The 113,227-nt window shown below is 67.4% G+C and carries 103 protein-coding genes and 2 pseudogenes (1 of these 105 running past the window's edge); 61 read left to right on the forward strand and 44 right to left on the reverse strand.

The window, feature by feature from the left end; genetic code table 11:
* The 7 genes from ACFTWF_RS15030 to ACFTWF_RS15060 all read right to left on the reverse strand — a co-directional run.
* Nucleotides 1-539, reverse strand: partial view of an MCE family protein gene (locus ACFTWF_RS15030; protein ID WP_378462004.1) — the 5' portion only. It extends 517 nt beyond the left edge of the window; the window shows 539 of its 1,056 coding nt (coding positions 1-539); it begins with the start codon at nt 537-539; its stop codon lies beyond the left edge, outside the window.
* Between the two features lie 2 nt (nt 540-541).
* Nucleotides 542-1,564, reverse strand: coding sequence for an MCE family protein (locus tag ACFTWF_RS15035; RefSeq protein ID WP_378462005.1), 1,023 nt, complete (start codon nt 1,562-1,564; stop codon nt 542-544).
* Nucleotides 1,561-2,736 carry an MCE family protein gene (locus ACFTWF_RS15040; RefSeq protein ID WP_378462006.1) on the reverse strand — a complete coding sequence of 392 codons (1,176 nt, stop codon included), beginning with the start codon at nt 2,734-2,736 and terminating at the stop codon, nt 1,561-1,563. The genes ACFTWF_RS15035 and ACFTWF_RS15040 overlap by 4 nt, the downstream gene beginning before the upstream one ends.
* Nucleotides 2,737-2,748: 12 nt before the next feature.
* Nucleotides 2,749-3,600, reverse strand: coding sequence for an ABC transporter permease (locus ACFTWF_RS15045; RefSeq protein WP_073358221.1), 852 nt, complete (start codon nt 3,598-3,600; stop codon nt 2,749-2,751).
* A gap of 20 nt (nt 3,601-3,620) precedes the next feature.
* Nucleotides 3,621-4,385, reverse strand: a complete 765-nt coding sequence (locus tag ACFTWF_RS15050; RefSeq protein ID WP_015888557.1) for an ABC transporter permease — start codon at nt 4,383-4,385, stop codon at nt 3,621-3,623.
* 555 nt (nt 4,386-4,940) lie between these two features.
* Nucleotides 4,941-5,858 (reverse strand): 3-oxoacyl-ACP reductase, encoded by a 918-nt coding sequence (locus ACFTWF_RS15055; RefSeq protein WP_378462007.1) that lies wholly within the window; start codon nt 5,856-5,858, stop codon nt 4,941-4,943.
* 74 nt (nt 5,859-5,932) lie between these two features.
* The gene (locus tag ACFTWF_RS15060; protein ID WP_005244549.1) at nt 5,933-6,124 is read right to left on the reverse strand and encodes a ferredoxin; all 192 of its coding nucleotides are present in this window, start codon (nt 6,122-6,124) and stop codon (nt 5,933-5,935) included.
* A gap of 247 nt (nt 6,125-6,371) precedes the next feature.
* On the opposite strand from ACFTWF_RS15060, the gene ACFTWF_RS15065 reads away from it, so the two are divergent.
* From ACFTWF_RS15065 to ACFTWF_RS15075, 3 genes are read left to right on the forward strand one after another with little or no spacing between them, the layout of a single operon-like run.
* A complete protein-coding gene (locus ACFTWF_RS15065; RefSeq protein WP_378462008.1) occupies nt 6,372-7,583 on the forward strand; it encodes an acyl-CoA dehydrogenase family protein in 1,212 nt (403 codons plus the stop codon).
* 10 nt (nt 7,584-7,593) lie between these two features.
* Complete coding sequence (locus tag ACFTWF_RS15070; protein ID WP_378462009.1) at nt 7,594-8,715, forward strand: acyl-CoA dehydrogenase family protein; 1,122 nt, start codon at nt 7,594-7,596, stop codon at nt 8,713-8,715.
* Complete coding sequence (locus ACFTWF_RS15075; protein ID WP_378462010.1) at nt 8,712-10,283, forward strand: long-chain-fatty-acid--CoA ligase; 1,572 nt, start codon at nt 8,712-8,714, stop codon at nt 10,281-10,283. Before ACFTWF_RS15070 ends, ACFTWF_RS15075 begins: the two co-directional genes overlap by 4 nt.
* Before the next feature lie 36 nt (nt 10,284-10,319).
* Here the strand turns inward: ACFTWF_RS15075 and ACFTWF_RS15080 are convergent, their stop codons facing one another.
* Both ACFTWF_RS15080 and ACFTWF_RS15085 read right to left on the reverse strand, forming a co-directional pair.
* Nucleotides 10,320-11,435, reverse strand: a complete 1,116-nt coding sequence (locus ACFTWF_RS15080) for an NAD(P)H-dependent flavin oxidoreductase (RefSeq protein WP_378462011.1) — start codon at nt 11,433-11,435, stop codon at nt 10,320-10,322.
* Nucleotides 11,436-13,088 (reverse strand): acyl-CoA synthetase, encoded by a 1,653-nt coding sequence (locus ACFTWF_RS15085; protein WP_378462012.1) that lies wholly within the window; start codon nt 13,086-13,088, stop codon nt 11,436-11,438.
* Nucleotides 13,089-13,167: 79 nt separating this feature from the next.
* Between ACFTWF_RS15085 and ACFTWF_RS15090 the strand changes: the two genes are divergently transcribed.
* Both ACFTWF_RS15090 and ACFTWF_RS15095 read left to right on the forward strand, forming a co-directional pair.
* The gene (locus tag ACFTWF_RS15090) at nt 13,168-13,992 is read left to right on the forward strand and encodes a crotonase/enoyl-CoA hydratase family protein (protein ID WP_378462013.1); all 825 of its coding nucleotides are present in this window, start codon (nt 13,168-13,170) and stop codon (nt 13,990-13,992) included.
* Nucleotides 13,993-14,153: 161 nt separating this feature from the next.
* Nucleotides 14,154-15,113, forward strand: a complete 960-nt coding sequence (locus ACFTWF_RS15095) for a hypothetical protein (RefSeq protein WP_378462014.1) — start codon at nt 14,154-14,156, stop codon at nt 15,111-15,113.
* A gap of 93 nt (nt 15,114-15,206) precedes the next feature.
* On the opposite strand, the gene ACFTWF_RS15100 is transcribed toward ACFTWF_RS15095, so the two are convergent.
* A complete protein-coding gene (locus ACFTWF_RS15100) occupies nt 15,207-16,244 on the reverse strand; it encodes an LLM class F420-dependent oxidoreductase (protein ID WP_378462015.1) in 1,038 nt (345 codons plus the stop codon).
* Nucleotides 16,245-16,323: 79 nt separating this feature from the next.
* On the opposite strand from ACFTWF_RS15100, the gene ACFTWF_RS15105 reads away from it, so the two are divergent.
* Genes ACFTWF_RS15105 through ACFTWF_RS15125 form a run of 5 tightly spaced genes read left to right on the forward strand, consistent with a single transcriptional unit; the run spans nt 16,324 to nt 20,860 of the window.
* Entirely contained in the window at nt 16,324-17,304 is a 981-nt protein-coding gene (locus ACFTWF_RS15105) for a Zn-ribbon domain-containing OB-fold protein (protein WP_378462016.1), read from the forward strand.
* Nucleotides 17,305-17,316: 12 nt separating this feature from the next.
* Nucleotides 17,317-18,381 carry a thiolase domain-containing protein gene (locus ACFTWF_RS15110; protein ID WP_378462017.1) on the forward strand — a complete coding sequence of 355 codons (1,065 nt, stop codon included), beginning with the start codon at nt 17,317-17,319 and terminating at the stop codon, nt 18,379-18,381.
* Nucleotides 18,381-19,556 carry a thiolase domain-containing protein gene (locus ACFTWF_RS15115; protein WP_378462018.1) on the forward strand — a complete coding sequence of 392 codons (1,176 nt, stop codon included), beginning with the start codon at nt 18,381-18,383 and terminating at the stop codon, nt 19,554-19,556. Before ACFTWF_RS15110 ends, ACFTWF_RS15115 begins: the two co-directional genes overlap by 1 nt.
* A 17-nt stretch (nt 19,557-19,573) precedes the next feature.
* Nucleotides 19,574-20,437, forward strand: coding sequence for a TIGR03619 family F420-dependent LLM class oxidoreductase (locus tag ACFTWF_RS15120; protein ID WP_378462019.1), 864 nt, complete (start codon nt 19,574-19,576; stop codon nt 20,435-20,437).
* Nucleotides 20,438-20,446: 9 nt separating this feature from the next.
* Nucleotides 20,447-20,860, forward strand: coding sequence for a nuclear transport factor 2 family protein (locus ACFTWF_RS15125; RefSeq protein WP_378462020.1), 414 nt, complete (start codon nt 20,447-20,449; stop codon nt 20,858-20,860).
* Here the strand turns inward: ACFTWF_RS15125 and ACFTWF_RS15130 are convergent.
* Both ACFTWF_RS15130 and ACFTWF_RS15135 read right to left on the reverse strand, forming a co-directional pair.
* Nucleotides 20,857-22,110 carry an erythromycin esterase family protein gene (locus ACFTWF_RS15130; RefSeq protein WP_378462021.1) on the reverse strand — a complete coding sequence of 418 codons (1,254 nt, stop codon included), beginning with the start codon at nt 22,108-22,110 and terminating at the stop codon, nt 20,857-20,859. The genes ACFTWF_RS15125 and ACFTWF_RS15130 overlap by 4 nt on opposite strands.
* A gap of 87 nt (nt 22,111-22,197) precedes the next feature.
* Nucleotides 22,198-23,454 carry a cytochrome P450 gene (locus tag ACFTWF_RS15135; RefSeq protein WP_378462022.1) on the reverse strand — a complete coding sequence of 419 codons (1,257 nt, stop codon included), beginning with the start codon at nt 23,452-23,454 and terminating at the stop codon, nt 22,198-22,200.
* Between the two features lie 160 nt (nt 23,455-23,614).
* On the opposite strand from ACFTWF_RS15135, the gene ACFTWF_RS15140 reads away from it, so the two are divergent.
* The 3 genes from ACFTWF_RS15140 (at nt 23,615) to ACFTWF_RS15150 (ending at nt 26,044) form a co-directional block, all read left to right on the forward strand.
* Complete coding sequence (locus ACFTWF_RS15140; protein WP_378462023.1) at nt 23,615-24,778, forward strand: steroid 3-ketoacyl-CoA thiolase; 1,164 nt, start codon at nt 23,615-23,617, stop codon at nt 24,776-24,778.
* Between the two features lie 9 nt (nt 24,779-24,787).
* Complete coding sequence (locus tag ACFTWF_RS15145) at nt 24,788-25,276, forward strand: nitroreductase family deazaflavin-dependent oxidoreductase (RefSeq protein WP_378462024.1); 489 nt, start codon at nt 24,788-24,790, stop codon at nt 25,274-25,276.
* A 102-nt stretch (nt 25,277-25,378) separates the two neighbouring features.
* Complete coding sequence (locus ACFTWF_RS15150) at nt 25,379-26,044, forward strand: GNAT family N-acetyltransferase (protein WP_378462025.1); 666 nt, start codon at nt 25,379-25,381, stop codon at nt 26,042-26,044.
* A gap of 43 nt (nt 26,045-26,087) precedes the next feature.
* Here the strand turns inward: ACFTWF_RS15150 and ACFTWF_RS15155 are convergent, their stop codons facing one another.
* The 9 genes from ACFTWF_RS15155 to ACFTWF_RS15195 all read right to left on the reverse strand — a co-directional run bounded on the left by ACFTWF_RS15155 (nt 26,088) and on the right by ACFTWF_RS15195 (nt 34,927).
* The gene (locus ACFTWF_RS15155) at nt 26,088-27,698 is read right to left on the reverse strand and encodes an acyl-CoA synthetase (protein WP_378462026.1); all 1,611 of its coding nucleotides are present in this window, start codon (nt 27,696-27,698) and stop codon (nt 26,088-26,090) included.
* Nucleotides 27,699-27,710: 12 nt separating this feature from the next.
* Nucleotides 27,711-28,967 carry a hypothetical protein gene (locus ACFTWF_RS15160; RefSeq protein ID WP_378462027.1) on the reverse strand — a complete coding sequence of 419 codons (1,257 nt, stop codon included), beginning with the start codon at nt 28,965-28,967 and terminating at the stop codon, nt 27,711-27,713.
* Complete coding sequence (locus ACFTWF_RS15165) at nt 28,961-29,509, reverse strand: nuclear transport factor 2 family protein (protein WP_185727730.1); 549 nt, start codon at nt 29,507-29,509, stop codon at nt 28,961-28,963. The genes ACFTWF_RS15160 and ACFTWF_RS15165 overlap by 7 nt, the downstream gene beginning before the upstream one ends.
* A complete protein-coding gene (locus ACFTWF_RS15170; RefSeq protein ID WP_378462028.1) occupies nt 29,509-29,724 on the reverse strand; it encodes a ferredoxin in 216 nt (71 codons plus the stop codon). Before ACFTWF_RS15170 ends, ACFTWF_RS15165 begins: the two co-directional genes overlap by 1 nt.
* Nucleotides 29,724-31,076, reverse strand: coding sequence for a cytochrome P450 (locus ACFTWF_RS15175; protein ID WP_378462029.1), 1,353 nt, complete (start codon nt 31,074-31,076; stop codon nt 29,724-29,726). The genes ACFTWF_RS15170 and ACFTWF_RS15175 overlap by 1 nt, the downstream gene beginning before the upstream one ends.
* Nucleotides 31,073-31,858: an SDR family oxidoreductase gene (locus ACFTWF_RS15180; protein ID WP_378462030.1), complete on the reverse strand. Its 786-nt coding sequence runs from the start codon at nt 31,856-31,858 to the stop codon at nt 31,073-31,075. Before ACFTWF_RS15180 ends, ACFTWF_RS15175 begins: the two co-directional genes overlap by 4 nt.
* On the reverse strand, nt 31,851-33,077 hold the full coding sequence (locus ACFTWF_RS15185) for a cytochrome P450 (protein ID WP_378462031.1): 1,227 nt from the start codon (nt 33,075-33,077) through the stop codon (nt 31,851-31,853). The genes ACFTWF_RS15180 and ACFTWF_RS15185 overlap by 8 nt, the downstream gene beginning before the upstream one ends.
* 5 nt (nt 33,078-33,082) lie before the next feature.
* The gene (locus ACFTWF_RS15190) at nt 33,083-33,646 is read right to left on the reverse strand and encodes a TetR/AcrR family transcriptional regulator (RefSeq protein ID WP_378462032.1); all 564 of its coding nucleotides are present in this window, start codon (nt 33,644-33,646) and stop codon (nt 33,083-33,085) included.
* A gap of 63 nt (nt 33,647-33,709) precedes the next feature.
* Nucleotides 33,710-34,927, reverse strand: a complete 1,218-nt coding sequence (locus tag ACFTWF_RS15195) for a cytochrome P450 (RefSeq protein WP_378462033.1) — start codon at nt 34,925-34,927, stop codon at nt 33,710-33,712.
* Nucleotides 34,928-35,010: 83 nt separating this feature from the next.
* Between ACFTWF_RS15195 and ACFTWF_RS15200 the strand changes: the two genes are divergently transcribed.
* From ACFTWF_RS15200 to ACFTWF_RS15230, 7 genes are all read left to right on the forward strand, one after another.
* Nucleotides 35,011-35,613 carry a TetR/AcrR family transcriptional regulator gene (locus tag ACFTWF_RS15200; protein ID WP_378462034.1) on the forward strand — a complete coding sequence of 201 codons (603 nt, stop codon included), beginning with the start codon at nt 35,011-35,013 and terminating at the stop codon, nt 35,611-35,613.
* An 11-nt stretch (nt 35,614-35,624) separates the two neighbouring features.
* The gene (locus tag ACFTWF_RS15205; RefSeq protein ID WP_378462035.1) at nt 35,625-37,130 is read left to right on the forward strand and encodes a CHASE3 domain-containing protein; all 1,506 of its coding nucleotides are present in this window, start codon (nt 35,625-35,627) and stop codon (nt 37,128-37,130) included.
* A gap of 189 nt (nt 37,131-37,319) precedes the next feature.
* A complete protein-coding gene (locus ACFTWF_RS15210; RefSeq protein WP_378462036.1) occupies nt 37,320-38,786 on the forward strand; it encodes an aldehyde dehydrogenase in 1,467 nt (488 codons plus the stop codon).
* 37 nt (nt 38,787-38,823) lie between these two features.
* Nucleotides 38,824-39,576, forward strand: coding sequence for an SDR family oxidoreductase (locus tag ACFTWF_RS15215; protein ID WP_378462037.1), 753 nt, complete (start codon nt 38,824-38,826; stop codon nt 39,574-39,576).
* Entirely contained in the window at nt 39,573-40,454 is an 882-nt protein-coding gene (locus ACFTWF_RS15220; protein ID WP_378462038.1) for an NAD(P)-dependent oxidoreductase, read from the forward strand. Before ACFTWF_RS15215 ends, ACFTWF_RS15220 begins: the two co-directional genes overlap by 4 nt.
* Complete coding sequence (locus ACFTWF_RS15225) at nt 40,451-40,843, forward strand: carboxymuconolactone decarboxylase family protein (RefSeq protein WP_378462039.1); 393 nt, start codon at nt 40,451-40,453, stop codon at nt 40,841-40,843. The genes ACFTWF_RS15220 and ACFTWF_RS15225 overlap by 4 nt, the downstream gene beginning before the upstream one ends.
* Nucleotides 40,840-41,502 carry a class I SAM-dependent methyltransferase gene (locus ACFTWF_RS15230; RefSeq protein ID WP_378462040.1) on the forward strand — a complete coding sequence of 221 codons (663 nt, stop codon included), beginning with the start codon at nt 40,840-40,842 and terminating at the stop codon, nt 41,500-41,502. The genes ACFTWF_RS15225 and ACFTWF_RS15230 overlap by 4 nt, the downstream gene beginning before the upstream one ends.
* On the opposite strand, the gene ACFTWF_RS15235 is transcribed toward ACFTWF_RS15230, so the two are convergent.
* The 6 genes from ACFTWF_RS15235 to ACFTWF_RS15260 form a co-directional block, all read right to left on the reverse strand.
* A complete protein-coding gene (locus ACFTWF_RS15235) occupies nt 41,478-42,566 on the reverse strand; it encodes a prenyltransferase (protein WP_378462041.1) in 1,089 nt (362 codons plus the stop codon). The genes ACFTWF_RS15230 and ACFTWF_RS15235 overlap by 25 nt on opposite strands.
* The gene (locus ACFTWF_RS15240; protein ID WP_005262942.1) at nt 42,563-43,303 is read right to left on the reverse strand and encodes a class I SAM-dependent methyltransferase; all 741 of its coding nucleotides are present in this window, start codon (nt 43,301-43,303) and stop codon (nt 42,563-42,565) included. The genes ACFTWF_RS15235 and ACFTWF_RS15240 overlap by 4 nt, the downstream gene beginning before the upstream one ends.
* Complete coding sequence (locus ACFTWF_RS15245; protein ID WP_378462042.1) at nt 43,297-44,544, reverse strand: glycosyltransferase family 4 protein; 1,248 nt, start codon at nt 44,542-44,544, stop codon at nt 43,297-43,299. Before ACFTWF_RS15245 ends, ACFTWF_RS15240 begins: the two co-directional genes overlap by 7 nt.
* An 89-nt stretch (nt 44,545-44,633) precedes the next feature.
* Entirely contained in the window at nt 44,634-45,497 is an 864-nt protein-coding gene (locus tag ACFTWF_RS15250) for an LLM class F420-dependent oxidoreductase (protein WP_378462043.1), read from the reverse strand.
* A gap of 196 nt (nt 45,498-45,693) precedes the next feature.
* A complete protein-coding gene (locus tag ACFTWF_RS15255) occupies nt 45,694-46,608 on the reverse strand; it encodes an SDR family oxidoreductase (protein ID WP_378462044.1) in 915 nt (304 codons plus the stop codon).
* The gene (locus tag ACFTWF_RS15260) at nt 46,605-47,393 is read right to left on the reverse strand and encodes an SDR family oxidoreductase (RefSeq protein WP_378462045.1); all 789 of its coding nucleotides are present in this window, start codon (nt 47,391-47,393) and stop codon (nt 46,605-46,607) included. Before ACFTWF_RS15260 ends, ACFTWF_RS15255 begins: the two co-directional genes overlap by 4 nt.
* Nucleotides 47,394-47,472: 79 nt before the next feature.
* Between ACFTWF_RS15260 and echA20 the strand changes: the two genes are divergently transcribed.
* From echA20 to ipdC, 4 genes are read left to right on the forward strand one after another with little or no spacing between them, the layout of a single operon-like run.
* A complete protein-coding gene (echA20, locus tag ACFTWF_RS15265; RefSeq protein WP_378462046.1) occupies nt 47,473-48,249 on the forward strand; it encodes a (7aS)-7a-methyl-1,5-dioxo-2,3,5,6,7,7a-hexahydro-1H-indene-carboxyl-CoA hydrolase in 777 nt (258 codons plus the stop codon).
* Nucleotides 48,250-48,254: 5 nt separating this feature from the next.
* Nucleotides 48,255-49,148: a cholesterol ring-cleaving hydrolase subunit IpdA gene (ipdA, locus tag ACFTWF_RS15270; protein WP_378462047.1), complete on the forward strand. Its 894-nt coding sequence runs from the start codon at nt 48,255-48,257 to the stop codon at nt 49,146-49,148.
* Nucleotides 49,145-49,906, forward strand: coding sequence for a cholesterol ring-cleaving hydrolase subunit IpdB (gene ipdB / locus ACFTWF_RS15275; protein WP_378462048.1), 762 nt, complete (start codon nt 49,145-49,147; stop codon nt 49,904-49,906). The genes ipdA and ipdB overlap by 4 nt, the downstream gene beginning before the upstream one ends.
* Entirely contained in the window at nt 49,903-50,964 is a 1,062-nt protein-coding gene (gene ipdC / locus ACFTWF_RS15280) for a (3aS,4S,5R,7aS)-5-hydroxy-7a-methyl-1-oxo-octahydro-1H-indene-4-carboxyl-CoA dehydrogenase (RefSeq protein WP_378462049.1), read from the forward strand. The genes ipdB and ipdC overlap by 4 nt, the downstream gene beginning before the upstream one ends.
* A 48-nt stretch (nt 50,965-51,012) precedes the next feature.
* Here the strand turns inward: ipdC and ACFTWF_RS15285 are convergent, their stop codons facing one another.
* The 4 genes from ACFTWF_RS15285 to ACFTWF_RS15300 all read right to left on the reverse strand — a co-directional run bounded on the left by ACFTWF_RS15285 (nt 51,013) and on the right by ACFTWF_RS15300 (nt 55,093).
* Complete coding sequence (locus ACFTWF_RS15285; RefSeq protein ID WP_378462050.1) at nt 51,013-52,191, reverse strand: serine hydrolase domain-containing protein; 1,179 nt, start codon at nt 52,189-52,191, stop codon at nt 51,013-51,015.
* Between the two features lie 119 nt (nt 52,192-52,310).
* The gene (locus ACFTWF_RS15290; RefSeq protein ID WP_378462099.1) at nt 52,311-53,318 is read right to left on the reverse strand and encodes an AraC family transcriptional regulator; all 1,008 of its coding nucleotides are present in this window, start codon (nt 53,316-53,318) and stop codon (nt 52,311-52,313) included.
* 115 nt (nt 53,319-53,433) lie between these two features.
* Nucleotides 53,434-53,715 carry a DUF2277 domain-containing protein gene (locus ACFTWF_RS15295; RefSeq protein ID WP_005258716.1) on the reverse strand — a complete coding sequence of 94 codons (282 nt, stop codon included), beginning with the start codon at nt 53,713-53,715 and terminating at the stop codon, nt 53,434-53,436.
* 112 nt (nt 53,716-53,827) lie between these two features.
* Nucleotides 53,828-55,093 (reverse strand): glycosyltransferase family 87 protein, encoded by a 1,266-nt coding sequence (locus ACFTWF_RS15300; RefSeq protein WP_378462051.1) that lies wholly within the window; start codon nt 55,091-55,093, stop codon nt 53,828-53,830.
* Between the two features lie 137 nt (nt 55,094-55,230).
* On the opposite strand from ACFTWF_RS15300, the gene ACFTWF_RS15305 reads away from it, so the two are divergent.
* On the forward strand, nt 55,231-55,824 hold the full coding sequence (locus ACFTWF_RS15305) for a helix-turn-helix transcriptional regulator (RefSeq protein ID WP_378462052.1): 594 nt from the start codon (nt 55,231-55,233) through the stop codon (nt 55,822-55,824).
* A gap of 9 nt (nt 55,825-55,833) precedes the next feature.
* Here the strand turns inward: ACFTWF_RS15305 and hutC are convergent, their stop codons facing one another.
* The gene (hutC, locus tag ACFTWF_RS15310; protein ID WP_378462053.1) at nt 55,834-56,595 is read right to left on the reverse strand and encodes a histidine utilization repressor; all 762 of its coding nucleotides are present in this window, start codon (nt 56,593-56,595) and stop codon (nt 55,834-55,836) included.
* A gap of 105 nt (nt 56,596-56,700) precedes the next feature.
* Complete coding sequence (locus ACFTWF_RS15315) at nt 56,701-61,380, reverse strand: NAD-glutamate dehydrogenase (protein WP_378462054.1); 4,680 nt, start codon at nt 61,378-61,380, stop codon at nt 56,701-56,703.
* 228 nt (nt 61,381-61,608) lie between these two features.
* Here ACFTWF_RS15315 and ACFTWF_RS15320 point away from each other — a divergent pair, with 228 nt between their 5' ends.
* From ACFTWF_RS15320 to hutG, 4 genes are read left to right on the forward strand one after another with little or no spacing between them, the layout of a single operon-like run.
* Nucleotides 61,609-63,045, forward strand: a complete 1,437-nt coding sequence (locus ACFTWF_RS15320) for a purine-cytosine permease family protein (RefSeq protein WP_378462055.1) — start codon at nt 61,609-61,611, stop codon at nt 63,043-63,045.
* Between the two features lie 59 nt (nt 63,046-63,104).
* Complete coding sequence (gene hutU, locus ACFTWF_RS15325) at nt 63,105-64,781, forward strand: urocanate hydratase (RefSeq protein WP_185727703.1); 1,677 nt, start codon at nt 63,105-63,107, stop codon at nt 64,779-64,781.
* Nucleotides 64,782-64,828: 47 nt separating this feature from the next.
* Complete coding sequence (gene hutI, locus ACFTWF_RS15330; protein ID WP_378462056.1) at nt 64,829-66,052, forward strand: imidazolonepropionase; 1,224 nt, start codon at nt 64,829-64,831, stop codon at nt 66,050-66,052.
* On the forward strand, nt 66,049-67,011 hold the full coding sequence (gene hutG / locus ACFTWF_RS15335) for a formimidoylglutamase (RefSeq protein WP_378462057.1): 963 nt from the start codon (nt 66,049-66,051) through the stop codon (nt 67,009-67,011). The genes hutI and hutG overlap by 4 nt, the downstream gene beginning before the upstream one ends.
* 20 nt (nt 67,012-67,031) lie before the next feature.
* On the opposite strand, the gene ACFTWF_RS15340 is transcribed toward hutG, so the two are convergent.
* The gene (locus tag ACFTWF_RS15340; RefSeq protein WP_378462058.1) at nt 67,032-67,865 is read right to left on the reverse strand and encodes an alpha/beta fold hydrolase; all 834 of its coding nucleotides are present in this window, start codon (nt 67,863-67,865) and stop codon (nt 67,032-67,034) included.
* Between the two features lie 230 nt (nt 67,866-68,095).
* On the opposite strand from ACFTWF_RS15340, the gene ACFTWF_RS15345 reads away from it, so the two are divergent.
* From ACFTWF_RS15345 to ACFTWF_RS15375, 7 genes are all read left to right on the forward strand, one after another.
* Complete coding sequence (locus ACFTWF_RS15345; protein ID WP_005244612.1) at nt 68,096-68,299, forward strand: cold-shock protein; 204 nt, start codon at nt 68,096-68,098, stop codon at nt 68,297-68,299.
* 384 nt (nt 68,300-68,683) lie between these two features.
* Entirely contained in the window at nt 68,684-70,147 is a 1,464-nt protein-coding gene (locus ACFTWF_RS15350) for a glyceraldehyde-3-phosphate dehydrogenase (protein ID WP_378462059.1), read from the forward strand.
* A 242-nt stretch (nt 70,148-70,389) separates the two neighbouring features.
* Nucleotides 70,390-71,091, forward strand: coding sequence for a heavy metal-responsive transcriptional regulator (locus ACFTWF_RS15355; protein ID WP_378462060.1), 702 nt, complete (start codon nt 70,390-70,392; stop codon nt 71,089-71,091).
* 44 nt (nt 71,092-71,135) lie between these two features.
* Entirely contained in the window at nt 71,136-71,405 is a 270-nt protein-coding gene (locus ACFTWF_RS15360) for a hypothetical protein (protein WP_378462061.1), read from the forward strand.
* 524 nt (nt 71,406-71,929) lie between these two features.
* The gene (locus ACFTWF_RS15365; protein ID WP_378462062.1) at nt 71,930-73,081 is read left to right on the forward strand and encodes an acyl-CoA dehydrogenase family protein; all 1,152 of its coding nucleotides are present in this window, start codon (nt 71,930-71,932) and stop codon (nt 73,079-73,081) included.
* A gap of 15 nt (nt 73,082-73,096) precedes the next feature.
* On the forward strand, nt 73,097-74,245 hold the full coding sequence (locus ACFTWF_RS15370) for a CaiB/BaiF CoA transferase family protein (RefSeq protein ID WP_378462063.1): 1,149 nt from the start codon (nt 73,097-73,099) through the stop codon (nt 74,243-74,245).
* 36 nt (nt 74,246-74,281) lie between these two features.
* Nucleotides 74,282-74,944, forward strand: a complete 663-nt coding sequence (locus ACFTWF_RS15375) for an IclR family transcriptional regulator (protein WP_378462064.1) — start codon at nt 74,282-74,284, stop codon at nt 74,942-74,944.
* 301 nt (nt 74,945-75,245) lie between these two features.
* Here ACFTWF_RS15375 and ACFTWF_RS15380 read toward each other — a convergent pair whose 3' ends face one another.
* A complete protein-coding gene (locus ACFTWF_RS15380; RefSeq protein WP_378462065.1) occupies nt 75,246-75,830 on the reverse strand; it encodes a TetR/AcrR family transcriptional regulator in 585 nt (194 codons plus the stop codon).
* Nucleotides 75,831-75,928: 98 nt separating this feature from the next.
* Between ACFTWF_RS15380 and ACFTWF_RS15385 the strand changes: the two genes are divergently transcribed.
* The 3 genes from ACFTWF_RS15385 to ACFTWF_RS15395 all read left to right on the forward strand — a co-directional run bounded on the left by ACFTWF_RS15385 (nt 75,929) and on the right by ACFTWF_RS15395 (nt 79,501).
* Nucleotides 75,929-77,326: a cytochrome P450 gene (locus ACFTWF_RS15385; RefSeq protein ID WP_378462066.1), complete on the forward strand. Its 1,398-nt coding sequence runs from the start codon at nt 75,929-75,931 to the stop codon at nt 77,324-77,326.
* Nucleotides 77,327-77,394: 68 nt separating this feature from the next.
* Complete coding sequence (locus ACFTWF_RS15390; protein ID WP_378462067.1) at nt 77,395-78,915, forward strand: MFS transporter; 1,521 nt, start codon at nt 77,395-77,397, stop codon at nt 78,913-78,915.
* Nucleotides 78,905-79,501 (forward strand): TetR family transcriptional regulator, encoded by a 597-nt coding sequence (locus ACFTWF_RS15395; RefSeq protein ID WP_378462068.1) that lies wholly within the window; start codon nt 78,905-78,907, stop codon nt 79,499-79,501. Before ACFTWF_RS15390 ends, ACFTWF_RS15395 begins: the two co-directional genes overlap by 11 nt.
* A 73-nt stretch (nt 79,502-79,574) precedes the next feature.
* On the opposite strand, the gene lhgO is transcribed toward ACFTWF_RS15395, so the two are convergent.
* Complete coding sequence (gene lhgO / locus ACFTWF_RS15400) at nt 79,575-80,780, reverse strand: L-2-hydroxyglutarate oxidase (RefSeq protein ID WP_378462069.1); 1,206 nt, start codon at nt 80,778-80,780, stop codon at nt 79,575-79,577.
* Nucleotides 80,781-80,822: 42 nt separating this feature from the next.
* Between lhgO and ACFTWF_RS15405 the strand changes: the two genes are divergently transcribed.
* The 10 genes from ACFTWF_RS15405 to ACFTWF_RS15450 all read left to right on the forward strand — a co-directional run bounded on the left by ACFTWF_RS15405 (nt 80,823) and on the right by ACFTWF_RS15450 (nt 89,516).
* Complete coding sequence (locus ACFTWF_RS15405; protein ID WP_378462070.1) at nt 80,823-81,095, forward strand: helix-turn-helix domain-containing protein; 273 nt, start codon at nt 80,823-80,825, stop codon at nt 81,093-81,095.
* Nucleotides 81,092-81,745, forward strand: a complete 654-nt coding sequence (locus tag ACFTWF_RS15410; RefSeq protein WP_378462071.1) for an ATP-dependent Clp protease proteolytic subunit — start codon at nt 81,092-81,094, stop codon at nt 81,743-81,745. Before ACFTWF_RS15405 ends, ACFTWF_RS15410 begins: the two co-directional genes overlap by 4 nt.
* A 65-nt stretch (nt 81,746-81,810) precedes the next feature.
* Nucleotides 81,811-84,117 carry a carbamoyltransferase HypF gene (gene hypF, locus ACFTWF_RS15415; protein ID WP_378462072.1) on the forward strand — a complete coding sequence of 769 codons (2,307 nt, stop codon included), beginning with the start codon at nt 81,811-81,813 and terminating at the stop codon, nt 84,115-84,117.
* 44 nt (nt 84,118-84,161) lie between these two features.
* Nucleotides 84,162-84,926, forward strand: a complete 765-nt coding sequence (locus tag ACFTWF_RS15420; RefSeq protein ID WP_378462073.1) for a hydrogenase assembly protein HupF — start codon at nt 84,162-84,164, stop codon at nt 84,924-84,926.
* A complete protein-coding gene (locus ACFTWF_RS15425) occupies nt 84,923-85,615 on the forward strand; it encodes an SIS domain-containing protein (protein WP_378462074.1) in 693 nt (230 codons plus the stop codon). The genes ACFTWF_RS15420 and ACFTWF_RS15425 overlap by 4 nt, the downstream gene beginning before the upstream one ends.
* On the forward strand, nt 85,612-86,712 hold the full coding sequence (gene hypE, locus ACFTWF_RS15430) for a hydrogenase expression/formation protein HypE (RefSeq protein WP_378462075.1): 1,101 nt from the start codon (nt 85,612-85,614) through the stop codon (nt 86,710-86,712). The genes ACFTWF_RS15425 and hypE overlap by 4 nt, the downstream gene beginning before the upstream one ends.
* A 26-nt stretch (nt 86,713-86,738) precedes the next feature.
* Nucleotides 86,739-87,011, forward strand: a complete 273-nt coding sequence (locus ACFTWF_RS15435) for a HypC/HybG/HupF family hydrogenase formation chaperone (protein ID WP_005244643.1) — start codon at nt 86,739-86,741, stop codon at nt 87,009-87,011.
* A gap of 25 nt (nt 87,012-87,036) precedes the next feature.
* The gene (hypD, locus tag ACFTWF_RS15440) at nt 87,037-88,164 is read left to right on the forward strand and encodes a hydrogenase formation protein HypD (RefSeq protein ID WP_378462076.1); all 1,128 of its coding nucleotides are present in this window, start codon (nt 87,037-87,039) and stop codon (nt 88,162-88,164) included.
* A gap of 24 nt (nt 88,165-88,188) precedes the next feature.
* A complete protein-coding gene (locus ACFTWF_RS15445; RefSeq protein WP_378462100.1) occupies nt 88,189-88,980 on the forward strand; it encodes a DUF6390 family protein in 792 nt (263 codons plus the stop codon).
* A gap of 35 nt (nt 88,981-89,015) precedes the next feature.
* Nucleotides 89,016-89,516 carry a hypothetical protein gene (locus ACFTWF_RS15450; RefSeq protein WP_378462101.1) on the forward strand — a complete coding sequence of 167 codons (501 nt, stop codon included), beginning with the start codon at nt 89,016-89,018 and terminating at the stop codon, nt 89,514-89,516.
* 15 nt (nt 89,517-89,531) lie between these two features.
* Here ACFTWF_RS15450 and ACFTWF_RS15455 read toward each other — a convergent pair whose 3' ends face one another.
* Complete coding sequence (locus tag ACFTWF_RS15455; protein ID WP_378462077.1) at nt 89,532-89,771, reverse strand: hypothetical protein; 240 nt, start codon at nt 89,769-89,771, stop codon at nt 89,532-89,534.
* Between the two features lie 171 nt (nt 89,772-89,942).
* Between ACFTWF_RS15455 and ACFTWF_RS15460 the strand changes: the two genes are divergently transcribed.
* Nucleotides 89,943-93,398 carry a protein kinase gene (locus ACFTWF_RS15460; RefSeq protein ID WP_378462078.1) on the forward strand — a complete coding sequence of 1,152 codons (3,456 nt, stop codon included), beginning with the start codon at nt 89,943-89,945 and terminating at the stop codon, nt 93,396-93,398.
* A 471-nt stretch (nt 93,399-93,869) separates the two neighbouring features.
* On the opposite strand, the gene ACFTWF_RS15465 is transcribed toward ACFTWF_RS15460, so the two are convergent.
* The 7 genes from ACFTWF_RS15465 to ACFTWF_RS15495 all read right to left on the reverse strand — a co-directional run bounded on the left by ACFTWF_RS15465 (nt 93,870) and on the right by ACFTWF_RS15495 (nt 101,828).
* Nucleotides 93,870-94,223, reverse strand: a complete 354-nt coding sequence (locus tag ACFTWF_RS15465) for a hypothetical protein (protein ID WP_378462079.1) — start codon at nt 94,221-94,223, stop codon at nt 93,870-93,872.
* A gap of 364 nt (nt 94,224-94,587) precedes the next feature.
* Nucleotides 94,588-96,081 carry an aspartate ammonia-lyase gene (gene aspA / locus ACFTWF_RS15470; protein WP_378462080.1) on the reverse strand — a complete coding sequence of 498 codons (1,494 nt, stop codon included), beginning with the start codon at nt 96,079-96,081 and terminating at the stop codon, nt 94,588-94,590.
* Between the two features lie 138 nt (nt 96,082-96,219).
* A complete protein-coding gene (locus ACFTWF_RS15475) occupies nt 96,220-97,203 on the reverse strand; it encodes a D-2-hydroxyacid dehydrogenase (protein WP_378462081.1) in 984 nt (327 codons plus the stop codon).
* The gene (locus tag ACFTWF_RS15480) at nt 97,200-98,297 is read right to left on the reverse strand and encodes a tartrate dehydrogenase (RefSeq protein ID WP_378462082.1); all 1,098 of its coding nucleotides are present in this window, start codon (nt 98,295-98,297) and stop codon (nt 97,200-97,202) included. Before ACFTWF_RS15480 ends, ACFTWF_RS15475 begins: the two co-directional genes overlap by 4 nt.
* On the reverse strand, nt 98,294-99,832 hold the full coding sequence (locus tag ACFTWF_RS15485) for an aldehyde dehydrogenase family protein (protein WP_378462083.1): 1,539 nt from the start codon (nt 99,830-99,832) through the stop codon (nt 98,294-98,296). The genes ACFTWF_RS15480 and ACFTWF_RS15485 overlap by 4 nt, the downstream gene beginning before the upstream one ends.
* Before the next feature lie 17 nt (nt 99,833-99,849).
* Nucleotides 99,850-101,127, reverse strand: coding sequence for an NAD(P)/FAD-dependent oxidoreductase (locus ACFTWF_RS15490; protein ID WP_378462084.1), 1,278 nt, complete (start codon nt 101,125-101,127; stop codon nt 99,850-99,852).
* 26 nt (nt 101,128-101,153) lie between these two features.
* Nucleotides 101,154-101,828: a haloacid dehalogenase type II gene (locus tag ACFTWF_RS15495; protein WP_378462085.1), complete on the reverse strand. Its 675-nt coding sequence runs from the start codon at nt 101,826-101,828 to the stop codon at nt 101,154-101,156.
* A 393-nt stretch (nt 101,829-102,221) separates the two neighbouring features.
* On the opposite strand from ACFTWF_RS15495, the gene ACFTWF_RS15500 reads away from it, so the two are divergent.
* The 11 genes and pseudogenes from ACFTWF_RS15500 to ACFTWF_RS15550 form a co-directional block, all read left to right on the forward strand.
* Entirely contained in the window at nt 102,222-103,139 is a 918-nt protein-coding gene (locus tag ACFTWF_RS15500; protein ID WP_378462086.1) for an ABC transporter substrate-binding protein, read from the forward strand.
* Between the two features lie 9 nt (nt 103,140-103,148).
* The gene (locus ACFTWF_RS15505; RefSeq protein ID WP_378462087.1) at nt 103,149-104,063 is read left to right on the forward strand and encodes an amino acid ABC transporter permease; all 915 of its coding nucleotides are present in this window, start codon (nt 103,149-103,151) and stop codon (nt 104,061-104,063) included.
* The gene (locus tag ACFTWF_RS15510) at nt 104,060-104,827 is read left to right on the forward strand and encodes an amino acid ABC transporter ATP-binding protein (protein ID WP_378462088.1); all 768 of its coding nucleotides are present in this window, start codon (nt 104,060-104,062) and stop codon (nt 104,825-104,827) included. The genes ACFTWF_RS15505 and ACFTWF_RS15510 overlap by 4 nt, the downstream gene beginning before the upstream one ends.
* Before the next feature lie 5 nt (nt 104,828-104,832).
* Nucleotides 104,833-106,029 (forward strand): FAD-dependent oxidoreductase, encoded by a 1,197-nt coding sequence (locus ACFTWF_RS15515; protein WP_378462089.1) that lies wholly within the window; start codon nt 104,833-104,835, stop codon nt 106,027-106,029.
* Nucleotides 106,030-106,153: 124 nt separating this feature from the next.
* Nucleotides 106,154-107,407: an aspartate aminotransferase family protein gene (locus ACFTWF_RS15520; RefSeq protein WP_378462090.1), complete on the forward strand. Its 1,254-nt coding sequence runs from the start codon at nt 106,154-106,156 to the stop codon at nt 107,405-107,407.
* A 79-nt stretch (nt 107,408-107,486) separates the two neighbouring features.
* Nucleotides 107,487-108,940 (forward strand): annotated as a pseudogene (locus tag ACFTWF_RS15525) (NAD-dependent succinate-semialdehyde dehydrogenase).
* Between the two features lie 37 nt (nt 108,941-108,977).
* Nucleotides 108,978-109,658: a GntR family transcriptional regulator gene (locus ACFTWF_RS15530; RefSeq protein ID WP_378462091.1), complete on the forward strand. Its 681-nt coding sequence runs from the start codon at nt 108,978-108,980 to the stop codon at nt 109,656-109,658.
* Nucleotides 109,659-110,046: 388 nt separating this feature from the next.
* A complete protein-coding gene (locus ACFTWF_RS15535; RefSeq protein ID WP_378462092.1) occupies nt 110,047-110,391 on the forward strand; it encodes a cupin domain-containing protein in 345 nt (114 codons plus the stop codon).
* A gap of 296 nt (nt 110,392-110,687) precedes the next feature.
* Nucleotides 110,688-112,037, forward strand: coding sequence for an aminotransferase (locus ACFTWF_RS15540; protein WP_378462093.1), 1,350 nt, complete (start codon nt 110,688-110,690; stop codon nt 112,035-112,037).
* 187 nt (nt 112,038-112,224) lie between these two features.
* A complete protein-coding gene (locus tag ACFTWF_RS15545; protein WP_378462094.1) occupies nt 112,225-112,920 on the forward strand; it encodes a GntR family transcriptional regulator in 696 nt (231 codons plus the stop codon).
* Nucleotides 112,921-113,096: 176 nt separating this feature from the next.
* A pseudogene (locus ACFTWF_RS15550) lies at nt 113,097-113,227 on the forward strand (cystathionine gamma-synthase); the annotation flags it as partial.

Genomic DNA, 113,227 nt, shown 5'->3' on the forward strand with positions numbered 1-113,227 from the left:
CGCGTCAGGCCGTCGAGGGCGGTGCGCAGTTCGGGTGGTGTGTTCTCCAGCGCGCCGGACATCGCGTTCAACGCGTTGTTGACCTTGTCGGTGTCGAGTTCGGACACGGTGGTCGACAGGTCGCCGAGTGCGTCGTTGAGCGAGTACGGGGAGTTGGTGCGTTCCAGGGGAATCGTCGATCCCACTCGCATCGTGTCGTGCCCGAGCGGGGTGACGGCCAGGGATTTGCGCCCGAGGACCGTGTTGGTCTTGATGTTCGCCTCGGTGGCGTCGCCGAGCGCGATGCCGTCCTGGATCGAGAACGTGACGAGCACGTTCTGATCGTCGAGTTCGACGTCGGCGACCTTCCCGACGTCGACGCCGGCGAGGGTGACGGTGTCGCCGGCCATCAGGCCGCCCGCGTCCTCGAACACGGCGGAGTATTGCGTTCCGCCCGAGAGGAATTGCAGCTGATCGTATTGCAGGGTCGCGATCACGATCATGCTCGCGACGGCGACACCGATGATGCCCACCTGTACGGGATTACGTTCACTCTTCATGACTACGGTGCACACCTCCCCGCCGTCTGACCGCCCGGCATGTTGAGGAGCAGATCCGATCCGTCCGGGCCGGAGAACTTGAACTTCACTGTGCAGACATACATCTGGAAGAAGCTGCCGTACGTACCGATCCGGATGAGGCGGCGGTAGGCGGCGGGCAGATTCTGGAGAACCCAGTCCAGGTCGCCCTCCCCCGCCTGCAATTGGGTGGCGGTGCGGTTTGCCTCGGCGATCGTGCTCTGCAGCGGCGGCCGCGCGCCCTCGAGCAGGTTCGCGAGGTCCCCGGTGGCTCCCGCGATGCGGGGAATGGCGTCACCGATCTGGTCGCGGTCCTGGGAGAGCCCGCTGACCAGTTGCTGCAGTTGGTCGAGCGTGGACCGGAACTGGTCGCCCCGGTCGTTGATCGTGCCGAGAACCTGGTTGAGGTTAGTGATCACCTCGCCGATCAACTGGTCCCGGTCCGCGAGGGTGTTCGTGAACGAACTCGTGCTGCCGAGGAGCGAGACGAGTGTTCCGCCCTGCCCCTGGAAGACTTTCACCAGAGCGTCGGACAGGTCGTTGACCTGCTGCGGGTCCAGTGCCCGCAGCAGCGGCTTGAACCCGCCCAGCAGGAGGTCGAGATCGAGTGCGGGAGAAGTGTTCTCGACGGGAATGGAGCCGCCGTCCGGCAGCGGCTCCACCGATCCGGCACCCTCGAGCAGTTCCATGTACCGGTCGCCGACGAGATTCTCGTACCGCACCGTCGCCTTCGTCCCGTCGAACAGCGAGTACTTGGTGTCGACGGTGAAGTCGACGTCGGCCTGGTTGTCGTCGTCGATCTTCACGTTCTCGACGGCGCCGACGGGAACGCCGGCGATCCGCACCTTGTCGCCGGGCTTGAGTCCGGACACGTCCGTGAACGTGGCGTGGTAGCCGTCGCTGCTACTGAACCGGTACTGGCTGAACACCAGCGCGAGACCGGCGAAGATCACCGACATCACCGTCGCGAAGATCAGCAGCTTGACCGTGGTGGCTCGCACAGTCACTGCCCACCCTGCTCGGGGTACACACCCGCGAACAACAACTGGAACACCTTCGGCAGGTGCACCTGAACTTGCGTCGACGGCACGAAGGGCACCGTTCCGGTGTCGGCGACGACGAAGTTCGCGTGCACACTGGGATCAGGATCGGGAAGGCCGTGACAGTTCGGCCCACCTGTCGCGTTCACTTTCGGCAGGTCCTTCGGGTAGGTGTACGGCGTCTGCCCGTACATGAAGCTGGCGCTCAGCGCGATCCCCGGCTGGTTGCCGCCGATGAGTTCTTCGGCGAGCGGGATCACGTTGTTCAGGCCGACGATGAAGCAGGAGATCTCGGGCGAGTACTCGGCGAGCAGATCCGTCGTCGGGATCAGCAGGTCGAGCGCGGAGTCCAGGTTCTGCTCGTTCTCGGTCAGGACGGTGTTGGCCGTGTCGGCGAGCCCGGTGACGTTGAGCAGCACCGCATCCAGGTTGTCCTGTTCGTCGACGACGGTGCCGCTGGTGGCCGTCGCGTTGTCGAGCACCCGCAGCAGATCCGGCGCGGTGTCGGCGTAGACGTCCGTGACCTGGGCGGCCTTGGACAGGTCTTGCTGCAGCTGAGGCAGACTCGGATTCATCTTCGCCAGGTAGCTGTCGCTCTGCTCGAGCAGCGCGCCGAGTTCCTCGCCCCGTCCGTGCAGCGCCGAGGAGATGGCGCCGAGCGTGGCGTTCAGCTTCTCCGGCTGCACCTTGGCCAGCACGTCGGAGAGGTGCTGGAAGACGGTGTTGAACTCGACGGTGACGTTGTCGGAGGCGATGACGGCGCCCGGCTGGAGATGGGTGGACGACGGATCGTCCGGCATCATGAAATCGACGTACTTCGCGCCGAACACGGTGGTGGACTTGATCTCCACGGTGGCATTCGACGGAATGAGCGACATCATGTCGGGATACATGGCGAGTTTCAGCTCGGCACCGTCCGGCACGTGTTCGATGGAGTCGACGCGGCCGATCTCGACACCGAGGAGCTTGACCTTGGCGGCGGGTTCCATCACCAGCCCCGAGCGATCCGAGGTGACGGTGACGGGCGTGGTCTCACTGAAGGTTCCGTTGAACATGGCGAGCGAGACGCCGATGATCGCGAGGAGACTCACGACGAGGACGAGTGCCGCGAGTTTCTTCTTCCCACCCGAATCAGTCATCGACCGGCACCCCTATCCCGACAAGTTGAAGTTGCCGGACCCGCCGTAGATGGCGAGCGAGATGAGCAGGGTGACGGTGACGACGGCGATCAGCGAGGAGCGCACCGCGTTGCCGACGGCCACGCCGACGCCGACCGGACCGCCCGAGGCGTTGAAGCCGTAGTAGGTGTGGATGAGCATGATGGCGATCGCCATGACGATGGCCTGGGCGAACGACCACAGGATGTCCGTGGGTATCAGGAATGTCGAGAAGTAGTGGTCGTAGACGCCGGACGACTGGTCGTACAGCACCACGGTCGCGAACCGGCTCGCCATGAACGATGCGATCACCGCCAGGGCGTACAGCGGGATGATCGCGATCATTCCCGCCATCACGCGCGTGCTGACCAGGTACGGGATCGACGGGATCGCCATCGTCTCGAGCGCGTCGATCTCCTCGGAGACGCGCATGGCGCCGAGTTGCGCGGTGGAGCCGGCACCGATGGTCGCGGCGAGCCCGATGCCGGCGATGACCGGGGCCGCGATGCGCACGTTGATGAACGCCGCGAAGAAGCCGGTGAGGGCTTCGACGCCGATGTTGCCGAGCGAGCTGTAGCCCTGCACCGCGATGGTGCCGCCGGTGAACAGTGTCAGGAAGCCGACGATCACGACGGTGCCGCCGATGACCGCGAGCGCTCCCGTGCCCATGCTGATCTCGGCGATGAGCCGCAGCGTCTCCCGCGGGTAGTGCATGATCGCGCGGGGTGCCGAGCCGATGGCACGCGCGAAGAACAGCGCCTGCTCGCCGAGCCGGTCGATCGAGCGGGACGCCGACGCGAACCGCTTACGAGTTCGGGGAAAGCGCCCGGCCGCCGCTAGTGCCATCTACTCCACCACCATGTCGATCACCCTGCCGTCAGCTTGATGCCGACGGCGGTGACGAGGACGTTGACCACGAACAGGGCCATGAACGAGAACACGACGGTCTGGTTGACGGCGTCTCCGACGCTCTTCGCGCCACCCTTGACGTTGAGGCCGAGGTAGGCGGCGACGAGCCCGGCGATCATGCCGAACAGACCGGCTTTGACTTCCGAGATGACGAGCTCACCGAATCCGGTGAGCAGGGTGATCCCGTTGACGAACGCACCCGGGTTGACGTCCTGGATGTAGACCGAGAAGACGAATCCGCCGAGGATGCCGATGGTGCAGACGAGCCCGTTGAGGAGCAGGGCCACGACTGTCGACGCGAGCACTCGGGGGACGACCAGCCGGTGGATCGGATTGATGCCCAGCACGCGCATCGCGTCGATCTCCTCGCGGATGGTGCGGGCGGAGAGGTCTGCGCAGATGGCGGTGGCTCCCGCGCCCGCCACGATGAGCACGGTGACGATGGGCCCCACCTGGGTCACGGTGCCGAGGGCGGCGCCGGCTCCACTGAGGTCGGCGGCGCCGATCTCGCGGAGGAGGATGTTGATCGTGAAGCTCACCAGAACGGTGAAGGGGATGGCCACCAGGACCGTGGGCACCATCGAGACCCGGGCGACGAACCACGCCTGGTCGACGAACTCACGGCGCTGGAAGGGCCTCGAAAAGACTGCCCTCAACGTCTCGCCCGACATCGTGAAGAACCCGCCGACCGCACGCAACGGCACCTCGAGGAGGTCTACCATCCGCCCTCCTCGTCCATGATCGCGCCCAGCACCGACTGTCAGTTCGAGCCCAGCCCCCCAACGGTCTGTGACTCAGGTCATATTAACTAGAACGTGTTCACCTGTCAAAGGTGGTCGCTCATCAGCACAAATCGTCCCATATTCAGCACGCCCGAAGGGCGTGATTCGAGCGAAATCCGAGGGTAGTCATACGTACTTCGCGCGCCGGGAACGCCGGTCGAGATCGAACCCTAAGCGGTTATAGCACAAGAACTTTCGACGACAGAGGCGGGGTCCCGGCACTCGGATGCCGCACCGCCGACAGACGCGTTCGACTCGATGGGGCGACGAGGGTCGCGCGGCAGGCGAACAGCGGCGATCCAACGGGACCGCGGCCGAGAACTAGAACACGATCTAGTCAAATCCGGCACACCTCTCGAACACCCCACCGCGGTCGCCCGGCCCCGACACCGCCGCTGTCCAGTTGTCCTCAGTATCGCCCATCGCGGGTGCATTACCTGCGGAAACGATACTGAAACGCCCTTCGTGTCGGATCGCCGCCCCGGGAGCGGCAGATCAGCCCAGGTCGCGCAGCGCCGCGGACGCCGAGAACATGGCAGCCGGATCACGGTCACCGAAGTAGTCGCCGAGTTCCGCGGCGAGCGAGGCGGGCGTCCATCGACCGTCCGCGGCATCGAACCGCTGCTCCACGACCGGTGCCGCCATCAGCGCCACCATCGGGCCGTAGACGACGAAGACCTGACCGTTCACCGAGTCCGCGGCGGGTGACGCGAGGTAGGCGACCAGTGCGGCCACATGCTCCGGCGACAACGGATCGACCCCCTCGGCCGGCGCCTCCCCGAAGACGTTCTCCGTCATCGATGTGCGGGCCCGCGGGCAGATCGCGTTGGCGCGGACGCCGTACCGGGACAACCCACGGGCGGCGGACAGCGTGAGCGCCGTGATCCCCGCCTTGGCGGCGCCGTAGTTCGCCTGCCCCTCGGGGCCCAGCAGTCCCGCCTCCGACGACGTGTTCACGATGCGCCCGTACACCGGGGCCCCGGCCTCCTTCGACTTCCCCCGCCAGTAGGACGCGGCGGAGCGGCACAGCAGGAAGTGACCACGCAGATGCACCTTCAGCACGAGGTCCCAGTCTTCGTCGGACATGTTGAACAGCATGCGATCCCGCGTGATGCCCGCGTTGTTCACCAGAATGTCGAGACCACCGAGCCGGCTCTGCGCGGCCTCCATGATCGCGTCGGCGGTGGACCGGTCACCGATGTCGCCCGCCACGAATTCGACCTTCGCGCCCAGCCCCCGGATCTCGTCGAGCGTCGCCTCGACCGCGTCGTTCGCGATCAGGTCGTTGACGACGAGGGACGCGCCGGAGCGGGCCAGAGCGATCGCCTCGAACTTTCCGAGGCCCGATCCGGCGCCGGTCACGACGGCGACCTTGCCGTCCACGTTCACATCACGGTCGGTCGCAGCATTCATGAACACGCTCTCCTGGTTCTGTGCACTCGCGGGAACGTCACTGTAGAACGTGTTCTCATTTCGGGCAACAATCCTCAGGGATGCTCGCTCAGTGCGGCCCTCGGACACTGAGCGATCGCGGTACGCACGTCTTCCTCCCGGTCAGCGGGAGGAACAGCACTCGAGATGTGCAGTTGATCGTCGTCGTCGAGCTCGAAGATGTCGGGCGCGATCCCCACGCACACACCGTTGGCCTCGCAACGGTCGAAATCGACTCTGACCTCCATGGCAACCCTCACTTCTCCTCGTCTCGTCACTCGCGGATCCGGGTGCCGCCGGGCTGGGGCGCACGCCGTTCCTGGGATAACACTAGAACCTGTTCCAGTCGTGTGCAATGATTCGTTCCACGACTGCGAGCACGCCTACCGGGCACGCTTCGGGGCCGGCCCGGGCCGGCCCCGCCACTACCCCGCAGAGACTGGAACCTGTGCCAGATTTCAGCTGATTCCGCTCTCGGACCGGAGAGGTATTTCGATGCACATCACGTACACACCGCAGCAGCAACAGCTACGGGAAGAGTTGCGCGCGTACTTCGCGAAGCTGATGACTCCGGAGCGTCGGGAGGCGCTGGCCGCCACCACCGGCGAATACGGCGAGGGCAACGTCTACCGCGACGTCGTCGCCCAGATGGGCAAGGACGGCTGGCTGACGCTCGGGTGGCCCAGGGAGTACGGCGGCCAGGAACGGTCGGCCATGGAGCAGTTGATCTTCACCGACGAGGCCGCCATCGCGGGCGCCCCGGTCCCCTTCCTCACCATCAACTCGGTGGCGCCGACGATCATGCACTTCGGCACCCCCGAACAGAAGTCGTTCTTCCTGCCCAGGATCTCGGCCGGCGAACTCCACTTCTCCATCGGCTACTCCGAGCCCGAAGCGGGCACCGACCTCGCCAGCCTCCGCACCACCGCCGTCAAGGACGGCGACGACTACGTCGTCAACGGCCAGAAGATGTGGACGAGTCTCATCGCGTACGCCGACTACGTATGGCTGGCGTGCCGCACCGACCCCGACGCGAAGAAGCACAAGGGCATCAGCATGCTGATCGTCCCGACCACCGCCGAGGGCTTCTCGTACACGCCCGTCCACACGATGGCGGGCCCGGACACCAGCGCTACCTACTACCAGGACGTGCGGGTTCCGTCGTCCGCGCTCGTCGGCCCCGAACACGGCGGCTGGGCGCTGATCACCAACCAGCTCAACCACGAGCGGGTCGCCCTGACGTCGGCCGGGCCGGTCCTCACCGCCCAGCGCGAGGTGCGCGAATGGGCGCAGAACACGAAGCTGCCGGACGGCCGCCGCGTCATCGACCAGGAATGGGTCCAGATCAACCTGGCCCGCGTCCACGCCAAGGCCGAGTACCTCAAGTTGATGAACTGGGAGATCGCCTCGTCGACCGGGGCGAGCGAAGCGACGGGGAATGATTCAGCCCACGCTCCGGGCCCTGAGGCGGCGTCGGCCAACAAGGTCTACGGCACCGAATTCGCCACGGAGGCGTACCGGCTGCTGATGGAGATCCTCGGACCGTCGGCGACGCTGCGGCAGAACTCCCCCGGCGTCCTGCTGCGCGGACGGCTCGAGCGGATGCACCGGTCGTCGCTGATCCTCACGTTCGGCGGCGGAACCAACGAGGTGCAACGCGACATCATCGCCATGACCGCCCTCGGCCTGCCCCCCGCGAAGCGTTAGGACTACCACCATGGACTTCACTCCCACCGAGGCCCAGCAGGATCTGGCCGGCCTCACCCGAGGAATCGTCTCCGATCTCGTCACCAACGAGCGGCTGCGCGAACTCGACCAGGCGGAGGACCGTCTCGATCGGCGGCTCTGGTCCGCGCTCGCGTCGTCCGGCGTCCTGAGCGCCGCGCTGCCGGAGTCGGTGGGCGGCGACGGTTTCGGCGTCCTCGAGCAGTGCAGCATCCTCGTCGAACTGGGCCGCGCCGTCGCGCCGGTTCCCTATCTGTCGTCGATCGTGATGGCGGCAGGCGCGATCGCGAAGTACGGCACCGACCAGCAGCGTTCCGACTGGGGCGCACCGGCCGCGAGCGGCGAGAAGATCCTCGCCGTCGCCCTCGACGAGGAACTGGGCGACAACCCGGGTGCGCCCGTCACCCGCGCCGAACCCGGCGCGGACGGCTGGACACTCGACGGCACGAAGATCGTGGTCGACGCGGCGCCGTCCGCCGACCTCTTCCTGGTCCCGGCCACCACCCCGGACGGGGTGGCCGTCTTCCTCGTCCGCCCCGACGACGCCGGGGTGACCGTCACCCGTCAGCAGACCGTTGATCTGGCCAGCGTCGGTGAGGTGACCCTCGGCGGAGTGTCGCTCACCGGGGACCGACTGCTGGGCACCGTGGACCAGGGCGGTGAGATCGTCGGCTGGCTCGTCGAGCGCGGCTCGCTCGGTGCCTGCGCCTACCAGTACGGCGTGCTCGACGAAGCCCTGACGCTCACCGCGGCCTACGCCCGTGAGCGGGTCCAGTTCGGGCGGCCCATCGGCAGTTTCCAGGCCGTGGCCCAGAGACTCGCCGACGCCTACATCGACGTGAAGGGCGTCCGGCTCACGCTGTGGCAGGCGGCGTGGCGGATCGGCGAGGGCCTGCCCGGCGAAGGCGACGTCCAGACCGCCAACTTCTGGGCGTCCGACGCCGGGCACCGGGTGGCCCACACGCTCGTCCACGTCCACGGCGGCGTCGGACTCGACGAGGACCATCCCGTACACCGGTACTTCCTCGCCGCGAAGGCCCTCGAATTCCGGCTCGGTTCGGCCACGCAGCAGTTGCGCATCCTCGGCGCCGAACTGGCCACCGTCCCGGCATGACCGCCACGCTCGCCCGCACGGTAACGGACCTGCTGCTGGGGGTCGCAGGGTCCGATGACCAGGGACTGTACTTCGACGACACCTTCCTGCCCTGGTCCGAACACGTGCGGGCGAGCCTGCGCCGCGCCGCGGTCCTCGAGGATCTGCTCGACGACAGCCGGCCCCGTCACGTCGGTGTGCTCATGGACAACGTCCCCGAGTTCTCCCTGCTCGCCGGGGCGGCGGCGCTGTCCGGCGCCGTGCTCGTGGGGCTCAACACCACCCGGCGCGGCGCCGCGCTCGCCCGCGACATCGCGCTGGCCGACTGTCAGGTGGTCTTCACCGAATCCGGGCGGTCCGGGCTGCTGGACGGTCTCGACCCGGGCGTTCCCGTCGTCGACGTGGATTCACCGGAATGGTCCGCCCTGCTCGCCGAGGAGCGCCCCGAATTCACGCCGAGGGTCGCCGCGGCCGACGACCTGTTCATGCTCATCTTCACGTCCGGCACGAGCGGCGACCCGAAGGCCGTGCGCTGCACCCATGCGAAGATCACCGGACCCGGCACCATGCTCGCCGAGCGGTTCCGGCTGTCCCCGGACGACGTCGTGTACATGTCGATGCCCATGTTCCACTCCAACGCCATGATGGCGGCGTGGTCCGTGGCGCTCGCCGGGCACAGCTCGATTGCGTTGCGGCGCAAATTCTCCGCGTCGAACTTCCTGTCCGATGTCCGGAAGTTCGGCGTCACGTACGCCAACTACGTCGGAAAGCCGCTGTCGTATGTGCTGGCGACTCCGGAGATGCCCGACGACGCCGACAACACGCTGCGGGTGATGTACGGCAACGAGGGGTCCGCGCCCGCCGTCGCCGCGTTCTCGCGCCGCTTCGGCACCGCAGTGGTCGACGGGTTCGGTTCGACCGAGGGCGGTATCGCCATCTCCTCGGCACCCGGGGCGCCGCAGGGTTCCCTGGGCAGGCTTCCCGAGGGTGTGGCGATCCTCGATCCCGACACCGGCGACCCTTGTCCGCCTGCCGTATTCGATGCCGCCGGCCGGGTGGTCAACGCGGAGGCCGCCACGGGTGAGCTCGTCAACACGGCGGGGCCGGGGGCGTTCGCGGGCCACTACAACAATCCCGAGGCCGACGCAGAACGGATCCGCGACGGCAGGTACTGGAGCGGCGACCTCGCCTACCGGGACGCGGACGGGTTCGTGTACTTCGCGGGCCGCAGTTCCGGGTGGTTGCGCGTGGACGGCGAGAACGTCGGTGCAGCGCCCATCGAACGCATCCTGCTGCGGTACGACGGGTTCGCGCAGGTGTCGGTGTACGCGGTGCCCGACCCCGACGTCGGGGACCGCGTGATGGCTGCGGTCGTTCCGACGCGGGACTTCGATCCCGTGGCCTTCGCGGACTTCCTCGACGCTCAGTCCGATCTGGGACCGAAGCAGCGTCCGAGCCTGATCCGGGTGTGTGCCGACCTCCCCCGCACCGCCACGTTCAAGGTCGTCACCCGCGTGCTGAGCGCGGAGGCCGCGAACTGCGCCGATCCGGTGTGGGTCCGCGACGGGTCCGCCTACTCCCCCACGTGAGTGGCAATGTGTACTGACGCACACATTGCCACTCACCTACCGGAAACCGTCGAGGCGGGACACTGCCGTGTCGAAGCCCTTGACGAGTTCGTCCATCACCTCGGCCACGGGCCGGATCTCGTTCATCCGGCCGACGATCTGGCCCACCGGCATCGCCACGACATCCGGGTTCTCGGACGCGGCGATCCGCTGATGCGCCTCGCTGACCAGAAGATTCTGCAGCGGCATCGGGAGCGGTACCGGCGCTTCCGGCTTCGACCAGGCGTCGGTCCATTTGGTCTTGAGCAGGCGCGCGGGCTTACCCGAGTAGATCCGGGACCGCACCGTGTCGGCGGACGTCGCACCCAGCAGCGCGCGCTGGACAGCGGACGGGCCGTGGGCCGACGCGCTGCCCAGTTTGTACTCGGAGGTGGTGAGCCAGTACGACCCCATCCACACTCCGGCCGCTCCCAGAGACAGTGCGGCCGCGACCTGACGTCCGCTGCCGATACCGCCGGCCGCGAGGACCGCGGCGGAATCGCCGATGGCATCGACGATCTCGGGCACCAGCACCATCGACGCGATTTCGCCGGTGTGCCCACCGGCCTCGTAGCCCTGCGCGATGACGATGTCGACGCCGTTCGCGACATGTCTGCGTGCGTGCTCGACGGCGCCGGCCAGCGCCGCCACCGGAACGCCCTTCGCGTGGGCCTGATCGATGACGTCCTTCGGCGGTGAACCGAGGGCGTTGGCGATCAACGCAATTCGATGATTCAGCGCGACGTCGACATGTGAACGCGCCACCGAGTGCAGCCAGCCGAGCACCCCGGTCGCGTGCTCGGCACCCGAATCCAGTGGCGGCACACCCAGTTCGGACAGGGTGCGGTCGACGAACGCCCGGTGTTCCGCGGGGATCAGCGATTCGAGGTCCACCGACGTGCCCTCGGTGGGCACCTTGGCGGGCATCACGATGTCGACGCCGTACGGCTTGCCGTCGGTGTTCTCGTCCATCCACGAGAGAACGGCCTCGAGTTCCTCGGGGTCGTTGAACCGGACGCAGCCGAGCACACCCAGCCCGCCGGCGCGGGAGATCGCCGCGGCCACGTGTTCGGACGGCGTGAACCCGAACACCGGGTACTCGATGCCGAACTTCTCACTCACACTCGTGTGCATTTACGCGCCTTTACTTTCGGGCGAACCGTTGCCGTTGTGGTCGTCGGCCGGACGGGTCTCGGTCTGTTCCTTGGCCCAGCGGTAGTCGGGTTTGCCTGCGGGCGACCGCTTGATCTCGTCGACGAACCACAGGCTGCGCGGAACCTTGTATCCCGCGATCTCCTTGCGGGCCGCGTCGGCGATCTCGTGCAGTCCCGGGCGTGCCCCACCACGGGTCTGGATGACAGCGGCGACGCGCTGGCCGAAGCGGTCGTCGGGGATACCGACGACGAGGGCGTCGAAGACGTCCGGATGCGACTTCAGTGCGCCCTCGACCTCCTCGGGGAAGATCTTCTCGCCGCCGCTGTTGATGGACACCGAGCCGCGGCCGAGCATCGTCACCGTGCCGTCCGCCTCCACCTGCGCGAAGTCGCCGGGGATGGAGTAGCGGATGCCGTTGATCTCCTTGAACGTGGCCTTGGTCTTCTCTTCGTCCTTGTAGTAGCCCAGCGGGATGTGCCCCCTGCGCGCCAGGATGCCGACCACACCGGAGCCGGGTTCGACGGGGTTGCCGTCCTCGCCGAGCACGGACGTCGACGCGTCGATCTTCACCGTCGGACCGCCGCCGTGCGAATCACCCTTCGCGACCACACTGAGTCCACCGAATCCGGTCTCGGACGAACCGATGGAGTCGGTGATCATCCGGTTGGGCAGCAATTCGAGGTACTTGTCCTTGATGCTGGGCGAGAACAGCGCCGCCGAACTGGCCATGAGGAACAGCGACGACAGGTCGTACGGTTCACCGCTCGCCGCGTCGCCCTCCACCAGTGCGTCGAGCATGGGGCGCGCCATCGCGTCACCGGTGATGAAGATGAGATTGACCTTGTGCTGGTCGACGATCCGCCACACGTCGTGGCCATCGAATTCTGGGTGCATCACGCACTTTCCGCCGCCGAACAGACTCTGGAACACCGCCCACTGGCTGCCGCCGTGAATCATCGGCGGAATCGGGAAACGGGTCATGCCGGGGCTCTCGGCGCCCAGCTTCGCGAGATCCCACTCGTCCTGGACGTATTCGCCGGTCATGAAGTTGATGCCCCCGCCGAGCACCCGCCAGACGTCCTCGTGCCGCCACATGACGCCCTTGGGTTTGCCGGTGGTACCGCCCGTGTAGAGCATGTACAGGTCGTCGTTGCTGCGCTCGCCGAAGTCGCGGTCGGGGGAACCCTGCGCCAGCGCGGCCTCGTACTCGATGCCCTCGTAGTCGAGATCGGAGCCGTCCTCGACCACCACGGTGGTTTTCAGGAGCGGCGTCTCGGGGAGCACGTTCGCCACCTTCTCCGAGTAGCGGCGCTCGTGCACGAGTGCGACCATGTCCGAATTGTCGAAGATGTATTGCAACTCGTTCTCGATGTACCGGTAGTTGACGTTCACCATCACCGCGCGGATCTTGAAGACCGCCACCATCGCTTCGATGGCCTCGATGCGGTTCCGGCAGTAGATGCCCACCTTGTCGCCGGGCCGGACACCCTGTTCACGCAGGTAGTGGCCGAGGCGATTGGCCCTCTCCTCCATCTGCGCGTACGTCACTTCCCGGTCGTCGGACACCAACGCGACACGGTCCGGAACGAGGTCGATTGCGTGCTCTACGAGGTCTGCGATATTAAGGGCCACGTCAACAAAGTAGAACGTGTTACCGTTTCTGGCAAGACCTAATTTGAGAGCCAGCTCACACACCTTTCGGGAGACTTCAGTGTCCTCTACCACGACCGAGAAATCCGACATTTCGGCACAGTCACCGCACTGCCTCGTCGAGAAACACGGGCACGTCCTCATCGTCACCATGAACCGCCCCGAGGCCAGGAACGCGCTGTCCGGCGAGATGATGGCGATCATGAAGGACGCCTGGGATCAGGTCGACTCCGACCCGGACATCCGGGTCGCCATCCTCACCGGCGCCGGCGGCGCATTCTGCGCGGGCGCCGACCTCAAGGCCATGACGTCGCAACACCCGGGCGATTCGTTTTCAGGGGGCGGCTGGGACCTGTCCAAGATCGAGGCGCTGCTCAAGGGCCGGCGCCTCACCAAGCCACTCATCGCCGCGGTCGAGGGCCCCGCCATCGCCGGCGGCACCGAGATCCTGCAGGGCACCGACATCCGCGTCGCCGGCGAGAGCGCCAAATTCGGTGTCTCCGAAGCCAAATGGGGACTCTTCCCCCTCGGCGGGTCGGCCGTGCGTCTCGTCCGGCAGATCCCGTACACCGTCGCCGCCGACATCCTGCTCACCGGACGGCACATCACAGCCCCCGAGGCGAAGGAGATCGGCCTCATCGGGCACGTCGTCCCCGACGGTCAGGCCCTCGACAAGGCCCTCGAACTCGCCGACCTCATCGCCGCCAACGGCCCCCTCGCCGTCCAGGCGATCCTGAAAACCATCCGCGACACCGAAGCCATGCACGAGGAAGAGGCCTTCCAGATCGACGCCGCCCTCGGCACCGAGGTCTTCAAATCCGCCGACGCGAAGGAAGGCCCCCGCGCCTTCTCCGAAAAACGGGCGCCGACGTTCGAGGGTCGCTGACCTCTTTCGGGCGAATGTACCTTTCGGCGCATCTGAGGCGCCGAAAGGTACATCCGGCCAGTGCCTGAGAGTATCCACAGCCCCCTGACTTATCCACAGGCCCACCAAAACGCCTGGTCACTAAACCTCCCGCCGACGCCGGGTGGCTCATCATCGACTCCATGCGACGCGGAGAGTGGGGGCATCGCCCCGAAGACCTGTACGGAGTGAGCCGAACCGGCATCATTCGCACCGCTGAACTGAGGCAGTGGGGTGTGTCGAATTCGGCGATCGACGGTCGATGCCGCCCGGGCGGGCCCTGGCAACGCATCCTTCCGGGTGTCGTGATGCTCGGCAACGGCCGGCCGACGGCACGTCAGCGTGCAATCGCCGCGATCATGCTGAGCGGCGAGAATGCGGTCCTGACCGGGCGCGCGGCGCTGCACGAGTACGGCTACGGAGCCGCGTACTCCGGCGATGCCCATGTACTGATCGCCTCGCACCGCCGCGTTCAGTCCACCGGATTCGTGCTCGTCGAACGCACGACGCGGTTGCCGGAACCGTTGTTGCGCAACGGCCTTCCCTGCGCCCCGCTACCTCGTGCGTTGCTCGACGCGGCGCGACGGTGCCGCACCCTGAACGGCACGCGAGCCCTCATCGCCGAGGTGGTCCAACGAGGCGAGGTGAGCGTTGCCGAGCTGGTCGCGGAGTTGGACTCGGGCAGTTGCCGGGGCGCGGCACTCCCCCGGGCAGTGCTGCGCGAAGTGAGTGCCGATGTCCATTCGGTGTCCGAGGCCGAAGCCCGCAGACTGTGGTTGCGTAGTGGACTGCCCCGGATGCTCTTCAACCGCAGAGTCGTCGACGCCGCCGGACAATTCATCGCCGTGCCCGATGGCTGGATCGACGACGTCGCGTTCGCCTGGGACATCGACTCGCTCGACTGGCATCTCGCGCCGGAAGCGTACAAATCGACGGTCGAGCGCCGCACCCGGATGCAGAACCACGGCATCATCGTGCTGCCGACGCTACCGAGCGCCGTCCGCGACGACCCCGACCGCGTGATCGCGGACCTCCGGTCGCACTACCAGCTCGCGTCGTCCCGGCCCCGCCCGGAGGTCCGGATGCTCACAGCGCGCGGGTGAATGTACCGTTCACCGCCTCAGGTGCGCCGAAAGGTACATTCGCCCGCGCGGGGGGCGGCGGGCGGGGGCGGGGTGGTCGGGAGCAGACGGAGGTCAGCCCAGGACCGCGGAGGAGAGTTCGCGGACGTGGCCGGCGTCGCGGCAGGAGACGAGGAGCATGGTGACGCCGGCGTCGGCCCAGCGTTTGACGTCGGCGCGGACTTCGTCGACGTTGCCGATGATCATGGTTTCGGTGACCATCTCGTCGGGGACGACGGCGGCGGCTTCGTCTTTGCGGCCTGCGCGGAAGAGGCGGCCGATTTCGTCGACCTGGTCGCCGTAGCCCATGCGGGTGTAGACCTGGGCGTGGAAGTTGAGTTCCGGGGCGCCCATGCCGCCGACGTAGAGGGCGGTGATCGGTTTGAGTCCGGCGATGGCGGCGTCCCGGTCGTCCGTGACGATGACCTGGCAGGTGGCGGCGACTTCGAAGTCTGCGCGGCTGCGTCGGGCGCCGGGGCGGGCGAAGCCTTCGTCGAGCCATTCGTTGTACATGGGGGCGAGGCGGGGTGAGTAGTAGATGGCGAGCCAGCCGTCGGCGATCTCCGCGGTGAGCGCGACGTTCTTGGGACCCTCAGCGCCGAGCCAGATCGGGATGTCGGCGCGCAGCGGGTGGGTGATGGGTTTGAGCGGTTTCCCCAGACCGGTGCTGCCGGGACCGGTGTAGGGCAGCGGGTAGTGCGGGCCGTCGCTGGTGACGGGTTCCCGCCGCGACAGCACCTTGCGGACGATGGAGACGTATTCGCGGGTGCGGGCGAGCGGTTTGGTGAACGGCTGCCCGTACCACCCCTCGACGACCTGCGGCCCGGACACACCGAGCCCGAGGATCGCCCGGCCGCCGCTGAGGTGGTCGAGGGTGAGGGCGTGCATGGCGGTGCTGGTGGGTGTGCGCGCGGAGATCTGGACGACGGACGTGCCCAGCCGGACGCGCTCGGTGGTCGAACCCCACCAGGCGAGGGGGGTGAACGCGTCGGATCCCCAGGATTCGGCGGCGAAGACGGCGTCGAATCCCTCGGCTTCGGCTGCGGCGATCAACTCCGGCGCATTCGCCGGCGGCTGCGCGCCCCAGTACCCCAGTTGCAACCCGAGCTTCATCGTGTGCCTCCGCATCGACCGTCGTCAGAAGTGACCCTTGCCACAAACACTAGAACCTGTTCTACTCGAAGTTGTGAGCATGGGAAAGAGCGCGGTGGCCGAAAAATTCTCGAACGAACCGTTGAGCGCCCCGCTGAAACTTCAATTCGACTACACCCGATCGGTGGGTCCGACCATCGGTGCGTTCGTGACAGCGCTACGCGACCGCAAGGTCATCGGTGCCCGCGGCTCGGACGGACGCGTCTACGTCCCACCGCCCGAATTCGACCCGGGCACCGCCGAACCCCTCACCGACTTCGTCGGGGTCTCCGACGCCGGGACCGTGGTGAGCTGGACGTGGATGCCGGAACCGATTGCCGGACAGCCACTCACCACCCCGTTCGCGTGGGCCCTGATCAGGTTGGACGGCGCCGACACGTCGCTGGTGCACGCCGTGGACGTCGACTCCCCCGCCGGGATGAGCACCGGCATGCGGGTGCGGGCGCGCTGGGCGACGGATCGCGTAGGACGCATCCAGGACATCGTGTGCTTCGAGCCCGGCGAGTCGACGAACGAACCCGGGCCGTCCACCGAGTCGGAACCGGTCACCATGGTCACGACGCCGATCGATCTCGACTACCTGCACTCCGCGTCCGCCGAGGAGAGCTACTACCTCCGAGGGTTGAAGGCGGGCAAGCTGATCGGCGGCCGCACCGGACCGGGCGGCAAGGTGTACATCCCGCCGCGCAGCGCCAACCCCACCGACGGCATCCCGACGAAGGAGCAGGTGGAGCTGCCGGACCGGGGCATCGTCACGACGTTCTGCATCGTGAACGTCCCCTTCCTCGGGCAACGCATCAAGCCGCCGTACGTCGCCGCCTACGTGCTGCTCGACGGCGCGGACATCGCGTTCCTGCACCTGATCCTCGACTGCGACGCCGCCGACGTGCGGATGGGCATGCGCGTGGAGGCCAAGTGGAAGCCACGCGAGGAGTGGGGCTACACCCTCGAGAACATCGAGTACTTCAGGCCGACGGGTGAGCCCGACGCCGAGTACGACACCTACAAACACCACCTGTAAGGGCGCGGCACAATGACAGATATCGCAGTCGTCGGGTTCGCGCACGCACCCCACGTGCGCGAGACCACCGGCACCACCAACGGCGTCGAGATGCTGGTTCCCTGTTTCCAGCAGTTGTACGAGGAGCTCGGAATCACGAAGTCCGACATCGGTTTCTGGTGTTCCGGATCGTCGGACTACCTGGCCGGCCGGGCGTTCTCCTTCATCTCGGCCGTCGATTCGATCGGCGCGGTGCCGCCGATCAACGAATCGCACGTCGAGATGGATGCCGCGTGGGCGTTCTACGAGGCCTGGGTCAAGATCATGACCGGCGAGGTCGACACCGCGCTCGTCTACGGCTTCGGCAAGTCGTCGGCGGGCAACCTCCGCAAGATCCTGTCGATGCAGCTCGACCCCTACCTCGTCACGCCGCTCGCGCTCGACTCGGTGTCGCTCGCCGGACTGCAGGCCCGGCTCGGACTGGACGCCGGGAAGTGGACGTCCGAGGAGATGGCGGCCGTGGCCGCGCGCAGCCGGGCCGCCGCCGAGAGCAACCCGAATACCCAGCTATCGGGGCACGTCGACATCAACACACTGCTCGCCAGCCCGTTCGTCGCGGATCCGTTGCGCGCCCACGACTGCGCACCGATCACCGATGGTGCCGCCGCGGTCGTGCTCGCCGCCGGCGACCGTGCCCGTGAGTTGTGTGAGCGGCCGGCGTGGATCACCGGGATCGAGCATCGGATCGACTCCCCCAACTTCGGTGCCCGCGACCTGACGGTCTCACCGTCGACGACGGCCTCCGCCCGCGCCGCCACCGGTGGGGACGTCGGCGGAATCGACGTGGCCGAGCTGCACGGACCGTTCACCCATCAGGAACTGATCCTCCGCGAGGCCATCGGACTGTCCGATGCGACGACGATCAACCCGTCGGGCGGCCCGCTGAGCGGGAACCCGATGTTCTCGGCGGGCCTGGAACGCATAGGTTACGCAGCCAAGGCCATCATGGACGGCAACGCCGGGCGCGCGCTGGCGCACGCCACGAGTGGTGCTGTGCTGCAACAGAATCTGGTCGCAGTCTTGGAGGGACGCAACTGATGGCGAATCAATTGGCCGCCGTACTGGGCACCGGTCAGACCCATTACGTCGCGAAACGGCACGACGTGTCCATGTCCGGGCTGGTGCGCGAGGCGATCGACCGCGCGATGGACGACGCGCGGGTGGGCTGGGACGACATCGACGCCGTCGTCATCGGCAAGGCCCCCGACCTGTTCGAGGGGTCGATGATGCCGGAGCTCGCGATGTCGGACGCACTGGGCGCCAACGGCAAACCGCTCCTGCGTGTGCACACCGCGGGTTCGGTCGGCGGATCGACCGCGTGCGTGGCGTCCAGCCTCGTGAAGTCGGGGGTCCACAAGCGGGTGCTGACGGTGGCGTGGGAGAAGCAGTCCGAGTCGAACGCCATGTGGGCCCTGTCCACGCCGATTCCGTTCCACATGCCGGTCGGTGCCGGCGCGGGCGGCTACTTCGCCCCGCACGTCCGCTCGTACATCCGGCGGTCCGGGGCGCCCGACCACATCGGCGCGATGGTGGCAGTGAAGGACCGGCTGAACGGCAGCCTCAACCCCTACGCCCACCTCAAGCAGCCCGACATCACCCTCGAATCCGTGCAGGCCTCGCAGATGCTGTGGGACCCGATCCGCTACGACGAGACCTGCCCGTCCTCGGACGGCGCCTGCGCCCTGGTGATCGGCAACGAGGAGGCCGCCGAGCAGGTCACCGCCGACGGTCGTGAGGTCGCGTGGATTCACGCCACCGCGATGCGTACCGAGCCCACCACGTTCGCCGGACGCGACCAGGTGAATCCGCAGGCGGGCCGGGACGCCGCGGCAGCGCTGTGGAAGGCGGCCGGGATCAAGGATCCGCTCGACGAGATCGACGTCGCCGAAATCTATGTTCCCTTCTCCTGGTTCGAGCCGATGTGGCTCGAGAATCTGGGCTTCGTCGCCGAGGGGGAGGGCTGGAAGCTGACAGAGGCGGGCGAGACGGCTATCGGCGGCCGACTTCCGCTCAACGCGTCCGGCGGCGTGCTGTCGTCCAATCCGATCGGCGCCTCCGGGATGATCCGGTTCGCCGAGGCGGCGATGCAGGTGATGCACCGCGCCGGCGACCACCAGGTGAAGGACGCACGCAAGGCACTCGGGCACGCCTACGGCGGCGGTTCGCAGTACTTCTCGATGTGGGTGGTCGGTTCCGACCGGCCGAACAACTAGCAGTAGGGACGTCACCAGTGAAATTCACCGTCGGCATCGCCATGAATCCCCTCGATCAGTTGCCGGCTCTCGCGAAAACAGCCGAGGAGTGCGGGTTCTCGTCCATCGCACTCCCCGACTCGCTGTTCTTCATGGAGAAGCAGAGCGCCGACTACCCGTACACACCGGACGGCTCCCGGATGTGGACCGAGGAGACGCCGTGGGTGGATCCGCTGATCGCGGCGGCCGCGATGGGCGCGGTGACGTCGAAGATCGAGTTCTACACCCAGGTCCTCAAGCTGGGTTCCCGCAACCCGGTGCTCCTGGCACGCCAGGTCGGATCGGTCGCCAACCTGATCGGCAACCGGTTCGGCTTCGGCGTCGGGATCGGCTGGGCACCGGAGGAATTCGAATGGTGCGGGGTGCCGTACGCGAAGCGCGGTGCGCGTGTCGACGAGATGATCGACGTCATCAAACTGATCCTCGGCGGCGGGATGGTCGAGTATCACGGGAATTTCTACGACTTCGACCGCCTGCAGATGAGCCCCGCCCCGACGAAGCCGGTGCCGTTCTACGTCGGCGGGCACACCGATGTCGCCCTGCGCCGCGCGGCGCGGGTCGGCGACGGCTGGACGTCCGCGATGATCAAGTTCGACGATCTCGTGCAGGTCATCGCGCGGCTGCGGGAACTCCGCGAGGAGTACGGCCGCGCCGACCTTCCGTACGAGATCCAGACCGTCTGCATCGACCGTTTCGGCAAGGACGGGTACGCCGAACTCGAGGACGCCGGAGTGACCGACACGATCGTCGTCCCGTGGGTGTTCGACGGCATCGGCTTCGACGGACCGCTCGAGGCCAAGCAGGAGTCGCTGCGCAAGTTCGCCGACCAGTACATCGGATAGGGGGAAGGCATGACGACGACCGACCATCCCGCCCGCCTCGCCGGGCAGGCGTCCCGCGAGGCGGCCAGCGGCAGGCGCAAGGTAGAGTGGCTGGCCCTGTTCGCCGAGGACGCGTGTGTGGAAGACCCGGTCGGCCCTTCGGGTTTCGACCCCGAAGGCAAGGGTCACCACGGCCTCGACGCGATCTCCCGGTTCTACGACATGACGATCGCGACCACCGAATCGCTCGAGTTCCTCATCACCGATTCACTGGTCTGCGGAAACGAGAACGTGAACATCGGGACCATCCGGTCCACGGTCGCGGGATCGCAGATCGACGCCGAGGGTGTGTTCGTCTACCGCGTGAACGACGAAGGCAAGATCACCTCGCTGCGGGCCTTCTGGGAGGTCGAGCGGGCGATGAAGACACTGCGCAAGATCTAAGCGGTCTCGTCGAGGTGCCGGACGAAGAGAACGGCGTCGAGTTCGCCGACGCAGGCGGGGTCCAGCGGGAAGTACGTGGAGTTGCCCGACGGGTCTGCCCGCTTGTCCGCACCGCGGACGGCGTCCGCCACCGCCGCGGCAGGCACGAGACAACTCTCGCCGATCGCGAAGAGCCGATCCTCGAGGGTGCCCGGTGGCGGCTGTCCGATGCCGTGGCCGGGCGCCTCTCCGACGGCGGAACCGATGACCGTGTAGGCGTCGCCGAACCGCAGATTCAGGTGCGCGCCGGCGCACCACCAGTCCAGATGCATTCCGGCGAGATCCCAGTGGGTTTCGCCCTTCTGCACATGACCGTTGTGGGCGAAAACAAATGTCGGGCCCCGCTCGGCCTCCGCCCGCACCAGCGCGGACAGATTGTCCGCCATGAGGCTGTCGCGAATACCCAGTAGCCGGGCGATGCGGCGTGGGGAGTCCTCTGCCATTCCGGCGTGATAGCTGAGCAGGCGGGTGGCGACGCGACCGTGCAGTTCGGCCGTCCACCATTCGTCCCGCGTACCCGCGGCGACGAGGCGAGGCGCCTCCGACGCCAGCAGCGTCATCAGGTCTTCGGCGATCAGACGCAACTGTCGGGCCTCGGCAGTGGCTCCGACGGATCGGGTCGGGTCCATGGCGACGGCCGGGTCGCTCCAGCGGTCGTCGTCACCGATCAGCGCGGAGATCCGATCCGGAGTGCAGGGCAGATCCCTCTCGTCGAGGTGGGTCCGCAGGTAGGTGTCGAGGAAGGTCAGGGCCTGCCGGGGGCTGTCGGCGGATGTCATCTCGATGGGGGCGTCGAAACCGAAGAATCGCAGGCGCTCCTCCGGTTCACGGCGGCTGTTGTAGTCGGCCATCCATCGGACCAGGTCGCAGTTTGCCCGGGACTCACCGAATCCGTGGCTGAAACCCTGTGCCATGACGTCGTCGAGTGGCAGCACGTTCACGCCTCGCACCGAGGAATCGACGAGTATCCCCTTCAGGCAACTGCTTTCGATCGCGATGGATCGGTAACCCTCGTGTTCGACGACGTACCGGAACATCTGATTGCGGAGCAGTAGAAAACTCTCCTCCCCGTGCATGGGCTCGCCGAACCCGAGCAGGCGAGGCGCGGTGTCCAGGCGGCGAAGGAATGCGCGGAGGGCGACGGTGACGCTCGGGTCGCCTGGCGCGGAGAAGCCGGCGCCGAGGTCTGCGACAGTGGACTGCAGCGTCATGGCTCGCTCCAACCTTCCTCGCACGGAAAGAGGACAGCGGCGTCGGAGAGGATGAGGGTGCCCTCCGACGCCGCTGAATCAGGGGGGTCAGTGTCTGACCGGGCAACCGCCTGACGCAGTGTTGTAATCGACCTGAAACTCCTTGATGCCGTTGAGCCAGCCCGAGCGCAACCGCCGCGGATCTCCCAGCTTACTGATATCGGGCAGGTGATCCGCAATCGCATTGAAGATCAGGTCGATCTCGAGGCGCGCCAGGTTGGCGCCGAGACAGAAGTGGGCGCCGGTGCCGCCGAATCCGACGTGCGGATTGTCCTCCCGCAGGATGTCGAACTTCTCCGGGTTCTCGAACGCGTCCTCGTCGAAATTCGCAGAGCCGTAGAGCATTACGACTCGCTGCCCCTTCTTGATCTGCACTCCGCCGAGCTCGGTGTCTTCCAGTGCGGTGCGCTGGAACGAGTTGACCGGGGTCGCCCACCGGACGATCTCGTCCGCCGCCGTCTTGGGGCGCTCCTTCTTGTAGAGCTCCCACTGATCGGGATGGTCCAGGAACGCGATCATGCCGTGCGTGATGGCATTGCGGGTGGTCTCGTTGCCGGCGACCGCCAGCAGAATCACGAAGAAGCCGAACTCCTCGGGAGAGAGCTCATTTCCATCGATATCCGCTTCGATCAGCGTCGTGACGATGTCTTCGGCGGGGCACTTCTTGCGCTCGTCCGCCATCTGGTACGCGTAGCCGAGGATCTCCATCGATGCGGCGTTCGGGTCGATGTCCAGTTCGGGGTCGTCGTAGCCGGTCATCTGGTTCGACCAGTCGAACACCTTCAGTCGATCCTCCTGCGGCACACCGAGCAGTTCGGCGATCGCCTGCAGCGGAAGCTCGCACGCCACCTGGGTGACGAAGTCGCCTGCCCCCGACTTCGCGGCGTCCTTGACGATCTTCTCGGCGCGTTCGGTGAGTTCTTCGCGCAGGCTGTTGATCGCGCGGGGCGTGAAGCCGCGGGAGACGAGTTTGCGGAGTTTCGTGTGCTCGGGAGCGTCCTTGTTGATGAGGATGAAGCGCTGCATCTCGATGTTCTCGCGCGGGATGTCGTCGGCGAAGCGCACGATCGCGGTGTTCTCGTGGGTGGAGAACACGTCGCTGCGCCGCGACACCTCCTTGACGTCCTCGAGCTTGCTGACGACCCAGTAGCCGTCGTCGTGGAAGCCACCGATCTCCGGCGGCTGCGGGTTCCACCAGATCGGAGCGGTCTTCCGCAGTTCGGCGAACTCCCGGTAGGGGATGCGCTCTGCGTAGATGTCCGGGTCGGTGAAGTCGAAACCCTCTGGAAGATTGGGCTGCGCCACTGCTGTCTCCTGCCCTAGGCCATACACCACTCCGTGATGTGGAACACGTTCTACTAGCATTGAAGCACAAGCCGGGCGACGAGCAAAGGAAAGCTCATTCATCCCTTGCCCGGATAGCAGAACCTGTTCTATTTTCTGAGAACAAGGAAAGGAGCCCGCCGTGGGCACACCAGTAATCGTCGAGGCCGTACGCACTCCGATCGGAAAGCGTGGTGGCTGGCTGTCCGGATTGCACGCCGCCGAGATCCTCGGCGCCGCTCAGCGGGGCATCCTCGACCGCTCCGGCATCGACCCCGAACTGGTGGAACAGGTGATCGGCGGTTGCGTCACCCAGGCCGGTGCACAGTCGAACAACATCACCCGGACCGCGTGGCTGCACGCCGGACTGCCCTGGCAGGTCGGCGCCACCACGATCGACTGCCAGTGCGGCTCCGCCCAGCAGGCCAACCACCTCGTCGCGGGACTGATCGCCACCGACGCCATCGACGTCGGAATCGCCTGCGGCATCGAAGCGATGAGTCAGGTGCCGCTCGGCGCGAACGTCGGCGAGAACGCCGGCCCGCGCCGGCCCGCCGAATGGGACATCGACATGCCCAATCAGTTCGAGGCCGCCGAGCGGATCGCCCGTCGCCGCGGAATCACCCGCGCCGACGTCGAGGCCCTCGGCGTGCGTTCGCAGGCCCGCGCCAAGCAGGCGTGGGACGAAGGACGATTCGACCGGGAAGTGCTGCAGGTGACCGCGCCCGTCGTCGACAAGGACGGCACGCTCACGGGTGAGACGCAGGTGGTCAGCCGCGATCAGGGTCTGCGCGACACCACCGCGGAATCGCTCGCCAGGCTGAAGCCCGTTCTCGAGGGCGGTATCCACACCGCGGGCACGTCGTCGCAGATCTCCGACGGCGCCGCCGCCGTCATGCTCATGGACGAGGCCCGGGCCCGCGAACTCGGCCTGACGCCGCGGGCACGGATCATCTCCCAGGCACTCGTCGGCTCCGAACCCGAATTCCACCTCGACGGACCGGTCCAGGCCACGGCCCGCGTCCTCGAACGCAGCGGCATGAAGATCGGCGACCTCGACCTGTTCGAGGTGAACGAGGCCTTCGCGTCGGTGCTGCTGTCGTGGGCGTCGGTGCACGAACCCGACATGGACCGGGTCAACGTCAACGGCGGCGCGCTCGCGCTCGGCCATCCCGTCGGCAGCACCGGATCCCGTCTGATCACCACCGCACTGCACGAACTCGAACGCACCGACGGATCGACCGCGCTGATCACCATGTGCGCGGGCGGCGCACTCGCCACCGGCACCATCATCGAGCGGATCTAGGGCCGCCCGATGAACGCACCCACCGCCGCCGCCCGACCGCCCGGCCTCGACTCGAAGTGGACCGTCTCCGCCATCAAGTGGATGTCGAAAATCAACGTCGTGTTGTACCGGCGGACGGGTGGCCGGCTGGGCAGCAGGTGGCGGGTCGGCAGCGCCTTCCCGCGCGGTCTGCCCGTCTGCCTCCTCACCACCACCGGCCGGAAGAGCGGCGAACCGCGGATCAGCCCGCTGCTGTTCCTCGAGGACGGCGACCGGATCGTCCTCGTCGCGTCGCAGGGCGGCCTCCCCAAGCACCCGATGTGGTACCTCAACCTGCGCGCGAACCCACAGGTGACCGTCCAGGTGAAGTCGCGGATGCGGCCGATGACCGCCCACGTGGCCGATCCCACCGAACGCGCAGACCTGTGGCCCCGGCTCGTCGACATGTACGCCGATTTCGACAACTACCAGGCCTGGACCGACCGTACGATCCCCGTCGTCGTCTGCACTCCCCGATAGAACTGTATGTACCGCCGGGTAACGGGTGCCATGCCGGAGGACTTCTTGCAGTATTGACGCGTACGGACTTGTAGGACGGCCGAGGGCGAGGGAATTGCAGACATGAGTACACAGGTTCAAGATCGGATACACGACCGTCGCGAGCTCACCGCGGTCCTGCTGCGCGCACTCGAGCAGCGACACGAGGTTCTCGACGCCATCGTCGACAGCGAGGACCACGCCGAGGCCCTCACCACTGTCGCCGCACTCCTCGACACCACCGAGGCGTATGCGGAGGCCGTCCTCAACCTGACGTTCCGGCGGCTCACCAAGGTCGAGCGGCTGCGCATCCAGACGGAACTGAAAGACCTCGATGCCACGCTGGAGTGGACCGCGAGCGATCGGCCGGCGAGCACCGGGCGGAATTTCCGCCTCCGCCCGTTCACCGAAACCGATGAGGACGCCGACCTGTTCCGGCGCCGCTGCGTCGAGCAGGTCGACGACGCGGGCACGCAGTGGTCCGAGGAGCGGGTCGAGAAGGAACGCGCCGACGGCCTGAGCCGGGTCGACGACGAGTCCGCGGCATGGTTCGTGTGTGAGGACACCGCGGAGAACACGGCCGTCGGCATGGTGTTCGGCGAGTTGTCGGGGCGTGAGGTCGACGTCGCGATCTGGATCTCCCCCGACGCCCGGAAGAAGGGCTACGGCACCGCGGCCGTGAAGCACAGCCGTCAGGAACTCGCCGCCGAATTCCCGGGAACGGTACTGGTCGTCCGCGCTCCCGCCTGACCCGCAGGTGAGTGGCAAAGCGTGCGGGAGCACACTTTGCCACTCACGTGCGGTGGTCGGGGTCGCGCTGTTCGGTGACGCCCTGGGCCCACCGGTAGTCGGGTTTGCCGCTCGGCGTGCGCTGGACGGTCGGCTCCACCCACACCAGCCGCGGAATCTTGTAGCCGGCCAGGCTCTGCCGCACGTATTCCTCGAGCCCGGCGAAGTCGACGCCCCGGCCGTTGCGTGCCTGCACGACCGCGGAGACGCGGTGACCCCATCGTTCGTCGGGGACGCCGACGACGATGGCGTCCCAGACGTCGCGGTACGCCTTGACCGCGCTCTCGACTTCCTCGGCGAACACCTTCTCGCCGCCGGTGTTGATCACCATGTTGCCCCGGCCGAGGAGGGTGATCGATCCGTCGGCCTCGATCCGCGCACGGTCGCCGGTGACGACGACGGGTCGCCCGTCGACTTCCCGGAAGATCTCCCGGGTCTTCTCGGGGTCGTTGTAGTAGCCGAGGGGGACGTACCCGCCCTTCGCGAACCAGCCGTCCGTCCCGGAGCCCGGTTCGACGGGCACGTCGTTGTCGTCGAGCACCAGGGCGTACCGTCCGGCGGGCACCCGGGGCCCACCCACCTGATTCTCCCCCTTGGTGGCGAAACCGATTCCGCCGAAGCCGGTTTCGGAGGCACCGATGGAATCGGAGACCAGCAGTCCCGGGAACGCGTCGAGGAAGGCGTCCTTGATCACCGGGGAGAACAGCGCGGCCCCGGATGCCACGACACCCAGGCTCGACGTGTCGGTGCGCGAGGGTCGATGCGCCTCGATCAGCGGCCGCCCCATCGCGTCTCCGGTGATGATGAGGATCTGCACCCGGTGCCGCTCGACGAGCTCCCACGTCCGGTCGGCGTCGAACTTCGATTCCAGCAGCACGGTGTTGCCGCTGAACAGCGCGGTGAACGTCGGCATCATCGCGGCCGCGTGGATCAGCGGCGGCAACGCGAACCACAGCGTCGGTTCCCCCTGCGACCCCATCCGCGACTGCTGGTATTCGTCGTCGATCGACTCACCGGTGTAGAAGTCGAGCCCGCCCGCGAGGACGCGCCAGATCGCCTCGTGCGTCCACACCACCCCTTTGGGACGTCCCGTGGTGCCGCCCGTGTACATGATGAACAGGTCTTCGGAGCTGCGTTCGCCGAAGTCCCGGTCGCCGCTGCCGGACAACGCCTCCTCGTACGGCACCGAGTCGCTGGGCAGGCCGGCGCCACCGAGATCGTCCTCGACGACGACGGTGTGCCGGATCCTCGGCAGCGACGGCAGGACCTCCGCGATGCGCGGGGCGTAGATCCGATGGTGGACGACGGCGTCGAGTTCCGCGTTGCCGTAGACGTAGGCGAGTTCGTCGCTGGTGTAGCGGTAGTTGATGTTGACCGGGATCGCGCGAATCTTGTACGCCGCCAGCAGCGTCTCCATGGTCTCGATCGAGTTGTGCAGATGCACGCCGATGTGCGAACCGGTGGTCAGTCCGACGTCCAGGAAGTGGTGGGCCAGTCGGTTGGCCCGGTCTTCCAGTTCCCGGTAGGTGACGCGACGAGCGCCGCAGATCAGTGCCACCCGCTCCGGCATCGCGTCCACGGAATGCTCGAAGAGGTCCGCCAGGTTGTAGGCCACGGGAGTGTCCTCTCAAACGACTGTGAGTGGAAGGGGGATTCCGCGGTCGGTGAACGCGAAGTCGGCTCCCGTGCTGAACCGGGTGAGCGCGACCTCGGCTGCTTCCTTCGCGGGCGGCTCACCGGTGACGACCTCCACGGTCAGCGCCGTCGCCGTCTCCTCGACCACCCGCACCGCGAATCTCGGCGACACGCCTCGGACGAGCGCATTCAACGGCGCGAGGTGCTCGCCGTCGATCATCGACGGCCACGCCCCGTCCGCCCCGGCCCCGCAGTCCCGTCCGAGCGTGAGCAGCAGACGGTCGCCGAGCGCCAGCGTGACGTCCACGTACTGACGGGGATTGAACACCGGGTGCACGGTGAGGACGGCGGCCAGGCCCTCGAGATCCGCGGGCAGCCCGAGTGCGTTCCGGATCCGCTCCGACGTCAGTCCCGCGATGCCGGTGAGTTGCTTGCGGGCGAGGTCGAGCGCGGCCGCGTCGTCGGTGCGGGCCCGCACGGCGAGCAGGAAACCGAGGGTCAGCAGATGCTGCTGTATGCACACTTCCTCGGCCATCCGGGTCAGCGCCGAACGGGAGAAGTCCGCGAACCGGAGATCGTCGAGGAGTGCGCCGGCGTAGTCGTGCCGTCCCTGCCCGCCGCTGTCGATCGGCGACAGCGCGACCGTCGCCGCCCGCGACTTCCCGACCGTCACCAGACCGTCCGGAATCGGGGGCGGCACATGGGCGTCGTCGATGGTGACCGTCCAGAGACAGTGCGGTGTCCGGTCCGCGGGCCGTCGCGGCGGGCGGTGCACGGGACGCACCTGCGCGTGCGGGTTGGTGGCCAGTGCGGTGGCGTCGAACGTCGGGTCCTCGATGTCGTGGCACATGGCCGTCACGTATTCGTCGCCCATCGGTTCGACGTCCATCAGCGCGCCGCAGTGTTCGAGCCAGAACTCGCCGTGGTCGTGATCGGTGACGCGGTACCGGAAGTCCATGAATTGGGGCGGTGCGCCGATGTCGAGTTGCAGGCCCTTGAAGATCGTGACGACGCCGTCGCCCTCGAACCCCAGGGCCCGTTGCATCCGTCTCGTGTAGATCGGGCTGGAAGCCATCCACTCCTCGATCGCGACCTGCGTCATGCCCTCGCGACCGAACGCCCCGATCAGGTGCGGCATACCGGAGCGGTCGATGAGATGACCGCACAGGAGCAGTTCCGGAACGAGGATCGCGAGGTCCTCGCGGGACAGATCGGCGAACGACGCCGCAACCTTCACTGTACTCACCACAGCGGAACCGGGGCCTGCCCGACGGGATACCAGCCCGGCAACCGGCCGGACGTCGCGCGCTGGATCCGCGCGTTCATCCCGTCGGACATGGCGTTGTTCGTGATCATCTCGAGAAACAGGCTGGAGACGTTGCCGAAGTCGAAGAAGTCACGCTGCCAAGACCATTGGAAGTTGCCGCCGTACCGGAACCAGCTGCCACCGATTCCGGTGACCTGATAGTGCGTGCCGTCGTCGCGGGTGCGTTCGGACACCTGCTTCCAGAATCCGATGACGTCGCCGCTGCGATCGTCGACGACGAACTGCTGGTACGGATACTCCCAGCCCTCCAACCCGTCCATTTCCTGCCCGAGCGCCAGGTCGCGGATCTCGTCCCGGCCGACGGCCATGAAGTCGTCCTTCGGCCCGTAGTTCCATCCGTACGTGGCGTCCTCGGTGTACATCTCGGCGAGCGGCTTCCAGTCGCCGAGCGACTCGCACCTCTTGTTCTCGTCCACCCAGCGCTGCACCATCTCGTCGAGTTCGGCGCGGTCGAAAGGGGCCATCAGGAATCTCCTTCTGAGTCGTTGTCCGCGAGGATCCGCAGGGCCTGGGTCGGGCAGAAGCGCACGGCGCTCTCCACCTCCGCGCGCAGAGTCTCCGGTGGGTCGGTGTCGAGGATTTCGACCTTGCCGTGTTTGGGGACGGCGAAGACATCGGGTGCCTCCATCTCGCACACGGCATGGCCCTGGCACAGGTCGAGGTCGGCTTCGACTTTCATCACGTGCTTCGCTTCCGGTACCGCACCGTGCACGGCTGCTGCAGCTGCACCACCATCTTGCTGTGGTCGTTGCGGTATGTTTCGGACGGTTGCGCCATCTCGAACTCCCAGTCCTGCAGGAGAATCGAGAAGATTGCCTTCAGCTGCATCAGCGCGAACGCGGCCCCGACGCAGCGGTGCCTGCCTGCGCCGAACGGGATCCACGTCCAGCGGTTGACGATGTCTTCCTGGTTGGGGTCGATGTAGCGCTCGGGATCGAACGTGTCCGGGTTCGGGAAGTCGTCCGCGATCCGGTTGGAGATCGCCGGGGTGGCCGCCACGAGGTCGTTCTCGGCGATCCGGTAGCCGCCGACCTCGAAATCGCCGCGCGCGACGCGCAGCAGGATGATCAGCGGCGGATGCAGCCGCAGCGTCTCCTTCAGTACCGCCTCGAGTTTCGGGATCTGCCGGAGCGCCCCGAAGCTGATGTCGGAGCCGTCCGAGTAGAGGTCGTCGAGTTCGGCGACCACCTGCTTGGCGTAGTCCGGGTGCCGCAGCAACTCGATCAGGGTCCAGGCCGCGGTGCCGGACGTGGTGTGATGCCCGGCGAACATCATCGAGATGAACATGCCGGTGATCTCGTCGGCGGTGAAGCGCTCGTTGCCGTTCTCGTCCTTGATCGAGACGAGCACGTCGAGCATGTCCCGATCCTCCTTGCCCTGAGGCGGGTTCGCGATGCGCCCGGTCATGATGTCCTGGACGAGCGCCACCAGCTGCACGCGCGCCTCGTCCCGTCGGCGGAAACTCTCGATGTCGGCGTACGCGTCGACGTACGCGATGGGGTCGGTGCCCCGCTCCAGTTCGTGATACAGGTGCGCGAACCGGCCGTCGAGTTGCTCCCGGAACTTCTTCCCGATCAGGCAGGCCGAGGACGTGTAGATGGTCAGCTCCGCGAAGAACTCGAGGAGATCGATCTCCCCCTCGTCGCCCCACCGCGCCACCATGCGGTCGACCTCGTGGGCGATCGTCGCGGCATGGCCTTTCATCTGCTCGCCGCGCAGCGCCTGGTTGTGCAGCATCTCCTTGCGGCGCTCGGGGCTCGCGTCGAACACGACTCCCTCGCCGAAGATCGGCTTCATGAACGGGTAGGCGGCCTGCTGGTCGAGATCCTCGTCAGTGGAGCGGAAGAAGAATTCGTTGGCCTCGGCGCCGGACAGCAGCACCACCTTCTTGTCGGCGAGCTGGAAGACGCCGACATTGCCGCATTCGTCCCGGACGCGGCGCATCAGCGCGATCGGGTCGGTGCGCAGTTCGTCGAGATGTCCGTGCTCGTGCTCGCCGCCGGACACCCGTTGCGGGGAAACCGGATTCATTCTCCATCCTTTCGCAGGGGCGCCTCGGGCTGCACCTCGATCAGCACCATGTGTGCGCCACGGGGTGCACTGACGGCAGCGACGACGGCGTCGGCGATCGCGGAGGCGCGCAGAAAATACGAGTGCCGGGCGAATCCCCATTTCGCCCAGTCCTCGAGGACGGGTCCGATGACCTCCTCGGTGGTGTTCATCCCCATGGACGTCTGCGTGGGGCCCGGACGCACGACCGACGCCCGGACGCCGGTGCCCTCCAACTCCATTCGCATCTGCCGGCCCATCATCTCGACACCGGCCTTGGCGGCGTTGTACGCGCCCATCCGGGGCCGGGGCGTGTCGGCGCAGTCGGATCCGATCAGGACGAAGTCTCCGCGCCGGCGTTCGATCATGCCGGGAAGGATGCGGTGCGCGAGGCGCTGCGCGCCGACCAGGTGGACGTCGACCTGCGCCAGGAACTGGTCGGGGTCCATCTCGTGCGCAACGGAGAACTCCAGGTCTCCGGCTCCCGACAGCGCGATCTCGATGGGGCCCAGCGCCTTTTCGGCCGCGACGACGAATTCGTCGACGGAGGCGGTGTCGGTGACGTCCAGGTGGTGCGCGAACGCCTCTCCCCCGTTGCTGCGGATCTTCTCCGCGATCTCCTCGCACTCGGCGACCCGGCGGGCACCGAGCGCGACCGGATGACCGGCCTCCGCGAGCGCGTACGCCGTCGCCGTCCCGATTCCGGACGACGCCCCGGCGACGACCGACGGGCGGCGCTGCGGGTTGGGTTCGAATCTAGGCATCGCGGACCTGCACTTTCATGGGGAGGGTAGCGAAACCGCGCACGTTGGTCGAGTGGACCCGCACGCTGTTCGCCTCGTCGATGTCGTAGTCGTCGATGCGGGTGACGAGTTCGGTGAGGGCGATCCGCGCTTCCAGCCGGGCCATGTGGGCGCCGAGGCAGAAGTGGGTGCCGCCGCCGAAGCTCGCGAGCTTGTTGGACGTGTCTCGGCCGATCCGGTATGCGTCGGCGTCCTCGAACACCGCCGAATCGCGGTTCGCGGAGCCGATGAGGATGAGGACCTTGTCGCCGGCGGGAATCGTCCGGTCGTGGAAATCGAGGTCGACGGCCGCCGTCCGCGCGACCATCTGGCTGGACGTGTCGAAACGCAGGGTCTCCTCCACCCACTCCGGCACCCGGCTCGCGTCGTCGAACACGTGCCTGGCCTCGGCCGGATAGCGGAAACCCCAGTACAGCGCGTTCCCGAGCAGTTTGGTGGTGGTCTCGTTGCCCGCCACCACCATCAGGAACATGAAGGCGATGATCTCGTCGTCGGTGAGCCGGTCGCCGTCGATCTCCGCCTCGAGTAGGGCCGAGGTGAGGTCCTCGGTCGGCTTTCTGCGCCGCTCGGCCAGCATGTCGGCGTAGTAGCCGACGAGGTAGAGCGACGCCTCCATCGCTGCGTGCGGCACGTCGAGAACGCCCTCCTCGCGGTGCACCACCAGATCGGCGAGCCGGCGGAGTTCGCCGCGGTCGGCCTCCGGCACTCCCATCAGCTCCGAGATCACGTCCATCGGGAGCTTGCCCGCGAATTCGGCGATCCAGTCGAACTCGCCCGCGTCGAGCGCCGGGTCGAGGTACTGCCGGGTCAGATCCAGGATGCGGCCCTCCAGTTCGTTCACCCGCCTCGGGGTGAAGCCGCGGGACACCAATTGCCGCATCCGCATGTGCCGCGGATCGTCGAGTGCGAGAAAGGACATCGTCTTGTGGGCGTGCGGACCGTAGGCCGCCGGGTCGAGCGACACTCCGTTCGCGCTCGACAGGCGCTGGTTGTCGCGGAACGCCGCGACGACGTCGGCGTGCCGGGACAGCGCCCAGAAGTCGAGTTCCTCGTTGTAGTAGACCGGCGCCTCTTCCCGCAGTCTTCGATACGTGACGTACGGATCTTCGTGGAAGCCATAGTCGTACGGATTGAACGTCACCGGATTGCGGGACACCCCGGGCATCGAGGCTGCGGTCATGGCATCTACTCCAGAATCAGCTTGGCGGAAGTTTCGAGTCGGTCGGCGAATTGTGCGTAGGACCCGTAGCCCATGCCCGCGCGGACGAGGCCGCCGGCGTACAGCAGCTCCAGCGCTTCGAGGACGTCGGGGTCGTGACCCTCGCCCAGCGCCGTGGCGAGACGGTCCCGGATCTCGAGCCCGATGCGGGCGCGGAGGTGTTCCACGTCGGGGTCACGGCCGAGCAGCGCGTTGGTGACGGCGCCGGCGAGTTCGGGTTCGTCCGCCACCAGGAGGGCGATGTGGCGGAGGACGGCGACCACGCGTCCGGTGCGGTCGAGCCCGTCGTCCGCGGGCTGCGGCGGCGCCGCGGCGAGGCGGCGCCAGAAGACCTCGGCGACGAGGTGCTCCTTCGAGGAGAAGTAGGTGTACGCGGTTGCCGGCGCGACCCCGGCGAGACCGGCCACCGAGCGGACGGTGAGCCCCGCGAATCCCTCTTCGCGCAGTACCTCGACGGCCGCCTTGGTGAGTTTGTCGACGGTGTCGGCCTGCTTCTCGGTGAGACGGCGGCGGGTGGACTCGAAATTCATACTACTGGACACGTGTCTGGACGCTACTACAGTTAGCGGTCCCTGGCAATGAAAAACGGGCGCTCACACCGTGTCGCGCGGGTGAATTCGCACGGGCATCGTCTTGATCCCACTGATGAAATTCGACCGCAGCCGGACCACCGGCCCGGTGGGCTCGACCCGGTCGATCCGCGCGGCGAGCGTCTCGAACAGGACCTTCAGTTCGAGCCGCGCCAGGTGGGCGCCGAGGCAGAAGTGCACGCCGCTGCCACCGAACGCGATCTGCGGGTTGGGACTCCGGCCGATGTCGAACCGGTACGGCTCGTCGAAGACGTCCTGGTCGCGGTTGGCGCTCGGGTAGTAGATCACCACCTTGTCGTCGGCCCGGACCAATTGATCGCCGATGTACGCGTCCCGGGTGGCGGTACGCCGGAAGTCGATCACCGGGGTCACCCACCGCAGGATCTCGTCCACCGCGCTCGCGGCCAGTTCCGGCTCGGACTGCAGTCGCCGCCATTGATCGGGGTGATCGATGAAGGCCTGCATCCCGCCGGCGGTCGCGTTGCGCGTCGTTTCGTTCCCCGCCACCACGAGCAGGACGAAGAACATGTTGAATTCCATCTCCGTGAGCGTGTCGCCGTTCTCGTCCGGCTGCACGAGCGCGGTGACGATGTCGTCGCGTGGCTCGATGCGGCGCTGCGCCGCAAGCTCGTTCGCATACAGGAAGATCTCCGCCGCGGCCATCTCGCCGTCGGCCCGGGTGGTGCCGTATTCCGGATCGTCGAAGCCGATCATCCGGTTGGACCAGTCGTACAGCTTGTCGACGTCCCCCGCCGGCGCGCCCAGCAGTGCCGCGATGACCTCCAGCGGCAACGGTGCGGCCGCCTCGGGGACGAAGTCGACGTCACCGTCCTCGAGCAGCCGATCGACGATCCGGGTACAGATCTCGCGGATGTGCCCCTCGAGCACTTTGACTGTGCGCGGGGTGAATCCGCGGCTGACGAGGTGGCGCAGCCGGGTGTGGTCGGGCGGGTCGAGATTCACGAGCATGGCCGCCTGCTTCGCGCGGGTCTGCTCGTCGAAATCGTCGATCTGAGTGGTGCCCACCGCCGACGAGAACGTCGCGCTGTCGCGGGAGACGGCGACGACGTCGGCATGCTTGGTCACCGCCCAGAATCCGGTGCCGTTCTCCTCGGGCTGCCAGTACACGGGTTCGCACGCCCGCAGTTGGTCGAAGAACGCGTAGGGAACCCCTTCCGCGTAGACGTCGGGAGATTTGAGATCAATCCGAGACGCGGTCATACACTGCTCCTCGATCGATAAACGAATGGGATGCGTCTTAAACTACACACTTTCATTTATAATGGAAGCCCTATGCTGGGCCCATGGCGAAAGGGCAGAACGGACCGATCCGACGTCGCACCCTGACCCGGGACAAGGTCGTGGATGCCGCGATCGGGATCATCGACGAGCACGGCTGGGAAGCGCTGTCGATGACGAGCCTGTCCGCCGCGCTGAACGTCGTCACCGCCTCCCTCTACAACCACGTCCGCAACCTCGACGACATCCGCGGCGCGGTTCAGGTGCGCACCATGGCAGAACTCGGTGGGCGACTGCGCGAGACCGCCATGGGCCGAAGCGGTCCCGACGGTCTCCGCGCGCTCCTCGACGCGCACCGCGCCTGGGCCACCGACCACCCGCACCGGTACCGGACGCTCACCACCGCTCCCGTCGACCGGGACGCCTTCATCTCCGCCGCCCTGGACGCGAACACGGCGCTGCGCACGATGCTGGCGTCGTGCGGACTGCCGCCCGAGAACACCCTCGATTCCGCCGTGAGCATCTTCGCCGCGATGCACGGATTCGTGATGCTGGTGAACACCGACTTCCTCGGCGACGAACTGGACCTCGACGTGATCTACGAATCCGTACTGCGGGGAGCACTGTCCAGCGTCGGAGGGCCGGAGCGAACACGAGGTTCGGTATGACGAGGTTCGGTATGACACAGTCGGACGGAAAGACCACGCGGATATCGCTGCGTGCGTTGTTGTGGTTGGCAATCACCATTCTGGTGTCGCTGTTCGTGGTATCGGTGGTGTTCTCGGTCTACGGCCGAAACGGGGTCCGCGATGCAGTCGACGAACTGGCGCAGGACGTGATGCCGGCCCAGCGGTCCGTGGCGATGTTGCGGACGGCGTTCGTCGATCAGGAAACGGGGGAGCGCGGTTTCGTGTTGACCGGCGACCCCCGGTTCCTCGAGCCCTACGACGCAGGCCGAGGCGACGCCGCGAAGTTGCTGTCCGCTCTCGATGCCGACGTCGCCGACGACGTCCCGACCCGGGAGGCGCTGGAAGCGGTGAAGCAAGCGGCGCAGGACTGGACAGCGCGGGCGGCAGAACCCGAGATCGCCGCCTTCCGGAACGGACCCGTACCCCCGGACCCGGGCACTGCCGTGACGACGTCGGACAAACAACTCTTCGATACCCTGCGGAATCGCCTCGATGCCCTGGATACTCGCACGGACGAACTTGTGTCTGCGCAGATCCAGAAGATCCACTCCGCACAGAAATCGGCGAACATTGCCACCGCGGTCGCGCTGATGCTGGCCGTCGCGACCGTTCTCGTCGCCGGATTCTTGACGCGGCGCATGCTGACCAGGCCGATCACGAATCTACTCACGGACATCACCGCCGTCGCAGACGGTGAGTACACCCGGCCGATAGGCGGCAACGGACCCCGGGAGGTGGCGGTCATCGCCGATGCCGTCAACAGGATGCGCGTCAGTTTGCTCGCCCAAAGTGACCAACTCGTCCGCGCCGCCTGGGAGCGGACCCGTCACGAGGAGCAAACCCGAGTGGCGACCGACCTCCACGATCTGACGATTCAGCGGGTGTTCGGATTGGGACTGGCGTTGACGTCGCTGGCACGGCGACACCCTCGACAGGGCACCGAACTGGACCCGCTGATCGACGAGACCGACAGCATCGTCCGTGGCCTTCGGGCCGTCATCTTCGATCTCAGCCGTCACGACGACGACCGCGATCCGAAGGCCACAGTGTCCTCGTTGAGTGGAGCGGTGGGCGAGATCGTCGAGCGCAGCAGCGCCGCCCTGGGCTTCACCCCGGACGTGTCGATCGAAGGGCCCGTCGACTCCTTCACCCGGGACGTCGCGGGTTCCGCGTTGGAGGCTGCGCTCACCGAGGCACTCAGCAACATCGCCCGCCACGCCCACGCCACCATTTGCCACGTCCAGGTCACCGCCTCCGGCCACCAACTCGCGATGAAGGTCACCGACAACGGCACGGGGATTCCGGCCGGTGTCCGACCTGGGCGAGGACTGGCGAACATCCGTCACAGGGCAGAAGAACTCGGCGGCAGCGCCTCGATCCGCGCCGAGTCGGGGGTGGGAACCGTCGTCGAGTGGACGGTCCCCGCGGCGCCTCTGCGCAGCCCGGAACCGAACGATCCCGGCACCGCTACGCCGAAAAGCGTTGTGGCCGAGTAGAAACTGCCCACGCTTCCCAATCGGCGCAGGTGCGATCCCGCCGCAACACGTCGTGGACGATGTCGTTTGGTGACGTCGTATCCCCGGAAACTCGTCATTGCGGCATCCAGTTGTTCAAACTATAGTCCAGACACATGTCCAGTTTTCAGAGATCGCTGTGACACTCACCCGATTCGGAAGCGACAACCCATGACTCTGCGCCCCACCGACAGCTCTGCTCTCCTGATCGACGGCAAACTGATTCCCGGTTCCGGCGGCACGTTCGAGGTGATCAACCCGGCCACCGAGGAGATACTGGGACGGGCCGCCGACGCCACCGCATTCGACATGGAGGCCGCGATCGCCGCGGCCCGGCGCGCCTTCGACGACACCACGTGGTCACGCGACCACGCCTTCCGCGCCCGCTGCCTACGACAACTGCGCGACGTGCTGCAGTCGCACATCGAGGAACTGCGCGACATCACCATCGCCGAGGTCGGCGCTCCTGCCTTCCTCACCAGCGGACCGCAACTCGAAGGCCCGGTCGCCGATCTCGGCTACTTCGCGGACCTCGCCGAAAACTATTCCTGGGAACAGGATCTGGGCATCGCGGAACCGATGGGCATCAAGACCCGGCGACGCGTCCTCAGGGAGGCCGTCGGCGTGGTCGGCGCCATCACACCGTGGAACTTCCCACACCAGATCAACTTCGCGAAGATCGGCCCGGCCCTGGCGGCCGGCAACACCGTCGTCCTCAAACCCGCTCCCGACACTCCCTGGTGCGCGGCCCTGGTCGGGCACCTCGTCGCGGAGGAGACCGACATCCCGGCCGGTGTGCTCAACATCGTCACGTCGAGCGACCATTCCCTCGGCGCGCAACTCGCGACCGATCCCCGGGTGGATCTGGTGTCGTTCACCGGGTCGACCGCCACGGGCAGGTCCGTCATGGCGGCGGCGTCCGAGACGTTGAAGAAGGTGTTCCTCGAACTCGGCGGCAAATCGGCGTTCATCGTGCTCGACGACGCCGACCTCGCCGGTGCCTGCGGGGTCGCCGCGTTCACCGTGTCCACCCACGCGGGGCAGGGATGCGCCATCACCACCCGGTTGCTCGTTCCAAAGGAGAAGTACGACGAGGCGGTCGAGGCCACGGCGCGCACGCTCGGCGGGCTGACCGCGGGAGACCCGACAAAACCCGGCACCATCTGCGGTCCGCTCATCTCCGCACGGCAACGCGCCCGCGTCGAGGACTACCTTCGGCTCGCGCGGGAGGAGGGCGGCACGATCGTCGTCGGTGGCGGCCGCCCCGCCGATCGGGACCGCGGATTCTTCATCGAGCCCACCCTGATCTCCGGCCTCGACAACACCGCCCGGGTGGCGCGCGAAGAGATCTTCGGACCCGTGCTCGTGATCATTCCCCACGACGGCGACGACGACGCGATCCGCATCGCCAACGACTCGCCGTACGGACTGTCCGGGTCTGTGTGGGGCACGGACCCCGCGCGCGTGAAGCGGGTGGTCGACGGCGTGCGCACCGGCACGCTCAGCGTCAACGGCGGCGTCTGGTATTCGGCCGACGCCCCGTTCGGCGGATACAAGCAGTCCGGAATCGGCCGCGAGATGGGTGTGGCCGGTTTCGAGGAATACCTGGAAACCAAGCTGGTCGCGGAGCCGGCCTGACAACACGCCGGCCCGAATGAAGAGGGAGTCAATCGTTATGGGACGTTTCGACGGTAAGATCGCCATCGTCACCGGTGCCGCGCAGGGCATCGGCGAGGGCTACGCGCGCGCCCTCGCCCGCGAGGGCGCCAACGTCGTGGTGGCCGACCTCAACACGGAACTCGGCGAGACGGTCGCCAAGCAGATCAGCGCCGACGGCGGAACCGCGGTGTTCAAGGATGTCGACGTCGCCGACGAGGACTCGGCGAAAGCTCTCGCGGAGTTCACGGTCGAGAAGTTCGGCGGCATCGACCATCTCGTGAACAACGCGGCGATCTACGGCGGCATGAAACTCGACCTCCTCATCACCGTGCCGTGGGACTACTACAAGAAATTCATGGCCGTGAACTTCGACGGCGCCCTCAACGTCACCCGCGCGGTGTGGCCGCACATGAACGAACGCGGTGGTGGCTCGATCGTCAACCAGTCGTCGACGGCGGCGTGGCTGTACTCCGGCTTCTACGGCCTCGCGAAGGTCGGGATCAACGGCCTCACCCAGCAACTCGCCCACGAGGTGGGCGGCATGAACATCCGGGTCAACGCCATCGCGCCCGGACCGATCGACACCGAAGCCACCCGTACCGTCACACCGGGAAATATGGTGGCAGACATGGTCAAGACGTTGCCGCTCAAACGGATGGGCACCCCCGACGACCTCGTCGGTGCCTGCCTCTTCCTGCTCTCCGACGAGGCGAGCTGGATCACCGGGCAGATCTTCAACGTCGACGGCGGACAGATCTTTCGGGCATGACCACCACCGAGCAGGTGTCCGTCGGCTACATCGGCCTCGGCAACATGGGTGCGCCCATGGCAAAGCGGCTGCTGGGCCGGCCGGGCGGGCTCATCGTGTGCGACACCCGGCCGGAGGCGCTGGAACCGTTCGGCCAGGCAGGCGCGAAGGTGACGTCGAGCCCGCGGGAGGTGGCGGAGAACGCGGACGTCATCTCGGTGACGGTGCTCAACGACGAGCAGGTGCGCGCGGTCGTCACCGAACTACTCGACACCGCGCGACCGGGCACGGTCGTGGCCGTGCACTCCACGATCAGCGACGTCACCGCCGTCGAACTCGCCGACCGGTGCCGTGCGCACGGCGTCGACCTGATCGACGCGCCCGTCAGCGGCGGCGCTCCCGGCGCACACCGGGGAAAGCTGGCGGTGATGGTCGGGGCGAGCGACGACGCGTTCGAAAAGGTCCGGGAACCGTTCGGGCACTGGGCCGAACTCGTCGTGCACGCCGGCGACGTGGGCGCGGGCACCCGGATGAAGCTGGCCCGCAACCTGCTGCACTTCGTCTCGTTCACCGCCGCCGCCGAGGCGCAGCGGCTCGCCGAGGCCGCCGGTCTCGACATCACCGAACTCGGGAAGGTGGTTCGGCATACGGACGCGATCACCGGGGGCGCCGGAGCGATCATGCTCCGCGACACCACCGAGGCCCTCGACGAGGACGACAACTGGTACCCGATCATGTCCCACGTCCGGGACCTCGGGGAGAAGGACCTGTCGCTGGCGATCGGGCTCGGCGACCGACTCGACGTCGCGCTGCCGCTCGCCCGACTCGCACTCTCGGGCCTGGGTCCGGGACTCGGCGTCGAGCACACCGCGGACAAGGACAAGGAGGAACAGCCATGACCGACGACGCCCGCACCCGCGGCCTGGCCATGATGGAGAAAGTCTACGGATTCGAGATGCAGGACGGACCCGGGGCGCACTTCGCCGTCACCGCCGACCACCTGTTCGCCGACATCTGGTCGCGGCCGGGGCTGAGCATCCGCGACCGCCGGCTTCTCCTCCTCGGTGCGCTCACCGCGCAGGGCCTCGTCGACGTCGCCGAGATCCAGGTGGCGGCGGCCCTGCACAACGAGGAACTCGACGAGGAGCAACTCCGGGAGATCGCCCTGTTCCTGTGCCATTACGTGGGCTGGCCGTTGGGGACGAAACTCGACTCGATGATCGGTGGGGTGCTACACAATCGGAAGAAGGCGGCCAGAGCGGCCGCCCCGGACGCAGAGGCCACATGAGCACCGAACATCTGACACCAGAGCTTCTCCGACTCGCCGACGCCACCCCCGGCTTCATGCCGGAGGACGAGGGAACGGCCCTGCACCTGGCCGCGATGCAGTACCTGGCCCCCGGCGGGGTGGGCGTCGAGATCGGCACGTACTGTGGCCGGTCGACGATCTACCTCGGGGCGGCGGCGAAGGCGCGGAATGCCCGCGTCGTCACCATCGATCACCACCACGGTTCCGAAGAACATCAGCCCGGCTGGGAGTACCACGAACCGGCATTCGTCGACCCGCACACCGGGTTGCTCGACACGGTCGGCCGGTTCCGGCACACCATGGCCGATTCGGGACTCGAGGAGTACGTCGTCGGTGTGCTCGGCCGGTCGTCGACGGTCGCGACGTTCTGGCGCACTCCGGTGAACTTCGTGTTCATCGACGGCGGACACACGTCGGAGGCGGCATCGGCGGACCTCGAGGGGTGGGCGCCGTGGGTGACCGTCGGCGGCGCACTGGTGATCCACGATGTGTTCCCCGACCCGGCGGACGGCGGCCGACCACCGTTCGAGATCTACGAACGCGCGCTGGCGACAGGACAATTCAAGGAGACGTCCGTCACCGGTTCGCTGCGAGTTCTCGAGCGGGTGGGCGGTCAGACAGGCGAACCGCTGGCCTGACAGTGGTCGCCGCACCGGTCGAGGCCGATCGGTAGTCCCACGGGCAGCGCCGCGTCCCGGAAGATTCCGTGTCCGGGCGTGGTGCGGGACAGCGCGTCCGCGGCGAGGATCATCGCGCCGCCGGTCCACGTGGTCTGCTCGACCGGCCACCGCTTGCCGTCGCTGTAGACGAGGCCGGTCCAGTACGAGCCGTCCGGATCCCGCAGATGCTGCATGGCGGTGAACTGTGCGAGGGCCCGGGTGTGCTCCCCCATCGCGTCGAGTGCCAGCACCAGTTCGCACGTTTCGGCACCGGTGACCCACGGCCGGTGGTCCACGCAGCGGATGCCGAGTCCCTCCACCACGAAGTCGTCCCACCGCGAGTCGATGCGGTCCGACGCGGCCGCACCGCGCACGGCGCCCCCGAGGATCGGGTAGTACCAATCCATCGAGTATTCGTCCTTGATCGCGAACGACTCCGGGTGCTGCCGGATCGCGTGGCCGAGCGTGTATTTCGCGAACTCCCATTCCGGCTGCGGGTCGTCGACCAGCCGGGCGAGGAGCAGCCCGCAGTGCAGGCTGTGATGAATGCTGGAGTTGCCGGTCAGCAGCGCCTCGGGGCAGTCCTGTCCGTTCTCGCCGCGCGCCCACCAGATTTCGCCGCTCGGCGCCTGCATGTCGACGACGAAGTCGAGGCCGCCCTGCACGGACGGCCACAGGGCGACGACGAAATCCCGGTCACCGGTGATCAGGTAGTGATGCCACACCCCCACCGCGAGGTAGGCGCAGAAGTTGCTGTCGGAATCGTGATTCTCCACGGCCCCGTCGCGGAACTTCGTCGGCCACGAACCGTCCGGTCGCTGCATCTTCCGGGACCACGCGTACGCGGCTTCCGCCTCGTCGATCAGTCCGGCGGCGGTGAGTGCCATGGCGGATTCGACGTGATCCCACGGGTCGGTGTGCCCGCCCGGAAACCACGGCAGCGCCCCCGACGACTCCTGCGCTGCCGCGATCGACCGTGCCGTCTGCCTGACCTGGCTCTCCGACAACACGTTCGGTACCGACGGGACGCCGGCGGCTCTCACCGCGGCGCCTTCACCACGCTCGGTTCCCTCGGCTTCTCGAGGTAGAACACGACGCTCTTGCCGACCACCGGGTTGAGGACCTTCTCGGCGGTGCGCGTGAGCCAGGGGGCTTTCATCATGTCCCACACCAGAACCTGGTGGTAGGCCTTCGCGAGGGGGTTGTCGTTGTTCTCCACCCCGACCGCGCACTTGAGCCACCAGTACGGGGAATGCAGGGCGTGCGCGTGGTCCCGGCCCCGGACCTGCAGCCCGGCCGCCGTCAGCTTCTCCGCCAGTTCGTCGGCGCGGTAGATGCGGACGTGGCCGCCCTCCACCTCGTGGTACGCGTCGGACAGCGCCCAGCAGATCTTCTCCGGCAGCCACCGCGGAACCGTCACCGCCGCAACACCACCGGGCTTGAGGATGCGGGTCAGCTCGGCGATGGCGCGGCCGTCGCGGGGCACGTGCTCGAGGACCTCGGAGATGAGGACCACGTCGAACGTCGCATCCTCGTACGGCAGGTTCAGCGCATCGCCGACCTCCACCCGGGCCGACGCGCCCGCCGGGACCTCACCGACCTCGGCCATTGCCACGAACATCTTCTCGACGTCCGCGAGTTCGTCGGCGTTCTGGTCGAAGGCGATCACGTCGGCGCCGCGTCGATACAGCTCGAACGAGTGCCGCCCGGCGCCCGCTCCGATGTCGATCACCTTGTCGCCGGGCTTCACACCCAACCGGTCGAAGTCCACGGTCAGCACGGTCTGCCTCCTTCACGGGTCTGCGCTATCGCTTCGGCGTAGGTCTGTGCGGTTCTCGCGGCCACGGCGGCCCAGCTGTAGCGCTCGAGCACGCGGCGACGGCCACCGTCGCCGAGCCGGGCCCGGCGCTGTGGGTCGTCGAGCAACGCGCCCAGCACGTCCGCGAGTTCCTGGGGATCGCCGGGTGTCACCAGCACACTCGCCTCCTCGCCCGTTCCCACCACCTCGGGAATGGCGCCCGCGCGGCTGGCCACCAGTGGGGTGCCGCACGCCATCGCCTCGACGGCGGGCAGGGAGAACCCCTCGTACAGCGACGGGACGCACGCGACGTCGGCCGACCCCAGCAGCGCGGCCAATTCGGCGTCGTCGATGCCCGACACCGTCCGGACGACGTCGCCGATGGCCAGTTCCTCGATGAGCTTCTCCGTCACTCCGCCGGGTGCGAGTTTGGTGACCAGCACCAGTTCCACGGCCCGCTCGGTGTGCACCTTCGCGACCGCCTCGAGCAGCGTCGACACGCCCTTGAGGGGCATGTCGGCGCTCGCGACGCACACGATGCGGCCCGGGATCCGTGCGACGACCGGGGGTCGGAAGACCTCGGTGTCGACGCCCAGCGGGATGGTCCGCAGGTTCCCGGCGGGAACGTCGAACGCGGCGCTGATGTCGTCGGCGGAGGACTGCGACACCGTCAGCAGCGCGGGGATGGCACGTGCCACCCGCTTCTGCATGCGCAGAAAGCCGTACCAGCGCCGGACCGTCACCTTGCGCCACCACTTCGCCGACGCCAGGTCCAGCTCGCGGTCGCGGGTGATCGGGTGATGGATGGTGGCGACGACGGGCAGCCCGGCCTTCTGCAGTTGCAGCAGCCCGTACCCGAGGCACTGATTGTCGTGCACGACGTCGAACTCGTCGGCGCGCTCCTTCAGCAGTCGCGCGGCGCGGAGACTGAACGTGAGCGGCTCCGGAAACCCGGCGGTCCACATCGTCGCGACCTCGAGCACGTCGACGGCATCGCGGAACTCGCGCGGGTGCGGCGTTCTGAACGGATCCGGCTCGCGATACAGGTCGAGGCTGGGGACCTTCGTCAACGTGACCCGGGGGTCGACGTCCGGGTACGGCTGCCCCGAGAACACCTCGACCTGATGGCCGAGTTCGACCAGCTCACGGCTGAGATGGCGGACGTACACACCCTGCCCACCGCAGTGGGGCTTGCTTCGATACGACAAGAGCGCGATGCGCACGGACTTCGGCCTCTCCTCGAGCAGCTGGCAAGCAATACTAGAACACGTTCTTACTCGAGTGTGCCCTCATCCCATCCAACCGCACTCACTCACCCCACCGCGGTCGACTCGCGCAATCCCTCCAATTTTCCGGACAGGCGCCCCAGGTACGCCAGGACGTCCTCCTCGCTCCGGTCGGGCAATCCGTACACGACCTCGGTGACGCCGAGGTCCTTCCACCGCCGCAACTTGTCCACGTCCGGTCTGCCGTCGAGCACGACGATGCGCGGTTCGCCGGCCCGCCCGGCGGCGCGCCACATGCGTTGCAGCGTCGCGACCCGGTCGTCGATGTCCTGTTCGATCGGGGTGGTCATCCACCCGTCCGCCGATTTCACGATCCACCGGAAGTTCTTGTCGTTGCCCGCGGCGCCGACGACGACCGGCGGCACCCGCACCGGTTTGGGCCACGCCCAACTCGGACCGAAGCTTACGAACTCGCCGTCGTAGGACGCCTCGTCCTGCGTCCACAGCGCGCGCATCGCCTCGAGGTACTCGCGCAGCATCGTCCGGCGCCGTCCGGGCGGAACGTTGTGGTCGGTGAGTTCGTCCAGATTCCACCCGTACCCCACGCCGAGAATCACCCGTCCGCCACTGAGATGGTCGAGGGAGGCGATCGTCTTGGCCAGCGTGATCGGGTCGTGCTCGACCGGCAGCGCCACCGACGTGCCCAGGTCGATCCGCTCCGTGACCGCCGCCGCCGCGGCGAGCGCCACCCATGGGTCGAGGGTGCGCATGTACCGGTCGTCGGGCAGCGACGCGTCGCCGGTCTGAGGATGCGCGGCATCGCGTTTCACCGGAATGTGCGTGTGCTCGGGCACGTAGAAGGAGTCGAATCCGTTGGCCTCCGCACCCCTCGCAGCCGATGCCGGCCCGATCCCGCGGTCACTCGTAAACAACGTAATGCCGAATTTCACGAATTCTCCTTGGCCGAGAGCCGTTTTCCTCCTTGCACACTAACTTCTGGACACCTGTTTAGCAATGTGTCCAAACAACTCTCCAGTTCCGCGGGCAGCCGGACGAACGGGACGCTCGTTGGATCTGACGCAACGAGCGTCCCGTTCGGCAGGTGAGCGGCAAAGCGTGCCCCGGCACACATTGCCGCTCACGTGCTCAGGCGCCGTAGACCGGGACCGGGGGTTCGGCCTTGGCGAGGAGGTCCGCGACGACGGGCCCGATCTCCTTCGGCTCCCAGCGCGCACCCTTGTCCTCGGTGGGGCCGTGCCGCCAGCCCTCGGCGACGGTGATCTTGCCTCCCTCGACCTCGAACACCCGCCCGCTCACGTCCTTCGACTCGACGCTGCCCAGCCACACGACGAGGGGGGAGATGTTCTCCGGCGCCATCGCGTCGAAGCCCTCCTCGGGCGCGGCCATCGCCTCCGCCATCGCGCCGCCGGCGCCGACCGTCATCCGGGTGCGGGCGGCCGGGGCGATCGCGTTGACGGTGACGCCGTAATTCTTCAACTCCGCGGCCGCCTGAATGGTCATCTCCGCGATCCCCGCCTTCGCGGCGGCGTAGTTGCCCTGCCCGATCGAACCCTGCAGTCCGGCACCGGAACTGGTGTTCACGATCCGGGCGTCGACGGGGTTGCCGGCCTTCGCCTCGGCCCGCCAGTACGCGGCCGCATGCCGCAGCGTCGCGAAATGCCCCTTCAGATGCACCCGCACGACGGCGTCCCACTCCTGCTCGCTCATCCCGACGAGCATGCGGTCTCGCAGGAACCCGGCGTTGTTCACCAGAATGTCGAGGCGCCCGTAGGTGTCGATCGCGGTCCGGATCAGATTCTCGGCCCCCGCCCAGTCCGCGACGTCGTCGCCGTTGACCACGGCCTCGCCACCCGCCGCGACGATCTCCGCGACCACCTGTTCGGCCGGACTCTCGCCGGTGGCGGACCCGTCGATGCCGGCGCCGATGTCGTTGACCACGACCTTCGCTCCCTCGGCGGCGAACGCCAGCGCGTGGGCGCGTCCGATTCCGCGCCCGGCGCCCGTCACGATGACGACGCGACCGTCGACCACTCCACTCATGTGTTCTCCTTCGTTGATGCCGTAGCTGAGGTGGATGCTGTTGCTGCCGCCAGGAAGGCGGGCCGTTCGCCGCCGCCGTGGACGGTCAGTGTCGAACCGCTGACGTACGCCGCCAGCGGTGAAGCCAGGAATACCGCGCAGTTGCCGACGTCCTCGGGGCACGCCATCCGGCCGAGCGGCACGGTGGACCCGACCGCAGCGATCCCCTCCTCGTCCCCGTAGTGCAGGTGCGCGAGTTCGGTGCGGACCAGACCGACGATCACCGAGTTGACCCGGACCTTCGGCGCCCACTCGACCGCGAGGCTGGTGGTGAGGCTGTCGACCCCCGCCTTCGCCGCCCCGTACGCGGCGGTGCCGGGCGACGGTCGCGATCCGCTGACGCTGGAGATGTTCACGATCGCGCCACCCGAGTCCTGTTTCTGCATCACCGCATTCGCAACCTGCGACACCAGCAGCGGGGCGAGCAGATTCAGTTCGACGATCTTGGAGTGGAACTTCGGGCTCGCGTCCGCCGCGAGCGCGAAGGGTGCGCCGCCGGCATTGTTGACCAGGACGTCGAGGCGGCCGTGCCGTTCGACGATCCGGTCGACGAGACCCTGCACCTGCTCCGGGTCGCGGATGTCGCACGGCAGGAATTCGACGGCACGTCCGTCCACCTCCACGGGGTCGTCGCCCGGCCGGCGAGCGCAGGCGACCACCGTCGCGCCGGCCCGCAGGAAGGTGCGGCTGATGCCCGCGCCCACTCCGCGCACTCCGCCAGTCACGAGCACGACGCTTCCGGTCATGTTGGAACCTGTTTCCATCGTGCTACCCTACCAAGCAATTGCTTGGTGCGTGAAGTGCGGATCTGACGAGGAGAAAACAGTGGGAATTCGGAGCGAGACAGATCCGGGGGGCATCACCACGGTCACCGTCGACTACCCGCCCGTGAATGCCATCCCGTCCCGGGGTTGGTTCGAGTTGGCCGACGCCATCCTGGCCGCGGGCCGGAACCCGGACACCCACGTGGTGATCCTGCGGGCGGAGGGACGCGGGTTCAACGCCGGCGTCGACATCAAGGAAATGCAGGCCACCGACGGCTACGGCGCCCTGGTCGACGCCAACCGGGGCTGCGCGGCCGCGTTCGCCGCCGTCTACGACTGCGCCGTCCCCGTCGTCGTCGCGGTCAATGGCTTCTGCGTCGGAGGCGGCATCGGCCTGGTCGGCAACGCCGACGTGATCGTCGCGTCCGACGATGCCGTATTCGGGCTTCCCGAGGTCGACCGCGGGGCGCTCGGCGCCGCCACCCACCTCGCCCGCCTCGTCCCGCAGCACATGATGCGCACCCTGTACTACACGGCGCAGAACGTCACCGCCCAGCAGTTGCAGCACTTCGGGTCGGTGTACGACGTAGTGCCGCGGGAGAAACTCGACGACACCGCGCGCGACATCGCCGCCAAGATCGCGGCGAAGGACACCCGGGTGATCCGCTGCGCCAAGGAAGCCATCAACGGCATCGACCCCGTCGACGTGAAGACCAGTTACCGCCTCGAGCAGGGCTACACCTTCGAACTCAACCTCGCGGGGATCTCGGATGAGCACCGCGACGAATTCGTCGAGACCGGCAGGCCCCGCTCCAACTCGAACAACAGGAAAGGCTGACATCCATGGCGAACAAGCTCGACAAGAGGATGTCGCTCGACGACGCCGTCGGGGAACTCCGCAGCGGAATGACCATCGGCCTCGGCGGCTGGGGTTCGCGCCGTAAGCCGATGGCGCTGGTCCGGGCGCTGCTGCGCTCGGACGTCACCGACCTCACCGTCGTCACCTACGGCGGCCCCGACCTGGGGCTGCTGTGCTCGGCGGGCAAGGTCAAGAAGGCGTACTACGGTTTCGTGTCCCTCGACTCCGCCCCGTTCTACGACCCGTGGTTCGCGAAGGCGCGCACCGCGGGCGAGATCGAGGTCCGCGAGATGGACGAGGGCATGGTCAAGTGCGGACTCGAGGCGGCCGCCGCCCGGCTGCCGTTCCTGCCGATCCGCGCCGGGCTCGGCTCCGACGTCCGGAATTTCTGGGGCGACGAACTGCGCACCGTGACCTCCCCGTACCCGGATGCATCCGGCAAATCGGAAACCCTGATCGCGATGCCGGCCCTGAATCTCGATGCCGCCCTGGTGCATCTGAACCTCGCCGACAAGCACGGCAACGCCGCCTACACCGGGGTCGACCCCTACTTCGACGACCTGTACTGCGCCGCGGCCGAGAAGCGGTTCGTCTCCGTCGAGCGGGTGGTCGAGACCGAGGAGCTGGTGAAAACCGTTCCGCTGCAGAACCTGATTCTCAACCGCATGATGGTCGACGGCGTCGTCGAGGCACCGAACGGCGCCCACTTCACGCTCGCCGGCGACAGCTACGGCCGCGACGAGAAGTTCCAGCGCCACTACGCCGAAGCCGCGAAGACCCCCGAGGGGTGGCAGCAGTTCGTCGACACCTACCTGTCCGGCAGCGAAGACGACTATCAGGCGGCCGTGAAGACATTTGCAGAGGAGTCCCAGGCATGACCGAGACGACCACCGACGTCACCCGCGCGGAGTACTGCGCGATCGCGTGCGCCGACATCTTCACCGGGGCAGGCGAAATCATGGCCAGCCCGATGGCGACGCTGCCGCTGATCGGCGCCCGGCTCGCGCGACTGACCACCGAACCCGACCTGCTCATCACCGACGGGGAGGCCCTGATCTTCGCCGACACCCCCGCCGTCGGCGCGAAGGCCCCGATCGAGGGCTGGATGCCGTTCCGGAAGGTGTTCGACGTCGTCGCGTCGGGCCGCCGCCACGTGGTGATGGGCGCCAACCAGATCGACCGGCACGGCAACCAGAACCTGTCGGCGTTCGGTCCGCTGCAGCAGCCGACGCGTCAGATGTTCGGCGTCCGTGGCGCGCCCGGCAACACGATCAACCACCCCACCAGTTACTGGGTGGGCAAGCATTCGTCGCGGGTGTTCTGCGACAAGGTCGACATCGTCTCGGGCGTCGGCTACGACCAGATCGATCCGGAGAACCCCGCCTACCGCTTCCATCACCTGCACCGGGTGGTGAGCAACCTCGGGGTGTTCGACTTCGGCGGTCCCGGGCACACGTTCCGGGCGCTGTCGCTGCACCCGGGCGTCACCGCCGAGCAGGTCGCGGAGAACACGTCGTTCGAGGTGGCGGGTCTGGCCGACGCCCCGGTCACCCGGGAACCGTCTGACGAAGAACTGCGGCTGATCCGCGAAGTCCTCGACCCGCGCAGCCTGCGTGACCGGGAGGTGTCGCTGTGAGCACTCTCAGAACAGCGTTGACGGAGCTGGTCGGCGTCGAGCATCCGGTCGTGCAGACCGGGATGGGCTGGGTGGCCGGACCGCGGCTCGTCGCGGGAACGGCCAACGCGGGCGGTCTCGGCATCCTCGCGTCGGCGACGATGACGTACGAGGAACTCGAGGCGGCCGTCGCGAAGACGAAGACGCTCACCGACAAGCCGTTCGGGGTGAACATCCGCGCCGACGCCACCGACGCCAATCAGCGGATCGACCTGCTGATCCAGGAGAACGTGCGCGTCGCGTCGTTCGCGCTCGCACCGAAACAGGACCTGATCGCGAAGCTGAAAGATGCCGGGGTGGTGGTCATTCCGTCGATCGGCGCCGCCAAGCACGCGAAGAAGGTGGCGTCGTGGGGCGCCGACGCCGTGATCGTGCAGGGCGGCGAGGGCGGCGGCCACACCGGACCGGTGGCCACCACCCTGCTGCTGCCGTCGGTGCTCGACGCCGTCGACATCCCCGTCGTCGCGGCCGGCGGTTTCTACGACGGCCGCGGTCTCGCCGCCGCCCTCGCGTACGGGGCCGCCGGCGTCGCGATGGGCACCCGGTTCCTGCTCACCCAGGAATCCACCGTCCCCGACTCCGTCAAGCAGGAGTACCTCGCCCGCGGACTGCAGGACACCACCGTCTCCCGCAAGGTCGACGGCATGCCCCACCGGGTCCTCAACACCGCACTCGTCGACAGCCTCGAACACTCCGGCAATGTGCGCGGACTCGTCGCGGCCGCCCGCAACGCCTCGAAGTTCAAGGCCATGACCGGCATGAAGTGGTCGACCCTCGTCAAGGACGGCCTCGCCATGAAGAAGTCCAGCGACCGCACCTGGCAGCAGATCATCATGGCAGCCAACACCCCGATGTTGCTCAAAGCCGGTCTGGTCGAGGGCAATACGCACGCCGGCGTGCTCGCGTCGGGTCAGGTCGTGGGCCTCCTCGAGGACCTGCCCACCTGCAAGGACCTCATCGACGGCATCGTCGCCGACGCGATCAAGCGCATCGACGCGCTGGGGGCCCTGCGCGCCTGAACGAACGGGACGCTCGTTCGATCTACCGCAACGAGCGTCCCGTTCGTCCTACAGCGCGCCGTACACCGCGGTCTCGAAGTCGAGGTATCCGCCGAACGAGACGGCGTCCGCGAAGGGCAGGATCTGCGTCGCCCAGAAGCCGGCGATACCGTTCTCCCGGTCGATCCAGTAGTACAGATTCGCGAGTCCGGCCCAGCCCAGCGCGCCCGCCGGGCGTCCGGTCGGGGCCTGCTCCTCGTTGACCATGAACGTGTACGCCCAATTCTTGCGCAGGCCGGGGAAGAACTCGGCGTCGTTGGACAGGGCGGGGATCACGCCGGGCAGCGCGGTGACCTCCTGCCCGGTCAAGCCGCCCCGCACCGCCTCGGCGACCGTGTCCGCCGCGAGCACCCGGCCGCCGGGAGCCTCACCGTCCCGCAACCACATCCGGAGGAACCTCGAGTAGTCGGGGACGGTCGTGTAGAGCCCGTGACCGCCCATGTGGACCTCCGGCTCCTGCGGCAGCACCATTTCGGGCATCGGCACCAGAGAACCGTCGTCGGTGCGCTGATGCACCACGGCGAGACGGTCCCGCATGTCGTCGGTGAGCGTGAACGCGGTGTCGTTCATCCCCAGCGGCTCGAAGATGCGCTCGCGCATCACCTCTCCCAGGCGCTGCCCGCGTATCGACTCGACGACCAGTCCACACCAGTCGATGTTCGAGCCGTACATCCACCGCTCGCCGGGATCGAACAGCAGCGGTGTGGTCAGCGACTTCTTCGTGGCGGTGATGGGGCTGGGCTGGCCGTGCCCTTCGGCGAGGCGGCGGTAGTTCTCGTCGAAGAAGTCGTAGCCGAGCCCCGCCGTGTGCAGCAACAACATCCGAGTGGTGATGTCTCGCTTCGGCGCGCGGAGCACCGGTTCCCCGTCGGTCCCGAAGCCGTCGAGGACCTGGAGTTCACCGATCTCCGGGAGGTAGCGGGCGGCCGGGGCGTCGAGGTCGAGCAGGCCCTCCTCCACGCATTGGAGTGCCGCCGTTCCGGTGACGGCCTTGGTGGTGGAGAAGGCAGCGAACACCGTATCGGCGGTCATCGCCACACCCGAGCCGAGGGACCGCTCCCCGGCCACCCCCGAGTACACGACGCCGTCGCGGTCGGTGAGCATCGCCACCACACCCGGGACACCGGCGTCGTCCTGCGTCAGTTTCTGCAGGTCCGTGTCGGTGACACTCGCGAAATCATCTCTCATGGTTCCTCCTGTGTTCGTTCCCGGCGTCGGCACCAGGGCCGAGGATCGGAACGGACACTACGGAGGCGACTGTGACGTGGACCACCTCGATTCGGCGGCCCGACTGTCGGATTTCGGCACTACCGGCGACGGGCGCGGGCGAGCGCGCGAGACGGGTTCTCCCCGAACCTGCCGCGGTAGGCCGCGGCGAAGACGCCCATGTTGACATAACCCCAGCGAGCGGCGACGGAGGACACGGTGCATTCGTGCGTCGCGGCGGTGAGTTCGTCGTGGATTCGCTGGAGCCGCACCTCGGTGAGGAAGCGATTCGGCGTGGTCTCCCGGTAGCGACGGAACGCTCCCGACAGCGCCCGCACGCTCACCCCCACCGCCGCGGCGACGTCGCCGACCGTGGGCAGTTCCGCGGCATGCTCGCGCATGTACTGCTCTGCGCGACCGACGTATTCGGGCGCCGCGTCGCTCCCGCCGCCGTCGAGGGCGATCCCCGCCGCCGCGGCCCATTCGGCGAGCAGATGACCGAGGAGCATCTCCTGAAGGTGAATGCCCGGGCGGCCGTGCGCGATCCGGTCGGGATCGGCGGCTATGGAGCGCACCGCATACGCGAGAAGCGCGTTCCACGCCGACTGCTGCCCGGCACCGATCACGCACTTGTGTTGCCACAGGCTGTCGTCGGGCCGGTATCCGAACCACCGATCGGCGGCGTCGGCGACCAGGCGGTGCGGCACCGTCAGATTCAGCTGCAGATCCGACTCGTCGAATTCGATGTAGTGCTCGATCCGGCTGCAGTCCACCACGAACGTGCCACCGGAGCCGACCTCCACCTCCGCTGCGCCGACCCGGTGCCGGGCGGATCCGCGGATCGTCGTCAAGACCAGGATGTTGCCGGCGTCGGCGGAAATGTCATCGACGGTGACCGGGACCCCGTACCGGAAACGGGTGAGGGTGATGTCGCCGATGGGCGCCGAGTACATGCTCGAACGCGGCTGGAGCAGCCGTCCCGTGGATCGCACGCGGTACGGCATGTACACCTGGTCGGACCACGCCCGGATCTCGTCCCAGTCCGACGACGACGCGGCCGATACCGCGACATCGGACAGCGGATCCAGCGAGTGCACGACGTCCACCATCCGGAGCGTAGAGCACACCGGGCCTTCTCGACACCACCCGATCGGTCAGCTCGCGCCCCCGACCCCGGTGGCGGCCTTCGCCGCGCTCAGCTGGATGACGCGGCCTTCGCCGCGCTCAGCTGGATGACGCGGCCTTCGCCGCGATGCGCGCCCGGACCTCCGGCCGTCGCAGCGGCGGCACGGTTTGGGGCGGCTGCTTCCGCGGCGGGAGTGCGGCGAGCAGTTTCGTGGTGGCCTCGGTGACGACGGCGACGGCCTCCTCGAAGGGCTCCCGGTTGGCGTCGGACAGCTTCTGGATTCCGCTGACCTTCCGGACGTATTGACGCGCCGCCGCCTCGATTTCCTCCGCGGTGGCCGCCGGTTCGAGTCCGCGCAGCTCGGTGATGTTTCGGCACATGACTCGACGATAGCGCCGCCCCGGCCCCCGCGCGGCTCGTCGGCGCTGGGCGAATGTACCTTTCGGCGCACTTGAGGCGGCCAGAGGTACATTCGCCCGGCGCCGCGGGCCACTAACTGCGGGCCGGCTCCAGCGCATCCGCATCGGCGTCCGAGGAGACGGCGTCCGACGGCACGGCGTCGGAGGGCACGGCGTCGGAGGGCACGGCGTCCGGGAGCGGGGTGCGGGACCGTGCGGCGACGACGGCCGCTCCGAGCAGGACGAGTGCGGCGAGGCACTGCGAGCTGCCGATCACTTCGCGCACGGCCGCCTCCACCCAGCCGGACGACGAGGATTGCAGGACGAAGTTCGGGCCGATCAGGAAGATGACGGTCGCGGCGCCGACCAGCGGCCGCCAGCCGCGGTACTGCGGGGCGATCAGGATCGGGATCAGCAGGATGCTGTACGCCCAGTGGTGGGTGACGGCGAACGGCGCGGCGAGCAGGGATGCCAGGGCGACGATCGACAGCGCGATCAGGTGCTCGCCCGATCGGGTGAACCGGTATGCAGACCAGGCCGCGGCGGCGACGATGACAGCCGCGCTGAGGACCCACAGGATGCTCGCGAGCCGACCCTCCGCGCCGAGCCTGGCGATGACGCCGGTGACCGCCTGGTTGCGGAAGAAGTCGGGTGCGCCGGCGCGGCCGGTGGCGAAGAATTCGGTGGTCCAGAACCACACCGACGACTGCGGCAGCAGCCAGAAGCCGAGGGCGACGGTGGCGAGGATCGTGGCGAGCGAACGTCCGATCGAGCGGAAGTCGCGGCGGACGAGCAGGACCAGCAGAAACGCGGCGGGGGTGATCTTGACGGCCGCAGCGAGGCCGATCGCGATTCCGCGGAACCGTTGCGGGATCACCCCGGTGCAGTCGGCGACCACGAGCGCCATGAGGATGATGTTGATCTGGCCGAAGTCGAAGTTCGAGCGCATCGGTTCGAGGAGCAGCACCGGCCCCATGGACAGCAGAGCGAAAAGTTCGGGCCGTGCGACGTCGAGTTTCGACAGCGCCACCTTCAGCATCCACCACACGAGCCCGAGGTTGAGCGCGCACCACAGCGCCTGCAGGACCGCGGGGTCGACCTCCGCCATCGGTGCGAAGAGGATCGCCGCGAAGGGTGCGTAGATGAATCTGAACCCGGAACTGCTCGGGAAGTCCGCGGAGTAGAGGGGCAACCCGCTGAGGAAGGCGTGCCCGGCGTCGCGGAAGACGGAGAGATCCATCAAGTAGCCCGTCGCCGCATCGAACTCCCGGTAGGCCACCACCCCCAAGGAGAGGACGCCCACGAGGAGCGCGACGGCGTGGAGGCGATAATCCCTGAACTTCGATTCACTCTGTAACAAGAATTTGTTCTTTCATGATCGGCGTCGTGGTCAACGATCCACCGTAGCGGGCCGTGACCCAATCGTGACAAAGGCGAGGTCGTGGCGCCCGAACCGTGTGGTTCGTCATGGTTTATTTCGACCGGTATATTCAGACCATGCCTGCTCGGGTTCTCGATAATCCCCTCGTCCTGCCGGTACTCGGCCTGCTCCTCGAAGCGCCGATGCACCCGTACCAGGTGGAGGTCACGCTCCGCGACCGCAGCGAGGAGGGTCAGTGGCCGCTCAATCGCGGTTCACTCAACAATGTGGTCGGGGCCCTCGCGGCGGCCGGGTGGATAGAGGAACACGAACGTGCGCAACGGGACGGTCGGCCGGCGCGCACCGTCTACGCCCTCACCGACACCGGGCGCGCGGAACTCGTGACGCGTCTGGACGCCCAGATCCGCAGTGCCGCACACGAGTTCTCTCCGTTCTTCGCGGCGATCAGCTATCTCGGCGCGCTGGGACGCGACGGCGCCGTCGCCGCGCTCACCGAACGCGCCGAACGGCTCACCGCGAGAATCGAATCCGATCAGGCGAGACTCACGCGTGCACTCGACGAGGGCGTGCCCCGCCTGTTCGTCGTCGAAGTGGACTACGCCCTGCACGCCGCGCGAAGCGAACTCGCGTGGATCACGTCGACGATCTCGGACATCCACGCGGGCCACCTCACCTGGCCCGCCGCGCGGACGACGGCCGTGCAGCCGTGAACCCCCGGATCAGCCCGTCCCGAACGTTCCTTCGAGCCGGTTCCGCGACCCGGGGTGCACGAGCCGGGCGGCGCTGACGAGCCCCCGGGTGGACCAGGTGCGACGCCGGATCAGCAGGCACGGCTCGGAACGCTCGATGTGCAGGAGCCGGCATTCTTCGGGCGAGCCGAGGATCGCTTCGACGACGTGCTCACCCCTCGTCAGCGGAGCCTCCACGCTCAGATAGTGATTGGGCGTCTGCTGGGTGAAGTCCTGATTCAGATACCCCGGGGCCTCGGCGGGGTTGACGAACCGGTCTTCGAGCTGGATCGGGGTGTCGTCCTCGTAGTGGACCATCAGCGAGTGGAACACCTTGCCGCGGATGGAGTCCCGGATGAAGGCGTTGGCCGGATCGGCGTCTTCCTCGCGGACGTACACCACCTCGGTCCGGTGGCGGTGTCCGCGCTGCTGGATCTCGTCCGCGATGTTCTTGACCTCGAACAGCGGCGACGCCGTCTTCGTGGCCGCCACGAACGTGCCCACCCCCATGAGCCGCACCACCAGACCGTCGGCGGTGAGCTCCCGGAGCGCGCGGTTGATGGTCATCCGGGACAGCCCCAACGCGTTCACGAGCTGATTCTCGGAGGGCAGCTGGTCACCCTCCTGCCAGCGCCCGGCGTTGATCTGCGACACGATCAGATGCTTGACACGTTCGTACGCCGGGGCCGACTCCGCCCCCGGTCCGTTGTACAACGCAGCAAGCTCCGCGTCGACTACTGCGATCTCCACCACTGGTACCCATTCCTCCGCAACGCCGATGAACTTCCCGTGCAGTCGGCCGTTGCAGTCTATCGGCCGACTGCACGGGAAAGCCGTAATCGCGCGGTGCGGCCGGTGTCACCTCACCATGCTGCGCAACTGCCGGGTCGCGACGGAGAGGGCTGCCAGGTCGTGCTCACCCGATTCCGTGACGGCGTCGAGCGTATGACGCGCCCGCGCCAGCCGGGCCGCATTGCGGTCCTCCCACTCCCCGATCTTCTGCTCGGCCGTGTCCACGGCTTCACCGCCCGCGATCACGTCGAGGCACAGTGCCCGGACCGTGTCGTACAGCTCGTCACGCAACGACAACCGGGCCAGCGCGTTCCACCGGGTGCCCCGGCCCAGCTGCGATACGCCGACGAGCAGGTGCACCAGCCCGAGGTACTCCCCCAGCCGGTAGTACACCTGCGCGACCTCGCGGGGGTCGCGTGAGGTGATGTCGGCGATCTCGACGATGTCGAGGAGCGCGAACCGATCGAGGAGGAGTTGCACACGTCCGGCGAGGTCCGCGGGAACCCCGCGGGCGACCAGCGCGGCGGTGCGGCTCCGGAGGTTCTCCGCATCCTCACCGCACAGCCACCCCGCGACGTGGGGCGTCAGCTCGGCGAGGCGGTCGCGGAATCGGCTGATCTCCGCCCCGACCGCGAGAGGCTGGGGCCGACGGGTCAGCATCCACCGCGACGCACGGTCGAGAAGCCGGCGGGTGAACAGAGTCAGTTCGTCCGCGAGGGCGGCGTCCAGCCCCGCGTCCCGGATGTCGTTCCACAGGGACGGCAGGTCGAACACGGTCGAGACCACCGCGAACGCCCGCACGGCGTCGGCGCTGCTCGCGCCCGCCTCCTCCCCCAGCCGGAAGGCGTAGGTGATGCCGCCGTTGTCGACGACGTCGTTGGTGAGGACCGTCGCGACGATCTCCCGGCGCAGCGGGTGTTCGCCGATGGCGTCGCCGAAGGTGTCCCTCAGCCGGCGCGGGAAGTAGCCGGCGAGGGCGTCGGCGAACGCAGGGCTGTCGGGTAGGTCGCCGGACAGGAGGTCCGACTTCAGGGCCAGCTTGACGTGTGCCATCAGCGTCGCGAGTTCGGGCGAGGTGAGTCCCGTCCCGGCGCGTTCCCGGGAGGCGATCTCCTTCCGGGACGGCAGCACCTCGATGGCGCGGTCCAGCCCGTAGCGGCCTTCGAGGTGGCCGATGAGCCGGCCGTGCACCGTGATCGATGCGGCGGCGTCGGCGCGGCCCGTGCCCAGGACGTCGTTCTGGGCGACGTTGTCGGCGAGCACGAGTGCCGACACCTCACCGGACATGCCGGCGAGCACAGCGGCGCGGTCCTCCGCGGCGAGACGTCCGCCGCTGACGAGGGCGTCGAGCAGGACCTTGATGTTGACCTCGTGGTCGGAGCAGTCCACGCCCGCGGAGTTGTCCAGAGCGTCGGTGTTGATGCGTCCGCCGGCCCGGGAGAATTCGATGCGCCCCAGTTGGGTGAAGCCGAGGTTGCCGCCCTCCCCGACCACCCGGGCGCGCACGTCGGCGCCGTCGACGCGGACGCCGTCGTTGCCCTTGTCTCCCACGTCCAGGTGGGTTTCGGTGCCCGCCTTCACGTACGTGCCGATCCCGCCGTTCCACAGCAGGTCGACCGGCGCCCGCAGGATGGCGCGGACCAGGTCGGGCGGGGACAGTTCGGTGGTCCCGGGGCTCAGTCCGAGCGCGCGCCGCGCCTCCTCGCTGATCGGCACGCTCTTCCTGGATCGTTCCCACACGCCGCCGCCGGTGCTGATCAGTCCGGGCGAGTAGTCCGCCCACGAGGACCTCGGCAGCGCGAAGAGCCGTTCCCGCTCCGCAAACGAAGTGGCGGCGTCGGGATTCGGATCGAGGAACACGTGCCGGTGATCGAACGCGGCGACGAGCCGGATGTGCGGGCTGGCGAGCATGCCGTTGCCGAACACGTCGCCGCTCATGTCGCCGATCGCGACGGCCGTGAACTCCTGCGACTGCGTGTCGACACCCATCTCCCGGAAGTGCCGCTTCACGCTCTCCCACGCACCCTTGGCGGTGATGCCGAGCGCCTTGTGGTCGTAACCGACGGATCCGCCCGACGCGAACGCGTCGCCGAGCCAGAATCCGTATTGCGCGGCAACGTCGTTGGCGATGTCGGAGAACGTCGCGGTGCCCTTGTCCGCGGCAACGACGAGGTACGTGTCGTCGCCGTCGTGCCGCACCACCCGCGGTGCCGGAATCACGGCTCCGCTCGCGAGGTCCACGTTGTCGGTGACGTCGAGCAGACCGCTGATGAAGCTGCGGTAGCAGCGAACCCCCTCGGCGCGCTGGGCGTCCCGATCCCGCTGCGGGTCGCCGGTGGGGACCGGCGGACGCGCGACGACGAACCCGCCCTTCGCGCCGACGGGCACGATCACCGAATTCTTCACCGCCTGCGCCTTGACCAGGCCGAGCACCTCGGTGCGGAAGTCCTCCTTGCGGTCGGACCACCGCAGGCCTCCCCGCGCCACGGCGCCGAAGCGCATGTGCACGCCCTCCACCCACGGCGAGTAGACGTAGATCTCGAAACGCGGCCGCGGCTGCGGCAGTTCCGGGATCCGCTGCGGATCGAACTTGAACGACAGGACGCCGCGTTCGCGGCCCCGGTCCGCGTAGCGGTTCGTGCGGAGCGTCGCCAGGACCACGGTCAGATAGGCCCGCAGGATGCGGTCGGCATCGAGGCCGAGCACGTCGCCGATCGCCGTTTCCAGAGAGGCGACAACGTCGCTGCCCTCCGCCGTGCCGTCCGGGTCGAACCGGGCGGCGAACAGCCGGATCAGCTCCTGCGAGATCGCGGGATGATCACCGAGGACGGTGGCGATGTGGTTCTGACTGTAGGGGAAACCGCCCTGCCGGAGGTACCGCCCGTAGGCCCGCAGCACCTCCACCTCACGCCAGTCCAGGCCCGCCCGGAGTACGAGCTCGTTGAAGCTGTCCGCCTCGGCCCGCGACTCCCAGGCCGCGGCGAACGTCTCCGTGAAGCGTCGCGGCAGCCCGTCGTCCACCGGTCCCGGCGCCGCGTGGCGAATCCCGAATTCGTACATCCAGCAGTCTGTTCCGCGACTGTTCACGACCGTGTACGGGCGCTCGTCGAGCACGGCGACACCGAGGCTCTGCAGGATCGGGAGCACGTCGCCGAGGGAGGCGGGCGCGCCGCCGACGAAGAGCGTGAAACGCCAGTCGGCCTCGTTCGTCTCGAGCCGGGTATCGATCGCGCCGTCGGTCAGTCTCTCGAACACCGCCACATCCGCGTGGGCGCGCGGGGTGTCGAAATCGTGCTTGTACCCCTCGGGGAAGTGGTCCGCGTAGTGCGCGAGGAGGTCGCGCGGGACCGCGCCGGCGTGTCCGCGGAACCGGTCTTCCCATGTCCGGCAGGCCCGGGATATCCGGCGCTGAACGTCCAGGCGGCGTGCGTCCGTCACCGCGGTGCCCGCCGGGACCCGCATCGTGAAGTGCACGACGGCCAGCGGGTACTCGGACACATTGGTGGTGTATTCGACGGCGGTGCCGTCCAGTTCGTCCAGGAGCACACGCTGGGCCGCGAGACGGGTGCGGGTGTTGTACCGATCGCGGGGAATGAACACCAGCGCCGACATGCTGTCGCCGACGGCATCCGTGCGCAGGAACAGGTGAATGTGCTCGCGGGCGGTGATGCCCGCGACCTCGGTCAGGGCCGAATGCAGCGAGTCCGGGCTCGCCGCGAACAACTCGGTCAGCGGCAGCGCCTGCACGACCTGCAGCACGGCCTGCCCGGAGAAGGAGCCGACGTCGAAGCCGGCGCGGTCGAGGAGGGCCCGCACCCGGCGCCCCGCCCCGGGGATGTCGAGGACGTTCTCGTGTCGGCCAGCGGGCGTGAACGCGCCGACGAAGCGATGCTCGACTCCGCCTGCCCGCACCCCGATCACGGACGGATACGACGACCGGTGCACGGACACCGGGAGCGCCGCCTGCCCGATCGCGAGAACGGGCCCGGATTCCGCGGCCTGCGGACGATCATCGTCCCGGTCGTGGAGCACGCCCAGAGTCTCCCCGGGTACGCCGTCGGTGCCGTACCGCGCGTATCCCAGGACGGTGAAGTTGCCGGCGTCGCACCAGCGCAGGAAGTCGGCGGCTTCCCGGAGTTCGTCGGACAGCGCGTCCTGCCCGGCCTGCGTGTCGAGATGGTCGGAGACCTGGATCTGGAGTTCGCGCATGCGCGCCAGGTCCACGTCCACCCGGCGCACGTCGGCGAGGACGGTGTCCAGCGCCGCGACGAGTGCTGCGACGACGGTGTCGCTGGTGTCCGGGCGCAGTCCGACGTGGATCCACGACTCCGCCGTTCCCGGGTCGGCGGCGGGCAGAAGGTCGGTCAGCTGTCCCGACGCCGACCGGCGGGCGACGAGTACCGGGTGCAGCACCTCGTCGATCGGGGCACCGACCTTGGCGGCGGTCAGGAGCACCGATTCGACGAGCAGGGCCATGTCGTCGGTGACGATCTGCACGGCCGGACCGATTCCGCTGGGGTCGGCGGCATCGATGCCCCGCACCACGGCGGTCCCGGGGATCCGGAGTCGCCCGGTGTCCAGATGGGTGTGCGCGATGCGCTCGCGCGCCGCCGGATCTCCGTCGTCGGCGGCGGGACGCCCGGCGGCGCGGAGGTAGAGGTCGAGGACGCGCCTGCGGGCGTCCGGATCGGAAAACAGCTGCTCATCGCCCTCGAGCGAATGTGAGGACGTCGAAATTACTCTCATGTCAGTACCTTCCGTCGGAAGCATCGACACTCCCGACTGGTGCAGTGGCGGGCCGGCACGCCTCTCGGCTGGATCCGTGGAGAACGCTTGACAGGGGGTTGTCTATACAGGACTATACATCTAAGGCGATAAAAAACGTGAGTCAGAGCACACTGGATTCAGGACATGGGACAGAGCACCCGGGACCGACCAGAAGCTGCCGGACTCGTCACAGAGAGAACAAGGCCTATGACACACGAGGGACCTCCCGAGATCAGCCTCGCGCCGGAGCGTCGCACCATCGACGTCGTCCCGGACGACGAGCGCCACGGATCTCCGCGCAGCCAGTTCACGCTCTGGTTCGGCGCCAACATGCAGATCACCGCGATCGTCGACGGCGCCCTCGCGGTCGTCTTCGGCGCCGACGCACTGTGGGCCATCGTCGGCCTGCTGATCGGCAACCTCTTCGGCGGCGCCGTGATGGCGCTGCACTCCGCCCAGGGACCGCGCCTCGGTCTGCCACAGATGATTTCGAGCCGCGCGCAGTTCGGTGTTCTCGGCGCCGTCCTCCCACTGGTCCTCGTCGTCCTGATGTACCTCGGGTTCGCCGCGACCGGCAGCGTCCTCGCCGGCCAGGCCGTGAACGAGATCCTCCACATCGACAACCCGACCGTCGGCATCCTGATCTTCGGTGCGATGACCGCGTTCGTCGCGGTGACGGGATACAAACTCATCCACGTGGTCGGCAAGGTCGCGACCGTCGTCGGCATCATCGGCTTCACCTACCTTCTGATCCGGTTGTTCACCGAATACGACGTGGCCGCGTTCGTCGGGATCAAGGGCTTCGACATCGTCACGTTCCTGCTGGCGATCTCGCTCGGAGCCGGCTGGCAGCTCACGTTCGGACCGTACGTCGCGGACTACTCCCGCTACCTGCCGCGCTCGACGAGCGAACGGAAGACCTTCTGGTCGACGTTCGCGGGCAGCGTGATCGGCTCACAGTGGTCGATGACGCTGGGCGCGCTCGTCGCCGCCGTCGCCGGCGATGCGTTCCTCAGCGACCAGGTCGGCTTCATCGGCGAACTCGCCGGACCCGCCGTCATCGCCCTGATGATCTACCTGGTGATCCTGGTCGGGAAGCTCACCGTCAACTGCCTCAACGCCTACGGCGGATTCATGTCGATCCTCACCACGGTGACCGCCTTCAACGGACAGTCGCGCATCTCGTCCCGGGCACGCACCCTGTACATCATCGGGTTCGTCGCGGTGTCGATGCTGATCGCGATCGGTGCCAGCGCCGACTTCCTCAACAACTTCAAGAACTTCGTCCTCGTGCTGCTGATGGTGTTCACCCCGTGGAGCGCCATCAACCTGATCGACTACTACCTCATCTCCAAGGAGCGCGTGGACATCCCGGCGCTATACGACCCGGCGGGCCGCTACGGTCGCTGGAACAAGACGGCGATGAGCTGCTACGCCATCGGTGTCGTCGCGCAGATCCCGTTCCTCGCGCAGAAGCTCTACACCGGTCCGGTCACGGACATGCTGGGCGGCGCGGACATCTCGTGGATCGTCGGCATCGTTTTCACCGGCGCTCTCTACTACCCGCTCGCGCGGCGCAGCAGCAACCCACCCGCATCGATGATCTATCCGGCGAATACCGCCATGGCCGATTCACGCCTGTGAAACACGCTGACCCCCAGACCTTTCCCTCTCTCCCGTTCGACCATCAAGGAGTACACGACATGACCACCACGACGCCTCCGGTTTCCGGACCCCGCCACGTGTCGGCGCCCCGCGGCACCGAACTGACGACCCTCGGCTGGCAGCAAGAAGGCGCCCTGCGCATGCTGATGAACAACCTCGACCCCGAGGTCGCCGAGCATCCCGACTCCCTCGTCGTCTACGGCGGCACCGGTAAGGCCGCGCGCAGCTGGGAAGCGTTCGACGCGATGGTCCGCACGCTGAAGACGCTGAAGTCGGACGAGACGATGCTGGTGCAGTCCGGCAAGCCCGTGGGTGTGTTCCGCACCAGCGAGTGGGCGCCCCGTGTGCTGCTCGCGAACTCGAACCTGGTCGGCGACTGGGCCAACTGGGAGGAGTTCCGCAAGCTCGACGCCCTCGGCCTGATCATGTACGGGCAGATGACCGCCGGATCCTGGATCTACATCGGCACGCAGGGCATCCTGCAGGGCACGTACGAGACGTTCGGTGCGGTCGCCCGCAAGCGCTTCGGCGGCTCGCTCGCCGGCACCATCACCCTGACCGCGGGACTCGGCGGCATGGGCGGCGCGCAGCCCCTCGCCGTGACGATGAACGACGGCGTCGCGATCTGCGTCGACTGCGACGTCACCCGCATCGACCGCCGCATCGCGCACAAGTACCTCGACACCAAGGCCACCGACGTCCAGGACGCCCTGCGTCTGGCGATCGAGGCGCGCGACGCGAAGCGCCCGCTGTCGATCGGCCTCGAGGGCAACGCCGCGGAGATCTTCCCCGAACTGCTCGCCATGAACGCCCCCATCGACATCGTCACCGACCAGACGTCGGCGCACGACCCGCTGTCGTACCTGCCGCTCGGCATCGACTTCGCCGACATGAAGGCGATGGCCGACAAGGACCCGGCGAAGTTCACCGAGGACTCCCGCGCGTCGATGGCCCGCCACGTCGCCGCGATGGTCGGCTTCCTCGACAAGGGCGCCGAGGTGTTCGACTACGGCAACTCCATCCGCGACGAGGCCCGCAAGGCCGGCTACTACCGCGCGTTCGACTTCCCCGGATTCGTCCCCGCCTACATCCGCCCGCTGTTCGAGGAGGGCCTCGGCCCGTTCCGCTGGGCCGCGCTGTCGGGCGACCCGAAGGACATCGAGGCCACCGACAAGGCGATCCTCGAACTGTTCCCCGAGAACGAGCACCTGAAGCGCTGGATCACCATGGCAGGCGAGAAGGTGGCGTTCGAGGGCCTGCCCGCGCGGATCTGCTGGCTCGGCTACGGCGAACGGCACAAGGCCGGCCTGAAGTTCAACGAGATGGTGGCATCCGGTGAGCTGTCCGCACCCGTCGCCATCGGCCGCGACCACCTCGACTCCGGATCGGTCGCGTCCCCGTACCGCGAGACCGAGTCCATGCTCGACGGCTCCGACGCGATCGCCGACTGGCCCCTGCTCAACGCACTCGTCAACACCGCGTCGGGGGCGTCGTGGGTGTCCATCCACCAGGGCGGCGGCGTCGGCATGGGACGCTCCATCCACGCCGGTCAGGTGTGCATCGCGGACGGCACCGACCTGGCCGCCGAGAAGCTCGAGCGGGTCCTGACCAACGATCCCGGCATGGGTGTCATCCGGCACGTCGACGCCGGCTACGACCACGCCGCCGACGTCGCCCGCGAGCGCGGCGTCCGTGTGCCGATGTCCGAAGGATGACCGCAGGCCCGAGCGACCGTATTTTCGAACCACTGGAAGGAACAGCAGTGACGGCGAACACCTCCCGCTCCACAGCGCTGACCGGCATCGGCACCCTGGTGACCAACGACCCGACAGTGGGGGAAGGTCCGCTCGGGCTGATCCGCGACGCCGCCGTCGTCTTCGACGGCGGCGTGGTGGCCTGGGTCGGCAGCGCCGGCTCCGCACCGGCCGCGGACATCGGGCACGATCTCGACGGCCGGGCGGTGCTGCCCGGCTTCGTCGAGAGCCATTCGCATCTCGTGTTCGGCGGGGAGCGTGCGGAAGAATTCGCGGCGCGCATGGCCGGGCAGCCGTACGCCGCGGGCGGCATCCGCAACACGATCGAGGCCACCCGCAACGCCACCGACGAACAGCTGCAGTCGAATACGCGGCGGCTGCTCGACGAGTCGCTGCGGTCGGGCAGCACTACCGTGGAATGCAAGACCGGGTACGGGCAGACGGTCGAGCACGAACTGCGCAGCACGCGGATCGCAGCGTCCCTCACCGACGAGGTGACGCTGCTCGCCGCGCACGTGCCGCCGCCGGAGTACGCGGGCCGCGCCGACGACTACGTCGCCATGGTGTGCGCGGAGATGATCGATGCCTGTGCACCGCAGGCCAAGTGGATCGACGTGTTCTGTGAGACCGGCGCGTTCGACCGCGATCAGGCGCACGCCGTGCTCACTGCCGGGATGGCGAAGGGGCTGATCCCCCGGGTCCACGGCAACCAGCTCCGCGAGGGTCCCGGAGTGCAGCTCGCCGTCGAACTCGGGGCCGCGTCCGTCGACCACGTCTGCTACACCACGCAGGCCGACATCGACGCGCTGGCACAGAGTTCGACCGTCGCCACCCTGCTGCCGGGTGCCGACTTCTCCACGCGGAACAAGTACCCGGACGCCCGGGCCCTGCTCGATGCGGGCGTCACGGTGGCCCTCGGTGCCGACTGCAACCCCGGCACCAGCTACACCACCAGCCTGCCGTTCTGCATCGCGATCGCCGTGCGCGACATGCACATGACCCCGGACGAGGCGATCTGGGCGGCGACGGCGGGCGGCGCCCGCGCGCTGCAGCGTGACGACATCGGGGTCCTGCGTCCCGGCGCGCGGGCCGACGCCCTCGCCCTCGACGCGCCGTCCTACCTACACCTGGCCTACCGGCCCGGCGTCCCCCTGGTCAGCGATGTGTGGCGCGGCGGCGAACTCGCCTGGTCCGCGCACACCATCCACGAGAAGGAAAGGGCACTGCGATGATGGAGAACCTGTTGATCCCCCCACCTCCCTGGACCGGCAGGGTGGACGGCACGTCGAGTCACCACCTGCGCTGGCACCAGTCGGTGACCCCACTTCGCGACGATTCCGAACCCGGCGCGTGCGTGTTCGTCGGCTTCGCGTGCGACGAGGGCGTGGAGCGGAACAAGGGACGCCGCGGGGCGGCCCGCGGCCCGGACGCGTTGCGGGGCGCGCTGTCGTCGATGGCGCTCGCCGAGCCGCTCCGCGCGTACGACGCCGGCACCGTCGCGGTCACCGACAATCGTCTGGAGGCCGGGCAGATGGCGCTCGGCGGCGTGGTGGCCGCGGCACTCGACGCCGGCCAGTTCCCGGTGGTCCTCGGCGGCGGCCACGAGGTGGCCTACGGGACGTACCTCGGTCTGGCGCAGGCAGCGGTCCGGACGCCCAAGCGGCGGATCGGGATCCTGAACCTGGACGCCCACTTCGACCTGCGGTCCGATCCGGCTCCGAGTTCGGGCACCCCGTTCCGGCAGATTCTCGAACAGGAGCACGCGGCGGGCACCGCCCTCCAGTACTCGGTGCTCGGCATCAGCCAGCCGAGCAACACCACCGCACTGTTCGACACCGCGCGGGGGTACGACGTCCGGTACCTCCTGGACGACGAGTGCTCGGTCTCCGACCGGCACCGGGTGGCCGTGTTCGTCAGCGAGTTCCTCTCCGACGTCGATCTCGTCTACCTCACCATCGACCTCGACGTCCTTCCCGCCGCCGTGGCACCGGGGGTGAGCGCCCCCGCCGCGTACGGTGTGCCCGCGGAGACGATCCAATTCGTGTGCGACGCCGTCGCCGCCAGCGGCAAGCTCGCCGTCTGCGATGTCGCCGAACTCAATCCGTCGTTCGACATCGACAACCGCACTGCGCGCACCGCCGCGCGGTTGCTTCATCGGATCGTCACGAAGCGGGTCCCGATCGTGCGCTGACGTCGCTCGACACCGTCCGCTCAGCCCTCCCGCAGCACGGCGCGCAGACGGGTGGCGAACGAGGCCGGGTCCTCGGCGAAACCGATGTGACCGCCGGGGAACATGGTGGGTTCGATGCCGAGTTCCGCGGCGAGAGCCCGCGAGGTGCGGTCACAGAGCTGGCCGGCGGACGCCTCACCGAGGCCGACCACGACGCGGGTCGGCACCGACTTCAGGACGGCGACGTCCGGGCACCACCGGGTGGTCGGACGCAGCATGTGCGCGTGCTGGAAGTGTTCGTCCGCCTCCGTCTGCGCATCGCGCTCGCCCGCGAACATCTGCTGGAACACCGGCTCGGGCAGGTCGATGTTCGCCAGCACCAGAAACTTCCGCCACGCCCCCACGACATCCCCGGCGAGGTGCGCGTCGATGATCTCGTCGGTCTTCACCCGCAGTTCCTCGCGGTCGTCCAGCAGTTCGTCCAGCGGCGGCTCGTGCGCCACCACGGTGTGCACCAGCTCGGGATGCGCCTGCACGAGCGCGAGAGCACTGACGGCGCCGCCGCTGGAGCCGAAGACGACGGCCGGTCCCGCGTCGAGGTGCGTCAGGATCCGGGCCAGGTCGTCGCCGCGCATCTCGGGCGTCGAATCCTGGTCGCGGTCGTCGACCGGGCTGCGGTGGATGCCCCGGGGATCCGTCGTCACCACGGTGTGATCCGCGGAGAGCAGCTCGGCCGCCTGCGCGAAGGAATCGGCGTCCATCGGGGCGCCGACGAGCACCACGACCGGGCCCGCACCCCGGACCTCGTAGTACAGACTCGCGCCGGGAACGTCGAGGGTCCGGGCCTGGGTGGTGGCGGTAAATGCGGAATTCATCGAGTTCTCCTCGTTGCAGGTGATCATCGGTCACAGGTAGGACTGCCCCCGACGGGCAGAATCATCGGTCGTCGTGGGGGAAATTTCTGCCCACGACCTCCCCTGAGCCCCGGATCCGGAGGATTCGTGGGCGTACCACTGGAAGCACGCGCGGCTAGATGACAGGATGAGATTTACGCGAACGGGGTCTCGATGTGAGATCCCGGGCGGCAACTCAGGGAGTGAACGGTATGGCGCAGGGTGTTGTGAAGTGGTTCAACAGCGAGAAGGGCTTCGGATTCATCGCGCCGGACGACGGTAGCGCGGACGTGTTCGTTCACTACTCCGAGATCTCGGGCAGCGGCTACAAGTCGCTGGAGGAGAACCAGCGGGTGGAGTTCGAGGTCGGACAGGGCCAGAAGGGCCCGCAGGCCCAGAACGTGCGGGCCGTCTGAGCGACGCCCCGATAACACTGTGACGACGAGGTCGCACCCGAGAGGTGCGGCCTCGTTGTCGTAGCAGGCCCCGGGACAGCTATCTCGAGAGGCCGAAACTTCCCACCTGGCTGCCGCCACGTAGACGGCCCCGGTGTAGGTCCCGTCGGCGTCGTCCTCGAGCCGGCCAAGTCCCCGGTCACCGTTCCCCTCCAACCGGGATACCCGTAGCCGAAGCAACCGGTGCGTGCCTGGTGCCTGGTGCCTGTCGCCGCGAAAAGGCGCTTCCATATGCTGGGTGGTGCGCACGCCGTTCTCCGCAACATGGGTGTATGACGTGCGTCTCATCCCGACCGGCGTCCGACCCCCGAGCACGCCAATGAGCCAGAAAGCCAGAGGAACGCAGTGAGCACAGCGGAACTGACGCAGTGGAACTCCGAGGAAGCTCTCGCGGAAGCGATGATCCCGATTATCGGCGGTCTGCACCGCAGGCATTCGGTGACGATTCTGCTGCACAGCCGCTCGCTGGTGAACAAATCGGTCATCAAGATCCTGCGGACCCATCGCTTCGCCCGACAGATCCGTGGCGACGAGCTCTCCGTCGAGGAGACGTTCCCCTTCCTCGAGGCGCTGACCAGCCTCGATCTGCGGCCGTCGAAGATCGATCTCGGTCTGTTGGTGACCGCCTACCACGCCCACGGTGGCGGAGCGCCGATCCCCGAGTTCGTGGCGGAAAGCCTCGCCGACCTGGTCGGTGGTGCCCAGACGAGCCCCGCGCAGCCCCAGGATGTGGTCCTCTACGGATTCGGGCGTATCGGTCGACTCGTCACGCGCCTGCTCATCGAGAAGGCCGGTTCGGGTAACGGCCTGAACCTGCGTGCCGTGGTCGTCCGGAAGGGCGGCAAGGACGACCTGGTCAAGCGTGCGTCACTGCTGCGCCGCGACTCCGTCCACGGTCAGTTCAACGGCACGATCAAGGTCGACGACGAGAACAATGCGCTCATCGCCAACGGCAACATCATCAAGTTCATCTACAGCAACGATCCGACGAGTGTCGATTACACCGAGTACGGCATCGACAATGCGATCCTGATCGACAACACCGGAATCTGGCGTGACCGCGACGGGCTGTCGCAGCACCTCCGCCCCGGTGTGGCGAAGGTGGTGCTGACCGCGCCCGGCAAGGGTGACGTCCCCAACATCGTGCACGGCGTCAATCACCGCGACGTCGATCCGAACGAACGCATCGTGTCGTGCGCGTCCTGCACCACGAACGCCATCGTCCCGCCGCTGAAGACCATGGACGACGAGTTCGGCGTCGTGCGGGGCCACGTCGAGACCGTGCACTCGTTCACCAACGACCAGAACCTGCTGGACAACTACCACAAGGCCGACCGGCGCGGCCGATCGGCGCCGTTCAACCTCGTCCTCACCGAAACGGGTGCGGCCTCCGCTATTGCGAAGGCGCTTCCCGACCTGCAGGCCAAGATCACCGGCAATTCGATCCGCGTGCCCACGCCGGACGTGTCCGTCGCGATCCTCAACCTTCAGCTCCGTCGCGAGGCCACCAAAGATGAAGTGTTGGAGCACCTTCGCCAGGAATCACTCACCGGAGCGTTGAGCCGGAACCTCGACTACACCGCGGCAACCGACGCCGTGTCCAGTGACTTCATCGGCTCGCGCGCGGCGTGCATCGTCGATGCGAATGCCGCGATCGTCGACGGCGACACTGCCATCCTGTACGTCTGGTACGACAACGAGTTCGGCTACTCCTGCCAGGTGGTCCGCACCGTCCAGTACCTCTCTGGCGTGGAGTACCCCATCTACCCGGCGGTCGACGCGACCGCTGCCGCCGGAACGATCGCCTAGCGTCCGCAGGACTGGCCGGACGGGATGCGGGTGATCATTCGCAGTGGTCGCCCGCATCCCGGTGCGCAGCTATGCCTCACCGATTCCGACGGGTAACGGATCACCCGCATCGCGACCAACACACGCGGCCCTGGGCGGGCGCTACCGTTTTTCGATAGACCGAGTATGCGGCCGATCGAGGTCGGCGACGAATGCCCAGACGAACCCGACCCTTCAGCCCACGTGCGTCGGGTGATGACCGCATGGTCAGGGTCGTCCGGGGCGCCCTCATCGCCGTGATGCAGGGACTCCCGCGGCAGCTTGCCCGATCAGTGACCTGGGATCAGGGCACCAAACTGGCCCGCCACCACGAATTCACCGCCGCCACCGGCCTGCTCGAGGTCTGGGGGCAGGGAGTCTGCGCCGAGCTTCGGCAACGGATGCTTCCCCTGGTCACCGACCGAATCACCGACGCCGACAACCAGATCGCGGAGCTGACGGCGTTCTCGGCGCACCTCGCCGGTGTCCGCGCCGACCTTGCCGAACCAGCGCCGTCCGGCGCCTGCCGACCGGATTGCGGGTGCGTCACCGGCCCATCGTCGGCGCCGATACCCCTGACCCTCGAACGCCTCCGGCCGGAACCGTCACCGGCCCGAGAACTGTGGCAAGACGCACCGGTGGCCTGCACCCTGGGCGGCGACGAGTACAGCGAGCGGGCCCAGCAGTGGCAGCAGGTGCTGGACTCGGCCACCGGGCGCGAGGAGATCGGCGGTGGCATACGGGTGACGTTGCCGGCCGATCCGGATCTGGTCGCCGATGTGGCGCGCCTGGCCGTGGCGGAACAAGGCTGCTGCGCCTTCTTCGGCTTCACCATGCACCTGAGCCCCGATGAGCTGGAGTTGACCGTGCGCGCTCCGGAGACCGCAGAAGCGCTGCTGACCGAGCTGTTCGGGGCGAAGGTATGACGACACCTCGATGGCGAGGACCCACAGGGTGGAGAGCGATCGGGGTGGGCGTTACCGCAGTCGGTGCCTGCTCGCTGTGCTGCGCCCGGCCCGTCCTCACCGCCCTGGGGGGATTGTCGGTGCTGTCCGCGGTCGGGGCGGTGTGGGTGCCGGCCTTGACGGTTGCCGCGATCCTCGCCGTGTTGATGCTGCTGGCGGTGGTGCGCCGCCGCCGCGCCTCCACGTCCTGTGAGGTCGCGTCGTCGCCGGTGGATCTGGAGATGCCCACTGTGGGTGGGGGTGTGAACCAGCGCATCACCGCCGAACCGCGATGACCCGTTGTCGAGGTTGGCGGGTGAGAATGCCGTGGAGGCGTTCGTGGTGTTGATCGTCATCCCCCTGGCCTTGGCGTGGGTGACGCAGTTCTGTTCCGCCCGTGCACCATTGGGCAGGAAGGTTTCCGACGCCGTCACGTCGATCATGGTGCCGCTGATGGCGTCACACTCCTGGTGGTTGTCGCCTCGCAGGCTCCCAAGTAACCGGGCCTGTTTGGTGACCCCTCATTCCGGCACCCACGAGCCTCAGTCCGGTAGAGCCCGCCAGGAAATCGATGTGCGTTGCGACGACCGCTGGAATCCGCCCTACGGCGAGGTATGCACCATGAACTTTCCGCTGTAGGGACGATCAGCGATCGGCACTGGTTGGTTGCTCGCCGGTCACCGCCACGTCCTCGAGAACGTCGCGGACGACACCGATGACCCCTGGACAAATTCGGCGTCCTCGTTCATAGTCGACATGCCGCTAAGTGGCATTGCCATTTCACTAGATGGCAATTTCGATCTTGTCGACAGGAGTTCCCGTGTCCGATCAGCTGCTCGATGCCGCCGAGTTCCGTTCCACCGTGCGTGCGTTCGCCAACCGCGAGATCCACCCCGGCGCCGCGTTCCGCGACGAGACGCGGGAGTTCCCGGCCGATCTGGTGAAGCGGCTGGGCGAACAGGACCTCATGGGGATCTCGGTGCCCGAGGAATTCGGCGGCCTGGGCCTGTCCACCAAGACGCAGCTGATCGCGATCGAGGAGGTGGCCCGCACCGACGCCGCCCTCGCGTCGATCTACACCGCGCACTACCTGGGGCTCGAGCCCATCCTCGTCGGCGGCACCGAGGAGCAGAAGCGGCGGTGGCTGCCCCGGCTCGCGTCCGGCGAACTGCTCGCCGGGTTCGCCCTCACCGAACCGGACGCCGGTTCCGACATCGCGTCGATGCGCACGACAGCGCGGCGCGAGGACGACGGGTGGCACCTGTCGGGGTCGAAGACGTACATCTCCAATGCCAAGGAGGCCGATCTGGTCGTCCTGTTCGCCAAGACCGATCCGTCGGCGGGCTTCCGCGGCATCACCGCGTTCGTCCTCCCCCAGGGCACACCCGGCGTGAGCTACTCCGAGCCGCAGGACAAACTGGGAATCCGATCGGCACCCACCTACACCGTGTACCTCGACGACGTGGTGCTCCCCCACGACGCCGTCGTGGGAACCGAGGGCCGCGGCGGCAACATCGCGCTCACCGCCCTCAACCGGGCCCGCATCGACGTGGCCGCCATGGCCAACGGAATCGCGCTGCGCGCTTGGGAACTGGGCCGCTCCTACGCTGCCGAACGTAAGCAGTTCGGCCACCCCATCGCCGAGTTCCAGGCGGTCCAGCTGCTGCTCGGCGCGTGCGACGCGCAACTCGTCGCGTCCCGCGTCACCGCGGACTGGGCGGCCGACGTGAAGGATGCCGGAGCTGATCTGCGCCGCGCCGCCTCTGTGTCGAAATACGTGGCCACGGAGGCCTGTTTCTCGATCGTGGACCAGACGGTGCAGATCCACGGCGGCGCCGGCTTCATGCGCGAGTCCGAGATCGAACGCCTCTACCGTGACTGCCGGATCCTGCGGATCTTCGAGGGCACCTCGCAGATCCAGCTGCTCACCATCGCGTCCAACGCGCCGTCCCCGCGCTCCACCGATTTCTGAGAAGGGCCCACCTCCATGCCTACCCTGCCTCCCCTCGACGGCATCCGCGTCGTCGACCTCTCCCGCGTCCTGGCCGGACCGTACTGCACGGCGCTGCTCGCGGACGCCGGCGCCGACGTCGTCAAGATCGAGCCCGTCACCGGCGAGGACTCGCGGCACCTCGGACCGTTCCGCGACGGCGAAAGCATCTACTTCAACGTACTCAACCGTGGAAAGCGCTCGCTGGCACTGAATCTCAAGGACTCTGCGGATCGTCAGGTGCTGCTCGATCTCCTCGACACGGCGGACGTCCTCGTCGAAAATTTCCGGCCCGGCGTGACCGCCCGGCTCGGCATCGACTACGCCACCGTGCACGCCCGTAACCCCCGCCTCGTCTACGCGTCGATCTCCGGTTTCGGGCAGGACGGGCCGCTCGCCGGCTCGGCCGCCTACGACCTCGTGGTCCAGGCGATGTCCGGCATCATGAGCATCACCGGCTCCCCCGAATCCGGGCCGACCCGGCTCGGCGAATCGTTCGGTGACCTCGTCGCGGGACTCTTCGCCGCCTGGGGCATCAGCTCCGCACTGGTCGGAACCCGCCAATCGGGGGTGGGGCAGCACCTCGACGTCGCCATGTTCGACAGCATGCTGGCCATGCTCCCCACCGCGCACAGCCAGCTGCAGGCAACAGGGGTCGCACCGGCGGGAGTGGGCAATCGCCATCCCGTCTCCACCCCGTTCGACACGTACCGGGCGTCGGACGGGTTGTTCGTCCTCGCCGTCGCGAGCCAGGCCGGGTTCGAGAAGCTGGCGCACACCATGGATCGTGCAGACCTGCTCGGCGACAACCGTTTCGCCGACGACACGTCCCGCACCGAACACGAACCCGCCCTGCGCACGGAAATCGAGATCTGGGCGAAGGACAAGACCGTCGCCGAGGCGGTCGCGGTCCTCGGTGCGGCCGGACTCGCGAGCTCCGAGATCTGGGACGTGGAACAGGCGTTGTCGTCCGAGCAGAGCAGGCATCGACGGCTCGTGGAGTCGTTCGATCATCCGGTCGCGGGAACGATCGACTACGTCCGGCAGCCGGTCGTGTTCGGCGACAGCGCGCGTCCCGGCGTCCGCCGCAGTCCGCTCCTCGACGAACACCGGCAACCCCTGCTGTCGGAAATCGGATCACGGTAGATTCACGCCGACACCCGCGACCTCAGGAGACGCACCATGGCCCCCGGCGATGTGACCCGCAGCGCGAGCCGCACCTTCGAACTGCTCGGCGCGATCACCGAGCAGGGTGGGCTGACGCTCGGCGACGCAGCCAAGGCCGCCGGGCTCGCGACGAGCACGGCGCTGCGCCTGATCCGCAGCATGGAGCAGAGCGAGTTCCTCGTCCGCGGCGACGACAACGTCTACCGGGCCGGGCCGCGACTTCTCCAGATCGGCGCCCGGGCGATCAGCGACAACCAGTTGCTGTCCCGGGCCCGGCCGGCGATGGTCGCGATCGCGGAGGAGACCCGCGAATCGACGTACCTGTCGACGCACGGTCCCAAGGGCACTGCCCTGTATCTCGCGCAGATCGAGGGCACCCACGCGATCCGGCACATGGGCTGGGTGGGCCAGACGGTGCCGCTCGTGGGCACGGCCGTCGGCGCCGCGTTGCGGGGCGACCTGCAGAGCGAGGGATACGCGATCGCCCACGACACCATCGAGGACCACTCGACCGGCGTGGCGGCCCCGATCTACGACGCGGTGGGCCGGATCGTGGGCGCTCTCAGCGTCGTCGGGCCGACGTTCCGCCTCGATGACACCCTCTGCGCGCAGCACGGTCTGGTCCTCGCCGAGCGGTGCCGCGCCCTGTCGGCGGAACTGGGGTCCCCCACCCCGTGAGTGGGGTCAGCTGTCCATGCTGGTCCCGACGAATTCCCGGAACGTGAGGACCATCGGTTCGCGGGCCCGGCCGCGCCGGTAGATCAGCGAGAACGGCGCCTGGTAACCGAACGACGCGGGCAGGATCGGACGGAGCCGGTTCCGTGCGACCCAGTACTCCGCGTGTGCTCGGGTCGTCTACACCCTCGGCATCCTCATCGGCCAGGACATCTGGCAGCGGGCTGTTCACGGAACGGATTTCACGTTGAATATCAACTGGTTCATTTCCGCGCCAGCCTTTGACCCCAACGCCGCGACGAGATCAGTCGAGCCGTCCGCCCAGCATGCCCCGCAGCGAGCGCAGGCAGAGTTCACGTAGCTCGGTCTCCGCAACAGCGGGGTGGTCGAGCCAGTCCATGCAGACGGCGCGGACGAAGGCGATCCATCCGCGCACGGCGATGCCGACGAGTTCGCGTTCACTGCCGGGCGGATCGAGGGCGTCGACGATGCGCCGCTGCTGGGCGTCGAGTTCCCGCTCCACGATGGCCCGGATGTCGGCGTCGGCCGAGAGCGCTCCGTGGTTGATGGCCCGCACTCCGTGCCGGTGTCCGGCGACGTGCTCGAAGTACGCGTCGAGACCCGCCGCGACCTGTTCCTCGACGGGGAGGGTGGAGTCGGGGGCCGTCACCTCGAGCAGTCGTTCGGATTCGCGTTCGACGATCGCGGCGAAGAAGTCCCGTTTCGTCGGGAAGTAGTGGTACATCAAACCGCGCGACACCTCGGCGAGTTCCGCGACCTCTTCGATCCAGACGTCCTCGTACGGGCGGTCCGCGAACAGCCGCGCTCCGATGTCGAGCAACTGCGCCCGGCGCTGTTCCGGGGCGAGTCGACGGCGGGCGCTGGTCATGCCAGCCACCGTACTGCTTGACACCGGTTCAGTAAGGCGTACCTTGCGTACTAGACATCAATTCAGTAACGCAGGCCACATCGACACGGGGGTCGACAATGAGCGTCGAATCAATGCGCAGCACGGCGGAAGCGTCCATCCCGCATCCTCGATGGCGCCTTCCCGTCTTCGGCGACCTCTTCGGAATCAGCATCCGCACCCCCCTGCAGAATTCGATGGAGATCGGCAGGAAACTCGGGCCCATCTTCGAGCGCAACGTCCTCGGCAATCGGTTCGTGTTCGCGTCCGGCGCAGACATGGTGGCGGAACTCTCCGACGAATCCCGATTCGCCAAGCACCTGGCGCCCGGCGTGGCATCGCTGCGTGAGGTGGGCGGCGACGGGTTGTTCACCGCGTACAACCACGAACCGAACTGGAGCAAGGCACACAATCTGCTCGCCCCGGCGTTCACGAAATCCGCGATGCGGTCGTATCACCGCACGATGCTGGACGTCGCCGGCGAGCTCACGGAGCACTGGGACCAGCGCCTGGACGGCCCACCCGTCGACGTGTCCTCGGACATGACGAAGCTGACACTCGAGACCATCGGCCGCACCGGTTTCAGCTACTCCTTCGACTCCTTCACCCGGGAGCGGCCGCACCCGTTCGTGCAGGCGATGGTCGGTGCACTGAGCCATTCGCAGCGCACCACGTTCGTGAAGTCGACGGCACTCGGACGACAGCTGGCGCGACGGTCGGATCGCCGCAACGTCGCCAATCTGGAGCACATGGCCGAGGTCGTCGACGAGGTGATCCGCGCCCGCCGGGACAGTGCCGACGCGGGCCCCGAGGACCTGCTCGAACTCATGCTGCGGGCGGCCCGGGAGAACGACCCCAACCGGATCGACGAGTTGAACATCCGCCACCAGGTGGTCACGTTCCTCGTGGCGGGGCACGAGACCACCTCGGGCGCATTGTCGTTCGCCCTGTACTACCTGTCGCGACATCCCGAGGTGCTCGCCAGGGCGCAGGCGGAGGTCGACGAGGTCTGGGGCGACGACGAGCCGGCATTCGAGCAGATCGCCAAGCTCCGCTACGTGCGGAGGGTGCTGGACGAGGCGTTGCGGCTGTGGCCGACGGCCCCCGCGTACGGCCGGGAGGCGACCGTCGACACCACCCTCGTGGGCAAGTACCCGATGAAGGTCGGCGACTGGGTTCTCGTCCTCATCCCCGCCCTGCACCGCGACCCCGTGTGGGGTGACGATCCCGAGGCGTTCGACCCCGACAACTTCCTGCCCGAGCGCATCCGGTCCCGGCCCGCGCACGTGTACAAGCCGTTCGGGACCGGCGAGCGCGCCTGCATCGGACGGCAGTTCGCCCTCCACGAGGCGGTGCTGGTTCTCGGCACGATCCTGCGCCGGTACGACATCGTCGGCGACCCCGACTACCGGTTGAAGGTCGCCGAACGGCTCACCCTCATGCCCGAGGGCTTCACCCTGCAGATACGCCGGCGCTGACCGTCTTGACAGCCTCAAAGTGAGGGTTACTATCAAAATATAGTAACTTCCTTTCGAGTGGAGCTGTCATGAGCACAACGACGGTAAACGAAGTCCCTCGCCGCTGGTGGGCGCTCGGTGCCCTGTCCGTTGCCATGCTGACCATCGGTCTCGACATCACGGTGTTGACGGTGGCGCTGCCGACGCTGGCAGTCGATCTCGGGGCGAACAACTCGCAACTGCAATGGTTCAGTTCGGCGTACACGCTGGTCCTCGCCGCGGCGCTCCTGCCTGCGGGCGCGCTCGGCGACCGCTACGGCCGCAAGAAGCTTCTGCTCGGCGCACTCGTCCTGTTCGGCTTCGCGTCGCTGCTCTGCAGTTATGCGAGCACGTCGGGGCAGCTGATCGCGGGACGCACCCTGCTGGGGCTGGGCGCCGCGGTGATGATGCCGCTGTCGATGGCGGTGCTGCCCGTCCTGTTCCCCGACGCGGACGAACGGTCGCGCGCCCTGACCATCTGGGTGACGTCCACCGCGATCGGCCTGCCCCTCGGGCCGATTCTCGGCGGGTGGCTGCTCGAGAACTTCTGGTGGGGATCGGTGTTCCTCATCAACGTGCCGCTCGTCGTCGTCGGCGCGCTCGCCGTCGCCGCGCTGGTACCGGAGTCCCGCAGCGAGGAACGGTCGACCACCGACTACCTGGGCGCCGTGTTGTCTTCGCTCGGATTACTCAGCCTCACTTACGGTTTCATCAAGTCCGGCCAGGACGGCTGGGGTGACGCCCTGGCCTGGACGTCGATCGCGACGGGTGTCGTGGTGCTGGGGTTGTTCGCGATGTGGGAGCGGCGGTCGCGGCACCCGCTGATCGACATGTCGCTGTTCGCCAGCCCCGGGTTCCGCTGGGGCACGATCTTCACCACCCTCGTCAATTTCGGGATGTTCGGGCTGTTCTTCACGGTGCCGCAGTACTTCCAGGCCGTGCTCGGGGTCGACGCGCTGGGCAGCGGTCTCCGGCTGTTGCCGTTGATCGGCGGACTGCTGGTGGGCACCCGGCTCTGCGATCAACTGCTGCGCCGGGCGGGCGCCCGGCCGGTCATCGTCATCGGGTTCGTCCTCCTCACCGCGGGACTCGCGGCCGGTGCGACGACCTCCGTCGAGTCCGCGTACTGGTTCACCGCGGCATGGATCTCGCTCGTCGGCGCGGGAATGGGTTTCGTGATGCCGGCAGCGATGGGCGCGGCCCTGGGTGCGTTGTCGAACGAACGGTCCGGTTCCGGCTCCGCCCTGATCCAGGCGCTGCGGCAGGCGGGCGGCACGATCGGGGTCGCGGTGCTCGGCACCGTCCTCGCCACCCGCTACCGGTCCGAACTGGGAGAGCTGGACGTGCCTCCGGTCCGCGACGGGGTCAACGCCGGTGTCGCGGTGGCCAAGGCGACCGGCGACCCGTCGGTTCTCGCGCACGTCCAGACGGCGTTCGTGTCCGGGATGGGTCTGATGCTGTGGATCTGCGCGGGCATCTGCGCCGTCGCGGTCGTGCTCGCGGCGCGGTTCACGCCCCGCGACACCCCGGCCAGTGCCCAGGATGAGTCAGAATCGGTACATGTCCATTGATGCCCGCCCCGGTCTCCGGGAACGGAAGAAGGCGCGCACGCGGCTGACCATCCGTTCCGAGGCGTTTCGGTTGTTCGGCGAACAGGGGTACGCCGAAACCACGATCGAGCAGATCGCGGAGGCCGCGGACGTGTCGCCGAGCACGTTCTTCCGCTACTTCCCCACCAAGGAACAACTGGTCCTCGCCGACGATCTCGATCCGCCCATGATCGAGGCCATCGAGGCTCAACCGCCGGATGTCCCGCTGATCACCGCGTTCCGGAAGGCGGCCGAGTCCGTCTTCGCCGGCCTGTCCGAGGACGACATGGAGTTCGAGCGGACGCGTCAGGAACTGCTGTACTCGGTCCCGGAACTGCGCGGGGCCATCATGCAGGAAATGGTGCGCAGCATCGACATGATCGCGGGCGTCACGGCGCGCAGGGTCGGGCGCACCGCCGACGACTTCGAGGTCCGCGCGCTCGCCGGGGCCATCGTCGGCGTCGTCCTCGGTGTGGTCGATCTGCTGCCGGGGAATCTGCCGCTCGCCCTGCGCGCACTGGAATTCCTCGAGGACGGACTGCCGCTCGGGCGGAACACCACGTCGTAGCCCCCACACTCGGTCGCCCGATGTCGCATCGGTCTACTTCGACTGCACCGGTGTGACATCGGGCGAGGCCCGGTCAGGCCGAGGCGCGGGCGAGAGCTTCCGTGACGACGTGTTCGGCGATGGCCAGCGACGACGTCGCACCCGGCGACGGCGCGTTCCGGACGTGGATGACGCGGTCGGTTCCGGTGATGACGAAGTCGTCCTCGAGACTGCCGTCGGCGTTCATCGCCTGCGCGCGGATACCGCGGGGCCCGCGGGTGACGTCGGCGCGGCGCACGTCGGGCACGTACTTCTGCGCCTCCTTCACGAACTCGCCCGTGCTGAGGACGGTCCGGGCCTCGCGGACTGCCGCCGCCGTGTTCTGTACCGCGAACCGCCAGAATCCGGGGAACCCGACCGCCGACATCAGGTCGGACGCCGACCACCCCCGGCGGTCGTAGGCCTCGCGTCCGAAGGCGAGAAACGCGTTCGGGCCCAGCATGATCCGGCCGTCGATGCGCTTGGTCAGGTGAACCCCGAGGAACGGGTACCGCGGGTCCGGCACCGGGTAGATGAGCCCCTTCACGAGCGACGACCGCGCGGGCTCGAGCAGGAAGTAGTCGCCGAAGAACGGCACCACCCGCGGTGATCGCGGTTCGCCCGACATCAGCGCGACCCGGTCGGACTGCAAGCCGGCGCACGTAACCACCAGGTCGAAGCCCGCAGTGCCGTCCCGGGTGGTGACCACCGTGTCCGCCGCCCGGCTGTCCAGTCCCACGACCTCCCGGTCGAGCAGCACGCGCCCACCCGAGGCAGTGATGTCCGCGGCGAGAGCCTCCGCGACCGCCACGTAGTCGATGATCGCGGTGTGCGGCGAGTGCACGGCGGCGACACCCCGTGCGTGCGGTTCGATCTCGGGGATCTCCTCCCCCGGCAGCTTCCGGATACCCGGGACCCCGTTGGCGATCGCCCTGTCGTAGATGGCGTCCATCCGCGCGACTTCGGACGGGTCGTGGGCCACCACCACTTTGCCGCATTCCTCGTAGGCCACACCCTTGTCCTGCGCATACTGCTGCAGGAGGGTGACGCCACGGCGGCACAGGCGCGCCTTGAGGCTGCCGGGCGGGTAGTACAAGCCGGCGTGGACGACGCCGCTGTTGTGGCCGGTCTGGTGGGCCGCGACCCGGGTCTCCTTCTCGAACACCGTCACCTCGACGCCGTCCATGCGGTGCAGAAGTTCCCGGGCGACCGCCAGACCGATGATGCCGCCGCCGACGACGGCCGCACGAACCTTCGCCATGACCACCCCTCCATATACCGTTTTCGAGATATCATCGATGGTATGTCGACCACCCCTCGACGCACGTCCTTTCCCGGACTCGAGCACGTGTCCGATCGGCGTCGAGCGCTGCTGGACGAACTCGTCACCACCCGCCGCGAGCGCGGTCTGACGCAGACGGAGATCGCCGCCCACATGGGCACGTCGCAGTCGGCGGTGGCACGGCTCGAACGCGGCGACGTCGACCCGCGCCTGTCGACGCTCGAACGGTATGCGGAGGCCGTGGGCCGGACGGTCGACTGGACGATCTCAGCGCACCGGGAGTCATCACCATGATCTGGCCACCACCCACCCCACCGTCCGTCCCGCCGTTCCCCACACCCTGGCAGCCGGATCCGCGGCAGCCGTCCGAACCCGTCCACGGCACGTCGATCGCCGCCCCGGGCCCCGATTGGCTGGCCGAGCGCCTGTTCGACAAGCGGATCGTGTCGCTCACCGGCCGACTCGACGCCGAGGCCACCAACCGCGCGGCGGCGTCGCTGGCGCTGCTCGACGCGTCCGGCGACGACGAGGTCCAGTTGTGGCTGCAGGGCGTCGACGCGGACGTCGATGCGGCCGCCACCCTCCTCGACACCCTGGACCTGATGGGCGTCCCGCTCCACGTCCACTGCCGAGGCGACGTCCGGGGAATGGCGGTGGCCCTCCTCGCGCCGGCCGGCCGGCGGACGGCGGCACCGCATGCCGGCTTCCACCTGCGCGAACCGCAGACGTCCTGCGTCGGTCCGGCGTCCGACGTCGCGGTCGCCGCCGAACAGCACGAGCAGCAGCTGCGGCGACTGCAGCAGCGCATCGCCGACTTCTGCGGGCAGCCCCTCGACACGGTGATCGGCGACATGCGCGAGCACCGGATCCTCACCGCGGACGAGGCGCGCGACTACGGGCTGATCCATACCGTCACCGGCGCGCGTTCCGTCGACGGGAAGTAATCCGGCAGCGCCAACCGCGACCGCGACTCTTGCGCCCCGCACCTGGACGGGGGAATCATCCGAGGATGACGGTCGTACGATCGCGCATCACGGTCCACGGGGTGGTGCAGGGCGTCGGTTTCCGCCCGTTCGTCGCACGACTGGCCGAGGGCCTCGGCCTGCACGGCCACTGCGGCAACGACGACGTCAGCGTGTTCATCGAGATCGAGGGCAAGCCGGCCGCCGTGTCGGAGTTCGTGCGCAGGCTCCGCACGGACGCGCCGCCGATGGCGGTGATCGTCGACGCGACGGCGCAGCCGGTCCCGGTTCGCGGGGACGAGTCGTTCCGGATCATCGACAGCCGCCACGCCCCCGGCGCGCGGACGCTGGTGTCGCCGGACGTGGCGACGTGCGCCGATTGCCTGCGTGAACTGGCCGATCCGCACGACCGCCGGTATCGCCACCCGTTCGTCAACTGCACCAACTGCGGGCCGCGGTTCACGGTGATCACCGACCTGCCCTACGACCGGCCCAACACCACGATGGCCGAGTTCCCGCTGTGCGACGCGTGCCTGGCCGAGTACCGCGACCCCGCGGATCGCCGTTTTCACGCCCAGCCGGTGTGCTGCCCGGACTGCGGTCCGCACCTGTTCGCCGAGATCGACGGGCGCCGGATCGACGGCGACGACGCCGTCCTCGAGACGGTCCAGCAGGCGCTGCGGGACGGCAGGATCGTGGCGGTCAAGGGTCTGGGCGGGTTCCACCTCGTGTGCGATGCCGCCGACGCGACCGCGGTGGACACCCTCCGGGCGCGGAAGCACCGCCCGGACAAACCGTTCGCGGTGATGACGGCGAACCTGCCCGTCGCCGCCGAACTGTGCGACATCTCCGAATCCGAGAGGGCCCTGCTGCAACATTCGGCCAGGCCGATCCTGTTGCTGCGCAAGAGGAATACCACGGCGATCGCTGAAAGCATCGCACCCGGGATCGACGATCTCGGCGTGATGCTCCCGTACACCCCCCTGCATCACCTGCTCTTCACCCGGACACCGGGCAGCGACGTCGACCCGCCGCAGGTGCTGGTCATGACGTCCGGCAACCTGAGCGGCGAACCGCTGTGCTTCGACAACGACGACGCCCGCGACCGGCTGCGGGACATCGCCGACGTGTTCCTGATGCACGACCGCCGCATCGCGGTGCCATGCGAGGATTCCGTCCTGGCGGTGGCGGACGAGGCGGTGCTCCCGATCCGACGTTCTCGTGGGTTCGCTCCCCTGCCGGTGGTCCTCCCCGCGCACGGACCGGAGATCCTCGCGGTGGGCGCCGAGATCAAGAACACCTTCTGCCTGACCCGGCAGGACTACGCGTTCTGCTCGGCGCACCTCGGCGACATGGGCAGCCTGGAGAGTCAGCGCGCCTTCGAGACGTCGGTGCGGCAGCTGACGCATCTGCACGGCATCGCACCGGAGGCCGTGGTCGCCGACCGGCACCCCGGCTATTCGACGCATCACTGGGCCCGGCGCTACAGCGAGAGAACCGGCGTCCCCCTCCTCACCGTGCAGCATCACCACGCGCACGTCGCGTCGTTGATGGCCGAACACGGGCTGGTCGGGACGACGGTGCTCGGCGTCGCATTCGACGGCACCGGGTACGGCTGCGACACCACCGTGTGGGGCGGCGAACTCCTGCTCGTCGGCCCGGACATCCTCGACTCGCGGCGGGTGGGTCATCTGCAGCCCTTCTCGCTGCCGGGTGGTGACGCCGCCGTCCGCAATCCGGTGCGGGTGGCGCTGGCCCTGCTCCACGAGTGCGGGATCGCCGATGTCGACGGGCTGCCGTGCGTCGCGGCGATGCCGGCGAAGGAGCGTGAGGCGGTGGAGTCGCAACTCGTCTCGGGTGTCGGCTGCATCCGGACGACGAGCGCCGGCCGCCTGTTCGACGGGGTCTCCTCCCTGCTCGGGGTGCGGCATCGCATCACCTACGAGGCTCAGGCCGCCATCGAACTCGAGGCGCTCGCCCGGACCGCCGCGCACCCCGCCGAACTGGCAATGGAGGTGGAGAACGACCGGCTCGGTCTGCCCCTCCTGCTGTCCGGACTGGTTGCCGGACTACGCGACGGCATCCCGCCGGCGGCGCTCGCACTGGGCTTCCACCATGCCCTCGCGGCCGGGACGGCGGCACTCGTCGACCGGGCCGTCACCGCCACCGGTGCGACCACGGTCGGACTCACCGGAGGAGTCTTCCAAAACCGTTTATTCCTCGCACTGGTGAGAGCACACTGGGAGAGCAGCGGTTATCGAGTCCTCACCCACCACCGGGTGCCTCCCAACGACGGAGGACTCTCCCTCGGCCAGGCGGTGATCGGTGCCGCGGCAACCATGCGCGGACCGTGACGTCGGCAGCCCCCGACCGGCCGGCCCGGGACGGGAGCTAGTGGATGACCACCACCGCAGAGGCAGGCGGGCACCTTGTCGACACGGACCTGTCTGCGGATCTCGCTGCCGCGGCGTTGTCCCTGGCCCGAAGATTCCATGACGGTGCGACGCTCTGGGTTATTTCACCGCAGTGGGAACCGCACGCCCATCACGTGGCCGTGGAGTTCGTTCACCCGGTGATCATGGGCAAACGGGCGTTGCCGTCGGTGGCGCTCGTCGAACCGGATCCGGTGGCGCAGGCCCGGGTGGCGAGCAGACCCGGCGACATTCTGCTGGCGGTGGCGTCGGCGGACGAGCCCGCGGTGGTCGACGCGATGCGCCGGGCACCGGCGTGGGGCGCGATGACGTTGTGGATCGGGGCGGGCCCCCGACCTCCGGCCGGCGCGGCCAATCACATCCTCTGGGTCGACTCGGACGACCCGATGGTGCCGGCCACCGGGCGGTTCGTCCTCATGTACCACCTGCTGTGGGAACTCACCCACGTCTGCTTCGAGCATTCGGGGCTGCTGAAACCCGACACCGCGGACTGCGACGAGACGGTCTGCGTCACGTGCAGCGACGAGGGCCGCCTGGGCGAGGTGGTGATCGAGCCCGCCGAACCCCTCGGTCCGGCCCTGGTCCGCACCGCCGCCGGCGAGGAGTGGGTGGACGTCAGCGTTCTCGGCGACGTCCGGCCGAACGACCTCGTGCTGGTGCACGCGGGCGCGGCAATCACCCGACTCGACGACACGCCTCTCGACGACACGGGCGCGGAGGGGGACCGATGACCACACACGACTCGGAGAGCACCAGCTTCCTGTACCCGTTCATCGACTCGGAGGAGACCGACGCGCAGAGCCTCCTCGACGATCTCGCCGCCTCCGCGCGGGGGAAGGCCACCGAGAGCGCGCGCCTGCAGAAGGAGTCCCTCGACGAATACGGGGACGGCCTCGTCGCAGCCGGCACCGAGATGGCCGACCGGTTCCGCCGCGGCGGCCGCCTCTACACGTTCGGCAACGGCGGCAGTTCCACCGACGCCGCGACGCTGGCGACACTGTTCAGCCGCCCCGCCCGCGGACGCCCGGTGGCCGCCTGGTCGCTTGCCGCCGATCAGGCCGTGGTGACGGCCCTGGGCAACGACGTGGGCTTCGATCTGATCTTCAAGCGGCAGATCATCGCCCACGCGCGGGACCGGGACGTCGCGATCGCGCTGTCGACGTCCGGCAATTCGGACGATCTGATGACCGCACTCACCGAGGCGAAGCAGCGGGGCCTGCTCACCATCGGATTCGCCGGGCACGAGGGCGGTCGGATGGCGGCGATGGCCGAGAGCGGTGAACTCGATTTCTGCTACACCGTCCACTCGCAGAGCATCCACCGGATCCAGGAGAGCCACGCGATGCTCGGGTACCGGCTGTGGTCGGTCGCCCAGGAACATATGTCGCGGATCGCTCCGAAATCTGTGGAGGCTTCATGAGCACGACGGAACCGGCCACGTCGGCGGAACGCGAAGACCGCGTCCTCGAGCGGATCGACAAGTTCCGGCAACGCCGTCCGCGACTGCTCGACGAGGTGGTGACTCTCGCGCACGGTGCGGGCGGAAAGTCGTCGGCGGCGCTGGTGGACGCGGTGTTCGTCGAGGCGTTCCGCAACGACGAGCTCGAGCAACTCGGTGACGCCGCCGCGCTGAGCATGCCGTCGGGTGAGCGGCTCGCGTTCTCCACCGACTCGTATGTGGTTCAGCCGCTGCGCTTTCCGGGCGGTTCCATCGGGCACCTCGCTGTGCACGGCACCGTGAACGATCTGGCCGTGTCCGGTGCGCGCCCGCGGTGGTTGTCGGCGGCGTTCGTCATCGAGGAGGGTTTCCCGATCGCCGAACTGCGCGAGATCGTCGCCGACATGAGCGAGGCCGCGGTCCTGTCGGGGGTGCAGATCGTCACCGGCGACACCAAGGTCGTCGGCAAGGGCGCCGCCGACGGCGTCTACATCTCCACCGCCGGGGTCGGTGTCATCCCGGAGGGCAGGCGGCTGTCGCCCGACCTCGTGCGCGCGGGCGACAAGGTTCTGCTGTCGGGGACCATCGGCGCACACGGGATGGCCGTCATGCTCGCCCGCGGCGACCTCGCCATCGAGGCCGACATCGCCTCCGACACGGCCCCGGTCAATTCCCTGGTGGAGGCGTTGCTGGAGGCGGCCCCGTCGACGCGGTGGATGCGGGACGCCACCCGCGGCGGCGTCGGCACCGTGTGCAACGAACTGGCCCACGCCTGCCAGCTCGCCGTCATCATCGACGAGCACTCCCTGCCCGTCGAGCCTCAGGTGCTGGGCGCGTGCGACATGCTCGGCATCGACCCGCTGTACGTGGCGAACGAGGGCAAGTTCGTCGCCGTCGTCGCGGCGGAGGAGGCGGACGCCGCCGTCGCGGCGTTGCGGGCCCATCCGCGGGGAGGCGATGCCGCTGCGGTGGGCGAGATCCTGGCCGAGCCGCCGGGCATCGTCGCACTGCGAACCTCGTTCGGCGGCAGCCGGATCGTCGACATGCTCGTCGGCGACCCGCTTCCCCGAATCTGCTGAAGGTACAGCCCGAGAGGAGAACCACGATGTGTCTGGGGATACCCGGTCAGGTGGTCGACATCGTCGATGCCGAACAGCATCTGGCGAAGGTGGACGTGAACGGCGTCCAGAGAACGATCAGTGTGCGACTGCTCGCCGAAGAAGGTCTCGTCGTCGGTGACTGGGTGCTCGTGCACGTCGGCTTCGCGATGGCGAAGATCGACGAGATCGAGGCGCAGCTGACATTGGATCAGGTGCAGAAGATGGGCGCCGACTACGTGAACGAGATCGACGCGTTCAACTCGTCCGAAATCGCGTGACTACAGCAAGAACGAGGTAACAGGGATGAAGTTCGTCGACGAATTCCGGGACCCGGCGGCGGCGCGCGCCCTGGTCAAGTCCATCACCGAACTGGCCCGCGGCGACGAGTTCAAGTTCATGGAGGTGTGCGGCGGGCACACCCACACCATCTACCGGCACGGCATCGAACACCTGCTTCCCGAGTCCGTGGAGTTGGTGCACGGCCCCGGATGTCCGGTGTGCGTCATCCCGATGGGGCGCGTCGACGACGCCATGTGGCTCGCGGAGCAGCCCGGCGTCATCTTCACGACGTTCGGCGACATGATGCGGGTGCCCGGGTCCAAGGGCAACCTCATCGAGGCCAAGGCCCGCGGCGCAGATGTCCGATTCGTGTACTCGCCGCTGGACGCCCTGAAGGTGGCCCTCGACAACCCCGACCGCCAGGTGGTGTTCTTCGCCGTCGGGTTCGAGACCACCGCGCCGTCCACCGCGGTGACGCTGGTGCGCGCGCGGGCGCTGGGTGTGACGAACTTCAGCGTGTTCTGCAACCACGTCACGATCGTCCCGCCGATCAAGGCGATCCTCGAATCCCCCGACCTCCGGTTGTCGGGTTTCCTCGGTCCCGGCCACGTGTCCACCGTGGTGGGGCTGCGCCCGTACCGGTTCGTGAACGAGGTGTACGGGAAGCCGATGGTGGTCGCCGGTTTCGAGCCGCTCGACATCCTCGCGTCGGTGCACATGCTGCTCCAGCAGATCCGTGAGGGTCGTTGCGAGATCGAGAACCAGTACAAGCGGGTGGTCCGGGCGGAGGGCAACGTGCAGGCGCTGAAGCTGATGGCCGAGACGTTCGAACTGCGTCCGCACTTCGAGTGGCGCGGGCTCGGTTTCATCTCGCACAGTGCGCTCAAGGTCCACCGCGACTACGCCGAATTCGACGCCGAGGAGAAGTTCTCGATGCCGGGCGTGCGCGTCGCGGATCCGAAGGCCTGCCAGTGCGGCGAGGTCCTCAAGGGCGTCATCAAGCCGTGGGAGTGCAAGGTCTTCGGGACGGCCTGCACACCGGAGACCCCGATCGGCACGTGCATGGTCTCGCCGGAGGGTGCGTGCGCCGCGTACTACAACTTCGGCAGGTTGCACCGCGAGACGGCCCAATTGCTCGGTCAGCGAGGCTGACCGGTGACGCCGCGCGAACACACGATGCCGTCGGGGCACCGCGTGTTCGCGCAGTACGCGCACGCCCCGAACGCCCTGGGCTACTGCGGACCTCCCGGTTCGGAGCGACTGCAGGCGGTCGCGTGCGGTGGGGCGCCGGACACCGATGTGGTGGGTTTGGCGAAGCAGTTCAGCGGCGCGTGGCCGTACCAGGAGGTGATCGCGCGACTGGCCGGGATCCCGGACCCCTTGGACGAGAGCGTCGTTCGAGCCTACTGGATCGCGGACGAGCTCTCCGACCGCATCGACCGTGCCGAGTTCGGCACCGAACTGCTCGCCCGCCTCGCGTCGCAGGCCGGCCAGTACTGGAAGCACCTCACCGAGGACCTGCTCGGGGAGGCGGCGCCCACCCACAACTTTCACGTGTTCGGGGTGTATCCGTGGTCGCGGCTGCTGGACACCGGAATGCCTCAGCCACTGCAGGTTCTCGACTCGTGCCGCATCCGCTGGGGTGAGGTGGTCGGTCTCGATCACGATCGTGCGGTGGTCCGGTCCCGGCGACTGCGGTGGGACGGTACCCGACTGGCCCTCGGGCCCGAGCAGGACGACCCGGCCGACTACCGCGTGCCCGAAGGAGCTTTCGTCGCCGGCCTGACGGTCGGCGACCACGTCGCGGTGCACTGGGATTTCGTGTGCGACCGCCTCGACCCCGATCGGGTCGGCAGGCTGCGCAGGCAGACGGAATGGCAACTTGCACAGACCAATCAGCGACTTGCCGGGGAGGTGACTCCGACCTCACCGAAACGGACCGACGCGAACGTTTCCCCGTTACCATGACTACAACTCACGGCCTGTGGCCGGATCGGAGCGACATGAAGAAGATTCTCAATTCCCTGTCCGAGGACGAGTTCGTGCTGATCCGTGAGACCAAGAAGTCGCAGATGGCCGATCTCGACGAGGACAAGCTGATCAAGCTGCACACCCGCATTCGCCGCGCCCGGAACAAGCACGTCAAGCTGTACCGCCAGGAAGGCGCGGCGAAGGTCGAAAACAAGGGTGCGCGCGGGGCCGGGAAGGCAGCCAACGTGCGCAACGCCGACAAGGCGGAGGTCTTCGAGGCGGCACTGAGCCGGGTGAGCCGCCAGTTGGCGACGGCGGCCCGAGCCAGCGCCCGGGACCTGAAGGACGAACGACTCGCCCGCGCGCGCAGCGACTCCCCCTCCTTCAGCGACATCGGCAACAGCGACGGCAAGGTCGCGTCGTCCGGCAAGGCACGCGTCGACGCCACCCGGAAATCCTCCGGCCGCAAGAAGTACGAGGCATCCACCATCGCCGAAGGCGCACGCCGGCAGGCGAAGAAGGACAAACGGTAGGTCCGGTCGCGGGCCTCAGGGGTGTTCGCCCATATCGAGCATTCCGCGGCGGGTGGCCGCGTCATGCAGGATCAGCAGGTTCAACGCGGCGAGGGTGAACCCGGAGAGCAGGGCGTAGCGGCGGATTCCGAACCCGCGAAAGGACCCACGATGCATTGTCATCCGGTTCTTCTTCAGGTCCGCGAACAGGCTGTCGATGACGACCCTGCGGTGTCGGGACGCCTCCCAGGCGAGGGTGCCGTGCTGGTACGGCATCCGTAAGTCCGGGTAGCCCGTGTCGCCCGGGTGATCGTGCGCCGCACCCGCATGCCGTGCCTGATGCGCAGGAGGTCGTTGGCACGCTCCGGGGCCCATGTGGTCGGACTATGCTCGGGTGATGGTCACGACACGCAGCCGTGACACCTAGGTGCACCCGAGGCAACCCCGATGGTCGACCCGCTCGCGACGCAGCGCGACGCATACGCTGGGGTACCGGCTGAACTGGTAGCTGCCGGGTTCGAAGATCCGAAGGAAATCGGACGCGGCGGGTTCGGCGTCGTGTACCGCTGCGTACAGCGCGCTCTGGAGCGAACCGTAGCGGTAAAGGTCCTCACCGCCGACCTCGAGCCGGACAACCTCGAGCGCTTCGTCCGCGAGCAGGCCGCGATGGGCAAACTGTCCGGACACCCCCACATCGTCAGCATCTTTCAGGTCGGCGCGACGACCTCGGGGCGGCCGTACATTGTGATGCAGTATCACCCGCACGGGTCTCTCGATGCCGAGATCCAGCACAGCGGACCCATCGGCTGGCGAGACGCCCTGCACCTGGGCGTGAAGATGGCCGGCGCCTTGGAGACCGCGCACCAGCGGGAGATCCTGCACCGCGACGTCAAACCTGCGAACATTCTGCTCACCGAATACGGCGAACCGCAGCTCACCGACTTCGGCATCGCCCGCATCAGCGGCGCCTTCGAAACGACCAGCGGAGTCATCACCGGGTCCCCCGCGTACACCGCTCCCGAGGTTCTGCAGGGCCAGCCGTCCGCGGCGACCTCGGACGTGTACAGCCTGGCGTCGACCCTGTTCTGCGCCGGAACCGGGCATGCGATCTACGAGCGCCGCAAGGGTGAGCAGCTGGTCGTCCAGTTCCTTCGGATCACCAAGCATCCGACGCCGGACCTGCGAGCTTCGGGTCTTCCGGCGGACGTCTGTGAGGTGCTCGAGCAGGCAATGTCCCGCGATCCGCGGGACCGACCCGCGACGGCGGCAGAGTTCGGCGAGTTGCTTCGCGCGGTACAGCGCAGCCACGGCATGCCGGTCGACGATATACCGGTGCCGATTCCGGCGCCGGAGGGCCGCAGCGCATCCAGGTCCACGACCGGGTCGCTGCGGAGTATGTATCCGATCCGGTCGCCGCTCACTCCACCGGCCCCGGCCACCAGATTCCGTCCACCCACCCCCGCGCGTGCCCTAGTACGACGGGACCGGTTGATCGAGACGATGCGCGCCGGGCAGTCCCGGAAGCTGACCGTGATCCATGGGCCCACCGGGTTCGGCAAGAGCACCCTCGCCTCGCAGTGGTGCGATCTGCTGACTGCCGAAGGCGTCAGCGTCGCATGGCTGACCGTCGACAACGACGACAACAACCTGGTGTGGTTCCTGTCCCATCTGATCGAGGCCATCCGCGCGGTCCGGCCCACACTGGCCACCGAACTCACCGAGGTGCTCGAGGAGCGGGGGGACGAGTCCGAACGCTACGTGCTCACCTCATTGATCAACGAGATTCATCTGAGCGACGAACCGATGACGCTGGTGATCGACGACTGGCACGTGGTCACCGAGAAACCCACGATAGCGGCGCTGCGCTACCTCTTGAAAAATCTGTGCCCCGCGCTGAAGGTTGTCATCACCAGCCGCAGCCAGAGCGGGTTGCCGATGAATCGCATGCGGATGCAGGACGAACTGGTCGAGATCGACTCCACCGCGATGCGATTCGACATCGACGAGTCGGAGCATTTCCTGGTCGAGCTACGAGGGCTGGCCCTCGATCACAGTGACGTCGAGGATCTCACCACCTCCACCGACGGCTGGGTGGCGGCGCTGCAGCTCGCATCGTTGTCGCTGCAGGGTTGCGATGATCCGTCCCGATTGATCAGTTCCATGACCGGTGGCCACCACGCGATCAGCGAGTTCCTCGCCGAGAACGTGCTCGACACACTGGAACCGTCGATGCTGGATTTCTTGTTGGCCACCTCGACTACCGACCGAATCTGCGGGGATCTCGCCACCGCACTGACCGGGGTGCCACGCGGACAGGAGATGCTCGAGGAGGTCGAAGAGCGCGATCTGTTCCTCAACCGTATCGACGATCAATGGTTCCGCTTCCATCACATGTTCGCCGAGTTCCTGCGGCACCGGCTCGAACGAGATCAGCCGGATCGAGTCGCGCGGTTGCATCGCATCGCCTCGGACTGGTTCGCGAAGAATCGATTGGTCAGCGACGCAGTCGATCACGCGCTCGCCGCCGGTGACGTGCCGCGGGCGGTCGAGATCATCGAGAACGACGGACTCTACATGTTCGCGCACTCCCAGATGTCGACATTGATCGGCTGGGTCGACAAACTCCCACCGGCGATCGTGCAAACTCACCCCCGACTGCAACTCGCCCTGGCCTGGGCGAACATCTTGCTGCACCGCGCCGACGCCACCAGCCAGGCGTTGACACTGGTGGAATCCACCCTCGCCGAATCCGGCCTCAGCGCCGATGAGATCGCCGATGTGCGCGCCGAGGCCGACGTGGTGCGCGCCCTCGTCGCGCTGCGCGCCGACCACCTCGAGGGCATCGACGAACACATTGCGCCGTGCCTGGCCCGACCGGACAGCGTCCGCCCCTTCGTCGCCGGCAAGGCTGCCAACCTCGCCACCTTCGCCGCCGCCTACCGGTGCGACCTCGACGAGGTCAACCGCCTGCAGGCCTGGGCATCGACCTATTTCGACCGCGGCCGGGATTCGTTCAACCCCATCCACGGATTGTGCTTCACCGGGCTGGCAACCCGGCTGCTGCTCGACCTCCACACGACCGAGGAGTGCTTCCGCAAGGCCCTGAAGCTGGCCAAGCAGTCCGGGGGAAGTCACTCGTACACCGCTCGCCTGGCGAGTTCGTTGCTCGGCGAGTCGCTCTACGACCGGGGGGAGCTCGACGAAGCCGAACGTCTGCTGGACGAAGGGTACAAGCTGGGACCCGAAGGGGGGCCGGTCGATTTCAAGATCGCACGATACGTCTCCGGCGCCCGGGTCAAGGCGGTGCTCGGCGACCGGGACACCGCGGTCCGCCGGCTGCACGAGGGCGCGCAGATCGCGCGGGAGCTGTCGCTGACGCGTCTGGCTGCACTGGCAGAGAACGAACGGATCCGGTTGGGCCTTCCCGCCGACTCGGAGTTCGGGGTGTTGCCGATGGTGTCCTATGACGATCGTCGGGCCCCCGTCGACGTGATCGACGACATCACCGTCCAGCACGAGGAGGCGTCGGCTATCCGGACGCTGCTCATCGAGCAGAACCCGGAACAGGTGGCGCTCGCCTGCCGGTGGGCGCAGGAATGGGTCGACCATCTGACTGGGCGGCACCGCCCGCAGGCTCTGCTGCGGGCCAGGCGGCTGCTGGTGGCCTGCCTGGCCGCGGCCGGGAGGCCCGACGAGGCCAAGACCCTCCTGGCGACCATTGCCGCCCAGTGCGCCCACCTCGGATCGGTTCGCTACCTCCTCGACGGCGGACCGTACGTGACGGCCACCCTCTCGGATCTGCTCGCCGACCAGCAGAACGGGAACTGGCGACCTGAATGGCCGGAGGTGCCCGCGGACTTCCTCGCCGGGTTGGTCGATGCCAAGGTAGTGCACACGATCTGAGCCCGCCTCGACCGACGAACTGCTCGCCGCTGCGGTCCCCGCGACTGGGCCATCGGCCGGTCGATCGGCGCCGATGGACCGCGCGACGGGGGTGGGGTTCGGGAACGTCCTGCGCGTCGGAGCCGGTGCGAACCCGACCCGCGCGCCCCTGTGTAGTGGCCGGACCAGTCGCAGCTCACCTCACCTCACCTCACGTCGAGTTTTCGCTCAACAAGCTGTCGAGGACGGACACTGCGTATACCCGGTCCGGCAATGCCCTATTACCCTTCCCGCCCTGAGTTCGGCGGTGTGCTCGCACGACCTCGCAGAGGCGTCGTCGGTATTCCTCAACGGCGAGACTGAATTTCACGCGAATCTGCTCTGCACTGGGGCCGCCGATCGGCGCCCAGAGGATAGCGAAATCGAGGATGTCGTCCGTGGTGTCCGACTGCGCGACAGGTAAGCATTTTCTCCGTCGGGTGGCAGTGGAGGTCACGGCGCTCGACCCGGCGTCGTTCGACCATCCGCGCGCATGGGGGCGCCGGAGTCAGGATCGGCTACCGCCGCCGGCTGCGGGTAGGCCTGCCGGAATCTATCCATTTCCTGTTTCTCACAGGGACTTTCGGCGATGATCTGCCAGAGTCGTTCGACGAACCGCCACGGGCGCATCCCGAACTTGATGAAGGTCTCGTCCTCAGGCACACCACCGAACGGTGCCCACAGGCGGGCGAAAGCGAGGAGATCTTCTGCTTCTGTTGCGTGTTTGCTGAGCTGTTTCAGTCGGTGCCGTTCGGCATCTCGTCGTCGTTCGCGCCGTTGACGGTAACGGGCGATATCTGCCTCCACCGGATCGGATCCGTTCGGTACCGCGGAGCCCGAGCGAGCCGGGCTCCCCCCCAGGTGCGCTCCCTTGTTGCGTATGGACATTCGTTTCTCTGTTCGGCAGTGCGGTTCTGTATCCGAGGCCGGCCGGGTGAGTAGGTCGGCTCGATCGTCGGGCTGCAGATGTGTGTGGGCTGGAGCCGCTGGCTGTGCAGCCGTCCTGAGGTGCGGGTGAATGAGCCGACGGGCGGGGGGTAGGCACCCGCCCGCCGGCACAGGGGTGCGTTCAGGAGCGGTGGTGGACCTGAGCGGGTTCGGTGGGCGATCGGAGTCTGGTCAATGCTCTTCCTCGGTCGTGTCGGGTCAGAAGGCCAGGTGCGGTAGCGACTCAGCGGTCACGGGGTTTGCCGACAGTGTCAGGGCCCGGCCCCGCAGCCGCGCTGGGCGGGCGTTCGAAGGTGTGCGCTTGCGGGTTGGCCAGCCGCTCGGGCCGCAGGATCTCGTCGAGCTCCGTGGTGGTGAGCAACCCTTTTTCGAGCACCAGTTCGGTGACGCCGCGTCCCTCGGTCAGCGCCTGCCGGGCGATGGAGGTTGCCGCGTCGTAACCGATCAACGGGTTGAGGACGGTGACCACCCCGATGCTCGCTTCGACCTGGGAACGCAGGAAGTCCTTGTTGGCGGTGATGCCGTCGATGCAGTGGTCGGCCAGTGCGGTGCAGGCCGCGGTGAGCGAGGCCAGGCTGGCGAACAGTGAGCGCGCGATGATCGGTTCGAAGGCGTTGAGCTGCAATTGTCCGGCCTCGGCGGCCATGGTGATGGTGAGGTCGTTGCCGATGACCTCGAACGCCACCTGGTTGACCACTTCCGGGATGACCGGGTTGACCTTGCCGGGCATGATGCTCGATCCGGCCTGCCGCGGGGGGAGGTTGATCTCGGCGAAACCCGCGCGGGGGCCGGAGGACAACAGGCGCAGGTCGTTGCAGATTTTCGACAGCTTCACCGCGACGCGTTTGAGCATTCCGGAGAACAGCACGAACGCCCCGCAGTCCTGGGTGGCTTCGACCAGGTTGCCGGCCGTCACCAGCGGCAGTCCGGTGATTCGCTGCAGGTGGGTGCAGGCTGCGGCGGCGTAGTCGCGGTGGGTGTTGAGGCCGGTGCCGATCGCGGTTGCCCCCAGGTTGATCTCGTGCAGGTGCACCAGGGCTTCGCGGATTCGGCGTTCGTCCTCGTCGACCATCACCGCGTAGGTGCTGAATTCCTGACCGAGGGTCATGGGGACGGCGTCCTGCAGCTGGGTTCTGCCGACCTTGACGACATCGTCGAACTCGGCGGCCTTGCGAGCCAGGGCCAGGCGTAGGTGACCCATCGCGGACAGTAGTTCTCGGGTGCCTCCGATGGTCGCGATCCGAATCGCGGTGGGGTAGACGTCGTTGGTCGACTGGCCCATATTCACATCGCCGTTGGGGTGAATCATGGAGTATTCGCCCTTGTCGCATCCGAGGATCTCCAGCGCACGGTTGGCGATGACCTCGTTGGCGTTCATGTTCGTCGAGGTGCCGGCGCCGCCCTGGATGACGTCGACCACGAATTGGTCCAGCAGGCGGCCCTGTGCGATGTCCTCGCAGGCCTTGCCGATGGCATCCTTTTTGATCTCGTCGATCAAACCGAGGTCGAAGTTTGCCAGTACTGCGGCGTGTTTGATCTGCGCGAGGGCGGTGACCAGAAGTGGATACGCGGAGATTGTCGTGCCGGTGATGGCGAAGTTCTCGACCGCGCGCAGCGTCTGGATTCCCCAGTAGGCGGCGGCCGGGACCGCTCGGGCACCCATGAAGTCGGTCTCGGTCCTGCTTCCATTGGCTTCCACTAGGGATGGTGCGGTCATCTGTGCCACTGCTCTCAGTTCGCGATGGTGTCGGGTGAGTGGGGGGACGGTGAGGGTGAAGATGTCGTCAGGCCTGCGGCCGCTGCGGCGGCGACGATCGGGGTGGGTCGCCTGCGTCGAGCCGCTGAGCGAGCGACGTCAGGTGGAGGAAACGAACCCGAGTGTCTTGTCCACGACGTTGTCCAGTGGTTCGGAAGTGCAGAACCGCCGCAGATTGTCGACGAAGAGTCGGCTCAGGTCATCGAGATAGTTCTCGGTGTCCCCGCTCATGTGCGGGGTGATGATGACGTTGTTCATGCTCCACAGCGGATGCCTGTCGGGCAACGGCTCGGGGTGCACGACATCGAGGGCGGCGCCCGCAATCGAACCCCATGCCAATGCCTTCGTCAGGGCATCGGTGTCGACGAGTTCTCCGCGCCCGACGTTGATCAGGCGTGCGGTCGGTGCCATGGCGGCGAGGACGTGGGCGCCGACCAATCCTCGGGTGTCGGCGGTCAGCGGAGCGGCCAGCACGACGTAGTCGAAGCCGCCGACGATGTCGACCAGGTCGTCTGAGGAGTAGATGCGGTGGAAGTCGTCGTCGCCGGGCCGGCCGGAGCGGCCGGCACCGCTGACGTGCATGCCGACTGCGGTGAAGAGTCGGGCGATTTCGCGGCCGATGGAGCCGGTGCCGACCACCAGCGCGGACTGCCCCTGGATTTTGCGGCTGGTGCGGTGTTGCCAGCGGTGTTGCTGCTGCAGCCGGAACGAGGCCTGCGTGTCCTTGGCCATGTCCAGGACGAATCCGAGGGCGAACTCGGCGATGGCGCGGCTCAGGACGCCCCGGGAGTTGGTGTAGACGATGTCGCTGACGACCAACTCGTCGAACATCAGCTGGCTCACCCCGGCCGCGGAGACATGCACCCATTGCAACGTGGCGGCGGCATCCCAGTTCTGCTGCAGCGCAGGCGAGAACGAATGCCACTGGTACAGCACGTCGGCGCCGTCGAGGGCCGCGGCGAGGCCGTCGGCTGTGGTCAGCCGCACGTCCGCCAGCTCCTCGATCTCGGTCAACCGGGGCGGCAGCGCCTCCCGGTAGAGGACCGCGACGACGGGCCGGGCGGGGTCGGTTGCGGTGGTCATGACACCGGTGATGCCGCGGCGGCAGCCGGGTGATCCGCGGCGAGGGCATCGATGGCGGACAGGACCGCGGCCGTGAACTCCGCGGTCGACGAGATGCCGCCGACGTCGCGGGTGCCGAGGCCGTGGCGCAGGGCCGACTCGAACGCGGCCTGCAGGTGGGCCGCCGCGTAAGGGTGCCCGAGGTGCTCGAGCATCATCGCCCCCGACCAGATCTGGCCGACCGGGTTGGCCAGGCCCTTGCCGGCGATGTCCGGGGCCGATCCGTGCACCGGTTCGAACAGGGACGGAAAGTCCCCGGCCGGGTTCAGGTTGGCGCTGGGCGCCAGGCCGATCGAGCCGGTGACCGAGCTGCCCAGGTCGGAGAGGATGTCCCCGAGCAGGTTGGAGGCGACAATGACATCGTAGGTCCAGGGCCGGAGCACCAGATGCGCGGCGAGGGCGTCCACGAGTTCGCTGGTGAGGTTCACCTCGGGGTACAGGCGTGCGGTCTCCTCGACCACTTCGTCCCAGAACGGCATTGTGTGCACGATGCCGTTGCTCTTGGTGGCCGAGGTCAAGTGTCCGCGGCGGGAGGCTGCGAGGCCGGCGGCGTAGCGGGTGACCCGGGAGACGCCGAGTCGGGTGAAGATGGTTTCCTGTACCGCGCTCTCGTGCGGGAGTCCGCGGTAGGTTCGGCCGCCGACCTCCGAATATTCGCCTTCGTTGTTTTCTCTCACGATGAGCAGATCGATGGGCTGCTTGTCGGCCAGGGGTGAGGTGACACCGTCGAGGGTCTTGACGGGGCGAAGGTTGATGTACTGCTGGAATTCCCGGCGGATGGGGATCAGCAGTCCCCACAGTGATTCGGTGTCCGGGACCTCGGGTGAGCCCACCGCGCCGAGGAAGATCGCGTGGTGTGCGGCGAGTTGTTCGAGCCCGTCGACGGGCATCATCCGTCCGTGCTGGAGGTAGTACTCCGATCCCCAGTCCAGGTACGTGAACTCGAGGTCGAGGCAGTGGATCTGCGCGATCCGCTCGAGGCAGGCGATGGCAGCGGGGACGACTTCTTTCCCGATGCCGTCGCCGGCGATGACCGCGATGTTGTGGGTGCTCATGACGTGGTCCGCTCTGGCAGGCCGCCCAACAGCTGCTGGGGTGCCCCCGATTCTGTGAGGTTGATGATGGTGTTCTTGGGTTCGGTCATCTGGTAGAGCGCGTGCCGGACCCCCTCACGGCCGACGCCGGACTTCTTGAACCCGCCGAAGGGCATGGAATCGATTCGGATGTCGCTGGTTTCGTTGATGACGACGGCGCCGACGTGCAGATGTTCGGCGATGACCAGGGCCAGATCGATGGACTGGGTGAACACACCCGCCTGGAGTCCGTAGTCGGAGTCGTTGGCCCGTTGGACGGCGTCGGAGATCTCGGTGAACGGCAGCAGGGTGACCACGGGACCGAATACTTCCTCGCGGATCACCCGGCACTGCGCCGGCACGTCGGTCAGGACGGTGGGTTCGTAGAAGGCGCCCCGCCGCTGCCCACCCGCGTGCAGCGACGCCCCGGAGGCGATGGCCTCGTCCACCCATTCCTCGATGCGCCGGGCCTCGGCCTCGGAGATCAGCGGGCCGACGTCGGTGCGGCGGTCGAACTTCGACCCGGTCCGCAGAGCCTGGGTGCCGCGGGTGACGTGCTCGACGACATCGTCGAACAGCGAGGTGTGCACGTACACCCGCTGCACGGACAGGCAGTTCTGGCCGGCGACCCCGAAGGCGCCGGCGACGATCGCCTCGGCCGCGGCGACCGGGTCGGCGTCGGCGCAGACGATAGTGGCGTTGTTGCCGCCGAGCTCGGAGAGGATCTTCTTGGCACCGGCGGCGGCGGCGATGCGCTGCGCCGTGCGGGGACCGCCGGTGAAGGAGATCAGGTCGACGTCCTCATCGGTCACGAGCGCTTCGGCGACCCCGGGGCCCCCGACGATGGCGGCGAGGCGGCCCGCAGGGACTCCGGCGTCGAGGAGCAGCTGGACCAGGGCCAGCCCGCTGAGCGGGGTGCGCTCCGACGGTTTGAGGACGACGCCGTTGCCACCGATCAGCGCCGGCCCCAGTTTGTGCGCCACCAGGTTGAGGGGGTCGTTGAACGGGGTGATCGCGGCGACGATTCCCATCGGTTTGCGGGTGTACCAGCCGATCTTGTGGCCCACCGCGAGGCTGTCCTCGAAGTCGAGGGTCGATCCGGACAGCTCGCTGGAGGCGAGGGCGGACAGCCGCAGGGTTTCGATGCAGCGGCGGACCTCGCGTTCGGCTTCGCCGATGGTCTTGCTGCCCTCGGCGGCGATGATGGCCGCGAACCGGGCGTGTTGTTGGTCGAGGAGTTCGGTGGCCTTTTCGAGCGCCTGCCGGCGGGCGCGCAGCGGCCACGGCTCGAGGAGGAGGTGACGCCGGATGTGCGCGATGGCGCGCCGAACATCGTCGGAGCTTGATGCGCACACCCGGCCGAGCAGGAAGCCGTCCTCAGGATCCCGAACTTCCAACGTCATGTCAGCGGACTGCCATCGTCCCTCGAGGTACGCCCCTCCCGGGAGGTCGGCGATCTCGGTGCGGTCGGTGGCTGTTTCCGGGCGCGCGTCAACGACGCTGATGGATGGAACCATGAGACTGCGTACCCTGCCTATTTGATTCGGTCGATGACTTTTGCGGCTCCGCCGATGATCGGCAGGAACCAGGGGGGGCCGAAATGGCCCGGAACGGGAGGATTCTTCAGGTCCTCCCAGACGTTCGCGGTGGTGTCGCCATTCATGTACTGGACCATCTGCTTGCCCATGTGGGCCGCCATTTGCACACCGTGGCCGCTGTAGCAGAGGGAGTAGAACACCCCGTCGTGCGCGCCGGCGTGGACCATCTGATCCATGGACAGATCGACCAGTCCACCCCAGGTGTAGTCGACCTTGACGTTCGACAGATAGGGGAACAACTCGATCATCGCCTTGCGCAGAATTCGGCCGCTCTTGACGTCCGAGTCCGGGCTCGAGAGCGCGAACCGGGCCCGACCACCGAAGAGCAGCCGGTTGTCCGGGGTGATGCGGAAGTAGTAGGTCAGCATCTTGCTGTCGGAGGCCTGGCGCCGGTTCGGCAGAATGCGGTCGACGACCTCGCCCGGCAGCGGTTCGGTGACGATGATGAAGCTGCCCACCGGGATCACGCGCCGCTGCAGCCACGGCGTCACGGCGCCGGTGTAGCCGCTGGTGGCCACCAGCACCTGGTTCGCCCGGACGATGCCGCGGGTGGTGTGCACGTAGTGCGCGGTGCCCGATATCTTCTGCAGTTCGGTGACCGCGGCGTTTTCACAGATGTAGGCTCCGGCGGCCGCCGCCGCCCCGGCCAGGCCGTGTGCGAATTTTCCGACGTGCATTCCGGCGCCGAGCGGATCGACCATCGCTCCGTGATAGAAGTCGGAGCCGATTTCGCTGTGGATCTCGGACTTCGGGATGGTGATGACGTCGTAGTTGGCCAGGTCGGCCAATTGTTCCTGCGACTTCAGCATCCCCTCGTAGTGGGAGGGGTGAAAGGCCAACGAGAGTTTCCCGAACCGTTGAAAGTCGCAATCGATGCCATAGTTCTGCACCAATTTCTCGATGGTGTCGATGGCGTCGTTGTATTCCCGGAACATTTCAACGGCGCGGGGTCCTCCGTACCGCTTGACGGCAGTGTTGAAACTGATCGCCAACCCCGTGGTCGCCATCCCGCCGTTGCGGCCGGATGCCCCCCACCCGACCGTGTGGCGTTCGAGAACAGCAACGCTCGCTCCTTGTTTGGCCAACTCGACCGCCGCCGAGAGCCCGGTGAACCCGGCGCCGATGATGGCAACGTCGACCTCCTCGGGCACCGGCGTGCGGCGGTAATCGCCGGAGGGCTCGGCGGTGTCGAGCCAGTACGGGATGAGTTTCACGATTGACCTTTCGCCTTACGGAGGGCTCAGAGACCGAGGAGCTTGTTGAGCTCGTCGAGAGAAGCGACGGTGGTGTAGTCGTAGCCCGCGGTGATGGGGTCGTAGCCGCGGTCCAGCAGCGCCAGGTTCCGGAAGCCCATGTCGTGCATCGGCATCATGTCGTACCGGGTGTGCGAGGAGACGTGCAGGAAGTCCTCCGGCTTGGCGCCCAAGGTGTCGAGCATGTACTCGAACGCCTGGTAACGCGGCTTGTAGGCCTGGGCCTGCTCGGCGGTGTAGACCGCGTGGAAGTCGGCACCGAGCTTGGGAACGCTGACGTCCAGGAAGCTGTCGTCGGCGTTGGACAGGATCACCAGCTTGTAGTTGTCGCCCATGAGCTTGAGCGGAGCCGGCACGTCCTCGTGGGCAACCCAGCCGCGCACGGCCTCGGCGAACTGTGCGCCGGCGCCTTCGGTCGGCCCGATGCCCCACCGCTTGCACACCCGGTCGAAGGAATCCTGAAGGATCTGCTCGTAGGGCTTGTAGTCGCCGCAGACCTCGTCGTACCGGTACCCGCGGAATTCCTTCTTGAACGCGGGCCACTGCTCGTCGGGAAGACGGTCCGCGAGCAGCCGGCGGGTGGTGGGATCGATGTCGAAGTTGATCAGCGTGCCGTAGCAGTCGAAGGAGACGTACTTCGGGCGGAAAGTCTTGTCTGCCATGGTTATCCGTTTCATTGAAAGTGGGGGTGGCGACGACAGGGCGGGAACCACTGCCGTTCCCGGGAGGAGGCGGAGTTACCGGCGGTCGTTGCCGCCTTACACAGGACTCCGCGACCTGCTGAACCGACCCTAGGCCGCGGAATTGTCAATTGTCAACAGTTTGCTATCGGCGTAGTGTGATCCAGTGCACCGACCGAACCGACTGTGAAGAAGATCGCTGTTAACTGTCGACAATTTGGTGTGGAAGTGGTTGGATGAGGCCTATCCGGAAGTGCGGATGCCGCGCACGCACACCCCGCCACCTGCGGCGACGGGATACCCACCGGCCGGGAATCTGAGAACCCGCGCTTCGTTCAGCGAACCCCTCCCGCTGACATCATTCGAAGGAAACCCATGAAGACAAGAACAAAAGTCCAGGCCGTAGCGGCCGGCTTCGCCCTCCTGCTCGCCTTGAGCGCGTGCGGCACCGCCGACAGCGACGGGGCCGCCGGCTCGACCTCGAACACCACCGACATCTCCGAGGGAGTCCAGCCGGATCCGGCCGCCGTCGCCCTGCTGCCCGCGTCCTACAAGGACAAGGGTGAGCTCACAGTCGCGATGGATCTGCACTACCCGCCGACCACATTCCTCGCCGACGACAGCACCACCCCGATCGGCCTCAACCCCGACGTCGCCCGACTGGTCGCCAAGAAGCTCGGACTCGGGATCAAGTTCGTCAACACCAGTTTCGACACCATCATTCCCGGTATCGAGGGTGGCCGGTACGACTTCACCGCCACCTCCATGTCGGTCACACCCGACCGCCTCAAGGTGCTGGACATGATCGACTACTTCGACGCCGGGGTGTCCGTGGCCGTGCCCGCAGGAAACCCCGAGGGTCTGAGCAACGACAACCTGTGCGGCAAGAACATTGCCGTGACGAAGGGCTCGAACGCACAGCTCAAGCATCTGCCCAACATTTCCGAGTGGACGTGCGTGTCACAGGGCAAGCCCGCGATCAATGGCGTTGTCCTGCCCAACGTTCAGGAAGCGCTGACCCAGCTGGCCTCGAAGCGCGTGGACGGCGTCTTCTACGACACCCCCGCCCTGGTCTGGGCACAACAGCAGCAACCCAACGCCCTGACCGTCCTCACGCCGCAGGTCGACACCCGCTCGGATCACATCGTCACCGTTGCCCTCGAGAAGGGATCTCCGCTGACGCCGGCGCTGCAGGCGGCCGTCCAGTCCGTCCTGGACAGCCCCGAGTACCAGAAGTCGCTCGCCACGTGGCACCTCACTGATTCGGCCGTTACCGAAGCCAAGCTCAACTAGGGAGAGACCATGGTGCAACTGACTACCCACGGAAGTAACCCGACGATGAACGGAATGGATCCCGCCCTCAAACCGAGGCTCAGGCGCAGAAGCGTGTTCGAGTACGCGGCCTGGGCTGTGTGCATCCTGCTCGCCCTGGGCCTGCTCGTGTCCGTCTCCACCAATCCCAACTTCCAGTGGGACGTGGTCGCGAAATACCTCACCAATGAATCGATCCTGCGCGGTCTGGTCCTGACCCTCTACCTGACGGTCGCCAGCATGGTCCTCGGCACGCTGTTGGGTCTGGTCCTGGCAATCATGCGGTCGTCGAGCATCAAACCGATTGCCGCCACGGCCGGGGTGTACATCACCTTCTTTCGCGGCACCCCGGTGCTGGTCCAGCTGATCTTCTGGTTCAACATCGCTGCGCTGTACCCGAACCTGTCCATCGCCGGCATGAACATCGACGTCAACGCCCTGATCACTCCCATCACGGCCGCGCTCGTCGGCCTGACGCTCAATCAGGCCGCCTACATGGCCGAGATCATCCGCGGCGGATTCTCCGCAGTCGGCAAGGGCCAGATCGAGGCCGCCGACTCCCTGGGCATGAGCAGCATGACGAAGATGCGCAAGGTCATCATCCCCCAGGCCATGCCCTCGATCATTCCGGCGACCGGAAACCAGGTCATCGGCATGCTCAAGGAGACCTCCCTGGTCAGTGTGCTCGGCGTCGCGGAACTGCTGCAGAGCGCCCAGCTGATCTACGCCCGCACCTACGAAACCATCCCGCTCCTGATCGTCGCCAGCCTGTGGTACCTGGCAATGACCCTCCTGCTGAGCTACCCGCAATCCCAGCTCGAAAAGAAGTACTCCCGTTCAGCTTCCCGGCTTCCCCGGAAAGCGAAGAGGGTTGTGCTGACCGACCCGGAAGGAATTTCCCGATGATCTGCGACGGTACGGTTCACGCCCGGGGAATCCGTAAATCCTTCGGCCCCAAGACAGTTCTGAAAGACATCGACGTCGACATCGCCAGCGGTGAGATCTCGTGCATCATCGGCCCCAGTGGGTCCGGGAAATCGACCCTGCTGCGCTGCATCAACGGCCTCGAAACCGTCGATCTGGGCGTGCTGAAGGTCAACGGAGAACACTTCGGCTACTACGAAACCGACGACGCCTTCCACGCCCTGAGCCGCAAACGCCTCGCCGAGCAGCGCACCAAGATCGGCATCGTGTTCCAGCAGTTCAACCTGTTCCCCAACATGACCGCCCAGGAAAACATCATGTCCGGCCCCGTACTGGTCAAGGGCGGCGACAAGGGGCAGGCAGCCCAGCGAGCACAGCAACTGCTCGCGAGCGTGGGCCTGGCCGGTTTCGGCAGCCACTATCCCGCGCAGCTGTCCGGCGGACAGCAGCAGCGGGTGGCCATCGCGCGAGCGTTGGCGATGGACCCGCAGATCATGCTCTTCGACGAGCCCACCAGCGCCCTGGATCCGGAAAAGGTCGGGGAAGTCCTCGCCGTCATGAAGGATTTGGCACAGAAGGGCATGACCATGATCGTGGTCACCCACGAGATGGGCTTCGCCCGCGAGGTTGCGGACTCGCTGCTGTTCATGGACGAAGGCTGCATCGTCGAACGCGGCGACGCCCGCGAGGTCCTCGCCCACCCGAAAGAACGCCGCACCCAGGCCTTCTTGGAAAAGGTGCTCTGACCACGATGGACGGACAACTGGCCGTCATCGGCCTGGGCAGCATCGGAAGCATGGCCCTGTGGCAGGCCTCCCACATGTCGAACTCGGTGGTCGGCTTCGAGGCCCACTCCCCCGGCCACGGCCGCAGCGCTGCCGGCGGGGACACCCGCCTGTTCCGCATGCTCTACCGCGGAACGCCTGGCTACTACCCCATCCTCGAACGCTCCCGGCACCTGTGGAGTGCACTCGAGGTCGAAACGAGTCAGCAAATCCTCACCCGCTGCGGCGGCCTGTCCATCGGAACGGTGGACGGCCCCTATCTTCCGCACCTGCTCGAGACCACCCGATTGACCGGCGCGGACCACGAACTCCTCAGCCGCGAGGCGATGGCCGAACGGTACCCACAGCACCACCTCCGTCCCGACGACGCCGCGGTGTTCGACCCGCATGCCGGCGCCCTGCGGACCGACCGTGCAGTGACCGCGGCGGTGGCCGCGGCGCAGGTGAACGGGGCCACGGTCCTCACCAACACTCCGATCGACGACATCCGGGAAACCGGCGACGGCGTGGTCATCACCTCCGGCAGCCAGTCGTGGACATTCGAGCGCGTCATCGTCGCCTCCGGCGGCTGGTCCCGGCGCCTGATGCCCGACTACCTCACGGCGGTCACCGACACCCGGCGGATCTTCCTGACGTGGTTCGTGGCGCGGGACACCGCAGAATTCACCCCGGACCGATTCCCCATCTTCATCCGGATCTCCGGGAACCGCTCCATGTACGGCGCACCCAGCGTCGACGGGGTGACTGTGAAGGCCACCCTGGACGGGCGCGGCGCCCCCACCCCCCGCGCCGACGCGGTACCCCGGGAGCTCACGGCGGAGGAAACCGTGGAGACCACCGACACGGTCACCGAGTTCCTGCCCGGTCTCTTCCCGACAATCGTCCGCTCCGACGCCTTCCCGGACCTGTTCACCACCGACAAGTACCCCCTCCTCGGACCCCTGCGGGAGAACAGCCGAATCTACTGCGCCACCGGCTTTTCCGGCGCCGGCTTCAAAATGGCCACCGGCTACGGCGAGATCGCCGCCGGCGAAGCCCTGGGCACCCGGACCTTCGAGGGCCTGGATTTTCTGCGCCCGCAGCGATACCGCTCATCAGGCGCCGGCGAACACCCGGCAGCCACCGTCGACGGCTCCGGCGCCGGCCAACCCGTGAGGTCATAGGGCTCGACACAAGCCCGGAGGGCAGGGCGAGGCCCACATCTCGCCCTGCCCTCGACAGCACCACGCAACCACGCAACATTGCCAATTGTTGACAATTGACAATTCAGTAGGAAAGTATGAGTCCATGGCAACTCTCAGTCCAGCCCTCAAGCAGGCCACCCCGGTCGTCGTCGACTACGCGGCCGGCAGCTGGGTGTACGCGACCGACGGCAAGAAGTACCTCGACTTCACCACCGGCATCGGTGTCACCAGCACCGGGCACTGCCACCCGGACGTGGTCGCCGCGGCCCGCGAACAGGTCGGCAGGATCGTTCACGCCCAGTACACGACGGTGATGCACAAGCCGTTGCTCGAGCTCACCGACAAGCTGGGCGAATTCCTTCCCGAGGGTTTGGACAGCGTCTTCTACGCCACCTCCGGCTCCGAAGCGGTGGAGGCCTCAATTCGCCTGGCGCGGATGGCGACCGGGCGCCCCAACATCATCTCGTTCCACGGCGGGTTTCACGGCCGCACGGTGGGCGCCGCGTCGCTGACCACCGCCGGCACCAAGTTCCGCTCCGGCTTCTCGCCGCTGATGAGTGGGGTGCACATCGCCCCGTTCCCGCACGCCTTCCGCTTCGGCTGGGATATGGAGACCGCTGTCGCCTTCGCGCTGGCCGAACTCGATCACCTGCTGCAGACGATCAGCACCCCCGCCGATACGGCCGGGTTCATCATCGAGCCCGTCCTCGGCGACGGCGGCTACATCCCGACCCCGCCGGCGTTCCTGCAGGGGTTGCGCGAGCGCGCCGATCGGCACGGCATCGTGCTGATCGTGGACGAGGTCCAGGCCGGTGTGGGGCGCACCGGCAAGTTCTGGGGACACGACTGGGCGGACATCCGGCCGGATATCGTCATCACGGCGAAGGGCCTGGCCAGCGGCTTCCCCATCTCCGCCATCGCGGCCTCCACGGAGCTGATGGGCAAGGCGTGGCCGGGCTCACAGGGCGGCACCTACGGCGGCAACGCCGTCGCCGCCGCCGCCGGGGTCGCGACCTTGGGTGTCATCGCACGCGAGAACTTGGTGTCCAATGCCCAGCTCCGCGGCGACGAGCTGCGCGCGGGTCTGGACAACCTCGCGGCCGACTTCCCGGGAATCGGGAACGTTCGAGGCCGGGGCCTGATGCAGGGCGTCGAATTCGTCACCGCCGACCGCACCCCGGACGCGGCGACGGCGCTCGCCGTGCAGCAGGCCGCCGTCGACGCGGAACTGCTGCTGCTCACTTGCGGTCCGTACGGCAACGTCATCCGCATCATTCCGGCGCTCAACGTCACCAGCGACGAAATCCGTATCGGCCTCACGAAATTCACGCAGGCGCTCAAGGTCGCCACCAGCTAGCCATCCCCCACGGATTCCGTCGGCGACGACGCGCCGTCCTCGCCGGCGGAATCCGTCCCTCGATCACCGAAAGTGGATCATGAGCCCTTCCCTTGACCCCACCACCCTGCACGCCGACCTGTTCATCGACGGTGTCTGGCGTAAAGCCGCGGGCGCGGCCACCTTCACCGTGGAGAACCCGGCCACCCACGAGATCATCGCCGAGGTGGCCGACGGCGGGCTCGACGACGCCCTCGCCGCCATCGCCGCAGCCGGCCGCGCACAGGCGTCATGGAGCACCTCCACCCCGCGCGAGCGCGCCGACATCCTGCGCCGCGCCTTCGACCTGGTCAATGCCAACACCGACCGGCTGGCCGCCATCATCACCGCCGAGATGGGCAAGCCCCTGCCGAGGCCAAGGGCGAGGTGGCCTACGGCGCCGAGTTCCTGCGCTGGTTCTCCGAGGAGGCCACTCGGATCGGCGGCGACCACACCACCTCCGTCGACGGCAACACCCGCATTCTGATCACCAAGGAACCGGTCGGACCGTGCGTGTTGGTCACGCCCTGGAACTTCCCGCTGACCATGGGTATCCGCAAGATCGCCCCGGCAATTGCCGCCGGATGCACGATGGTCTTCAAGCCCGCCGACCTGACCCCGCTCACCTCGCTCGCCCTGGTCGACATCTTCCAGCAGGCGGGGCTGCCCGACGGCGTTCTCAACGTCGTCACCTCCTCCAACGCCGCCGCCGTGGTGGAGCCGTGGATGACCAGCGGTATCGCGCGCAAGATCAGCTTCACCGGGTCCACCGCGGTCGGCAAGATCCTGTTGCGCCAGGCCGCGGACAACGTCATGCGCTCCTCGATGGAGCTGGGTGGCAACGCCCCGTTCATCGTCCTGGCCGACGCCGACGTCGAGCGCGCCGTCGACGGCGCCATGATTGCCAAGATGCGCAACATGGGCGAGGCCTGCACCGCCGCGAATCGTTTCTTCGTACACCGTTCCCTGGCAGAGGAATTCAGCGAGAAGTTCGCCAAGAGAATGTCCGAGCTGCAGGTCGGCAACGGCGCCCTGGAAGGCACCGAGGTCGGCCCCCTCATCGAACAGAAGGGGCTGGACAAGGTCGAGGAACTGGTCGCCGACGCGGTCGCCAAGGGCGCCCGCATCATCACCGGCGGCGCCCGCCCCGAGGGCCCTGGGTACTTCTACACTCCCACCGTCCTGACCGACGTCCCCCTCGATGCGGAACTGATGACCACCGAGATTTTCGGTCCGGTCGCGGCGATCACCCTCTTCGACAGCGAGGACGACGCGGTGCGGCTCGCGAACGACACGAACTGGGGGCTCGTGGGCTATGTGTTCACCGAGAATGTGGACAAGGCCATGCGTTTCTCGTCCGCACTGGAAGTAGGAATGGTCGGCCTGAACACGGGTCTGGTGTCGAATCCGGTCGCCCCGTTCGGCGGCGTCAAGCAGTCCGGACTCGGACGCGAGGGCGGCAAGGTCGGAATCGACGAGTTCCTCGAGTACAAGTACACCGCAATAGCACGCTAGGGAGCTGTGCGTCCACGAATGAGGTAAGGGAATTTCCATGGCGACACCGGAGGGACTGCTTGTACTGGAGGGACGTCCGACGGCACAACTGATCGCCGACCACCTGCGGGAGCAAATCATCCAGGGGGTCTTCCGCCCCGGGCAGCAGATCAACGAATCCGTCCTGGCCGGCCAGTTGCACACCTCCAGGGGTCCGGTCCGTGAAGCACTGCAGCGGTTGGCCCAGGAAGGAATCCTGGTCAGTCTGCGGAACCGTGGTGTCTTCGTGCCGGAATTGTCGATCGACGACATCAAGGAAATCTATGCGGTGCGAGAAGCCGTGGAATCGGCCTCCGCCGATATCCTCCTGCACACTGGTCAGAAACAGATCGACCGCACCTGTCAGTCGCTGAGAGACACCTTGACGGAAATGGCAGCGCAGGTCGAATTGTCGGACTGGCAATCACTGACCCGGCTGGACATGAAATTCCACACATCGTTCGTCGAAGGCACCAGGAATTCACGGTTGATCCGGATTTACGACACCTTGGTCGCCGAATCGAGAATGTGCATCCTCAACCTCCAGGTGTCCTACCCCCGAGTGGATGCTCTGGTGCAGGAGCACCAAAATCTCCTGGACCTGCTCGAAGCGGGCGACAACGAAGGACTACACCAGGCGATCAGTCAACACATGCGCAAGGCAGTCGACGATCTCACGGCGACAACACCTCGCGAGTAGCGGGGCTCGAAGCCTCGAATCGCCGGTTCGTCGGCAGTTCCGCGCACGGACAGATGCCACCGGGCGGGTCGACAGGACCGTGCCGCGTAAGGTGCCGCGCCGTTGCTGCTGCTGAGCGTGCCCCGGGGACCCGGGGCACGCTCAGCAGCGAACACCACTCCAGGTGACCGGCATTTTGCTGCCGGTACCCCCGTCTCCACCAAGCGCGTGCTATCCCTATTGCCTCGAGCCTTTCCTCGAAAAGGTAAGGGGCCGAACGCAATTACCAGATTTCGACCTACCGAAGATTGTTGACAATCGCTAGGATAGGTTCCGTGCCAACCAATCTGAGGCACGTCAGCCGAGGGCACAGCCCAAGAATGGAGTAACCATGGTCAAGGCGACCGTCATGAACGATGCAACAACCGAGGAGCCCGGGAAGCACAGCCCCAAGGCCACGTCCACGACACCCGGCCAGACCGAAGTCTCCCTGGGACTGTGGGACGGAAACGGCCTGCGGACGGGGATCTGGGAGGTCACGCCGGGAACGTTCACGAGCACCCGGGACGGCTACAACGAGATCTGCCAGATCCTCAGTGGCACCGCCACCATCACCGAAGCGAACGGCAACAGCTTCGACATCGGTCCGGGATCACTCTTCGTGACGCCCGCCGGCTGGGAGGGCACCTGGACCATTCACACCACCCTCCGCAAGATGTGGGTTGTGCAGGATATTTCGAACGCCGTCGACTGATCACCGGGTGTCGACACCACCGAGGTAGCGCCGTGCATCGCCGCCTCTCGGTGGTGTCGGGTTCCTGCCCGGAGCGCGGGGTCACCGGACAGGGCCGACACCAGAAGGTCGAATAGCCAGAAGGCGTCGATGCCGTCGGAACAGGCAGCTCCCGGTCACACGGGTACGCACTCGCTGCAGGGCAGGCCCGATTCGGGGATCGTGCCTGCCCTGCAGCGCCTTCCCCCTGGAGAGCCGGCCCAACCTCTCGGCACCGCAGCTGTCCCCTGAACTCCTCCCACTCGAAGGAAGCCGTGATGTTTACGCCCCTGCGCGATCTCGACCTCCGCGATCTCGAGGTCGAGCTGGTCCGGTGCCACGCCGACTACGCGGCGCTGCAGGCGCGGCAGCTCACGCTCGATCTCACCCGGGGTAAGCCGGCACCCGAACAGCTCGACCTGTCCGCGGCGATGCTCGCCCTGCCCGGTCACGACGACTATGTGATCGATGGGATCGATTGCCGAAACTACGGCGATCTCGCCGGCTTACCCTCACTGCGGGAGCTGTTCGGGGAGGTACTCAACATCTCACCCGCGAACCTGATCGCCGGCGGCACCTCGAGCCTGGAAACGATGTACGACGTCCTGTCGTTCGCCTGGATACACGGCACGGACGCGACGAGCGCACCCTGGTCCCGCGATCCGGTGAAGTTCCTGTGCCCGGTGCCCGGCTATGATCGGCACTTCGCCATCACCGAGTCGCTGGGCATCGAGCCGATTCCGGTTCCACTGCTCTCCGACGGCCCCGACACCGCCGCGATCGGCGAGTTGGTCGCCGCGGATCCTCAGATCAAGGGAATCTGGTGCGTTCCCACCTATTCCAACCCGAGCGGAGTCACCTACTCCGAGCAGGTCACGCGCGACCTGATGAGCATGGACACCGCCGCCCCCGATTTCCGTATCTTCTGGGACAACGCGTATGCGGTCCATCCCCTGACCGGAGATGGGCCACCCGTCCTCGATGTCCTGGGTATCGCCGACCGAGTTGGCAATCCACAGCGCCCGTACGTGTTCGCGTCGACCTCGAAAATGACCATCGCCGGAGGTGGTGTGAGTTTCTTCGCGGCCTCCGACGAGAACGTGGCGTGGTACCTGGGCCATTTGTCCAGTAAGCGCATCGGACAGGACAAGATCAACCAACTCCGGCACGTTCGGTTCTTCGTCGACGCCGCCGGCGTGCGCACCCATATGCGCAAGCACCAGCAGATTCTCGCACCAAAGTTCGACCTGGTCACGTCCACCCTGCAGCGGGAGCTGGGGCACGCGCGCATCGCCTCGTGGACCCGGCCGTCCGGAGGGTACTTCGTCAATCTCGAAGTGCTCCCGGGCACGGCCAGCCGAGTGGTATCCCTGGCAGGGCAGGCAGGCATCGCGCTGACCCCGGCAGGATCGGCCTTCCCCTCCGGGGACGATCCCCGGGACAGCCACATCCGGTTGGCCCCCACCCTGCCGCCGGTGCACGAGCTTCGTCTCGCCGTCGAGGGACTGTGCACCTGCATCCGATTGGCGGCCGCCGAACACGTCCGCAACAACCGCGCCGACGCAGCACCAGGATCGGCGTCGATGGAGCCCGCCTCAGCGGGCACTCAGCCCGCGAAACGCACGTGATCAGCGACCGAACCGACATCTCGGGACCGGGCTCCGCTCCGACCATCGGCATGACTGTGCCACGGTGCGCGGGGCCCCTGATACCCTCGGCCGACAAGGTGTAGGATCGCCAACTGTCAACAATTCACAAGTCAGCACAACCGTTCATCAGGAACAGTTGACGGTGCACCGGGAAAGGCAGTGGTAGATGACCGGCGTCGACGACATGGTTCCCCTGCCCCTTCGCGTCACCTCTGCTGTGATCGCCGAGCAGCTGCGGGAGCGGATCCTGGACGGCAGCTTCGCGCCAGGTGAACAAATCAGCGAGTTGCAGCTGGCCGCCAAGTTGCAGATGAGCCGTGGTCCCGTCCGCGAGGCCGTGCAGCGCCTCGCCCAGGAGGGACTCCTGGTCAACCACCGCAACCGAGGCGTGTTCGTCGTCGAGCTCGAGGTCGGCGACATCGAGGACGTCTATCGTGGTCGGCGCGCCATCGAGAAGGAAGCGGCGAGCACCGTGTACGAACGCGGGATCCCGGTCGGCCTCGCGGCTCGTCTCCAAGAAATCCTGCACAACATCGCCCAGTACATGAATGCCGGCGACTGGAAGAAGCTCGCCCGCGAGGATCTCTATTTCCACGAAACGATGGTCGAGGCCGCGCAGAGCCCGCGGCTGAGCCGTATGTTCTCGACGCTGGCCGCCGAGACCATGCTGTGTATGTCGGCGTTCGACGAGCGGTACATCCGGCCGCCCACCGCGGTCGAGGAACACGAGCGGTTGCTCCATCGGCTGCTCGGGGGCGATCTATCCGAGATGCTGGCAGAGATCGATCGTCACATGAGTGACGCGGTCGAGTCGCTGACCAATGCCCGCCGAGAACGCGACGGAGATAGGTCGAACGTGTAGGAGCCGCGCCGTTCTCGGTCCTGCATGGGCACGGATCTCTCGCGCGAATCAGCTATCACCTCGGTCCGTCGTGAATCAACGACGAACCGATCTCTGCACGGCGCCGACGACGTCATTTCGGGCACCCTGTTCAGGTCACGCCCGCCCACGCACGATGCAGTTACCAAGGGGAGACAATTGTGGAAAGCAGTAGTTGGGAAGGGTTCTCCACGAAGGCCGTGCACGCAGGATTCGACCCGGACCCGCAGACGGGCGCCGTCAACGTGCCGATCTACGCGAGCTCGACGTTCGCGCAGGACGGCGTCGG

This window comes from Rhodococcus sp. NPDC056960 (assembly GCF_042674125.1).
GTDB lineage: Bacteria > Actinomycetota > Actinomycetes > Mycobacteriales > Mycobacteriaceae > Rhodococcus_F.

Coding starts and splice junctions, on each gene's coding strand:
- ACFTWF_RS15145 (WP_378462024.1), top strand. CDS start 24,788: ATGAACGCACCCACCGCCGCCGCCCGACCGCCCGGCCTCGACTCGAAG.
- ACFTWF_RS15150 (WP_378462025.1), top strand. CDS start 25,379: ATGAGTACACAGGTTCAAGATCGGATACACGACCGTCGCGAGCTCACC.
- ACFTWF_RS15200 (WP_378462034.1), top strand. CDS start 35,011: ATGGCGAAAGGGCAGAACGGACCGATCCGACGTCGCACCCTGACCCGG.
- ACFTWF_RS15410 (WP_378462071.1), top strand. CDS start 81,092: ATGATCTGGCCACCACCCACCCCACCGTCCGTCCCGCCGTTCCCCACA.
- ACFTWF_RS15050 (WP_015888557.1), bottom strand. CDS start 4,385: ATGGTAGACCTCCTCGAGGTGCCGTTGCGTGCGGTCGGCGGGTTCTTC.
- ACFTWF_RS15355 (WP_378462060.1), top strand. CDS start 70,390: ATGGTCAGGGTCGTCCGGGGCGCCCTCATCGCCGTGATGCAGGGACTC.
- ACFTWF_RS15320 (WP_378462055.1), top strand. CDS start 61,609: ATGACACACGAGGGACCTCCCGAGATCAGCCTCGCGCCGGAGCGTCGC.
- ACFTWF_RS15040 (WP_378462006.1), bottom strand. CDS start 2,736: ATGACTGATTCGGGTGGGAAGAAGAAACTCGCGGCACTCGTCCTCGTC.
- ACFTWF_RS15455 (WP_378462077.1), bottom strand. CDS start 89,771: ATGCCGTACCAGCACGGCACCCTCGCCTGGGAGGCGTCCCGACACCGC.
- ACFTWF_RS15045 (WP_073358221.1), bottom strand. CDS start 3,600: ATGGCACTAGCGGCGGCCGGGCGCTTTCCCCGAACTCGTAAGCGGTTC.
- lhgO (WP_378462069.1), bottom strand. CDS start 80,780: ATGGCGAAGGTTCGTGCGGCCGTCGTCGGCGGCGGCATCATCGGTCTG.
- hutU (WP_185727703.1), top strand. CDS start 63,105: ATGACCACCACGACGCCTCCGGTTTCCGGACCCCGCCACGTGTCGGCG.
- ACFTWF_RS15385 (WP_378462066.1), top strand. CDS start 75,929: ATGAGCGTCGAATCAATGCGCAGCACGGCGGAAGCGTCCATCCCGCAT.
- ACFTWF_RS15540 (WP_378462093.1), top strand. CDS start 110,688: ATGTTTACGCCCCTGCGCGATCTCGACCTCCGCGATCTCGAGGTCGAG.
- ACFTWF_RS15395 (WP_378462068.1), top strand. CDS start 78,905: ATGTCCATTGATGCCCGCCCCGGTCTCCGGGAACGGAAGAAGGCGCGC.
- ACFTWF_RS15130 (WP_378462021.1), bottom strand. CDS start 22,110: ATGACGCTGCAGTCCACTGTCGCAGACCTCGGCGCCGGCTTCTCCGCG.
- hutG (WP_378462057.1), top strand. CDS start 66,049: ATGATGGAGAACCTGTTGATCCCCCCACCTCCCTGGACCGGCAGGGTG.
- ACFTWF_RS15175 (WP_378462029.1), bottom strand. CDS start 31,076: ATGAATCCGGTTTCCCCGCAACGGGTGTCCGGCGGCGAGCACGAGCAC.
- ACFTWF_RS15110 (WP_378462017.1), top strand. CDS start 17,317: ATGACAGATATCGCAGTCGTCGGGTTCGCGCACGCACCCCACGTGCGC.
- ipdB (WP_378462048.1), top strand. CDS start 49,145: ATGACCGAGACGACCACCGACGTCACCCGCGCGGAGTACTGCGCGATC.
- ACFTWF_RS15100 (WP_378462015.1), bottom strand. CDS start 16,244: ATGAAGCTCGGGTTGCAACTGGGGTACTGGGGCGCGCAGCCGCCGGCG.
- ACFTWF_RS15475 (WP_378462081.1), bottom strand. CDS start 97,203: ATGACCACCGCAACCGACCCCGCCCGGCCCGTCGTCGCGGTCCTCTAC.
- ACFTWF_RS15190 (WP_378462032.1), bottom strand. CDS start 33,646: ATGAATTTCGAGTCCACCCGCCGCCGTCTCACCGAGAAGCAGGCCGAC.
- ACFTWF_RS15065 (WP_378462008.1), top strand. CDS start 6,372: ATGCACATCACGTACACACCGCAGCAGCAACAGCTACGGGAAGAGTTG.
- ACFTWF_RS15060 (WP_005244549.1), bottom strand. CDS start 6,124: ATGGAGGTCAGAGTCGATTTCGACCGTTGCGAGGCCAACGGTGTGTGC.
- ACFTWF_RS15505 (WP_378462087.1), top strand. CDS start 103,149: ATGGTGCAACTGACTACCCACGGAAGTAACCCGACGATGAACGGAATG.
- ACFTWF_RS15390 (WP_378462067.1), top strand. CDS start 77,395: ATGAGCACAACGACGGTAAACGAAGTCCCTCGCCGCTGGTGGGCGCTC.
- ACFTWF_RS15450 (WP_378462101.1), top strand. CDS start 89,016: ATGAAGAAGATTCTCAATTCCCTGTCCGAGGACGAGTTCGTGCTGATC.
- ACFTWF_RS15370 (WP_378462063.1), top strand. CDS start 73,097: ATGCCTACCCTGCCTCCCCTCGACGGCATCCGCGTCGTCGACCTCTCC.
- aspA (WP_378462080.1), bottom strand. CDS start 96,081: ATGACCGCACCATCCCTAGTGGAAGCCAATGGAAGCAGGACCGAGACC.
- ACFTWF_RS15435 (WP_005244643.1), top strand. CDS start 86,739: ATGTGTCTGGGGATACCCGGTCAGGTGGTCGACATCGTCGATGCCGAA.
- ACFTWF_RS15095 (WP_378462014.1), top strand. CDS start 14,154: ATGCGACGCGGAGAGTGGGGGCATCGCCCCGAAGACCTGTACGGAGTG.
- ACFTWF_RS15230 (WP_378462040.1), top strand. CDS start 40,840: ATGAGCACCGAACATCTGACACCAGAGCTTCTCCGACTCGCCGACGCC.
- ACFTWF_RS15480 (WP_378462082.1), bottom strand. CDS start 98,297: ATGAGCACCCACAACATCGCGGTCATCGCCGGCGACGGCATCGGGAAA.
- ACFTWF_RS15340 (WP_378462058.1), bottom strand. CDS start 67,865: ATGAATTCCGCATTTACCGCCACCACCCAGGCCCGGACCCTCGACGTT.
- ACFTWF_RS15345 (WP_005244612.1), top strand. CDS start 68,096: ATGGCGCAGGGTGTTGTGAAGTGGTTCAACAGCGAGAAGGGCTTCGGA.
- ACFTWF_RS15260 (WP_378462045.1), bottom strand. CDS start 47,393: ATGACCGGAAGCGTCGTGCTCGTGACTGGCGGAGTGCGCGGAGTGGGC.
- ACFTWF_RS15460 (WP_378462078.1), top strand. CDS start 89,943: ATGGTCGACCCGCTCGCGACGCAGCGCGACGCATACGCTGGGGTACCG.
- ACFTWF_RS15305 (WP_378462052.1), top strand. CDS start 55,231: ATGCCTGCTCGGGTTCTCGATAATCCCCTCGTCCTGCCGGTACTCGGC.
- ACFTWF_RS15285 (WP_378462050.1), bottom strand. CDS start 52,191: ATGAGAGATGATTTCGCGAGTGTCACCGACACGGACCTGCAGAAACTG.
- ACFTWF_RS15165 (WP_185727730.1), bottom strand. CDS start 29,509: ATGGCCCCTTTCGACCGCGCCGAACTCGACGAGATGGTGCAGCGCTGG.
- ACFTWF_RS15530 (WP_378462091.1), top strand. CDS start 108,978: ATGGCGACACCGGAGGGACTGCTTGTACTGGAGGGACGTCCGACGGCA.
- ACFTWF_RS15210 (WP_378462036.1), top strand. CDS start 37,320: ATGACTCTGCGCCCCACCGACAGCTCTGCTCTCCTGATCGACGGCAAA.
- ACFTWF_RS15485 (WP_378462083.1), bottom strand. CDS start 99,832: ATGGTTCCATCCATCAGCGTCGTTGACGCGCGCCCGGAAACAGCCACC.
- ipdA (WP_378462047.1), top strand. CDS start 48,255: ATGGCGAACAAGCTCGACAAGAGGATGTCGCTCGACGACGCCGTCGGG.
- ACFTWF_RS15070 (WP_378462009.1), top strand. CDS start 7,594: ATGGACTTCACTCCCACCGAGGCCCAGCAGGATCTGGCCGGCCTCACC.
- ACFTWF_RS15495 (WP_378462085.1), bottom strand. CDS start 101,828: ATGGCAGACAAGACTTTCCGCCCGAAGTACGTCTCCTTCGACTGCTAC.
- ACFTWF_RS15500 (WP_378462086.1), top strand. CDS start 102,222: ATGAAGACAAGAACAAAAGTCCAGGCCGTAGCGGCCGGCTTCGCCCTC.
- ACFTWF_RS15220 (WP_378462038.1), top strand. CDS start 39,573: ATGACCACCACCGAGCAGGTGTCCGTCGGCTACATCGGCCTCGGCAAC.
- ACFTWF_RS15515 (WP_378462089.1), top strand. CDS start 104,833: ATGGACGGACAACTGGCCGTCATCGGCCTGGGCAGCATCGGAAGCATG.
- ACFTWF_RS15295 (WP_005258716.1), bottom strand. CDS start 53,715: ATGTGCCGAAACATCACCGAGCTGCGCGGACTCGAACCGGCGGCCACC.
- ACFTWF_RS15125 (WP_378462020.1), top strand. CDS start 20,447: ATGACGACGACCGACCATCCCGCCCGCCTCGCCGGGCAGGCGTCCCGC.
- hypF (WP_378462072.1), top strand. CDS start 81,811: ATGACGGTCGTACGATCGCGCATCACGGTCCACGGGGTGGTGCAGGGC.
- ACFTWF_RS15405 (WP_378462070.1), top strand. CDS start 80,823: ATGTCGACCACCCCTCGACGCACGTCCTTTCCCGGACTCGAGCACGTG.
- ACFTWF_RS15205 (WP_378462035.1), top strand. CDS start 35,625: ATGACACAGTCGGACGGAAAGACCACGCGGATATCGCTGCGTGCGTTG.
- ACFTWF_RS15445 (WP_378462100.1), top strand. CDS start 88,189: ATGCCGTCGGGGCACCGCGTGTTCGCGCAGTACGCGCACGCCCCGAAC.
- hypD (WP_378462076.1), top strand. CDS start 87,037: ATGAAGTTCGTCGACGAATTCCGGGACCCGGCGGCGGCGCGCGCCCTG.
- ACFTWF_RS15105 (WP_378462016.1), top strand. CDS start 16,324: ATGGGAAAGAGCGCGGTGGCCGAAAAATTCTCGAACGAACCGTTGAGC.
- ACFTWF_RS15380 (WP_378462065.1), bottom strand. CDS start 75,830: ATGACCAGCGCCCGCCGTCGACTCGCCCCGGAACAGCGCCGGGCGCAG.
- ACFTWF_RS15115 (WP_378462018.1), top strand. CDS start 18,381: ATGGCGAATCAATTGGCCGCCGTACTGGGCACCGGTCAGACCCATTAC.
- ACFTWF_RS15055 (WP_378462007.1), bottom strand. CDS start 5,858: ATGAATGCTGCGACCGACCGTGATGTGAACGTGGACGGCAAGGTCGCC.
- ACFTWF_RS15290 (WP_378462099.1), bottom strand. CDS start 53,318: ATGGTGGACGTCGTGCACTCGCTGGATCCGCTGTCCGATGTCGCGGTA.
- ACFTWF_RS15315 (WP_378462054.1), bottom strand. CDS start 61,380: ATGAGAGTAATTTCGACGTCCTCACATTCGCTCGAGGGCGATGAGCAG.
- ACFTWF_RS15170 (WP_378462028.1), bottom strand. CDS start 29,724: ATGAAAGTCGAAGCCGACCTCGACCTGTGCCAGGGCCATGCCGTGTGC.
- ACFTWF_RS15425 (WP_378462074.1), top strand. CDS start 84,923: ATGACCACACACGACTCGGAGAGCACCAGCTTCCTGTACCCGTTCATC.
- ACFTWF_RS15195 (WP_378462033.1), bottom strand. CDS start 34,927: ATGACCGCGTCTCGGATTGATCTCAAATCTCCCGACGTCTACGCGGAA.
- ACFTWF_RS15535 (WP_378462092.1), top strand. CDS start 110,047: ATGAACGATGCAACAACCGAGGAGCCCGGGAAGCACAGCCCCAAGGCC.
- ACFTWF_RS15215 (WP_378462037.1), top strand. CDS start 38,824: ATGGGACGTTTCGACGGTAAGATCGCCATCGTCACCGGTGCCGCGCAG.
- ACFTWF_RS15255 (WP_378462044.1), bottom strand. CDS start 46,608: ATGAGTGGAGTGGTCGACGGTCGCGTCGTCATCGTGACGGGCGCCGGG.
- ACFTWF_RS15420 (WP_378462073.1), top strand. CDS start 84,162: ATGACCACCACCGCAGAGGCAGGCGGGCACCTTGTCGACACGGACCTG.
- ACFTWF_RS15510 (WP_378462088.1), top strand. CDS start 104,060: ATGATCTGCGACGGTACGGTTCACGCCCGGGGAATCCGTAAATCCTTC.
- ACFTWF_RS15225 (WP_378462039.1), top strand. CDS start 40,451: ATGACCGACGACGCCCGCACCCGCGGCCTGGCCATGATGGAGAAAGTC.
- ACFTWF_RS15520 (WP_378462090.1), top strand. CDS start 106,154: ATGGCAACTCTCAGTCCAGCCCTCAAGCAGGCCACCCCGGTCGTCGTC.
- ACFTWF_RS15375 (WP_378462064.1), top strand. CDS start 74,282: ATGGCCCCCGGCGATGTGACCCGCAGCGCGAGCCGCACCTTCGAACTG.
- hypE (WP_378462075.1), top strand. CDS start 85,612: ATGAGCACGACGGAACCGGCCACGTCGGCGGAACGCGAAGACCGCGTC.
- ACFTWF_RS15185 (WP_378462031.1), bottom strand. CDS start 33,077: ATGACCGCAGCCTCGATGCCCGGGGTGTCCCGCAATCCGGTGACGTTC.
- ACFTWF_RS15080 (WP_378462011.1), bottom strand. CDS start 11,435: ATGCACACGAGTGTGAGTGAGAAGTTCGGCATCGAGTACCCGGTGTTC.
- ACFTWF_RS15545 (WP_378462094.1), top strand. CDS start 112,225: ATGACCGGCGTCGACGACATGGTTCCCCTGCCCCTTCGCGTCACCTCT.
- ACFTWF_RS15180 (WP_378462030.1), bottom strand. CDS start 31,858: ATGCCTAGATTCGAACCCAACCCGCAGCGCCGCCCGTCGGTCGTCGCC.
- ACFTWF_RS15075 (WP_378462010.1), top strand. CDS start 8,712: ATGACCGCCACGCTCGCCCGCACGGTAACGGACCTGCTGCTGGGGGTC.